This is a genomic window from Chryseobacterium sp. YR221, from assembly GCF_900176315.1.
Classification (GTDB): Bacteria; Bacteroidota; Bacteroidia; order Flavobacteriales; family Weeksellaceae; genus Chryseobacterium; species Chryseobacterium rhizosphaerae.
This window is the reverse complement of record NZ_FWXM01000007.1, coordinates 1-115,343: the sequence shown is the minus strand read 5'-3', so window position 1 is coordinate 115,343 and position 115,343 is coordinate 1. Positions and strand designations below refer to the sequence as shown.

The window sequence follows — 115,343 nt, the reverse complement described above, 5'->3', positions numbered from 1 at the left end:
ATAGGTCGCATCTGTTTCCCTTTGGTTGTAACAATAAAGCGGGTTACTTTATCTAATAAGGGAACTTTACTTTGCATTGATTCATAAAACTTCTGTTCGAAAAGTTTCATTTCCTCATTGATCGGTTGCTTAATGTCTTCTACAATGTTTGCCACAATCTGCGAATGCTGGGTGAATAATTATTTATTCTCACAAAGATAATTTTTTTCGGTCAATTTTAAGAAAAATTAATCTTTGAGTTTTTCTTTAGGAATAAAATAAAATGCCTGCTTTGTTCTCACTACTGAATATCTGAATTTCTCACCGGATAAATATATTCCGCTTTCATCTACTGCTATTCCTTCTATTTGCCCAATGGCTGTAGCACTTCCAAGATAATAATGCCTGGGTCTTTCTTTAAAAAATACCCCCGGTTCTGTTTCCGTAAAAACATCCAGAAAAACCTCTGTTTTCTTGGTGTAGCCTACCAAATAAAGTTTCTTATCAAAGTAAGCGGCATCCGTTACCATAAAATTGGTTTTATAAGATTCTGTCTTTACAGCTCCTTGCTTTTCATATACTTCAGGCTCTATTGTATAATGTGTGGTGGCTTTCGCTGCCCATTCTTTTGTAAAAAGATGAATTTTCCCATGAGCATATACCATGGCTTCTGCATCAAAATCCGTATTATAATAGCTGGATATATAGTCCGTCTGCTCCGGATAGTGAAACAGAATTTCCTTTAGGCTGCTGTTTTGCAGGCTATCATTCTGTACGGGCACTTTAAAAATCTTAAGATGCCTCCTGCTTCCGTCATTATTTCCAAAATCTCCTATATAAAAATGAGTGCCATCATTGGTAAGAGCTTCCCAATCTGTGTTTTTAGCATCTACTTTTAAAGTATGTAAAATCTCTCCTGATGTTTTGCTGATCTCGAACAATTCCGGAGCATTACCGCTGTCATTGAAAGTATATAATTTTCCATTGAACATACTCAATCCTGAAGTTTCCTCAATTTTATGATCCAGATAACTGACTCTGTATTTTTTTATTTTTAGAAAATCAGTTTGCTGTGAAAATGCGAACTGACCAATGATAAGGCTAGTAACCAGAAGGATTTTTTTCATAAGACAAAAATAGGGCTTTAAGTTTAAACGGAGAGAAGACGGGGGTTGAGATTCGTGGGATAAAAAAATAAGTACATTTTGCTCATTGATTTATTGTATAGAAAGACCACAGTTTAATGCATGATCATTTTACTCCCCGAAAAGGAGTGGGAAATCTGAGACTGGACGGGATGAGCTCAAAAGAAAACGGGCTAAAAAGCCCGTTCTCATGATAGATTTTTATTTAAAATTAACTTATAGGTTAAGCAATTTTCTGTGTTTCCTGATTTTGCGGCTGTTCTTTCTTTTTAGCCTGTCTTGCAAAATACTCTTTCTGATATTGTCTTACGGTCTTTCCAGTGCCGTCATGTCTCCATCCCGGAGAATTAAAAATATAATTGATTCTGTCTGTGAATTTTAATCCCGGTTGTTTAAGGTCTTTCCAGATTTTCCTCCATTCATAGAAAAGAACGGTATCCGGTCGGTTATCCGGCATTTTTGGATAGATTCCGTATTTAATAGGAACATTGGGATCTTCTTTTTGAAAGGTCCCGAATATTTTATCCCAGATAATAAGGCACATTCCCATATTTTTATCCAGGTATTTAATATTGCAGGCATGGTGTACACGGTGGTGAGAAGGGGTTACCAGAATATATTCCAGGATTCCCATAGTCTTCACGGTCTGTGTATGCACCCAGGTTCCATATACCTGTCCGATGGCATAAACCACCATAATATGCCAGGGATTAAAGCCCAAAAAGGCCAGAGGAGAAAAGTATAGGTATCTGTAAAGTGGCTGCAGCACAGGGCTTCTGAATCCTGTTGTCAGGTTAAAATACTCTGAACTATGGTGTGTAATATGAACAGCCCAGAATGCTCTGGAACGGTGATCCACATAATGCAGCACATAATAGGCGAAGTCTGTCACAATAAAACAGATCAAAAAATACCAGATGCTAAAATCCCATGAGAAAAGCTTGTGATGGTAAAAGAAAAACATTACCCCCATTGCAAAAGCTTTCATAATAAGATCGAGGCCGAAGTTCATCAATGCCAGGTAAACATTGGTGGCAAGATCTTTCCCACTGTATAATTTAGCTTCAGAAATATGGCTGTAAATCATTTCAGCCAAGATAACTGTAGCGTGAAGTGGAATTGACCATGCATATACATTTTCTAACCCATCTTCATTCATAAAAAAGTCCATCATCACAAAATAATTTGTGCAAAGGTAGGGCTTTAGACAATGTAGTAAAGGGGGTTTTAACCTTTTTTAAGGAAATTTTAATCGGTAGCTTTATTGGCCAATTGTCCGCAGGCAGCATCAATATCACCACCACGACTTCTTCTGACCATTACCGTAATTCCGGCATTTTCAAGCTGACGAATATAGTTTTCTTCCGCCTGTTTGTTACACTGATCATATTTTCCGTCTCCAATCGGGTTGTATTGAATAAGGTTTACTTTAGAAGGAACCTGTTTACAGTATTTGATTAAAGCTTTAATATCCTCATCCCCATCGTTAATTCCTTTCCAGACACAATATTCAAACGTAATAACTGAACCTGTCTTTTGGTACCAGTACTGAAGTGAATCCATGATATCCGTTAACGGGAATTTATCTGAGAAAGGCATGATCTCATTACGCTTTGATTCGATGGCAGAGTGAAGGGATAATGCCAGTTTCACACGCAGTTCATCGTCAGCAAGCATTTTGATCATTTTAGGAATTCCGGATGTAGATACGGTAATTCTTCTTGGAGACATTCCTAAACCTTCCGGCTGGGTGATCTTTCTGATGGCTTCCACTACATTTTTGTAGTTCATCATTGGTTCTCCCATTCCCATGAATACGATATTGGTAAGGGGTCTCTCAAAATACATTTTACTTTGGCTATCAATCAGGGCTACCTGATCTACGATCTCCGCCACTTCAAGGTTTCTCATCCTTTTCAGTTTCGCCGTAGCACAGAATTCGCAGTTGAGTGAGCAGCCTACCTGTGAAGAAACACAAGCTGTAGTTCTTGTTTCTGTTGGTATAAGAACAGATTCTACCAATAATCCATCATGGAGTTTTACTCCGTTTTTGATTGTTCCGTCTGTACTTTTTTGAAGAAGGTCTACAGAAACGGGATTAATGGTATATTCTTCGGAAATTTTTTCACGAAGTGATTTCGAAAGATTCGTCATTTCATCAATCGAGTGGAGGTTTTTACTCCATAGCCAGTCATAGACCTGTTTCGCACGAAACGGTTTTTCTCCTAAAGATACAAAGTAGTCTTTAAGCTGGTCTAATGATAATATACGGATATCTTTCATTTCAGGTGATAGGTTGTAGATGACAGGCTGCAGCTATTAGTCTAGCTGCAACCTATAACCTAATATCTTTTTATAAAATTAACATTGCATCACCGTAAGAATAGAATTTATACTTTTCTTTTACGGCTTCTTCATAAGCATGCATTACGAAATCTCTTCCTGCAAATGCTGCAATCATCATCAATAATGTTGACTTTGGCGTGTGGAAGTTGGTGATCATTGAGTTAGCTACTCCAAAATCGTGAGGTGGATAAATGAATTTATTAGTCCAACCGTTGAAAGCAGAGATTTTTTTGTTTGAAGAAACAGAAGTTTCCAATGCTCTCATGGTAGTAGTTCCTACGGCACAAACTCTTCTGTGAGTTTCTACAGCTCTATTGATGATTTCAGCATTTTTCTCATCAATAATAATTTCTTCAGATTCCATTTTGTGTTTAGAAAGATCTTCTACCTCAATTGGGTTGAATGTTCCTAATCCTACGTGAAGCGTAACTTCAGCAAAATCAATCCCTTTGATCTCCAATCTTTTCATTAGGTGTCTTGAGAAGTGAAGACCTGCTGTAGGCGCGGCTACGGCTCCTTCTATTTTTGCATAGATCGTCTGGTATCTCTCAGCATCTTCAGGTTCTACTGCTCTTTTGATATATTTTGGAAGTGGAGTTTCTCCTAATTCCTTTAGTTTTGTTCTGAATTCATCGTAAGAACCGTCGAATAAAAATCTTAAAGTTCTACCTCTTGAAGTGGTATTGTCTATTACCTCAGCTACTAAAGATTCATCTTCAGTAAAGAATAATTTGTTACCAATTCTGATCTTTCTTGCCGGATCTACTAATACATCCCAAACACGAGTTTCTTTATCAAGCTCTCTTAAAAGGAAAACTTCAATTTTAGCTCCTGTTTTTTCTTTATTTCCATAAAGACGTGCAGGGAAAACTTTAGTATTATTAAAAATAAATAAATCCTTCTCATCAAAATAATCCACAACGTCTTTAAATAATTTGTGCTCGATAGTTTCTGTTTTTCTATCAAGAACCATTAATCTAGCCTCGTCTCTGTGTTCTGATGGATGCTCTGCTAATAATTCCTCAGGAAGATCAAAATTAAAATCTGATGTTTTCATTTTAAATTACGGTTTAAAAATTATTGAAATTACAAGGTGTAATTTTCGGAGTGCAAATATACGACATTCAAGACCCCTTTGTCAAGTATTATTTACAATGAAATATAAAACCGTGATTTCACGGGAATTTTTAACCGAAAAAAAGATTAATTTAGTCTCAGATAAAAAAGTTATGTACTGAATTGTTCATTTTATCACAAATATACAATTCATACTCACCCATACATGAAACATCAATAATTACAATTATGAGCAAATATTCAATTGAAGCTTTTATCAATGAAACAAAAGAGAATCCACAACAAAGAGATTATTTTGAGCTGGAGACCAAACATCTTTTAGAGATCAATCTTAATAACCAAGCTGTATGGACAAAAAGAGGCAGCATGGTAAGCTATGTGGGCAATATCAATTTTGAAAGACAGGGAATGCTGGCCGGAGGTATTGGTAATCTTTTAAAGAAAGCGATCAGCGGTGAGGGTGCCAGGCTAATGAAAGCTGAAGGAACGGGGAAATTGTATGTAGCAGATTCGGGGAAAAAAGTCCGTATTCTGTATTTAAATAACGAATCTGTATGCGTGAATGGTAATGATATTTTAGCGCATGAGCAAAGTGTAAAGAGTGACATAACGATGCTTAAAAGTGTTGCTGGCATGATGTCGGGAGGTCTTTTTCAGGCCAAACTTTCGGGAACCGGGCATATTGCCATAACTACCCATGGTGATCCTTTGACTTTACTGGTTACTCCTGACACTCCTGTGTTCACAGATCCTAATGCTACTGTGGCATGGTCCGGAAACCTAAGCCCGGAGCTGAAAACAAATGTTTCCTTTAAAAGTCTTATCGGAAGAGGAAGCGGAGAGGAATTCCAAATGAAGTTTTCAGGAAACGGATGGGTACTGATCCAACCGTATGAAGAAGTGTATTTTACAGAAAAATAAAGCTCCTTAACCTTGGGCAATTTTTGTACTTTCGTATCAGTTAAAAAACAAAAGCAGATGAATAACCTGATAAAATTAGTTTTTGTACTGGTTCTGTTTCCTTCTACAATTATTGCCCAGGCATCAAAGGAAAATTATACATACCATATCGATCTTCTTCATGTATCGAATGATGAAGTCACAGTTTCTTTTACCCCTCCCAAAAACAATCTTACACAAGGGAAGTTTATCATTCCTAAACTTGTTCCCGGATTTTATCAGGCTATGAATTTTGGGCAGTATGTCTCCAATCTTGTTGCCACGGATAAAAAAGGGAAAAAGATACTTACCGAACGTCTGGACAAAAACAGCTGGATGGTACATGACCTTAAGCATGTCAACAAAATATCATATCAGGTCGCAGACGGATGGGACTCGTTAGAAAAAGATACCCATGAAGCCAAATCTGCCGGCAGCACATTTATTAAAGACAGTGTTTTTGTCATCAATTACAATTCTTTAGTGGGATATTTTGAGGAAATGAAAGATATTCCCTACCAAATCAACATTACAAAAAATAAAGATTTTTATGCCTCTTCTGCTCTGGATTACAAACAGAAAGATAAAAACACCGATATAGTATGGGCAAAAGATTACCGCCAGTTGGTAGACTCTCCCGTTTTATACTGTGTTCCTGATACCACCTGGCTGAAAATAGGCCATACTGAGGTTCTTGTTTCATTTTATAATAAGAAAGAAAGACATTATTCAAAAAAAATAGCTCTTGAACTAGAGAACATTTTGAAAAACCAGCAAGCTTATCTGGGAGGGTCGCTACCGGTAAAGAAATATGCCTTTTTGATTTATTATGAATCTGCTAATGAAAAGGGATTTATGGGAGATGGGCTGGAGCATTCTCATTCGACAGTCTGCCTGTACCGCTCCGGGAGTATGAATTTTATTCCTTTTGCTTTAAACAGAGTAGCTTCCCATGAATTCTTTCATATCATTACGCCTCTCAACATTCACTCAGGAGAGATTCAGCATTATGATTTTCTAAATCCTACCCTATCCAAACATCTGTGGTTATATGAGGGAATGACAGAATATGCCACCATCCACATGCCTATAAAACAAAAAATGATAAGCCTGGAGGATTTTGAAAAAACCCTGGAAGAAAAGATAAAGGGCATGAAAGAGTTTGACAACACGTTATCTTTTACGGAGATCAGCAAAAATGCCATGGAAAGACAGGACCAGTATATGAATTTTTATCAGAAAGGAGCATTACTGGGCATGTGTCTGGATATCAGATTACGGGAGCTTTCCGGAGGAAAAATGGGTACCCAGGATCTGATGTTGCAGCTGATGAAAAAATATGGAGAAGGCAAATATTTTAATGATGATGAACTGTTTGATGAAATTACCAAAATGACTTTCCCGGAAATACGTACATTTTTCAGGGACTTTATTGAAGGGACCCAACCTGTTCCTTTGAAAGAATATCTGGCCAAAGTGGGTTTTACTTATGATGAAACTACCGGAAAAATGAGTCTTTCCTCCAACCCCGATTCAAAACAGTTAGCTTTAAGGAATGCATGGATAGGCCAATAAATACTTAATATAATTTGATCTGTACTACATAAATAATTGATTACTTTTAACGTAAGTAATTCGATACTAAACTAAAAATATATTTTCCATGAAAAAAATACTTTCAGGAATCCTGATGATGATGATTCATCTGGCCTATCCGCAGATACAGAAAGTTGAGCAAGTCATTGACTCCTGTGTAAAAAAAGATAATTTCAATGGGAGTGTATTGGTTGCGAAAGGTGGCAGAATTGAATTACTTACCTATAAAGGGTTATCAAACAGGCATTATAATATTCCTTTTTCAGATGAAACCAGATTTCATATCTTTTCACTTACCAAAACTTTTACTGCAGCATTGATCATGCAGCTTTATGAAAGAGGAAAAATAAATTTAGACGCTCCTATTTCCACTTATTATCCTGAATACAAAGGGGAAGCAGCAAAAAAAGCAACCATAAGGAATCTCCTCACCTATAGCAGTGGAAGAGAAAATAAAGACATCAGCTCTCCTGAGCTCATTCATCAGGCTTATGATAATACGTTATGGGATCTTGATGATTTCATCAGTACTTTTCTCTCTGAAAAACTGATCGATAAGCCCGGTACGAAATTCAGTTATAACAATGGGGATTTTATCCTTCTTGGAAAGATTATTGAAAAAATATACCATCAGCCTTTTGAAGACGTCCTTAAAGAACAGATATTAATTCCTTTGAAAATGCAGAACACAGGATTTCTTCATCATAATGACATCATTAAAAATATTGATGAGGGCTATACTGCTGATGACACCAATGTTTTTGCTCTCCACACTCCTACCAACACCTATATCGACAATTTTTATTCTGCTGGAGCCATGTATTCTACGCCCAAGGATCTTCTCATTTTTGATCAGGCTCTCTTCAACCATACCCTGATTAATAAAGCCACGTTGAATACCATGCTTACTCCGGATAAAAAACTGGAAGATACAGCACTTGGATTTTGGGTGTACCCTAAAAATTTCGGTTCTGTACGTACCCTTTTTGTAGAACGTCAGGGAGAAGGCTATGGACACAGTGCCAACTGGGTACATCTAGCCGATAAAAATGATCTGACCTTAATTATTCTATCCAATACAAAAGACATCAAATATTTGAATAAAATGAGAGAAAGATTGATTACGGCTTATTTGGGGCAGTAAGAGGGGATAATATTAGATTTCAGATGTCAGATACTAGATATCAGATATGTACGCCTAAAACTATTTTATATTCTTCCACTCTCAAACTCTAATACTCTTCCACTCTCCTACTCTAGTACTCTCAAACCCCTTCTCACCACAACTTATTACCGCCCTCTCTTCGCTGTGATTTACAAAAGTTTTAATATATTTAGAAAAAAAATAGATGGACAATAGTACTTCCCGCAGGAACTTTCTAAAAACAGCAGCTTTGGCGAGCTTTGGAGCATTGGTCGTACCCAATTCTTTATTTGCCTATTCAAATGATTTTAAAACAGATAAAAAAGTCCGTGTCGGTTTTATCGGTGTTGGGCTTCGTGGACAGGAACATGTAAAACTACTGGCAAAACGTAATGATGTAGAGATCATAGCATTTGCAGATCCTGATAAAAGAATGCTCGCAACTTCTCAGAAAATATTAAAAGACAATAATAAATCGGCTGCTCAGGAGTTTTCAAACGGAGAATATGACTATAGAAATCTTTTAAAATCAAAAACAATAGATGCGGTTGTTATTGCAACTCCATGGGAGTGGCATCTTACGCAGGGGGTGGAAGCTATGCGCGCCAAAAAGATTGTTGGAATGGAAGTTTCCGGAGCTATTAAGCTTGAAGATTGCTGGGAATTTGTGAAAGTATATGAGGAAACAAAGGTTCCTATTTTCATGATGGAAAATGTATGCTACCGAAGAGATATCATGGCTATTCTGAATATGGTCCGTAAAGGAATGTTTGGAGAGCTGGTTCATGGAAGAGGTGGCTACCAGCACGATCTGAGAGGAGTCCTTTTCAATGACGGAGTAAACCCTTATAATTCCGGGGCTGAATTTGGAGAAAAAGGCTTCAGTGAAGCAAAATGGAGAACTGAACATTATGTAAAACGTAATGGAGAACTGTATCCTACACATGGATTAGGGCCGGTTGCCATGATGATGGATATCAACCGTGGAAACCGTTTAACAAGACTTTCCTCATTCTCTTCAAAATCTGTAGGATTACATAAATATATCGTAGAACATGCTAAAGGTGGAGAAAACCATCCGAATGCCAAGGTAAAATTCAATCAGGGTGATATCGTCACTACACAAATTGCCTGTGCCAATGGGGAAACAATACTGTTAACCCACGATACCAGCTTACAGAGACCTTATGATCTTGGATTCCGTGTACAGGGAACTGAAGGATTGTGGCAGGATTTCGGATGGGGAGATTTCAACCAGGGGAATATTTATTTTGAAAAAACAATGAACCACAGCCACCGTTGGGAAAATACGGAAAAATGGATGAAAGAATTCGATCATCCGATGTGGAAGAAGTTTGAAAATACAGCAGCAGGTGCAGGACATGGCGGAATGGATTTCTTTGTGATGAATACTTTTATTGAATGTATCAAACGCAATATAGAATTTCCGATGGATGTTTACGACCTTGCTTTATGGTACTCCATTACGCCGCTTAGTGAAGAATCTATTGCCAAGGGCGGCCAGGTTGTTGAGATTCCTGATTTCACCAATGGTAAATGGAAGACCCGTAAACCTGTATTTGGAATGACCGATGAGTTCTAAAAAAACATTACTCATATTAGCCGGCGGATTAGGCAGCCGTTATAAAGGTCTCAAGCAAGTGGATGGAATACTCGATAACGGTTCTCCGATTTTGGAGTATTCTATCTATGATGCACTGGAGGCGGGTTTTCGTAAAGTAGTCATTATTGTCAACAGGCTGATCCCCAAAAGTTATATTGAACGGCTCAATGCTCTATCCGAAACAAAAGGGTTTGAGCTGCATTGGGTGTATCAGGAAATCGACCGTATTCCTCTTCAACATTTTGATTATTCAGAACGGCAGAAACCCTGGGGAACCGCTCATGCTGTTCTTTGTGCAAAAGACGTTATATATGAGCCTTTTGTCATGATTAATGCAGATGATTTTTACGGAAAAGAAGCCTATCAGCTGGCAGCTGACGAAATTGACCTTCATCATATTTCCGATGTAAGATTGGCTATGGCAGCTTATCCCGTGAGTACTACATTAAGTGGTAACGGAACTGTTGCAAGGGGAATCTGCACTTTAGATCCGGACAATTTCCTGATCAAAGTAGAAGAACAGACGTCTATTCAAAAGGTAAATGATTCAATTACGTATACAGAAAACGGACATTCGGTAGAAATAGCTCCCGACACATTAGTATCCATGAATTTTTTCATTTTCCATCCCGGTATTTTTAGTGCTCTGGAAACCTATTTTTATGATTTTATAAAGTCAGGTCCGATGCCTACTCAGGAATTTTATATTCCTTCTGCCCTACAGAGAATGATAGATGAAAAAAAGGTGAAAGTAAAAGTGAAAACCTCCCCTTCCCAATGGATGGGAGTAACATACGCAGACGACAAAAAGAGCATTAAAGATTTTCTGACTTCAGAAATTCAAAAAAACAGATACCCGGAAGATTTATGGAACTAAACAGCATTGTCAATCAATTCATTGGTACAAATAATTATAACATCTCCCCTATTACAGATGGACTGATCAATACCACTTATCTCTTAGAAGATAAAGACCAGCAGAAAAAGTTTATCCTGCAAAAGATCAATCATGCCGTTTTCAAACAGCCGGAGATCATCATCAACAATCATATTATTGTCAATCAACGTTTAGAAAATGGCAATTATCCTCTGCAGCTGATCAAGCCCATCCCTTCTTTGGCAGGAAGTTTTATCGTCTATGATGACCATATGGATTCCTGGAGGTTATCCAGTTTTATAGAAAATGCACAAACCCTTTTTAAAATTCATGACCAAGCCTCTGCCTATGAATCTGCTAAAGCAATAGGATGTTTTCTTAATGCCATTAATACAGGAGATATTCCGGATATCCAGGCTCCCATTCCTGATTTTATCAATTTTGAAAAAAGAATTACAGATTACAGGAATTCATTGCAGGCTGCCGATGTAGCCCTGATAGAAAAAGCTTCTCCCGAGATTGAAGAGGTCAATGATTTACTGTTCTTACCTCAGCACTGGATTGAAATGGAAAGAAATAATGCGCTTCCCCGCCGAATCATACATGGAGATCCTAATGTCAGAAATATCCTTTTTAATACCGACTTCAGTCCTCTGGCTGTTATTGATCTGGATACCATCATGATTTCTACTTTATTATATGATTTTGGAGATATTGCCAGATCCTACACCAATACAACAAATGAAGATGATGGCAGTGCTCTGAAAAACTTCAGTCCATCAATATACAGGGCGGTAAAAGACGGATTCCTGCTTCACTTAAAAGAAAAGCTGGTATTCAAAGAACTTGAGCATCTTGATTATGCGGCCCAGGTGGTGATCTATATTCAGGCAGTTCGTTTTCTGACCGACTATCTGAGTGGAAGTACTTACTATGCTATACAGTATCCTGAACATAATCTCAACAGAACACGCAATCAGCTAAAGCTGTTAAAAGGATTGAGAAGATATCTGAAAGCTGATTGATTTCCAGTCTAACAGATTGATCAGATTGTTGATATAGTAAGAAATACTGATACTTTCTCTATTCCTATGGCGTGAAAAAGATAATAGTGGATCATCCCATTCTCTTGTCATTCCGTAGGAATCTAAACACGTATACACAAGGAAATCAGAGACTTTCATTGAACTTTTGATTAAATCGGATTTTCGGTTTGTGGTCAAAAATCAAATTTGCATCATTAACCACCCCGTCAAAAATTCTTCGAATTTTCGCCACCCCTCCGGAGGAGGGGAATATAGAAGCTTCCATTGTCATATTCATTATAAAAATCGTAGATTTTGAAAAGCTTAAGTGTACTTTTCGGCAGGGTGATAGTCACTTTATAAATCTTAAGTGTATAAAGCTTTTGTGACTTTTGTGGTTGATATGTTCTCTCTCGGATTGAGCAGATCAAGCAGATTTTTATTATGCTAATATTTTATATTTAGATTACTACGGAATGACAAATACTATAAGTAGCCTATCCACGCACTTTGTCATTCTTAAGGAATCTCAATGGAGATCGTTATCCTTCCTATTCAATTTTAAGCATTGAATCATCGATCCAGAAATTCCAGGATCTTCTCCCATTCTTCATATTTCTTTTCAAAGGAAATGGTATGGAGCGGGCTTGTAGATGGCAATAAAAATACAGGGAGCCTATAGTTTTTCCCTAAGAGTTTCTGCAGGCTTTTATAAGATTTCCCTCCGTTGCAGAAAATAGCTCTGATGTTAGGGTATTCTTCCAACAGCTCCGCAATTTGATTGGCTTCTTCATTTTTTATCTCAGAATCCAGACTTCCTTTTCTTTCGCAGGAATCAATAACATCCCAGAGAGCGATATGGTATTTCTTTAAAATATTGATTCTCTCCACATAATCTTCTGTAAATTCTTCATTCAGTAATTCAAAAATAATCTTCCAGAATTTGTTCTGTGGATGGCCATAGTACTGCTGTTTTTCCAATGATTTCACTCCCGGAATAGAACCTAAAATTAAAATTTCAGACTGCATATCGATAAGCGGTAAAAATGAGGAAATACGGTTTTGCATACTCAAATATATAAATTTTGACTCAATGCCATGGAAAATTTCACCATAAAAAAAACGGGCCAAAGCCCGTTTCTATTGATATGTAATTGTTATTACTTTTATAATGTTTCTTTCAACCAATCGAAGAATTCTCTCTGCCATACCAATCCGTTTTGTGGATGAAGTACCCAGTGATTTTCATTCGGGAAATAAACCAGTTTAGATTTCAGACCTCTTAATTTTGCAGCCTGGAAAGCTTCCTGCCCTTGTTCGTAAGGTACACGGAAATCAATTCCTCCCTGAACGATCATGATTGGCTTATTCCATTTTTCTACAAAATTGCTTGGGTTGAATTCTGTATAAGCTTTTGGCTGTGGTTTTTCCCATGGAGAACCGATATCCCAGTTTGCAAACCAAAGTTCTTCAGTGGTCAGGTACCATGATTTCATATCAAATAATCCATCGTGAGCGATGAACGTTTTGAATCTGTTTTCGTGAATTCCTGCCAGCATAAATACGCTGTATCCACCATAACTTGCTCCTACAGCAGCTACTCTATCTCCATCTACGTACGGTAATGTTTTTGCATAATCAGTTGCTGCCAGATAATCTCTCATCGGCTGTCCACCCCAATCTTTGGAGATCTCCTCATTCCATTTTGTTCCCCATCCCGGCATTCCTCTTCTGTTGGGAGCCACTACGATATAGTCATTGGCAGTCATTAAAGCAAAGTTCCATCTTACGCTGAAATACTGTGTCAGTGCAGACTGTGGCCCACCCTGGCAATATACCAATGTTGGGTATTTTTTATTCGGATCAAAATTTGGTGGATAATGGAACCATACTCCCATTTCTTTACCATCCGAAGTTTTTACCATTTTAAGTTCAGATTTACCTTGAGCCAACTTAGCATACGCTTCTTTATTGGCTTCAGTAACCTGCTTCATTTCTCCGTTTTTAAGATTTACTGAGAAAAGTTCTGTAGCATGATTTACATCTGTTCTTCCTACTAAAAGGGAAGTTTTATTGTCTGTAAAGATTTCATTAACGTCAAAATCTCCTTTGGTAATCTGCTGTATTTTCGCTGATTTTGAATCCAGAGAGAAAAGCTGTTTTGTTCCTCTGTAGGCTGCCGTAAAGTAAACTGTTTTTGAATCAGCTCCCCAAAGCACGTCTCCTGAAACGCTATCGTCCCAACCTGCTGTAAGATTCGTCGTCTTACCTGATTTCCAATCCATGATCTTTACATCATTTTTATCCGCTTCATACCCGTCTCTGGCCATACTCTGCCAGATCAATGATTTTCCATCCGGACTGAATTTTGGATTAAGATCATATCCTTTATTAGATTCTGTAAGGTTCTTTGTAGTACCTGAAGCCAGATCGTAAGCAAAAATATCCGTATTGGTACTTGTAGCATATTCTTTACCGCTTTTAGGTTTGGTCACATATAAAAGCTGTGCAGAATCCGGGCTCCAGATAAAATCTTCAGCACCTCCGAAAGGTCTTTGAGGAGAATCCCAGGTTTTCCCTTCCAAAAGATCTTTAGCAGCATCTACTTTATCGGAAGTATTGACAACAAATACGTGGTTGTATTTCCCTTCATTGAAATAATCCCAATGTCTATGGTTCAGGTCCGTGTAAACCTGAGCGGTTGTTTTGGGAGTATCACTGTATTTATCTTTCCCCATCAGTTTCTCAACCAGAACCTGCTTACTGAAAGCGATTCTTTTACCATCGGGAGAAATAACGATATTATCCACCTCACCTATGGTATAAAATTCTGTCCAGGTTTTTCCGGCATCTTTTGAAAGATAGATGATGTCACCTTCCTGTGCATAGATTCCATTTTTATCCCATTGAATCAGGGCTTTTTTACCGAAATCTATTTTAGAAGACTGATTATTAAGAACATTCAGAAAATAGTTCTCATTTTTTGTTTTCTCTGTTTTCAGATCTACCTGTCCTACTTTATAAATAAGGGAAGCTTGATCCGGTGAAACGGCCTGTACTCCAACTTTTTTCAAAGTCCAAAGAATTTCAGGCGTCATTAGTTGTTGTGCATTCATTAAAAGCGGAGCTGCCAGAGCCAGCAGACTGTACTTAAGTTTCATATGTTGATATTCATTTTTTAACGGATATATAAAACCGGTATGGTTTCATAAAATCCTTTTATTAGATTCAAAGATTGCCAAAGTTAATATTTAAAATAAAAATGACCGAAATAATTAACACTAAAATTTATATTCTCTTAGTATTTATGAGATATCTTAGTATATTCTGTATGTAAAGTGTGAAAATACCTTTTAACCACCCCGTCAAAAATTCTTTGAATTTTCGCCACCCCTCCGGAGGAGGGAAATGGTTAAACAGGAGTCTCACAATCCCATGGCTCGGGAGTACCCACAAAAAAAGTCCGTCAGTAAAAACCAACGGACCTTTTCATTTGTATTGTTAATCAATTACTCTCCATCTGAGAACATTGAGTTTGCCAAAGAAGTGACAATGGACAATAGAATACTAAATATAAATGCCCACCAGAAACCATCTACCACCATACTGTCTATAAAATAATCTGCAAGCATAATAATTGCCGCATTAATTACCAGGGCAAAGAAGCCTAATGTAATAATGGTAAGAGGAAGTCCGAAAAGACTTAAAATAGGTTTCACAAAGATATTCAGGACTCCCAGTACAATGGCAAAGATAAGGGCCGTTGAAAATCCTTCAAAATGGACTCCCGGTAAAACTTTTGTTAAAAGATAGGCAACTATCGCTGTAACAAATAATCTGATAATTAAGTTCATATTATTATTTTTTTAATGTTTATGGGGGTTATGGAGCAAAAGCCATTCCATTCCGGTAAAAATAATCCAATAAAATCCCTTTGTTTAAAGAATATTTTGGCCTTTTACAACCGTAAAGCTTTTATTTTATTTTCATCATGGTCACCAATGAAGTGGCCACATGGCTGTCTGAATCTAAACCTTCATTCTGAACATAAATTTCCGTTCTGATCACACTGATTTTGGTCCCTCCTTTAATGACATATGATTTTGATATCAGGGCATCACCCATTGCAGGCCGTAAATAGTTCACCTTTAGCTCAACCGTCACCACATAGCAATCCTCTTTGTAATGGCTCACCGCTGCATATCCTGAAGAAACATCCACTAAAGAAGCGATCATTGCTCCGTTGAACATCCCCGCTTTCCGGGTCATCATTTCCATCTTAGGAATTTTTATAGAAATAAAATCAGTTTCCACTTCCAGCAGTTCTGCCCTGTAGAATTTCAATGTTTCTGACCGGTTGAAGCTGTCTGTAATAAGTTTTGTTTTCTCTGGAGTCATTGCTTTTTGAATTTGGATGTAAATGTAAAGATTGATTTAAAAAGTAAAGAATGAAAAGGCTAAAAATTGAATGATAGGTATATATTTATTTCCAGCAACAAAGGATTCTTAATTATTGTAAGGGGAATGTTTTGTGAAGAAGAAAATTGCCCGGAATGAAAACCGTAATGTATTTAATACATATATAAATTAAACTTTACGGATTTTAAAACCTATTAGGCTGGTTTATTTTTACGAGATAAAAAGTTTAGCTTTGTACTCAAGCGGTGGTCATATGGATTTTAAAAGATTTTTTTTGTTCGTAAGCATTCTGATGTACTGTGCTTTTCAAGCCCAGACCTTATCTTTATATGGAGGTTCCGATCAAAACCAATACCTGGGATGTTTAAACTGTGATACTTTTAATAAGGATTCGGTGTGGAACACTTACGGGGACTATGGAAATGTATACAGTTCAAAATCAATCTGGAATACCTACGGAAATTATGGAAGTCCATACAGCACCTACTCTCCCTGGAACTCTTATGCCTCCTACCCTCCGGCTATTGTTGATCAGGATGGAAATTTTTACGGATATCTTACCTTGAACACATATAAGTCTGAAAGATCCGATCTGGAGCTGGCTCAGGTCCTGTGCAAATACCATGAGTCTATTAAAAAAGACATTAGTGGATGGTATGACAGGCTGTTCAGATAATTTTTAAATTGATAGAAATATGACAGGTGTTTTGTGGCTAGATCACCACTCCGTCAAAAATCCTTTGAATTTTTGCTAACCTTCCTGAGGCGAATATTTTGCTTATCCACACCCCTTGTCATTCCGTAGGAATCTAAACATATATAAGAAAATCAAGGGTTTCCATGAAACTTAGATGTACTTCTCAGCAGCCTGCTAGTCACTTTATAAAATCTTAAGTGTATAAAGCTTTGGTGATTTTTGACTAAGTTGAAATAACATTCATCGACTGAAAGGAGATAATCTTCGAATTGCAGTAAAAAAACAAATTTGTATTAGTTAACCACCCCGTCAAAAATTCTTTGAATTTTCACCACCCCTCCGGAGGAGGGGAATATAGAAACTTCCATTGTCATATTCATTATATCAAATACAAAAGTAGTAGATTTTCAGAGACTTAAGTGGAATTCCTGGCAGTGTGACAGTCACTTTATAAAATCTTAAGTGTATAAAGCTTTTGTGACTTTTGTGGTGGATATGTTCTCTCGCGGATTGAGCAGATTAAGCAGATTTTTATTTCTTATTATGCTTAGATTCCTGCGGAATGACAAAATAAGTGGACAGACAAAATCTGTTATTTATAATTCTGAAGGAATCTAGATTTGTATACACAAGAAAATCAAGGATTTTCATGAAAAATTAGGTGTATTTCTCAGCTTGATATTGACTCTAAAAACGATATATTTTTCTAACACTTTAGTTCACTTGAGAAAGAGCAAAAATTATTATATATAAGAAGTTCACTTGAGAAGAAAATCAAAGATTTTCATTAAGCTTAGGTGTACTTTTCAGCAGTTTGCTAGCCACTTTATAAAATCTTAAGTGTATAAAGCTTTTGTGACTTTTGACTACGTCGAATCTTCGATTTGTGGTGGATATGTTCTCTCGCAGATTAAGCAGATTTTTATTTCTTATTATGCTAATATTCTATGTTTAGATTCCTACGGAATGACAAAATGAGTGGACAGACAAAATCTGTTATTTATAATTCTGAAGGAAATTTTGTATAAGCCTTAGGAAAGCAATACATTAAAATCATCACTTAAAGTCAGAACTCCTTCTGTTAATCCTTCCGGGTGAGTGTTGAAGCCTTTTAGTTTTGAGCTTTTCCCTTTTAACACCAGATCCATCAATTGCTTATCAGACAGTTTTTTTCCAAAAATTTCAAAACTAATTTTAAAACCACAGTTTTTGAAATCGGAACATCCAACTGCTGTTTTTCCTTTAATCAGATTATGTTCTTTACACTTTGGACATTTTGTTTCTTCCCAGGACTGAAGTTCTTTTTTCTGTGCAGGTTCTCTTTTTTTCTTTTCCTTCACCTCTTCTTTCTCTTCTTCCTGTAGGGTAATCACTTTTCCTTTACCATATACCACTTTTTCGGTAAGTTCCGTTACCATCTGGATCAGTTCTTCTTTAAAAAGATTGGCTTCATATTCACCTTTCTCAATTTTACGAAGTTTTGATTCCCATTCACCTGTCAGTTCCGGACTTTTTAGAAGTTCATCCTCGATGGTATCAATCAACTGAATTCCGGTTTGGGTAGCAATCAGATTTTTCCTTTTCTTTTCGATATATTTTCTTTTGAAAAGGGTTTCGATGATGTTGGCACGGGTAGATGGTCTTCCGATTCCGTTGTTTTTCAGCATTTCACGCAGTTCTTCATCTTCTACCTGTTTCCCTGCAGTTTCCATCGCACGCAGCAATGTTGCTTCGGTATAGGGTTTGGGAGGCGTCGTTTTCCCTTGGTGGATCATTGGATCGTGAGGTCCTGTTTCACCCACGATAAATTCGGGGATGGTCTGTTCTTCCTCTTTTTCTTTGTCCTTATCTGTGGTTTCTTCTTTAGGTTCTTTTGAATACACAGCTCTCCATCCTGCTTCAAGAACCTGTCTTCCACTTGTTTTGAAAGGGATGGTTCCTACTTTTCCTTCCACCAAAGTATTGGAAATTTTACATTCCGGATAGAATACGGCAATAAAACGTTTCGCAATCAGATCATAAATCAGTTTTTCTTCCCTGCTCAGATTCTGAGAAGGTGGGATTTCTGTAGGAATGATCGCATGGTGATCGGTTACTTTGGTATCATCAAAAACAGCTTTCGATTTTGGAATCGGAGCTTCTAATAATGGAGCAATCAGGTCCTGATAAGGATACATTTTCTGAAGAATCCCTCCTATTTTCGGATATAAACTTTCGGATAGATAGGTGGTATCAACACGAGGATAGGTTACGTGCTTCTTCTCATAGAGACTCTGGATATAATTCAGCGTGTTTTCTGCGGAATATCCATATTTTTTATTGGCCTCTACCTGAAGTCCCGTCAAATCGAAAAGTCTTGGATTCTTTTCTTTTCCTTCTTTTATTTCGAAAGAAACGATTGCAAAAGGGTTTACTTTAAGGTATTCCAGCCCTTTTTCAGCTCTTTCCAAGGTTTTTAAACGGTCAATCGCAGCATTGAAAATAACATCACGGTATTTCGTTTTCAGCTCCCAATATTCTTCTGTAGTAAAGGCATCGATCTCTTTCTGACGCTGCACCAGCATAGCCAGTGTGGGAGTCTGCACTCTTCCTATAGAAAGAACGGCTTTGTTTCCTCCGAATTTTTTGGTAAAAAGCCTCGTCGCATTAATTCCTAACAGCCAGTCTCCTATAGCTCTTGCATTTCCGGCCAGGTATAGGTTTTTATAATCTTCAGCGGGTTTCAGGCTAGCAAAACCCTCCTTGATAGCTTCTTCCGTTAGTGAAGAAATCCATAAACGCTGGATCGGTTTGTTGCATTTTGCCTTCTGCAGTACCCAACGCTGGATCAATTCTCCCTCTTGCCCGGCATCCCCACAGTTAATGACCTCATCACATTCTTCTACCAATCTTTCAATAACTTTAAACTGGTTTTCTACGCCTTTATTCGGAATAAGCTTTATCCCAAAGCTGCTGGGAATAATAGGCAGCAGAAACAAATTCCATGATTTGTATTGCGGGCCGTAGTCGTGAGGTTCTTTTAAGGTACAAAGATGTCCGAACGTCCATGTTACGCAATAGCCGTTTCCTTCCATATAACCTTGTTTAGGCGTGGTAGCGCCCAATACTTTGGCGATATCTCTGGCAACACTGGGTTTCTCGGCAATACATAATTTCATGAACTCGGGTTTATTGTAGGGGTGCAAAAATCGGGATTTTTTTTGGATTTAGCTAATTTAGTTGGGAGCTGATCTTTGATAAGTTGTTGGCACGAGTATCCCAAACCTGCCAGCAATATTAATAATTATGAACTAACAAACATTACTTTTTCTGCACCATTTATTATATTCAGATCCAACCTTTCAATAAGAAAATTCACGTCCTCAACAAACTTCTCCTTCAGATAACCTTCTTCAATATCATGTCCATACGTTATCTTTTTATAGAAATCAGGTTGGTTTTTCAATGCATTTTTCAATTGTACCAGATTAGATTTTAAAACCTCCAGATCAATATATTCTTCATAAAAATTCCAGAAATCCAATATCTTCAAGTCTATATGTAAGACTCTTTCTATTTGACACAATAACCTGTCATCATCTTCCATACCATCACCGGTCATCACCAGATTTAAGCCTTCTCTTCCGTCAAAATGGCATCGATCTCTCAGGTCTAGATATTGCCATAGAGGCTCCTCTTTATCAAACAGAAAACTTATTTCAAGTCCTAATCCCATATCATTTCTTAAAAAGTAAATATAACAAAAAGCCCCCTTATCAAAAGGGGGCAGGATCAACAATATTAATGAAACTAAGTTCATTATTTCTTTTGGACTTCTGAAATGGCATCAGTAATTCCTCCGCCTGCAGTTTCAAAGAAAGCAGGACCCGCCAGCAGATATACTTTTTCTAATTTTTTTGTAGCGGAAAGTTTATGCTCTTTCAGATAAGTTTCAGAGCGGTTAGCATGAACAATTCCTTTGACTACGTTTCCAGCTACCAAAGCGGTTGGAGAATCTATTCCTGCATCTTTCAGGTCACTGGCAAAGGCAAAATTGGTAACGCCCAATCTCATAGCTTCACGGGCTGCCACTTCTCCTACGGAAGTCATTAAATCGGGTGTGAATTTTTTACGGTCACCTAAACCGATCAGCAATAATTTCTTTGCGGACATCGATCCTGCCGGTGGGGTAATCAAAAGGGTTTCTAAAGAATGTCCCTGAAACTGGCCTAATTTTCTGATATTGGTTAATTCTCCTTTTAAAGCTTCATCCAGGTGAACCAATCCATTTAATTTAGCGGGTAAAGCCTGAGCGTTAAAAATATCTCCTTCCGTATATTCAAAAACGCAGGCTACCTGAAGCTGGGCGTCAGCAGATGATGGACCTTGTACCAATCCTATCATGGAAATTCCGTCTACGGTTCCCCAGGTTTTGGAAGTTCCGATGGCTGTTGTTTTCGCAGGAGCTGCAGTTGTGGTTTGTGCAAAGTTGAGTGTAGATAATGCTAAAGCTGCAATTACCAGTGATTGTTTTAGTGTATTTTTCATGTGATTTATTTTTAGTTATTGTTTGTTTTTTGTTTTTTGGATAACGCAATGGCGCTAAGTTCTTTAAGGTTTATGTTTTTAAGACGCAAGTCGCTTCGCTCCGGCTATTTCTTTTTCAAAGGTAGTTTCTGTGGTGAAGATGGACATTGATGTGGGATAATTTCATTGTGGGTTACGAGATTCGGGATCCGAGCTACTGGGTTAAGGATTGTCGGGTATTTTATATTTTTTTGTGATGATATATTTCTCTTTTAAAATTTAAATACGATTCTGGAGTTAATGAAGAGACCGTCTTTGTGGCTGTCAATCACCTCATTGATAAATGCACCGGTATTGAAGTATTGTATTCCTGTATTAAAGGTTAAAAATGGATTGATCTTATAATTAAAGCTTCCTAAAAAGGCCGTTCCAATGTATTTCTTTTTGGAGTTGGAGGATGGCAGATTCAATGTTCCGCTGGGTCTGTAAATCCCATCTTGGGTAGAATACCTCCAGTTGAAAACTACGTCTGCCTGCACTGTTATTTTTTTACTTAGATCAATGGTGGCGTAGGGATGAATATCAATTAAGTTCACAGGGCCAATCTGAGGATTAAATCCAAAATAGCCTCCTTTCGGATAGAGAGGATTAAATGTTCCCAATTTTCCGTCCCCTTTATTGCTGTCTCCAGAGATATAGTCGTTTCTAAAATTAATAGTTGGTCTTCCTTTTACATTTTCAAACATATACCCTATGTCTGCAGAAGCCGTCCACGCGCTGATATTTCCTTTATTAAAGCTCCCGAATTGATAGGCCGCTTCAAAATTATAAATAAAACCTCCCCCATATCTCCAGAACCTTCCTCCGAAAGTATGCCTGTTTTCATCGGAAAACCCATCTTCAAAGCGTACCTCTTTTCTGTGAATTCCCAAATAATACAACTCCAGGTTTCCACTTCGGGGAATAATCCATGTATTGTAACTTCCCCAAAGATTAATTGATTTTGAAGATTTGTTATCCAATGCTCCCGGACTGATTTCGCTGGCTGCCATCATAAAGGCATCAGATCTGAAGTTTCCTCTTTTATACATGAATTTCAATCCATCAAAGTAGAGTCTTAAATTGGGACCTTCCCTCACGGAGATCAGTCTTCCACTTCCATAATCCAGTTCCTGTCTTCCCAGACGCACTGTAAGCTTTTCTTTTTCATTTTTCAGAACATCAACATCAATGAAAAGATTCTGAATATTCAAATGGTCTTCATCAATAGGCCTTGGACCGTTCTTTCTTCCATTTTCCCATGCACTTCTCACCTGTCCAAAAATTCTTACCCGTGAGCCCAGATGCAGATCTGCATGTACATTATATCTCTGAATCAGAAAAGGATTGCTTCCAATTCCCATCCTTCCCCAATCTTCATTATTAAAATCAACAAATTCCAGTCTTGCTTCTCCTCCCAGCGACAAATAATTATTAGTTTTTTCTGTAAGGGGAATATATTTTATGGAATTGTAAAAGGTCTTTGCAGAGTCTTTATAGGCAGCATAATCTTCATCAAACCTCATCAGCTTAAACTGGGCAGAAAGCTGAACGGGAATAAAAGTCTGCAGAAACAGTACGATGGCAATCAGTTTTCTCATGATGATATCTTTCTTAAATAATTATCCACCGAATATTTCCCCGAACCCATAAACAGTAAAAGCAGATAACACAAGCTGTACATAAAGGGCGTATCTTTTACCAGTAATGCATCATTCCAATGGAGAATAAAATAACCTGTAAGTGTCACCGCCAGAATGGGTAATACTGCAATTCTTGTGAAAAAGCCCAGGATTACAAATACAGGAAATACCAGGTTGGCAGCATCGGCAAAAAGACTGTTGAATACTTCCGGAAGATGCAGAGGGTTCGGAACCTGTTCTGCTTCTGAAACACCTATTCCTAATTTTTTTAATCCGTGGGCTACGATTAATTCCACTGAAAGTAAAACTCTGAACACTAAAAGTGCTGTATCGGTTAATTTTTCTCCCGGATTTGTATTGGTGATGATATGGATTATTTTTTTCATGATTTGAATAATTTTTGGCTATGGATTAAATTGATTGTCGTGACTGTATTAATGCTGGGTTGACCACCCCGTCAAAAATTCTTTGAATTTTTGCCACCCCACCAGAGGAGGGGAATTTTTGCCCTTTCAGTTGAAGTGGTTGTAGCTTTTGTGGTTTAAAATTATTTTGTTTGATAACCTCCGTAGTATTTCACAGGTGACCAGTCCGGAATGACAGGAAGCGGTGCCGGAGCAGCTGTTTTATAAGTTTCATCTCCGTAGACTACTTTGCCATCAACGATGGTGAGTTTTGAAGTAATGGTTTTAATTTCTTCATCATTAACCATAAAATAATCTTTATCTAAAATGGTTAGGTCTGCAAAATATCCCTTTTGTATTTTCCCTTTCTGAGAGTCTTTTATTAATTCATAACCTTGATAAGTAGAAAGTGATAAAGCCGTTTTTCTGTCCAGGGTATTTTCTTTAGCCATCACCTGATTTCCTCCGATTGTTTTCCCTGTTGTGATCCAGTATAAGGCAACCCATGGGTTATAGCTCGCCACTCGGGTACCGTCTGTTCCCAAGCCTACAGGAATTCCCATTTCAAGCATTTTTTTCACAGGTGGGGAAGCTAAAGCAGGTTTTTTACCGTATCTGTGGATGAAGCTTTCTCCCTGATAAGCCATTCTGTGCTGTATGGCAATTCCTCCTCCCAAAGCTTTAATTCTTTTCATATTGTCTTCGGTTACGGTTTCGGCATGATCAATAAACCAGATCAATCCGTTCAAGGGAGTTTCTTTATTAACCTCTTCAATGACATTTAAAAATCTTGTGATACTTTCATTATAGGTCGCATGAATTCTGAAAGGCCATTTGTTTTTAACCAGAAGACGTACCACATCTTTCATATTTTTTTCCATGGTAGCAGGAAGTTCCGGTCTTGGGAAAAGGAAGTTTTCAAAATCGGCTCCGTCTGATACCAGATTTTCACCTCCTCCGTTAACATGATAATCTATTTCATTGAAATCGTTATGACTATGGTCATCAATATCAACCATTCCTACCCATTTGGTGTAATCTTCAAGCTCTGAACCTTTTTTCTGTGCAAATAAATAATAAGGGAGGCGAACGGTAATTTTCCCTTCTTTGTTCAGTTGATCTGTTGTTCCATAGTCATCCGGGAAATTCTGGAATCCTCCTCCTGCATCCATTACAGCTGTTACCCCCAGTCTGTTCAGCTCGGTCATGTACTGAAGCGTAGAATTTACTTTTTCTTCTTCTTTCAATTCCGGTAATTTGGCAAGTGTTGAATAAAGAATGAAGGCATTGGGTTCAGCCACCAGCAATCCTGTGGGATCTCCATTATTGTCTTTCTCAATTAAACCTTGTGCAGGATTAGGCGTATCTTCATTGATGCTCAGTTCTTTTAATCCGGCTTTGTTCAACCAGGCTTTCCCATAGAGATACATGATAAAAGTGGGTACATTTCCTGTCGCTTCATTAATCTCAGCCAATGTAGGAAGTCGCTTTTCTTCAAACTGATATTCATTCCAACCACCAATCACTCTTACCCATTGACCTTTCGGTGTTCTCTGTGCTTGTTCTTTCAGCATTTCCAATGCTCTTTTTAAAGACTTCACGCCATCCCAACGAAGTTCTGTATTGTAAAATCTTCCTCCACGAATCACATGCAGATGGCTGTCAAACAATCCCGGAATAACTCTGTTTCCTCTGGCATCAATAACCTTTGTATTGCCACCTTTTAATTTTAAAACCTGGGTATTTGTTCCCGCTTGTAAAATTTTATGGTCTTTTATGGCGACAGCCTGTACTTCAGGATTTTTATCATCCATGGTTGTGATTTTTCCATTGGTAATAATCATATCCGCTTTTTGAGCATGTAAGACTCCTGTGCCTAAGACGGCGGAAAGTATAAGTGTATTCAGTAATTTCATTATCATATTATTTAAGTTTGAAGAATGCGGCAGACTTTCGGCCTGCCGCAGCAGATACCATTAATGTTTTAGCATTTCCTGAGCATACTGAATTCCGATACCATAAGCTCCACCATATTTTTTCATCAGATCATTTACCGGTTTGTATGTTTCTTTTCTTGCCCAGTCTCTCTGCAATTCCAACACATACTGAACAGAAGTGATTGGATGTGCTCCTGCCTGAACCATTCGGGTAACCGACTGATCATGGGCTTCTTTAGAAATATCACCTGAAGCATCCGTTACGACATACACATCATATCCCTCGTCTATTGCGGATAAAACAGGTCCTACGATACATACACTGGTCCATAATCCTGCAAAAACCAATTTCTTTTTATTCTTTCCGGTAATGGCTTTGTGAGCATTCAGATCTTCCCAGGTATTCATGGTTGTTCTGTCTACATATCCGCTTGTTGCTTCCGGATATACTGCTGAAATTTCAGGAAAAACAGGTCCGCTGAATGATTTTTCAGCCACAGTTGTTACCACTGTAGGCACATTAAAAATCTTTGATCCTCCAGCTACCAGGGCGACATTATTTCTCAACTCTTCCATGCTTATGCTTTTGGTTGCAAAAGCCATCTGCCCTTCGTGATCAATAAGTACCAAGGCATGGTTGCCAGGATTTAATAATGATTTTCCAGGATTTTGAGCTGTTGCTGTTAACGAGAGTAAACCTGTTACAAATGATAGGATTAATTTTTTCATAATATTTACTTTAAATGTTGTTTGTTATTGAGTTATTTTTATAAAGTCATAGGTACTTCCATCAATAGGATTTCCGTTTCTTCCCCGGTTATTTTAATATCTAAATCTTTGATATCCCACATTCCGAACCCGTCTCTTTCTTCTACTGGCTGGCCTTCGATTTCGGCACTTCCTTTAAGGATAAAAGCATAGATTCCGTTTCCCTGTTTCCTGATCTGATAATTGACTGTCTTATCCTTTTCAAAAACTCCCAGATGAAACCATGCATCCTGATGAATCCAGACTCCCTCGTCATTGGTATTTGGAGAAAGGATCTGCTGAAATTGGTTTTGGCTTTTTGTTTTATCTAATGTCATCTGATCGTATCTTGGGAGTACATTTCTTTTATTGGGATACACCCAGATCTGGAGAAATTTGACCGGCTGATCACTATTTCTGTTGAATTCGCTGTGCATAATTCCGGTTCCTGCACTCATCACCTGGATATCCCCGCTTTTGATAACGGCTGTATTGCCCATGCTGTCTTTATGTTCAAGATCTCCTTCCAGAGGAATACTGATGATTTCCATATTGTCGTGAGGATGAGTTCCAAATCCTCTCCCCGCTTCTACTTTGTCATCATTCAAAACTCTCAGTACTCCGAAATGCATTCTTTCAGGATTATGGTAGTTGGCAAAGCTGAAAGTGTGTTGGCTTAGCAACCATCCGTGATCCGCTTTTCCCCGTGAATCTGCTTTATGGATGACAGAGTTGTCTTTAATTTTTGATTCCGTATTCGGTAAATGATTGTATCCGATAGGTTCTAGTGGTTCGATTTCATCAATCTCATTTTTCATGGTATTTCCAAGAGAAGCTGATGCTACAAACATTCCTGTTCCTAATAAACCTTTCTTTAAAAAATCTTTTCTGTCCATATCGAGTTATTATTTGTTTGTTTTTGATAGGACAAATGTACAGTGGTGAAAAACCCTGCACATTTAACTAGTTTAATAAATCACTTTTCAGCAAAAAAAATCCGGATATAAAAATATCCGGTATATACACTGCTTTGGCAGCTGGTATAGCGCAAAGGTTTAAAGATTTTATCTTCAATAAAATTGTTGACTTCCAATGTAAGGGATGAGTTTTTTATGAATCTCGCAGATTGAGCAGCTCAAGTAGATTTCACCAAGAAATATTCATACTATTCTATGGTTAAAAAAAAATTTACATCATTAACCACCCCGTCAAAAATTCTTTGAATTTTCGCCACCCCTCCGGAGGAGGGGAATATAGAAGCTTCCATTGTAATATTCACTATATTCACCACGAAAATTATAGATTTTGAAAAGCTTAAGTGTACTTTTCAGCAGTGTGATAGTCACTTTATAAATCTTAAGTGTTTAAAACTTTTGTGACTTTTGACTACGTCGAAATAACATTCATCGACTGAAAGGAGATAATCTTCGATTTGTGGTTGATATTTTTTCGAGCAGATGACGCAGATTTTGATACACATCAAATAATTTGACAGAGTTTACGGTTTAGATATAAACAGTTGTGTTCATCTGAGTAATCTGTGGTGAAAAATTCACCTGTCCTGCTTACTTCTCTTTTGAAGCCAAGCGTTTTCTGATCGTGCTTACAAATTCTTTTGACACTCCTAAATAGGAAGCAATATAATACTGGGCAACCCTTTGGGGTATGGACGGATATACTTTGATAAATTCAATATATCTGTCCGAGGCAGTCTTTGAAATGGTATTCACCAGGCGGCTCTGCAGGGTCGTTAAATTCCGCTGTACCAACATCCTGAAAACTCTTTCAAACTTGGGAATTTCCTGTAATAATTTCTCTTTGGTCGTAGGATTCAACATATAAATTTCTGAATCCTCCAGGGTTTCAATATATACTTTCGAGGGCTTTTGCTCATGAAAAGAAGCAATATCACTGATCCACCAATCTTCGATGGCAAACAATAAGGTCACTTCAGAACCGCTATCATCCAAACAGTACATTCTTACACATCCTTTATGAATATATCCTTCAAACTGGCAGATTTCTCCTTCTCTTAATAAAACGGTTTTCTTGGGAAATGTCTGGCAAACCAGAGCATCTGTAAAAATTTTCCCTTCTTCCGGACTTATAGTGATGAATCGTTCAATATTTCTGATGATATTTTCAAACATAAATTAAAGTTTACCCCTGCAAATTAGGAAAAAGACTGTAAACTTCGTTCTTTAACAGTCCACTTCCTCCTCCATAATGGTCAATCACTTTAACATCTTTATCTAAATGGGCACAGAATATCTTCATCTCTTTCTCAAAGTCATCAGATAATCCGGAACTTAAAAGAACGATATCTACCTTATTTTCTGTTATATAGTCATAACTGGCATTTTCATCACTTTGAATCTCAGACGTCCAGCCCTCGTTATTTCCTATAATGCGTTGTAAAACATCCAGAATTTCCTGATTCTTTCCGATGACTAAAAAATGTAATGTTTTCATTAAGTTTAGGATTTATGGTTCTTATTGGGTAAGAGTTGATGATTGAGAGTTTAAAGCTAAAAGTGATGTAATGTATGAAACCGGAAAGTGTAAGGATAATAAGTAATTTACTTTCGTAGTTATTTACTTTCAACTCTTAACTCTCAATTCCTCTACAAATGTTTATTCCCCGTTATTTTCAATTCATTCAAATCCAGCTGGGATTCGGTTTTTCTGATCTCATCATCACTGAATAATTTTTCACGTTTCATTTTGAATAAATCTTTTCTCTGTAATGCAATAATATCGAGCATGATCTTATGATATTCCTTCATATCATTCTGTCTGTTCGTGCACATTTCAATAGAGCTCAGATGGTTTTGGTGGAGTTTAATATCATTTTCCAATGCTTTTTTTAGGTTCTCTACCAGGTTATTACTGCTTACCGTAGGTTCATATTCTTTACTCAGCCTGTCAATTGCCAGCTGATCAAGTCTCATTTGAATTCCTGCCTGCTGCTCATGAGAAGGTAAAATAGGATCTATTTCCTCTATTTTAGTTAATTTAATGATTAAAGGCAAGGTAAGTCCCTGGAAAACCAGCGTCACAAAAATAACAATAAACGTGATAAAAATAATCAGGTTTCTCATGGGAAACTGAGACTGCTCATTCATCATAACCGGAATAGATAAGGCTGTTGCCAGAGAAACAACGCCACGCATCCCGGCCCAACCGATGATCAAAGGATTTTTCCATCCCGGGCTTGGATCACGTCGAGCTTTTTTACTCAACCATCTTGGAAGATGAGCCACCGGATAAATCCATAACAGACGAACCACAATGACAATACCGCTTATAATCAAACCATATTTTATGCCCTCCATTAAAGAGGTTTCTCCTAAACCATTGATAATATCCGGAAGCTCAAGTCCTATTAATACGAAGACCAAAGCGTTCATTACAAAGATTAACGTATTCCAGACTCCCGTCATATTAATTCTTGTCGTTCCGGTTTTAAAAATCTCATGGGCACGAAATGACATAAAAAGTCCTCCGCTTACCACAGCCATCACTCCTGAAAAATGGAAATGCTCTGCGGAAAGAAATAAAATATAAGGCGTAATTACCGTAATAGCAGCATCAATTGCCGGGGTGGTAGGTAAAAACTTATGAATGGCGTAAAAAATATGAGCTCCGATAATTCCTACAACAATACCCATTCCTGCCACAAGAAAAAACTGGCCGGTGGCTTCATGCATTGAAAAAGCTCCGGTCATTACCGCAGCTAAAGCAAATCTGAAAACAATCAGTGACGAGGCATCATTGATCAGACTTTCACCTTCCAATATGGCAAGGGTGCGTTTGGGAACCTTTAATCCTTTTAATACAGTGGCTGCGGCAACAGCATCGGGTGGTGAAACTATACCTCCCAATAAAAAGCCTAATGCCAGGGTAAAACCGGGGATCAGAAGCTGTGAAGTATAAGCAACGACCAGAGAGGTCAGAAAAACCAGCCCAAAGGCTAGCAAGCTGATGGGGCGTTTCCACTTCCAGAAATCATTCCATGAAGTATACCATGCCGCCTCATATAAAAGGGGAGGTAAAAAGATTAAAAATATAATATCGGGATCCAGCTTTAAAACAGGTACTCCCGGAATCATACTGATTCCTAATCCCGCAAGTACCAGAAAAATAGGATAAGCAATCCTTATGCGCTGTGCCAGCATCACCAGCATCATAACGAGTAATAAAAGTGCTAGTATTAAAAGTAGTTGTTCATGCATCTTCTTTAGAGGGTATAAGTTTTGGCTAAAGCCTATGGATTGATGATATATTGTCGGGTGGGCTAAAGCCCACCTCTACTGAATTTCGACAATACTATCTTTTAATTTATTTAAATATAACTGAATTCGCCAGTTCCATCTCCTCCTGATTAATGGAATGTCCGAAGTTGGCGTACACTTTTTCGGTAACCTCAGCATTCATTTCTCTTAAAATATTGGCTGTAGCATAGACTCTTTCTACAGGAACATGAAAATCAGGATTACTGGTTGCTAGCAAAACCGGCGTTGCTGCAAAATCACCTTTATAGTGATCGCGATTGATCTTATCACCAATCACTCCTCCGATAATAGCCACCGCTCCACCTAATTTTTGTGCATTGCGGGCCAAAAATTCCAATGTAAGACACGCTCCCTGGGAAAATCCGAAAAAATAAATATTTTCGGGTTTAATCCCTGCATCTGTGGCAACTTTTACTGTCTCTCCTACCATTTCCAGGGCAGATGATAACCAGGGCTCATTCTGATCCACCGGTGCGATAAACGAATAAGGATACCAGGTATGATTCAGAGCCTGTGGGGCTAGTAATGCATAGTCTTTTACATTCAGATGTTGGGACAAACTCAGGATATCCTGAGCACTTCCACCGCGTCCGTGAATCATAATCAAGGCTTTTTCTGCCTGCTTTAATGGTATTCCTGCTGTTTTTATGTTTAAAATATGGCTCATTATTTCGATCTGAATTTTTCTGTTGGATAATTGATTGTTGGAAGAACTTGTGTTAAACGTTCTCTCTGTTCTTCAAATTGTTTCGGTAACATCAAATCTTCCCCTAATGATGCAGCTTCTTCATCGACATCGAATCCCGGACCTGAAGTGGCAATTTCAAACAACACACCACCGGGCTCTTTAAAGTATACTGATGTGAAATATTTCCGGTCTTTCACTTCCGTATGTTCCAAACCGAAAGCATTGAGCCTGTCTACCATCTCAAGTTGTGACTGTGCATCGGGAGTGGCAAAAGCTACATGATGAACAGTCCCTCTTCCTGCCAACCCCTTTAATGCATTAGGCATATACAAAAGATCCACATAGTGTCCCGGCAGATCTTCTGTTCCCAGTCTCAGTCTGTCAGCACTTTCAATAATAACTTTATGGTCCATCTGAGTCGTTAAAAGGGCAGCTGTTCTTTCATAGGCATCCTGCCAGATTTCCACATGGTGAATTCCTTTTAACGCATATTCCTTGGGAATATAGCCGTTGTTATATCCTTTTCTTTGGTCTTTATCATTAAAAACCAACTCCAATCCTAACCCGTCAAAATCTTCAAGATAAATAAAAACTTCTTCAGACAATCTTTGCTGTGGCTGTTTATATTGAATATTAAACTGATCCAGACGATTTGTCCAATACTCCAATGCATCTATAGAAACCGAAAAAGCAGTAGTATTCAGCATTCCTTTGCCATGTCTTCCGTTAATCAGATCTCTACCATAAGGAAAAGTGGTCAAAATAGTTCCCGGCGTTCCATATTCATCGCCGAAATAGAAATGATAAACATCAGAGTATTCAAAATTGACTGTTTTCTTGACCAATCGAAGTCCTAAAACTCCGGTATAAAAATCTATATTTTCCTGAGCATTGCCGGTAATAGCCGTAACATGGTGCAATCCTGTGATAAGTTTCATAAAGTTGAAAATTGAAAATTAAAATTATTGACTGATTGTTGTAATGTGAAGTTTCCAAATCTATTTCCGGATTATTCCAACGCAGGAAGAAAGGGGAAAATGACGATCAGGCAAATTGGTAAATACGCTAAGTTGAGATCTCTTCTATCCCCTACTCGTCATTCATTACAACACTTCTTTCATCCACACATCATTATATTCTTCCGGATGACGTTTGAACTGTGCATGAACATAGGGACACAAGGGTACAATTTTCAAATCGTTTTCTCTCGCATAAGAAACCAGTCTTTCCAATAAAATTTTGGCAAAGCCTTTCCCTTCATATTCCGTATTCACCTCAGTATGGTAGACCGTCAGTTTTTTTCCAATTACTGAAATGTCCATTTTTCCTGCTTTAAGATCATCAGAGAAAAGTTGAATTTCTCCTTTTCTTCCTTCTAAAACTATTTCTGTTCTTTCCATTTTTGTATTATTTATAGAATTATTATGAATGTCAAAATTAGGGTGTTTATAAGACTTAAGTAATGATCTATGATAACTTCGGTAAGGCTTCTTCTATTTTATCACGCATTCCTTCATACTGTAGAGGAAGTTTCAGATGAGTACCCAGTTCATTCAGTGGCTCATCTACAGTGAACCCCGGATTGTCTGTGGCAATTTCAAATAATACACCTCCGGGCTCACGGAAATAGAGTGAGTAAAAATAATCTCTGTTGATCTTAGGAGTGATACTTAAGCCTGCCGATAATACTTTTTCACGGTATTCCATTAAAACAGTATCGTCTTTTACCCTAAAAGCAATGTGATGATTGGTTCCGGCAGCATTCCTTCCGGATGGAATGCTGTCACTTTCAATAATATCTACGAGATTGGCTGTATCGATAGCATCTGTTGCCAGTCTGTATCTTTCCCCTTCCTGTTTTTGCAGATCATATCCTAAAATATCCGTTAAAACTTTAAGGGTAGGATCAGCTTTTTTTAGACTTAAAGTGACATTATGAAATCCCTTTAAAGCATGCTCTTCTTTGAGATCATCAGTAGTCCATACTTTCCGGTGATCCTCAGCGGATGGTTCTATAAACTGTAACTGCAGGCCATCCGGATCTTTAAAAGAGATCAGTTTTTCCCCAAAGATTTCCCCTTCCTCCAGATTTACATTAAAACCTTGAAGACGGCTTTTCCAAAATTCCAGGCTTCCTTTCGGAACTGAATATCCAATATGAGTAGCCATACCCCTTCCATTGGTACCCTGACCAATTCCTTCCCAGGGAAAGAAAGTAAGAATAGTTCCTGGTGTTCCGTTTTCATTTCCAAAATAGAAGTGATACGTTCCCGGATCATCAAAATTGACTGTTTTCTTGACCAGTCTTACCCCTAAAACCTGGGTATAAAAATCTAAATTTCTTTTGGCGTTGTCTGCAATAGCTGTGATATGATGCAGACCTAATATTCTATTGTCCATGTCTTTAATTTTGATGCTAAATTATGGACCATAGAAATCCTGTACATTTAACTAGTTTAATAAATGTAAAAAAAAATCCAGCATAGAGCTGAATTTTCAGGAGTCAAAAAATTTCAAGTAATTGACTAAGTGATTTGTCCGGTTCCCGGATCATTGTTATTGCTGTATTTTCTATACAACCTGAGAAGTGTTCATCATTCTGAATCTGATATCAACTCTCTCTAATCTTTGACAAAAGAGTCATAAGCAATTCTACTTCAGTATCAGTCAAATTCTTATATACTGCATCCACATCCGGAAGTGCCGTAAAAACCTCATGGTATAAAACCTCACCCTTACCCGTAAGTTGTACATCGATCAGACGTTTGTCCTCCGGATTCACCTTCTTTTCTACAAGATCTTTAGCTATAAGACGATCTACCAACCTGGAAACTCCGGCATTCTTCTCCAGCATTCTCTTTAATATAGCTGACGTAGACAGTGGCGTTCCTGCATCATACAGAATAGAAAGTACATTATACTGCTGTGAAGTAAGTCCATATTTTGCAAAAAATTCCTGAGACTGCTCATAAACACTATTATAAGTTTCTACCATACTGATGCCGAGTTTCCGGCGGAGAGGTATTTCCTGAAGATCTTTTTCCATTGTATTATTTATAAATTACTGTACCAGATAGCCGCCATCTACAGGAAGATAGGCTCCTGTACAAAAACTTGCATCATCTGAAGCCAAAAATAAGACTACTTTTGCAATTTCTTCAGGTTTTCCTAATCTTTTCATTGCATGCTTAGATTCCATATAGGATCTGTATTCAACATTCTGCGCAGCATTATCCATTAATAAAGGGGTTTCTATATAGCCTGGGCCAATAGCATTAACACGGATATTATTCGTGCCATTTTCCAATGCAGCTACTTTTGTAAGTCCCACCAGACCGTGTTTTGAAGAAGCATAGGAGCCGATTCCAAATTCCGCAACCTGACTCATAATAGATCCCATATTCACGATCGCCCCTCCGGTTTTCTGCTTTCTCATCTGGGCAATCTGATATTTCATGCCATAAAAAACACCACTCAGATTGATATTGATCACACGCTGCCACTCTTCTATTGATTTTTCATGAATGGGAGACGCATCTACAATTCCTGCATTATTTACCCCTATATCCAGACTTCCAAATATTTCAATGGTTTCTGCAACAGCTTTTTCTACATCTTCCGGATTAGAAACATCACAGGTAATAAATCTGGCATCAGTCCCTTCTTTCAGAACTTCTTCCAATGTTTCTTTATTTTCCTGAATGTCAGCAATCATCACTTTTGCGCCTTCTCTTGCCATCAAGACAGCCACAGCTTTACCTATTCCGGAGTTTCCCCCTGTAATAAACGCTACTTTGTTTTCAAAACGTTTCATAATAAGTTGTTTTTTAAATTAATAAAATTCTCACTCCAAAATTAATGACTAATCATCAATGTCTAGTCATAAATAATGTTAAATTTACCACTACTTATATAACAATCTGATAAATAACTATTTAAAACATTATTCTCTTTTGATTGGTAAGGTGAAAGAGCAACAGAAAAAGAAGATGATAGCCATTCCTTACATTTTACGTAATTCTTAAAATATCAACCTTATTTTAATTATTTCATAACAGAACCTACCCTCACATTTCCACAAAAAATGAATTAAAAACTATTAAAACAAAACCTATAATAAAAAATTACATACATGCAAAATACTCATTTACAGTAAATTAAACCATTAACAATAAATTAATATTCAAAAAGTCTACTTTTTTTGTGGACTAATAAAAATTATATTATATATTTGCAATCGTATTCAGGAAATAAAATAAAATGAAGGCAGAATTAAAAAATAATTCAATAAAGAAACATACCATCAAAAACATGATGTTGTGTATCTGTATGCCTATACATCAAGAATACTGTGGATGACCTTACTTTTATATAACATATTTTTTAAAGGCTCTACAACATTGTAGAGCCTTTTTTATTAACAACAAACAACATTAAAAAAATAACAATGAGCACTTCTAAAAACAAATGGCTGGTCCCATTGGCATTTACCAACATCTATGTAATATGGGGGATTACATTTTTAGCCATATCATTTGGTTTGAAAGGTTTTCCTCCGTTCATTCTTTCGGGATTAAGATTTCTGGTTGCAGGAATTCTGATGATAGGATATCTCCTGTCCAAAGGAGAAAAGGCCAATACACTAATCAACTGGAAAAAAAATGCAATTACCGGTATTTTAATTCTTACCGGAGGAACAGGTCTTGTGGCTTGGGGAGAGCAGTATGTAACGGCACCGGAAGCGGCCATTTCTATTGCAACCGGACCTTTTTGGTTTATTGCCATTGACAGAAAGAACTGGAAATATTATTTTTCAGATAAGTTTATTCCGATAGGATTGGTGATTGGTTTTGTAGGATTGGTATTATTTTTAAAAGGAAGTGTCAATTCAACGGCAGCACATGCAGCCACTGACGGTCATCTCCGCATCACCGCTTTTATTGTGTTAGGATTAAGTTCTATAGCCTGGGTATTGGGTTCTTTATATTCAAAGAAAAACCCAGCTTCGCAATCTACTTTTATGAATATTGCTCAACAGCTTATAGTAGCTGGATTAGCCTCTTTTCTTATTGCATTTTTACGTAAAGAATGGACTAGTTTTTCAGTTTCCGCCATCCCATTATCAGCATGGCTGGGTGTTCTGTTTTTGATCTTCTTTGGATCTATAGTCGCTTATTTGTCGTACATTTGGCTATTGTCCGTAAAACCCGCCGCTTTGGTAAGCACCCACACCTACATTAACCCTATTGTAACGGTTATTGCAGGCTGGATTGTTGCCAATCAGAGCATCAATGGAGGTCAGCTGTATGGTTTATCCATCATATTGCTGGGAGTATTGTTGACAAATGTCACCAAATATTTTAAACTTTCAAAACGGTCAAAAGTGAAGTTAAGAAGAGTGAAACGATTTTTTAATAAAACAGGCAGACGATACCAGCCTATTTAAATAGTATAAGACATCAGAATGATAGAAATCAGAAATATATCAAAAACATTCCATCAGAAAAAGCAATCTTTCAAGGCGCTGGATCGTGTGAGCCTCACTATAGAGAAAGGAGATATCGTAGGAATTATCGGATTTTCAGGAGCAGGAAAAAGTACCCTGATCCGTACGGTAAATCTGTTGGAAAGACCGGACGAAGGACAGATTATTATTAACGGAAAAGATTTCACTCAACTAAGCTCAAAGCAACTGGCTGAAGAGCGTAAAAAAATTGGGATGATCTTCCAGCACTTCAATCTTCTTTCTTCGAGAACTGTTTTTGATAATATAGCTCTTCCTTTGGAGCTGGATCATGCAAATAAAGATCAGATTAATAGAAAGGTAAATGAGCTTCTTAAAATTGTAGGCCTTGAGGATAAGGCCCATGATTATCCGCGAAGCCTTTCCGGAGGCCAGAAACAGAGAGTTGCCATTGCCAGGGCATTAGCCAATGACCCTCATCTTTTACTCTGTGATGAAGCCACCAGTGCTCTTGATCCTGCCACTACGCAGTCTATATTACAGCTGTTAAGAGATATCAATCAAAGACTGGGAATTACCATCCTCCTTATCACTCACGAAATGGAGGTTATCAAAGCAGTCTGCAACCACGTTGCCGTGATAGACAAAGGAAAATTATTAGCAAAAGGAACATTAAGTGAGATTATTTCGGATCGGGAAAATCCGGTAATCCGACAATTTATAAATTCAGATAACATGACCCTGCCACAGGAACTCAATAACAGACTTCAGAAAGAACCACAGGATGGTTTATTTCCGCTGGTCGAAATAGAACTCAACGAAAATATAAGTGTTGAGGAACTTCTTTCAACATTATATACTCAATATAAAATTCCCTATAAACTTTTGAAGGCTGATGTAGAATATCTTGGAAACTCCAACTTTGGAAAACTGCTGCTTCAACTTCAGGGAAAAGAAGACGAAAATCAACAGGCCATCTATTATTTCAATCAAAACAAAATTCAAAATACAGTAAAAGGATATGCTTAGTGATACGGTAATTGCTCTTTTAGCAAAAGGAGCCTGGGAAACAATTTATATGACATTCGTATCCGGATTTTTTGGATTCGTTTTGGGTCTTCCGGTTGGGATTTTACTGTTTTTAACAAGAAAAGGTCAGCTGTTGGAAAATACGGTTTATCACAGAACACTCTCCATCTTGGTGAATATTTTCCGTGCCATTCCTTTTATTATATTAATTGTATGGATGATTCCTTTTACAAGAATTTTAGCAGGAACGTCCATTGGAGTTAACGCAGCATTGGTTCCTTTAAGTATAGGAGCTGCTCCGTTTATTGCAAGATTAGTGGAAAACAGCCTTATTGAAGTTCCTCATGGTTTGATAGAAACAGCCAGAGCGTTGGGAGCTTCCCCTTTTCAGATTATCAGAAAAGTATTACTTCCTGAAGCCCTTCCTTCACTTATCAATAATGCCACCATCACCTTGATTACTCTGGTAGGTTATTCTGCGATGGGCGGTGCGGTAGGTGCCGGCGGATTGGGACAGGTTGGCTATCAATACGGGTATATTGGTTATGATATTGTAATCATGAATACGGTATTGGTTTTACTTGTTCTGTTGGTATTTATTATACAGTTTGCAGGAGATCGGCTGTCAAAAAGCTTTGATCACAGATAGAAAGTGTGTGAGTAAAGGAGCAGAAGTGGTCCTTTTACGATTCCTTTTTTCTTATTTAAAAGAATGACAATGAAAAAAATAAAGATTTTAAGTTTATTTGCTGCCGGCGTATTATTATTCACGGCATGTTCCGGAAGGAAAGATGATCCTAATTTTATCCGTGTGGGAATTACCTATGGCCCGGAGCAGGAAATTGCTGAAGTAGCGAAAAAAGTAGCGAAAGAAAAATACAACCTTGAAGTGGAATTGATCCCCTTTAATGATTATGTGGTTCCCAATGAAGCTTTGACCACCGGGGATATTGATGCCAACGCTTTCCAGCATGTTCCCTATCTTACCGAACAATCCAAACAGAGAGGATATAATCTGGCTGTGGTAGGAAATACATTTGTCTTCCCTATTATAGCATATTCAAAAAAAATTCAAAATATAAGTCAGTTGCAGAATGGAAATACTGTGGTCATTCCTAATGATCCTACCAATGGAGGACGTTCACTGCTTCTGCTACAGAAAAATGGCTTATTAAAATTAAAAGAAGGTGTGGGACTGCTTCCAAAAGTGACCGATATTACAGAAAATCCAAAACAGTTGAAAATTATGGAGATTGAAGGCGCACAGATTCCAAGAGTTTTGGATGACAGAGATGTGGTGGTGGGTATTATCAATAATAATTTTGCAGCTCAGGCTGGTTTGGATTCTGAAAAACAGGGTATCCTCAAAGAAGATAAAGATTCTCCATACGTCAATGTAGTGGTTGCCAGACAGGACAACAAAAACAGTCAGAAGGTAAAAAATTTCGTTAAAGCCTATGAATCTGATGAAGTAGAGAAGAAAGCCAAAGAAATTTTCAAAGGAGGAGCCGTGAAAGGATGGTAATCTTGAATTTGAGAATCTGAAGCCAAAAGTGAATTATCTTTATCTCACTTTTCATTTTCAGCTTCAAACAGATAACAAAACTGTCAAACAATTATGTAGACAGTTTTTTTACGGATTATTTTTCATTTTCTCAATTTGAGATAATAAAAATTTTAGCTATTTTTGCTTACAATCAAATAAAAAGGCATTATGTTAAAGAAAACCGCCATTGTAAGTTTATTCACCCTTATTTCTGTTTCTTATATGGCTCAGACAAATAATACTCTACCGGTTTATTTAGACGAATCCAAACCTGTAGAACAACGTATCCAGGATGCTCTTTCCAGAATGACACTGGAAGAAAAAGTGGCTATGCTGCATGCCCAGTCGAAATTCAGCTCACCGGGTGTTCCCCGATTGGGAATTCCTGAATTCTGGACTACTGACGGTCCTCATGGGGTACGTCCTGAGGTCATGTGGGACGAATGGGATCAGGCAGGATGGACCAATGACTCTATCATCGCCTACCCTGCCCTTACGGCTTTATCTGCTACATGGAATAAAAAAATGTCATGGAACTATGGTAAGGCTTTAGGAGAAGAAGCCCGTTACAGGAAAAAAGATATCCTTTTAGGACCCGGAGTAAATATTTACAGAACTCCCCTGAACGGAAGAAATTTTGAATATATGGGAGAAGATCCTTACCTGACCTCAAAAATGGTAGTTCCTTATATTAAGGGGGTACAATCTAATGGGGTGGCCACTTCTGTAAAGCATTTTGCCCTTAACAACCAGGAGATGTTCCGTCATACCAGTAACGTGAACGTGGATGACAGAACGCTTTATGAAATCTACCTTCCTCCATTCAAAGCGGCAGTAACCGAAGGAGATTCCTGGACCATTATGGGGGCTTATGATATGTATAAAGGTCAGTATGCCAGCCAGAATCAATATCTTCTGAATGACATCCTGAAAAAAGAATGGAAATATAAAGGAGTGGTGGTGTCCGACTGGGGAGCCGTGAATAATACGGAACAAGCCATCCATAACGGGTTGGATCTTGAATTCGGAACATGGACCAATGGACTTTCTGCCGGAACTAAAAATGCTTATGACAACTACTTTTTGGCAAAGCCTTATCTTGATTTGATTAAATCGGGAAAAGTGGGAACTACTGAACTTGATGATAAAGTGACCAGACTGCTTCGTCTTGCTTATCAGACCACCATGAACAGGAACAAGCCTTTTGGAAATATTGCTTCCGAAGAGCATAAGGCTGTAGCCAAGGAAATTGGTGAGGAAGGAATTGTTTTATTAAAGAACCAGGGGAATGTTCTTCCCATCGATCTTAATAAAGCTAAAAAAATTGCTGTGATTGGTGAAAATGCTATTAAAATTATGACTGTGGGTGGTGGTTCATCATCATTAAAGGTAAAATACGAAGCCCTTCCTCTGGACGGAATCAAATCCAGATTTGGAAAACAGGCTGACGTTCAATATGCAAGAGGTTATGTAGGAGATATCGGTGGAGAGTACAACGGTGTAAAATCCGGACAGGACTTAAAAGACAGCCGCTCTGAAGCCGAATTATTGAATGAAGCTGTAGCACTGGCAAAACAATCAGATTACGTCATCTTTGTAGGCGGACTCAATAAAGCAGACTTCCAGGACAGTGAAGGAAATGACAGAAAAAGCTATGGATTGCCTTACAACCAGGATCATGTCATCTCTGCACTGGCAAAAGCCAATAAAAATCTTGCCGTGGTACTGGTATCCGGAAATGCTGTCGCCATGCCATGGATTAAGGAGGTTCCAAGTGTTGTACAGGCATGGTATCTGGGTTCCGAAGCAGGAAATTCTATTGCTTCCGTTCTCGCAGGGGATTCTAATCCTTCCGGAAAACTTCCTTTTACTTTCCCTGTAAAACTGGAAGATAATTCAGCTCACCAACTTGGAGAATATCCGGGACAAAAAGAAGAATTTGCTGCAGGAAAAGGAAAAGACCAGAAGAACCCGATCAATATTACCTACAACGAAGGAATTTTCGTTGGATACCGTTGGCATGACACCAAAAATATCAAGCCTCTATTCAGTTTCGGACATGGATTAAGCTATACTACTTTTGAGTTTGGAAAAGCAAAAGCGGATAAAACGGTCATCTCACAGGATGACTCCATTACTTTTACAGTTAGTGTTAAAAATACAGGAAAGAAAGCCGGTGCTGAAGTAGCCCAGCTTTACATCAGTGATTTAAAATCATCTGTTCCCCGTCCTGCAAAAGAACTGAAAGGTTTTGAAAAAGTATATTTAAATCCCGGAGAGCAAAAAGAAGTAACCTTCACCATCGACAAAACTGCATTAAGTTATTTTGACGCCGGTAAACACGACTGGGTAGCCGAACCTGGAGATTTCGAAGCACTGATCGGAAACTCTTCAGATGCTATTAAAACAAAGGTAAAGTTTACTTTAAAATAGAAATATGGAAGTTAGTATTGAATAGTTAACTTCTGAAATTAATTTTGTAGAATTAATTAAAGCAGGTTCCAATCGGAACCTGCTTTTTATTTGTTTCTGCAAATCTCAAAAGACCTGTGTTACTCTAAACTATGAGAGAGCATACAAACCACAAAAGTTTTGGAAAACACCTTACTAATACTTAGTTATCAATAAGCCACAGAAAAGTTCATATAAATTGTTTGAAAATCTCTGATTTTCTTTTTCATTTTACCCAATAATATATTACAACCTTTCAATTCTCAACCTAAGAGTTAAAAAAGCAGACTATTATTCCCCTCCTCCGAAAGGGTGGCGAAAATTCAAAGAATTTTTGACGGGGTGGTTAACTCATATCAGTTTTTTACCACCATTCGAATATGATCTCTTCTCCTTCCATTAATATTATTTCTACCTATCCTAAAGTCACAAAATATTTTTTAGACACCTCAGTTAAATCAAGTTATAAATAAGCTGTTGAGAAGGTCTCCTGCAGGAAATACAAAAGCAGGTTCCCGATAGAACCTGCTTTTGTATTGATCTAACAAATAGTATATTACTTTCCTCCGCCAGCGTTTTTCTCTACATCGGTTTTGGTATTTTCTTTTACTTTCTGGTTTCCAAAACGCTTTACAAACGTCAAAGAAACTCCGTACCAGTCCCATTTTGAATACTCTCTGAAAGTTCCGTCCTGGCTATAGGTGGTGTTATCACCGTAAGGTCTTTTAAAAATATTCATCAGCTGCATGCTTAGTTCCATCTGGGTTTTTGGAAATATTTTGGTGACAGAAATATTGTGGAAAACATTGGTATTATTAGCATATGAATTTCCGTTATTCTGATTGGCAAGCTCCACCCACGCACTCAGGTTAATGTTTTTATTAAAAAGATTGGTATATGATAGATTGGCAGAGGCTCCCCAGTAGCTGATATAATCTTTAGCTCCCAGTTTGTTTTTCTCGTTAAAATCTTTATTATTAATATAATACCATCCAAATCCGGCATTTACGTTCAGCTTATTTTTCAGGAAGTTCTGATTGGTATTGGCAAAAAGGTAATATTTTTCAACCTTTCCATCGAAATTCCCCGGTAATGAAACCGTTCTTCCGTTTTCTGTCACATAAGTCGTCCAGTAATCCTGATTGGTATGCATATACCTTGCAGAGATAAAGTATTTTTTCAGAATTCCAAACTTCAGATAAAGCCTGTCATTAGGGTTCGGGTTCAGGTTAAGGTTCCCTCTGGAATAGGTACCGTTAATTTCAGGCATCAGAAAAGGATTAAATTCAGAATACCATGGTCTCCAGATACTTCTGTTATAGGTAAAACTCAGATCATATTTGTCTGAAAAACTATATTTCAACAACAAATTAGGAAGAAAAGTACCATAAGAATCTCTTCTCTCTGTACCCGCCACATCCTGTCTTACTTTATAATCAATATATTCATATCGTATTCCGACCCTTGTTTCCAGTTTTTCGAAAAATGTTTTACTATAATTGGCATATAAAGAGCTCAGATTATCTTCATAATGAAATCTGTCATTTTTTGAGAGATTAGAATAATCGGATGAAGGATCATTAATACTGAACCCATAGAGGCTATTGGGAATAACATGGTTATTTAATTCAGTTTTTCCTCCCACTTCCATCGTACCGCCTAATTTACCAAAAGGCTGTGTATAATCTATTTTCAGATAGTAATTACGCATCTGATTTGTACTGATCACCCCCAGCTGCTGGTCTGTTTTCACACCCTGCTTATTAATCTGCTTGTCAATCAAATTGTCGTTATTATCACTGGAATAGTTGGTTCCAATATTAATATCTAAAATCCTGTTTTTCTCTTTATCATAGTATTTATAGAAAGCATTAGTCCCCAAGTTACGTCTGAATCCCCAGTTATTTTGAATCTGGTGAAAAGATTCACCGGGATCTCCATCTTGTGAAGTCATCCCATCAGATGCTGCTGAAAGTAAATTCCTGCTCTGTGAATACTCCATCACAAGGCCGAAATTATTTTTATCATTGATTTCAAATTCCGAAGTAGAAGAAAGAGAAGGACTTTCATTTCTCATTATGTTCTCCAGATTGAATTCGGTATGCCTATTCTTCTCATATCGGTTATCCCAAGTTTGGGTTTTCTGCACATAATTACCGCTATTATAACCTCCTATAAGGGTTTGTGTAAACTTTTTCTTATGGTAGTTCAAATTGATATTTGTGTACTGTGAGTTTTTGGTACTTTGTCTGTTGTTGAGTGATATACTTCCTTTCAACCCTTCGTCATCTCTTTTTTTAAGAACAATATTGACAACAGACCCTGAGGTTTCATAACGTGATGAAGGGCTGGTAATCACCTCTATTTTCATAAGGTTATCGGCAGGAATTGTTTTAAGATATTCTTTTAATTCCTTACCTGTAAAAACAGATTTCCTGTCATTGATATATACCGTAACCATTTGTCCCTCAGCTTTTACATCATCATTATTATCAATACTCACCAAAGGAGTCATTCTCAGAACATCCCATGTTGTATTTCCAGCAAGGATAGCACTGTTTGCAACATTAAATACCGTTCTGTCTACCTTGGATTCTACCGTCGGCTTTCTGGCTACCAGCGTAACGGCTTCAATCTCTTTCTGCTTTACCGTATCCTTCACAACCTGGGTTTGAGCCAGGGTCAAAGAACCCGCTAATAATGCTATTGGAAATAAAATTGTTTTCATTTGAAATTATAGTTTATTCTATAAGACCACTATGGGGAGGTATTTGTTACACCCAATATTGAAAAAGGCGAAATAAATACTTAGTTTTTAGTAACATACACTATTTTCAATTGGCAGAAAATCAGAAAAACAAGATAAAACAACAATAAAATCAACTTATACCCATCACATCTGCAACAAACTATTCGAAATTATATATTATTCCAAATTTCACTTCTCCCTTAAAAATAATTTAATAGTTCTGTCCTCAACAAAAAAAGCCCGGGTCTCTCTCACCCGGGCCGCTAGCAATAGCAAATTTACAAGGATTAAAATTAAAAAATATGCTAGTTTATATTTTCAAAATACTGGATAACGCCTACTTCCGGTAAGCGAAGTTTATCTTTATTAAGATCAGTCTCCTGATTGTTGCTGTTTTCTAAAAAGGAATTGCTGAATAACGCATACGAGGGTTGTTCTGCAAGCCCATTTTTCAGAAGCTGATGGGCTTCTACAATAGTTTTACCGTATAGTTTTCTAAAACTTCCGATATTATATTGCGAAAATGTTCCGTAGTGCACAATAAACTTCAAGGACAATGCTATAGTAGTACTTAAGCTTCTACTGAGTTCTTCTATTTTTTTATTGAAGGCATTCCTCATTTTCATGAGTATTTTTGAAATATTCTGATAGGAAGGATTTTCGTCATATCTGTAAAATAAAATGGCATCTCCTTCAATCTCTGAGATTTCAAAATAGCGACCGTTCACATCGATCAGTGTAGAAAGTAGTTGTCTTACAATATATTCTCCTGTATAAAGTTTGGTATTGAACACAAATTCTGTAAATCCGCTAAAATCCGGAATAAGAATGATTCCCTCTTGTATATTTGTATTCTTCATAATGATAATGGATTAAAAACCTGCTTCATCGGTAAAGACGAAGCAGGTTCAATTTTACTTTATTGCCATCCGCCTCCTACAGAACGATAGAGTGCCGTTATTGCATTCAGTCTTTGCGCTTTCAGGGAAGCCAGGTCCAGCTCAGCCTGAAGCTTATTGGTTTGTGCAATGATTACCTCTACATAAGTGGCTGAATTATATTTAAATAAAATATCAGCTTTCTTCACCGCTTCATTAGATTTTAAAGCCAATCCTTCCGCTATTTTTTGCTGCTCCTCAAGCTTCTTAATTTGTACCAAAGCATCAGAAACCTCACCCACTGCTTTTAAAACAGACCGTTTAAAGGTAATTTCAGCCTGATCTGCCAACACCTTCGATTGCTCATACTGGGTTTTCAGCTGCTTACCATTCAAAATAGGCTGTGCAATAGCTCCGGCAGCCATCCCGAAAAGAGAGCCCGGTACACTGAACCATTTGCTGATCTGAAAAGCATTCACTCCACCCTGAGCAGTAATGTTCAATGAAGGATACATGCTCATTTTAGCTACATGGATAGCCGCAGCACTTTTCCTTACCTCAAGTTCAGCACTTTTGATATCTGGTCTGTAGCTTAACAGCTCTGAAGGGATACCTGCTGCAATATGGTCCGGAGACTGCACCGTATTCAGGCTCGCACTTCTTTCAATCTTACCGGGCATTGAACCCGTAAGAAGACTTAGTGCATTTTCCTGCGTGGTAACGGAACTTTCAATAGCAGGAATTGATTTTAAGATCTGATCCCTTACGATTTCCTGTTGCTGTACCGCCAGCGCTGTGGTCAATCCAAGTTCCTGCTGTTTTGTCAAAAACTTCAGGGTATTTTCTGCATAGGTCAGGTTGGATTTTGTGATCTCTAATTGAGTATCCAGCATTAATACATTATAATATCCCTGCACTACCGCTGCCACCAACTGTGTTTTCACAGCCTTTCCAGCTTCCTGGGTTTTAAGGTATTCGGCCAGTGCCTGCTCTTTTCTTCCTTTGATCTTTCCCCAAATATCCGCTTCCCAGGAAAGATTTATAGAAGCTGTATAATCTTCCATATATCTTTTCCCCATGAATTGCCCTGCCATCATCCCGTTCATACTGTTATCCGAGGGGCGGTTGATATTTGCATTGGCAGCAGCACTTACGGTAGGAACATTTGCCCACTTACTCTGGTTGTAAGCCAGCGAAGCAAACTCAATCTGTTTTAAGGCTAGCTGAAGATCGTTATTCTGAACCATCGCTTTGTCAATCAATCCTACCAGAACAGGATCTTTGAAAAAATCTTTGTAGCTGATCTTGGCGATATTCTCGTTCTGTTCTACAACTATACTGTCACTTCTGAAAGCCTCAGGCATTTTCAATTCAGGGCGCTCATATTTCTGAACTTTACAGGATATGGCTGTTCCTGAGATGAATGCGATATAGGCTATATTTTTAATTTTCATTTTTAAAATCATTTGAATTAATATTCCCAATCAGCATCCGTTACCACTCTTCCATTGATTCTCTCATGTAAAGCCTGAAATACCACGAAAAGAACAGGAACTACAAAAATTCCTAAGATCGTTCCGAAAAGCATCCCTGAAATGGCAGCATATCCGATAGAATGGTTACCCAACGCTGACGGACCTACTACAAATATCAACGGAAGTAATCCGGTAATAAATGCTAAAGAGGTCATCAAAATAGGACGCAAACGGGCTTTGGCCCCCTCAACGGCAGAAGCAATGAGGCTTTTGCCCGCTCTACGTCTTTGTATAGCAAATTCCACAATCAGGATACCGTTCTTGGCCAAAAGCCCGATCAGCATCACCAGTGCAATCTGAACATAAATATTATTAGACAGGTCAGCCACTGTAATCCCGACAAATACTCCTGATAGTCCCACCGGAATAGCAATCAATACTGCCAATGGAAGAATATAGCTTTCATACTGAGCTGATAAAAGGAAGAAAACAAATACAATACACAATCCGAAAATCATCACCGACTGTGAGCTGGATCCTGCTTCTTCACGGCTCATTCCTTTATAATCATATGTATATCCCGGAGGAAGTACCTGTTTGCTTACTTCATCAATAGCTGCCATGGCTTGTCCCGTACTGTATCCCGGAGCTGCCATTACAGTTAAATTAGATGAGTTAAAAAGGTTAAAACGGTCTACCACTTCAGCTCCTGTCACTTGTTTTAAGCTTACCAATGTATTGACAGGAACCATTTGGCCCAGGTTATTTTTAACGAAGATTCCGTTCAGGGATTCTTTATCCTGTCTTGTCTCAGGAGTGGATTGTACCAATACTCTATAATATTTTCCAAATCTGTTGAAATCCGAAGCCTGAATACTTCCATAATACCCCTGCATTACGCCTAATACATCAGAAACATTGACTCCCAGCTGAGCAGATTTCACTTCGTCGACAAGGACTTCAAACTGAGGATAGGTAACATCAAATGTTGTAAATGCTACCGCAACTTCCGGTCTCTGCATCAAAGCACCCATCATTCCATAAGATATGTTTCCTAAATTCTGAAGTTCGCCATTCGTACGGTCCTGAAGCACAAGCTCCATTCCGCTGGTATTTCCAAAACCATCTACCGTTGGGGTATTGATCACAAGGAAGTTTGCTCTTTTATCCTGAGAAAGTATTCCCTGGGTTTGCCCTATAATGTCATTGATATTATTGACAGCTCCTCTCTGCCCTGCTTTTTTTAATTTAACAAATATAGAAGCTGCAGAAGAAGACATCGAACCACTGAATAAGTTCAGCCCGTCTACAGAAATCACTTTATCTACAGCCGGATTTTTCATCAGAAGGTCTTCTGTATCGGACACTACTTTTGATGTTCTGTCTTTCGATGCTCCCGGAGCAAGATTCGCTGTAACAATAATGAAACTCTGATCTTCATCTGGAATAAACCCTTTAGGGGTGGTCATAGACATCCATGCAAACAGTCCTCCGAATGCAAAGATCAGGATGAAAGCAATCCATTTCTTTTTCAACAGGAATAATACCGCTTTTCCGTAACGGAATGTCAGTTTATTGAAGCTTGCATTAAAACCGGCAAAGAAGCGGTCTTTAAAATTCATTTTCTCATGAGCACCACCGTGATGCTGTTTTAAGAATAGTGCACATAATGCCGGGCTCAGTGTCAGTGCGTTCACGGCAGAAATAATAATGGCAATAGCTAAGGTTAATGCAAACTGCTGATAAAACAGTCCTGTGGAACCGCTCATAAAGGCTACCGGAACGAATACCGCAGACATAATCAGAGTAATGGATACAATAGCTCCTGTAATCTCGCTCATGGCAGACATCGTTGCCGCCCTCGGATTCAGTTTTTTATGTTCCATTTTAGCATGCACAGCTTCTACGACTACAATGGCATCATCCACTACAATACCAATGGCGAGCACCAGAGCAAATAAGGTCAGGATATTGATGGAGAACCCAAAAACTTTCATAAAAAAGAAGGTTCCCACAATAGATACCGGAACTGCAATGGCCGGAATCAAAGTAGAGCGGAAATCCTGTAAGAAGATATACACGACAATGAATACAAGGATAAACGCCTCAATTAAAGTATGAATCACCTGTTCTATAGACTGATCCAACGCTTCCTTTGTAGCATAGGGAATTTCATAAGCCATTCCTTCAGGGAAAGATTTTTCCAGTTCTTTCATTCTTTCCTGAAGGGCAATTTGCACTTCATTGGCATTGGATCCTGCCATCTGGAAAATAGCCATCGTTACGGAAGCCTTTTTGTTATAATTGGAAGAAACCGTATAGCTGTAAGCTCCAAATTCTACTTTGGCAATATCCTTTAATTTTAAGACAGAACCATCGTTCAGTGCTTTAATCGTAATATTTTCATACTGTTCCGGCTCAGTGAATTTTCCTTTGTAACGAAGTACATATTCCATTACCTCTTTACTTCTCTCTCCCAATCTTCCCGGTGCGGCCTCAAGGTTTTGGGTCTGAATAGCACGGGAAACCTCTGCAGGAGTAAGATTGTAAGAGGTCAGTTTATTCGGATCCAGCCATATACGCATTGAATAATCTTTATTTCCGTATACCATGGCATCTCCTACTCCTTTTACCCTTTTTAATTCAGGGACAATATTGATCTTGGCATAGTTTTCAAGGAAAAGATCATTCATAGAACCATCTTTACTCGTCAGGGAAACCATGGCAATCATACTGTTTTGCCTTTTCACGGTAGTAATTCCGGCCTGGATTACCTCGGCAGGAAGCTGGTTGGTTACCTGTGCTACCCTGTTCTGAACATTAATGGCTGCCTGATCGGGATCTGTTCCCAATTTAAAAATAACCGTAATACTTAATGTCCCGTCATTACTTGCTGTAGAAGTAATATAATCCATATTTTCCACTCCATTAATCGCATTTTCCAGGGGTGGAGCTACAGACCTGGCAATCGTTTCAGCGTTGGCTCCCGGATAGGCCGCGGTTACCATTACGGTAGGCGGTGCAATGTCCGGAAATTTTGTGATCGGCAGACTTACCATACCCACAATCCCCAGAATAACAAGCAATACAGAGATTACCGTTGCCAGTACGGGTCTTTTTATAATTTTCTTTAACATGATTTCTTCTTACGATTTTTTCTGTTGAGCATTCTTCTTCTGAGCCACTACAGGAGTACCCGGCTGTAATCTGTCGAAACCGGAAACAATGTATTGATCGCCAGCCTTAAGCCCGGTAGATACGATGAAATGATCTCCTGCTTTTCCATTGACCTCAACGGGCAGCATGGCTGCCTTTCCATCTTTGATGGTAAATACAAAAACTTTATCCTGAATCGTTCTTGTAGAAGCGATAGGAAGTAAAACAACATTGCTGTAAAACTGATCCAGCACTATTTTTCCAGTATTTCCACTTCTCAAAATATGGTTAGGATTGTTGAATTTCGCTCTTAAAGTAATAGAACCTGTAGTTTTATTGAACTGTCCTTCTACAGCATCAATTCTTCCTGTTTCAGCATATTTCTCACCACCCGAAAGCAATAAAGAAACTGCCGGTGTATTTTTGATCACTTCATCAATATTGCTTCCCGTATATTGTTTCTGAAAATTATTAAAATCATTTTCACTCAGGCTAAAGTAAGTGTACACCTGATGAATATCTGAAAGCAGCGTGATAGGATCCTGATTTCCGGGGGTCATTAAGCTTCCCAAACGGTAATTGAACCTTCCGATAAACCCACTTACCGGTGCCTTGATCACAGAAAAATTAAGATTAATCTTTGCAGATTCAATAGAAGATGTGGTCTGGCTTACCGCTCCTCTTGCAGCATTATAAGATGCTTCCGCCTCTTTTACCTGAATTTCCGAAACCATTTTATTTCTGAATAGCTCCTTCTTTCTGTCCAGATCAATTTTAGAAGTGGAAAGGTTTGCCTGAGCAGTAATCAAAGCTGCCTGAGCACTTTTAAGCTGCTCCCTGAAGACCTGATCTTCAATTTTGAAAAGAGGCTGCCCCGCTCTTACAAAATCTCCTTCGTCCACAAAAATTTTACTTAAATATCCCGTTACCTGAGGTCTGATTTCGACATTAGAAATTCCCTCTACAGATGCTGCGTATTCCCTGGAAACAGAAGCGTCTCCCTGCTTCACTGTTTCTACAGGAAGTTCCGGCGCCTTCTGCTGATAAGATTGATTTTGATCGTTTTTCCTACATCCCGCCAAGACAATAAGCGAGAGGAAAAGTATGGTTGATTTCTGAATTAAAAATCTTTGCATAACAATATTCCTTTTAAATTTACCGCACAAAATTCGAACGAAAAAAATTCAATAGGATTATTCAAAAAACTTCTTGTTTTGTCAGAAAGACGCCTAGTTTTTAAAAACATGAGAAATATCATTCATAGGTAATTTAAATGAGAGATATTCATATTTTTAATCAAAATTATACTTTAAATTTAGCAAAAAGACATCAAAAAAAATATAACTCATTCATTATCAGTATAAATCATCTTTTCTATATTCCAAAGGAGACCTGCCCGTATGTTTTTTAAAAAATTTGCTGAAAGAGGCCTGGTCTGAAAACTTCAGCTGCAAAGCGACTTCATTGATGTTTAAATTAGGGTTTTTAAGCAAAAGCCTGGCTTCCACAGCCAATACCTGATGAATAATTTCTCTGGGAGATTTAAACATCGTTTTATTAATGACTTTGGTAAGGTATTTCCGGCTGATGCATAATTTATCAGCATAAAACTGAACATTATGCTCTTCTTTGAAATGATCCTGAACCAGGATAAAAAAACTCGTGGTAAGCTCATCTTCTCTATGGGTAACCAAATGTGGTTTTTCTATTTTTTTGAAATAATTATCAATCTCGTAGATCACCAGCGAAAAGTGATGCCAGATCATTTCATTGAAATAATAATTGTCTTTTTCCTTATTATTCAGCACTCTCAATTCATCAAGATGAAATTGAAGCTTTCTGTACATATCAGGCTCATTCCTGATGATATGAGTAGGGTCTGATGACAGGCTTTTTAACACATTATTCGACTTATAATTAAATCCTGCCTGAGAAATAAAGTCTACAGAAAAGAAGATATATTTAGCACTATAATCCTCAGCGATATTTTCTACCCAAAAAGTTTCTGCCATTGGACAAAAAACAGCATCTCCCTGAAATACCTCATAGCTGGTATCATCGAGTCGAAAACTGACACTTCCCCTCTGTACTAAAAAAATACAAAAATAGTCTGAACGGTAAGGAATATTAGGTTGTATGATGTAGTTTGCTTTGTCAATTTCCATGACAACAAATTCTTTGATCCTGAGATCAAATTCTACCTGTTCCAGAACTTCATCAAAAGCCAATTGTGAAACAAAATCAGGTTCTGTCTGTTTTTTTTTAGCCATCAAAGATAGATTAGGCCACGAAGGTAGTAAATAAAAAAATTTCGAAGGTTAAATAGAACAAAGGAATACAAGGTAAAAAGGATGACTGTTATTTTTAACGGGCATACGTCTCACTTTTTCGCTTAAAATATTGTTTTTATGTTTTGGCTAAATGATTACTCAATTATTGATAAAGCATTGCATTATCCACCAGCCCTACTCCAACCAGAAAATATACAGCACAATGAAAATAGACAAATCGGTACAACCACCTATTTGCCCTTTATACTACCTCAATAATCAATTCCTTGTCATACCCATTATATTTTTCATCAATATATCCGTGTGGGTTACAGATGACTTCGGTTTGTCCCACTTTATACCTGCAAGGAGCGTGAATATGTCCATGAATCCAGTACAATGGGTGGTGCTCTATTATCAATTTCTCAAGATTAGAAGCATAGGCGGAAGTCAGTGGATCTTCCTTATAATTTTCAGGTACAGATTGAATGCTGGGTGCGTGGTGGCTGACTACAATATTTTTAAGTCCTTTTGAATTTTCAAGACTTTCCTGCAACCATAATTTTGAAAACTGATGTATCTTAAACGTATCTACCGTTCTCAGTTTTGAATAAGACGGATCACGTTTTATCATTTTGTAATCATTCATTTTAGGCTGACATAGCATTCCGTACTCCATAGCATTCCCGAAAATCGAAAAATCAGTCCATAATGTTGCTCCATGAAAACGGATTCCGCCAATATCCACAGAAGAATTTTCAAGTACAAAAACATTTGAGCCCTGAGCCGCTTCTTTAATTTTGTAAAGCGTTTTTGGATATGCTCCTTTATAATATTCATGATTACCAAGAACATAAATTACCGGCTTATCCGGAATCTTAGACTTTATCCATTCTACTCCTTTGGTTCCTAAGTTTACATCTCCAGCCAATATGACAACATCCGAATTGTCAAAACACAGTTCAGTACTTCCAAATTCCTGATGAAGATCGCTAATGATTTGTATTCTCATGCTGCAAAAATAAAAAGAACAAATTAATATGTAAACCATGAATACTTTTTTCCAATAAAAAAGAACCGGCACTCAGTACCGATTCCTCTCTCATATAGTTTGTGTCATTTTAAGGCCGCTTATGATGAAACTGCCATCTCAGCACGTTTCACTTTTAAGCTTCTTATTATAAAATAGGATAACATTCCCAGTGCTAAAACAGCGTAACCAATCAGAATAATCAGATTCAGACTTCCCACCGCAAATTCTGATGGAAAAATCTGACTCATTAAAGTCATGAAGGATAAACCAATCCCAGCTCCCAAGAAGTAACTTGTAGAACTCAAACTTGATGCCACACCGTAATTGGAAGGTTCAACATCCTGAATTCCCATGACGGATAAAGCTGTAAAACAGAAGGTCATTCCAATTCCTGAAATACACGCAGCCCCCAATAACATTAGTGTTAACGGGTGTCCCGTATAGACAGATACCAATAATAATATTCCTCCCGTCAGCATAAATAACCATCCAAAAATTCCCATTTGGGAAGAATTTAATCGTTTAGAAACCTGAGGCAAAATAAATTTAGCGGTCAAAGCAGATACAATACTGAAGGGAACCAGCATCAATCCTGCTGAAGCAGCGCTGTACCCCATATCTTTCTGGAGCATTAACGAAATCAGAAATAAAAACCCAATAAAGAATGCTCCAAGACTAAAGAAGGCCGCATTAGAAACCACCAATGACTTATATTTAAATAGTTGTAAATCAATTAACGGTTCAGCTACAGACCTCAATCGGTAGAAGACCCATACTAAAAGTACCACGGCAAGTACTAAAGATCCTATCACCAGGAAAGGCTGCTCTTTAATATGAATCAGCTCATGTGTTCCATAGGTTAGGCTTAAAAGACCTAATACCATCAGAATCCCTGAAACAGCATCCGTTTTCTGCACGGTTTCGCTTTTCTCATCTTTTGGCAAATAGTAGTAAGACAGGATCAGTGTTATTAAAAGAATCGGAACATTGATCAGGAATACCCAATGCCAACTTAAATAAGTACTGATAATCCCTCCTACAGAAAGACCGCTTCCGGAGCCTATGGCTGCAAAAGAACTGAAAATTCCAATGGCACGGTTTCTCTCCTGTTCCTCTCTGAAAGTATTCGTCACAATAGACAGTGCTGATGGCATTACAAAAGCCGCTCCCAATCCCTGCAAAGCACGGAATACAGCTAATGATTCAAAGTTTTCAGATAATCCGGCACCTAATGATGTCAACATAAAGATGAAAGCTCCCAACAAAAACATTTTCTTTCTTCCCAGCTGATCGGAAAGCTTTCCGCCAATGATCAGAAAACCTCCAAAAAACAGCACATAGAGGGTCTGCAACCACTGAACGGTGCCTGCACCAATATGAAACTGTTCCTGAATAGAAGGAATCGTCAAATTAATAATGGCAATATCCAAAGCCTCTACAAATGTTCCCACCGATGCTAAAATTAATATTACATTCTTCCTTGTATCCATATATTCAAATTTCCTGCAAAATTAAAATTAACAGAACATATGTGAAAATTTTACAGTAAATTTGGAACAATAATATAAACAGATGCAAAATTAAAGAACAAAACATCTGTATCGACAAAATATTACGCTAAAAACAGAACAAATGCCAACAGAAAATTATACTCCGGACGAAAAAGACCTGTCTATTCTCCGTCTTCTCCAAAAGGATGCTAAAATGAGTGTCCGGGATATTTCAGCGAGGATCAATCTAAGCCCCACTCCCACTCATGAACGTATTAAGCGTATGGAAAAGCTAGGGATTATTAAAGAATATACTGCAGTAGTAGACCGTAAAAAAGTGAATAAGGGAATGATGGTCATCTGTATGATTGCCCTGAATGTTCACAATAAAAAAACAGCAGGAAAATTCATTGAGGAGGTTGGAAAACTGAAGGAAGTTGTTGAATTCTATAACATCAGTGGAGATTTTGATTTTATGTTGAAAATTCTGGCTCCCAATATGGATGAATTTCATGAGTTTTTTGTAAACAAGCTATCAGAAATTGAAGGAATTGGCCAGACAAAAAGTATTTTCGTGATGAGCAGCATCAAAGAAAGCGCTCAAATTCTTTAGTTCTTTCAGCATATAATCAGCTTCATTTTCGGGTCCCCCGAAAGATGATAAAGAGATATCGGAACTGCATAAAAAAAATTAAACACTTTCACTTATTTTAAGATTTTAATCCATACTCTTTTCTTGTTTCCTACAGAATCATATTTCAGTTTTAAAATTTTAATTCCCAGGTAGCTCCCCAATAAAAACATCTTATTTTTTTCGAAAAAAACACAATTTCCCAAAAGCTTATTTTATAATAAAAAACATAAAATTTATGTTTTTTGGTGTTTTTTATCATTCAAAAATCACCTAATTAGGAGGTAATAATTTGTATAGTTCACGTTAAAAATCATTTTCTATTTCTTTTATTTCATTTTCAAATCAAAAACAATAAAAAATTAATTAACTGATTATCAACAACTAAACAAACTACACACATACATAGTGTAGCTGTGTCGTATGCTATTTTTTGGAAATATTTATCATTAATAGATATGTTTGCAATGTGAAAAATATAAACTTGGAAAAAAAATAAAACCACAGACCTTAAAATTAGTATAGAAAAAGTAGAAAGTGAATTGCAAGCCTCCTCCTTTAAAGTGATTTAGATTTAGTAAAAGTAAAAAACACAACACAACTGATAAGAACACAAATGATGAAACTAAAAGGAGGAGGATTTTTTAAAAAATTAAACAAATAATGTCAAGTAGAAACACAAACTAAGAAAAGAAGCCTATCAACACATTACATTATGATGAAAAATAATATCTTACAATACAACCCATAGGGAAGTATTTTCCTGGATGAATCGATCTTAAGATATTACAACTTATATTATTTGTTTATTAAAGGTTACCCCATACCAATGGGGAACCTTTTTTTAAGTTCTGAAAGATGGCTATATCCCTGATACAGTATATTCCTTCATTCATAACAAAACTACCCAACAATATTAGTACGTTCATTTTTCATAAAAAACAGCTGTATAGAAATTATACAGCTGTTTTAAACAGATCTTTTTAAGATCTGTTTTTATGATGTAGGGTTTATTTCCAGTAATTCCAAACTGATCCATCAAATATGGCCAATGTTTTACTGGCTGTATCATAACAGATCATGCCAGGATATGGATTCTTAACGTTGATATGAGGTATTGTCACTTTTGGAAGGATCATTGCCTTATCCTGAGCTTCCAGCACCAAAACTCCGTCTGCAGAGCTGGATGATGCCCCGATCACGACACCTTTTCCTGATTCTGCTGAATTATTGACAAGTACAGCATTTGAATTTCCGGCATCTGACAAGTCTTTCCACCCATCATTTTCATATACTTTTACTTTTTTATCACTTACATCAAAGATAAAAGTTCCATTGACCAAAGCTCCCGTGGAAAGCCCGGAGGTTGCCGGCAGAATTAATCCTTTTGTGTTACTGGAAACATTATTAAAATCCAACACTGTACTGTTTCCGTCTACGGATTGTTTATCAATAGCTACCTGGGCAAAAAAGGAATTAAAAATGATAAGAGCAACTGCGATACTGATATTTTTTATATTTTTCATGTGTATATTATAGATTAGATTAGTCATTACAGCTTTTTTCAATACATTTCCATTCTGTACCGTTATAAAGCTTCACACATTTATCCTGAATATCATATAAAAGCATCCCCTCTTTTGGGTCAGCGATAGCATCACCAGGTTGTGGTATCTGGCTTACATGCTGCACTCTTGTAATCACAAAACCTTTATTCTGAGATTCCAGAGCAATGAAACCGTTAGGAATATTCTCCGGCCACCCCGTATTTTTCTGTTGTACAGTAATTCCAAACTTAGTAAAACCATCAGGAGTTCCTAAAGCACCAGGCTTTGTACAAACATCATCAATTTCATTGATAATGGTAGGGGCGTTACCACAACTCATTTTATCATTTGATAATCCATCAGGCCATAGAGACGGACATGTAGCCTGTGTGGCATTTGGACCGCAGAAACTTGAACCACCGGCACCAAGATCACTAACGGATCCCATAGCAATGGCTACAATCTGGCTATCATCACTGATAACAGATCCGGGACCTCCTCCACTTACATCAGCTTTTGCAATGCAATAAGCCTTTCCATTGGGAGCTCCTATATATTTAACAGAAGGATAGGTTGTTGATTGCTGGGTAAATGTTCCGCATATTTCCACAACACTCCCTGCATCCATTTCTATAACAGAGTTAGTTCCGGGAAATGCCCCCATAAAAGAAGGATCCCCTTGAGAAACAGACCCGGTAAGGGATAGAAAGGATTTCTTTCCTAATTTAATTTTTGAATTTTTCTGAGTTCCGAATGTTCCAATCGTAATGGATCCCGTAGATTTAACACTTGCCCCATCCAGGATATCCAATTCTCCATTAACCTGAATATCAACAGACTGCAATTGACCGGATTGTATAATAAGTGTTGCCCCATTGGGAATTGCAATACTGCTGCTCACCGTAAGGTTTCCATTCAGGCAATAGGTATTACCCGTAAGTATTGCCTGACCTGTATAAGGAATACACTGAGCATTGACCATGCCGTAGAAAGCAAAAATTAACAGAAAAAATATTTTCTTGTTAATTCCGATAAAATTTAAATTATTCATATGACTTTAAGCTATTTTAACACATTTTACATATTTTAATAATTAATATGTAATTTTTTTTAATGTGTTGAGGGCCTAACTTACAATTAACATACCAAACTAAAATCTGATATTAGAATATTTATTATAATTCTGCGATGAAATTTATAATTCCGCAAAGGAATAATTCAACAAAAAGAGATTAAAATAAGACATAAAAAACTAAACAACAATATATTAAGATTAAAAATACCTATATACATTTATTAAATATTTCCTTATTATTTAAAATTTCAATAACAATATCATAAAATAATAAAATGACATTTCTCATGATATCCATACCACCTTTACTTACAGCTTCTATACAATGCCTTTTTAAGCCCAACAAGATAATAGATAATGTGTATGATAGAGTCTATTAAAAATCTGCCGTAAAAAGCTTAAATTTGCAGCATGAATAACGATACCATTTGTGCACTGGCGACAGCCAATGGAATAGGTGCTTTAGGCATTATCAGAGTTTCGGGAGATGAAGCATTACCTATAGTTCAGAAAAGTTTTCCGGGTAAAAAACTGGAAAAACAGAAGTCCCATACCATTCATTACGGATATTTTATGGATGGTGAAGAAGCAATTGATGAAGTGATGCTCTCTATTTTTCTGGCTCCGAAAAGTTTCACCACAGAAAACTCAGTGGAAATTGCCTTCCATGGTTCACCACATATTGGAAAACGTATTCTTGAAACCCTGATTAAAAATGGAGCAAGAATGGCTAAAGCCGGAGAATTTACCCTTCGTGCTTTTATCAATGGAAGAATTGACCTTTCCCAGGCAGAAGCAATTGCCGATGTTATCGCTTCAGAAAATGAAGCTTCCAGAAAGGTTGCCATTAACCAGCTGAAGGGAGGAATTACCAACGAGATCTCATTCTTAAGAACCGATCTTCTGAATTTTGTTTCTCTCATCGAACTGGAGCTTGATTTCGCTGAAGAAGATGTGGAATTTGCCGACAGAACCGCGTTGAGTGGACTGCTGGATAAAATTGAATTGAAACTCAATTCTCTTATCGAAAGCTTCCAGTACGGAAATGCCATTAAGAACGGAACAGCCGTTGCTATTATCGGAAAACCGAATGCCGGAAAATCTACCCTTCTTAACGCTCTATTAAAAGAAGAAAGAGCTATTGTAAGCAATATTGCCGGAACCACCAGAGATACCATTGAGGAAGTACTCCATATCAAAGGAAATGCCTTCAGATTAATTGATACTGCGGGACTTCGTGAAACGGTAGATGAAATAGAAGCTATCGGAGTAAAGAAAGCCAAAGAAAAGGTTGAAAACGCCAATATCCTGGTCTATCTGGCTGATGCTGCTACAGAAGACTTTTCAGAAGATATTGAAATGATCACCTCATTGCTGAGAGATGATCTTAAGCTGATCATCTGTGCTACCAAAATTGATGAAGTAATCCCTACTAAATATGAAGCGGTAGAAGATATCTTCAGAAATGCATTCACCCATGAGTTTGATTTCATTAAGATCTCTGCTGTTGAAAATCAAAACATTCAGGATCTTAAAAATGAATTATCATCTTACGTTGAGCACTTAAAAACGGAAGAAAGCAATGTAGTGATTACCAACCAACGTCACTTTGAAGCTTTGCATAAATCACTGGACGCTGTACATCAGGTAAAAGAAGCTATTTCTGTTCAGATTTCTACAGAACTTCTGGCGTATGAACTGAGAAATGCCCTGGAACACCTTGGAACAATATCAGGGGAAGTCACTAATGACGAAATATTAGGAAATATTTTCTCAAAATTTTGTATCGGGAAATAATTAAGGAAAAAAGAATAACAAAAAACCAACTTATTGATTTAACCATTTACAATTCACATGTTTTTGTAATAGTTTATCAGAAGTTGGTTTTTTTTGTGCCTAGTCACCTCCCAAACTGGTTATATTTTACTTTTTGAAACCAGGGAGCAATTACTCCGCTTAATGAATCTTATTGTTACTTGATGTATCTTAAGCAGATTTATTTTTCTCTTCAGGTTCTGCACAAGAAGATAAAAAAATACAGCATTAGCCTATTGTATTGCCCTATTATTGGGGAGTATTATACTTAATGGGTTTTACTTGAGGTTGTATCAAGAACAAACTTTAGGTTTGCAAAATCCGTATTGGCTTCAACTAAGGTGCAAATTCCGTCGCTGTAGGTGTAAGTAGTAGTGTTTCCGTTCGGCAGATTGATCCTGTATTTTTGGGAGTTAATCTTCTGAATAGGAATCATTTTTTGGAATTTCTCCGAAAAAACAGATTTTATATTTCCGGGTTCATTAAAATACAGGCTTGCAGTAGAGCTGAAAATGGACTGTTTTAGCGAACCATTAGCTCCATCTTTGTCCGAAAGAGTGTAAAAATTTCCGTTCCAGGTAGCCGTGTTGTTCACTTTTAGTTTCCCGTTCATTGTTCGGTAAAGTTTAGCCTGCTGTAGAATATTCTGTTTAAAAGTAACACCCATTTTGTCGTAAATCTCAATACTGTAAAGGATTTTCACTTTGGCCCGGGATTCAAAAAGATATTCCGTGATATCGTCTTTCAAAGAACGTTCTACGCGGATATTACCAATGGTTCTATCGTCTTTTATAATAGAATAATTCAGATATTCTTTGGTAATTAATGTTGTAATGTTTGCTTGAAGATAATTGTTCAGCATTATCGAAAAAAACAGAAATGCTTTTATTGTTTTCATTGTTTTTTATTTTTTAAATAATAATGACTTCTTTTATTAGGGTTTTCTATTGGTACATATTGAAAGGCTGAAAGGTACATTCATAATAAAAATATTTATGATGCAAAATTAGGACTGAGAAAGGTTTAGAATGTTCCGTAAGATAAATACGAACTACAATTCAATCAATTGAAAATAAGATATTTAAATACAAGACTACGTTCTGATTTATAATTCTGAACCTTGTTTTTTTAAAATTCCGGAGGTGTAAGATGATAGTTCTTTTTTGAAGCAGTAACTGATGATGAATAAAGTATAGTATTCTCATTTCATAGTTCCCTGTTCCCAATTTTTAGAATAGTTGGAAACGCATCCAATTTACTGACTGTACACTGAATATGATAACCTATACTTTTTTGAAAAATTGGAAAGCTGATATATCTAATATTATACTGTTAACACCATTAAACAAAAAAATAAATATGTTACAAAATGAAATTGTCATCCCGGTATAGATTGAAAAACCCTTTAAAAACATTCCTGTATTGACAAGAGTTTTTAAAGTTAAAGCAGTCAGTATTTTTGAAAATATTAGCTAGTATCAGCAAGTAATCACTTACAAATCATCATATTTTGTATTGATTTTTCTTTTCCCAGGAACCATTTTCATCGAGAATTTGTAAATAGCTGTTAGGTGGTTCATCAGAATGGTAAAGCTGATACAGCTGATCGGTTAGCGCTGTAAGGAAGGCAAAGAAAACTGAAAAATCTTCCTTTGAGTTGTAAAGTCCACCCCACTCACCCAAAACCCAACGTAATATATGGCCATTGTCAAGCGTGACTGAAACTACAGGATTAGGAATATTTGCTTCGGATTGTTTGTAATAATCGTACTTGTGTCCTCCCAATAATGATATTTCCCGGGCAGGAATTTTGATAGAGCTTATATCGGAAAATAAAACAGCACCGAAACAGGAACAGGTAAACCCTAGTTCACTTAAGGTAATGACTTCTACCGACTGTCTTTTGGATGCTACTTTAAACAGCTTATAAATAGCCATCAGCATTAATGGCAAAGAGATCAGCAATAGCCAGGTCGGGAAATAGGATCCCGATGGTATCACTAAAATAGTACCCGTTAATGCAATAGTCACCAACGTCGTAAAAAACCAAATCAGAATAGTTAAGGTTTTACTGCTGTTATTAAAACGAAATTGATAGGTCTTCATAAGTGTCCAAAAACGTTGGTTAGATAAGATAATTTCTAAAAGAAAACTACAGTCTCAAAATAATACTCAATCTATATACATTCATCTACATATTGGCACTTTATATACCATAACCGGGTATTATGGATTATTAGTAGTAATGACAAACATAATCAGGGGTTCATCTCCTGTATTTTCAATGGAATGATATCCGATGGAGCTGATAGCGGTAATATCTCCTTTTTGAAGTGTTCTTTGACGTACAGCTCCTTCCGTTCCGGTTCTCTCACGATACTCTCCTGTTCCGTGTACAACCACATATAATTCTTCTTCATTCTTTTCATTATGGGTATGGAATCCGGATTCGTCACCGTTATTCAATAAAACCATATAAGCAGCCAGACGGTTATTAGCCAATTCCTTATGATCAAACATTTGGATCATGTATACAATTCCTTTTCCGCCATACATATTTTCACGTTTATCTATACGGATAATGGTACGCTCGCTTTTTTCAAATGCCATGACATACAGGTGGATGTGTTTTGAAACTTCCTGTATAACGTGATCAAATTCTGCTCCTTCAGATAATATAACTGTATCAGCCATGTGGGTTATCTATTAATTTATAATAATGAAGATCAATGTACCAAAAAATATATAAAAAGACAACAAAAACAGCTTTCATTAATTTGTTTTCTGCTAAGTCTGAATAAAACTAAGGTATATGATTTAGCAGATTAACAGCAATCTGTATTCACCATCATTTTCAACAGGGGCTCTATGAACACAAGGTAAAACCTCTTGCGCAGGGTGATCTACTGCCAGACGCCAAAGATGACCTACTCCCAGATTGGTAGGTTCTGCTCCTGGTTTAGGCTGATAATGCAGATCGAAGAAATATTCTTCCAGAAAGCTTTCAAATGTGGTTTCCGGACCGTCATGGAGTTCTTTAAGTTTTTCACGGATTTCAGGAATCAGGATTTTCTGTACAGTCTGGTCGTTAGGTAAGATCTCACTGGCAGCTCCATGATAGGTACACAAAAAAGTATCTGTTCCAATAGGTGAACGATCTACATGATAAGAATATACGTCTGTGGAGAAGAAATCCAACTCGTCATCACGGTCATAGCATTGCAGTAAATTGAGAGAAGGCAATGCCCCGAAATCGGTTAATAATTGCAGATCACTTAAGATTATTTCTCGTGCAATACTCCCCTTTTCAGAAAGTGTCAGGACTAAAAGGTCTTCGGCAGATACTTCTGTCACGTTCTCCTTGAGCTGAAGTTTAGAAACAATTTCTTTAAAATCCCCATTCAAATTTCTGTTCCAGCAGATAGCATTCATAGTTCCATGAAAATCAGTATTGATAAGTTCGGAAAAAGTAGAGACTACTCCAATTTGACTGTTGTCAGAAAATGTCTTGTCCATAGTTTAAAGTAAACAATTTAGCCGTTTAATTCTTTGCAAAAATAAACAATACATAAGAAGATCACGCTAAGATCAGACTTGTTTTTATGACCACAACTGATTGACATATCCTCGCTGGTATAAAAACTAAAATTGGCTTTCTCCATGTTTGGGAAAGCCAATGTATTATTCTTTATGTAGAGCTGTATAGTCTAAAGCAACTAGTAAACACCTGTTGATTCCCCATATTTTTCTACACAAACTTCGTCTGCTACTCCATAGAGGATTTGTTCTGTTACATCATTGACGCTGTGTGGTATTTCTTCAGGATTATCCATAATCTGAAAATAAAGCTCCTTACCGTTACTCACCACCCAATTGGCTATATCTTCTACCCCATCCTCAGATTCTTCCATATAATCAATAAAAGGCTCATCCTGCAATTCAACCGATGCATCAACAAATTCTTCCTGAAATTTGATGATTTCTTCTTTAGAAAAACCAGTCAGAATTTCTTTAAGCTTATCCCTATTAAGATCTGCTCTTCCTATGATAGACCAAAACCATTCGGATGTTTCAATATTTTCCATTTTTTATATAATTTATTTAATGTACATGTTTCGGTTTTAAATTCCCTTTAGCGTCCCATTCATGTGTTGCCCTCAGCTTTTTATTTAATCTTGTAAACGGAGTTCCCGGACCTGATCTTCCAAGTCTGTTAAGAGTATTGTCCCAAGGTAATGAGTAGCCCATTTTTTCCAACCCTTCCCTCATAGATTTTTCAATGCTTTCCACACTGCTTAACGCTGTTTTATCTACGGTAAATACATCTAAAGATAAATTTCTTCCGGTTTTATTTCCGGCTGTTGCATACTTTTCAAATCTTCCTTTAAAAGTACCCACCTCACTTTTACCTATTTTTAAAAACTCGCCTGTATCTGCATCTTTTAAAATATATACAATCCCTTTTTGATTACCATCAAAGCTCAGATTCCTCCAATTAGGATCAGTAAGATCAATTGATTTTAGGTTTTCGGAAGGAATGATAGTATTCCACCCAAAAATATCAATAAACGAGTTTACATTTTTTACATAAGCATATAAATTAGGTTCGCCAGACATCAGCCCGATCGGATCCTGGCTGATATAATTACCACTTTCATTATCATAATAACGAAAACGATTATAAGCCAATCCGGTTTCCTCATCTATATATTGTCCCTGGTATAAAAAAGGAACAAATGTATGATCTCCTTTCCTCAAAGAACCATAGATATCCAGTTCCCGTTCCCAGATTAAAATACCATCACGATTATACGCATGGGTTGGGGTTCCTAAATAATCACTGATTATACTAAACTGTTGTTCTCCTGTAATTTTACCACAAGGGGTAAAACTTCCCTCCTTATACAGCCAAGTTATTACATTTTCTGCAGATTCTACAGCCTCTTCTACATTATTTTCGGCATCAATGGTTAGTTCTGGTGGAAAACTACCTTCATATTGCCATTCATGCAGAGGAACATTCCCGTCCCAGACCCAACGGGTCACTTTATTTTTATATTGTTTTGCAATACGCCGTCCTAAAGGATCGTAAAAAAAGACGACCTCATTGCCTTTAGGTAGGATTACTTTGGTCAACATTCCATTTCCTTTCCATTCGTATTGCCAGCCGATACCGCTTCCCGTAAGGCTGATTCCGTATTTATGTTCTATTGTGGAAGCAGATACTGCTGCACGCTGGCTGCTCTTTCTGAATTCCTTAAAGATCAGGTTTCCTTCGGCATCATAGTAATAATTATAGCGAATATCTTTTAAAAGCCTTCCTCCGGCTCCATACGTACGATCCGACTGTTCCGGAGTCTCAAACAGATTTCCTATAGCATCAGGTGCTTTATAAATGGTTTCGGTTTGCTGGCGGCTCTGGTAATTGCCGCTTACCAGATTATCCCATGAGTCATAATTAAAAGAGGTACTGGCTCCTGTAATTTCGTTAACCGTTTTCAGCAGGCGGTTGGCAGTACCCCAGAAATAACGGGTACGGTTTTGTTCTACATTATGACTGTGAATACTGCTTCGTATCACACGGCCCTGCTGGTCCCTTTCCGTAAGCTGGCTGATTCCTCCCGTGAGCTCTCTTTGGATCTCCAGCCCCGTAGCATCATACTGCCACTGAGCTTTCCAGTTTCCACTTTCCATTTCCCTTACCTGCCCGAAATGGTCATACTGGCTGGTAATATCGGCCCCTAAAGAACTCTGGGTCTGTAAGGAATTATTCTCCTCATCAAACAAGGTACTCACCCAATGCTGGCCTTGCTGCTCTTTAAGAATACGGCCATCTTTAGCACGTTGTATTTTTATGGTGATATCCTGGTTGAGTGCTCCCGATAAGAATCCATCTTTATTATAATGATATCCTGTAAATGAAAGGTCACTATGCTGCTCCATGATAACATTCCCTGTGCCGTCATAATCATATTCGGTCCAGCGGTTATCGGGTCGTATCACTCTTTTCACCCTGCCTACTGCATCACGTTCATACTGCCGGTGCAACCCGTCAAATCCCCATTCATTGATTACATTTCCCACTCCATCCAATGCAAACCGGTATACTTCTCCTTTTTCATTGCTGATATTTTTCAGCTGTAACTCTGTATCATAAGCAAATTTTACGGTACGGTTATTTTGTGTGCGGCTTAGTAAAACTCCCAGGCTTCCATACCGAAAACGGACTTCATGTAAATCATCTTTCGCGTGGATGATGTTATAGGAAGTATCATATTCAAAATAATGCTCATTTCCATCCGGCTCTTTTATATACACCGTATTTCCTGCATCATCATATTTGTAATACGTCAGATTGCCACGCACGTCACGTTCACAAATTACATTTCCCACCTCATCATAATCCCATTTGTTATAGGTTTCGTTGGGATAAATCACCTGTACCATGCGGTGGAATTTATCATAGAAAAAATGCACAGAACGGTTGTTACTATCGGTGATTTTTCTAAGATGCCTGTTTTCATACTGATAAAACAGTTTTTCACCGGAAGGAAGTTTCTTTTTTATAATCCTGTGAAGATCATCGTAGCTCCATTCTATTTCCGTCCCTCCGGGCGTTGTGACTTTAGTCAGGTTAAAAACATCATCATATTGAAACTGAGTTGTTTCATTATTCTCATTTTCAACAGTTTTCAACAATCCATTTTCAGTATAGAGGTATTTCTTCGTAAGACCTTCGGCATTTACGGTTAATTCAAGCTCCTGATACTGATTGTATTTTTGATGGGTAACCCCTCCGTTTTCATCTATTATTTTATAGATCAGCTTATCATCATCATAAAAATATTCTGTGGTAAAGCCTAAACTATTCCGCGTAATTGTCTGTCCCGGATTATATTCTGTAAAGTATTCCAATACCCCACCATCACCCCAGGTATGAATACATTTTGCACCATCCCCTTTGCCTTCATATTCCCAATAAAAGTTCTGTCCTGTCTGGTTGGTGAGCTGTATGAGTAAATGATGGTTATAATAAAAGTGTTTTTCCGCTCCTATGACATCTTTGTTGTAGATCATATTCCCCAATTCATCATATTTATATTGAATATAGGTGATCTCTCTATTTTCTGAAATGGTATATAAACGGGTAATGCGTTGATCAGCATCACTTTCGACTTTTATTATTTTACCTGTACTGTCTATAATCTGTTTTAAACATCCATTGGGATGATATTGAAATTCCATGATAAAACCGTCTGCTCTGGAAATTGAAGAAAGCATCCTGTAACCTTCTTTATTCAAAGCTCCATTAAACCTGTAACGAAGGTTATTGGAATCTGTCAGCAGATATCCTTTTTCATCGTTACTAAAGGTCAGCTGTTCTTTTCTGCTAAAATATTTCTCACCATGGCTAACCAGCGGAACAACCACCTCACGGCCATCTGACAGGCGTAAGGAAGCAAAATTATTTCCCAGATCAAACAATCCCATATGATAGCTGTGATGCCAGTTAAAACCTAACGGCCCATTTACCTCGGCATCACTGTAGTAGGTTCGCTGCCATACAAAAGGGATAGGTCCCGGCAACTCTACATCTGTATTTGTGGAGTATACTCTTCCTGTGGCAGCATCCACGGGTTCACCAAACAAACGGCATTTTACAGGCTGTAAAACTTTTGCCAGCTTAGGTTTGTTAGGTTTAATGCCGTCAATAGCGTCCTGTAGTTTGTTTCCTGCTTTTTTCCATAATTTCCCCATTCCTTTCAGCCCCAGGCTCATCGCCAGCTGAAAAAGGTCGATGGTAGGGGGACCTCCTGCCAAAACAGGCTTCCCTGCTGATGTCATGATCAGCAGCATGGAAGTAGGAGCCATTAATGCTACTTTCGGTTTAGGTTTTGTAATACGAAATGGCGCAGGGATTCCTATTAAATTACATGACAAAGCAAGGTGGAACTGCGTACTGCATGGCCCGCCATCTGCTAAAACAGTACTGCTTCCCAGAAACATTTCTGAACTTGCAATAGGTTTTACTATAGGAAACGGAATATGTAAGAAAATTCCCGGTAAATGCTGAATTCCTGTTCCCGCATTCGCCACCCACTGCCCATGAACCTGTACAGAAGGTTTCATACCGTTTACAATTGCTGTACATACCGAAGCTAAACTTGTTGGAGGTTCAGATCCGTCAGCAGGAGGAGCAGGAGGTTCCGGCAAAACGCTGGAAATAGCATTCATGATGGCACTCATAATATCGAAAACCATTCCGATGTGAGGAACCGGCAATAAAGGCATTGGCGGAAAAATGGTTTCATGGAAATCTATACCAATAGCCAGATCAAAATACTTCCCTACAGGCATCCCGGGCATAGCCGGTAAAATACTGGCCATATCTTTCTGCAAATGGTCCAGTTTATTTTTAGCCTCTCCAAAAAGTTCACCAAAACCTTTTCGCGGAGCCGGTGATGTTACTACTTTTCCAATAATATCTGACATAGGCTAGTTTTTAAGTTTTGATAATTGATCTTTCCAAACCGACTGTTCCATTTTTAACGAAGCAGAATCAACACCTGCCTGCGCTAATAAACTTTCCCAATCATCACCTAACCAGTCTGCCAACTGTAGTTCTATTTCATTGACTTCTTCTTTTGTCTTGATCTGCTTTCCTAAATAAAGCCCCATAAAAGCGGCATGCAGAAAAGTAGACTGCCTTCTGACACTGATATCTAAATACGCTCCGGCAGCCAAAGAAAAAAGAATGCTTTCAAAGGCCTTCTGAAGGTTATTTTTTTCATAATAAATATGTGCTATAAGCCTGTTAGTCTCCATAATATAGTAGACATCCTGGCGCTTGGATGCTTTTTCTGATAATTCCTGATAGACCAGCAAGGCAGCATCCCTGTTTTTGTTACCATATAATAAAGCTGCTTTTAGAAGCATACAGGATTTCCAAACCGGATACCCTGTAGCATCATCATGTACCATTGCTTTTGATGATTCTTCCAATGCTTTATCGGTATATTCTTCACTTTTTTTAGTATTCTGTACAGCAAAAAAGGCTTGTGACGCCACCAGCAAACCTGCTATTTTTGAAGATACAGAGCCTATTTCCTCGGTAATCGTTATCAGACGTTTCACTTCTACTTCAGTCCTGTTTTTTATTTTCTGAGTCGTAGAATCCATCACTACAATCACCTGCTTCCGGAATCTGGCATCAGCATCTACCGTATTATAATTGTCACTTGCTTTATACATCTCATTTTTGATTGCCTCTGCCATTTTAAGCTTTGGATATATATAATGATAAAGAGCTTCATTATCTTTTTTCCCTTGCAGCTTTATACGTCTTTCCTCAGCCAGATCCATCGTCACCAGACGTAAGGAATCGGGAACCGTTTCAATAACCTGTTGAAACCAGTGGGCTATATTTTGTTTCGCATGGGCTACCAGAGGGAAATACAGACAGAAATAAAAATGCTCCCCTTGATCTGTGATACTTCTTTTAAAGCGCTCCAGCTCACTAAACAGGCTGGCCGCACTGGGCAGCAGGCTGTCATCAGGAACAAAAGCTTCTTTAATGATATTATTCTCCCAAAGTGCCCGGTGCAGATCTTTATCTTTTTTAGGATGAGGAGTAAACCAGGTTACGAATTCATTCCATAACTGCTCTTCAAATAATTGTTGATCACCATGATATTCGGCTTCAAAACGGAAAAAGATGTCATTAGATTCTCCAACAGGAGACTGCTCGATCTGCATGAATTTATCAATCATCTCAACATCCGGATACTGTGCTACCCAAACAGCCAGCTTCCAGGATTCCTTTTTTTCAGCAACAGACCATAACTCTTTAAGTTTATAATATTCCTGTGCTATTGAGGATGTTTCCATATTATGAATTCAGTTTAACTAAACCTCCTGTAATTATTGTTTCCCCTTCTCCATTCATAGAAACCTTACTGCCACTGATGCTTGTTTCTTTTCCGGTCACCTGAACTTCTTTACTGCCGGAAGCCGTTACAGTAACACCGCTTACAGCAGCCACATTAGCTTCCGAGCTCAGCTCTACACCAGCTTTACCACTTCCCATAGAAATAATGGTATCCCCTGTGATCTTAATATTTTTCGCGTGAATGGTAATGGTTTCATCTTCAATAACAATAGATGATTTCCCATTATTCAATGAGATTTTTTTACTGGCCACTCCGGAAATGGTATCCTTACCATCTACTGTAATTGTATTTCCGCATGTCTTATCTTTGATGGTGATTCCCCCTCCATCATCAAGGCTTATAATATGACCGCTTTTACTGCTAAGGCTCTTCACATTATTCCCCTGGCCGCCACCTCCTCCGGCTCCCCCATGAAACATTCCTCCCATGACGAATGGACGGTCAGGATGCTGGTGAACAAAATTGACCATGATTTGGTCATCTACCTCAGGGATAGCCATAAAACCTCTGTTTTTACTTACTTTATCGCTACTTCCCCCATCAGGAGTCATAACACGAACAAATTCAGTGGTATCGGGACCGTTCTGCCAGTCAAACTGTACCTGAACACGCCCCTGGTTTAAAGGATCTGTATTGGAAATTACTTTTGCAAACTGCGGCTCTGCTTTAGGATAATGGAATTCCGGTCTGGGCATAAATCCGGTATCAGCTGCAATGGCATCAAAAAAGCCTGTATAATGTCCTCTTGCATCCACTTCATGTCTTACCTCCGTCATCATCAGTTTTGTAAAGTAAGAGGTTTCATTAGTATCCGGTTTTCTCATTTCAATATCTGCAGTACAGCCCGGATATAAAAACGGAACAGAAGTAGATCCTGAAGTGGTAAATACATCTACAGAATTACTTCCTGCCGCCCCTTTTTGGGAAGCATCTATATCCATGATCTTTGAAGCTTTTATAGGAGCTATACTCAGCGAGGGCGTGATAAACGTCTTTTCAGAAATTTCATAAGCCCGCTTAGCAATATCCGAAGTATGGTTAATTTTTGAATTTCCGGCAGTCAGTTTTTCATTTTTACTGCTATTGTATCCATAGAAAGAAGGATTCACATGCTGGGCTTTCATCTTAATTTTTACATCTGCAACGTTGCTTCCGTAAGTAAGTTTTATTGGTTTTTCCTGGGGTGGTAATTTTCCAAAATGCAGAACTTCACCATCATAAAAAAACTGCTCTCCATAAGCTTCAGCAATCCTTGCCAGGTAATTGTAATGCGTTTCATTATATTGAGAGCTATAAGAGACATTTCCATATTGAGCATCTACCCTGATATCAAATCTACTTGTTCCCAAGCCTTCTTTTATCACCTGATCGGCAACATTATTGAGACTTATTTCCTGTTTTCCTCCAAAGCTTTGGGTATGGGGAGCGGAATCTAATAAAATAGTAGGACTATATCCTGTAAGAATAATATTTCCCAGACTTCCTTTATCCTGCTCAAAACCTACTTCGGTGATCACTCCTACAAAATTTCTTTCCGGACCATTGTCAACATCTTTATACTTGAAAACAATGGTAATCCTTTTTCCAAGGAAGCTTTGAGCCTGTTCCAAATTATGGTTTTCCGTACTTCCCAAAGTATCATGGGCTAAGGTCAAATCAAACTGATGATGTTTTACCGCACTTTGGTTAAGTTTGAAATGTTTAAAAAATTTGATTTCTTTACCTTCAATAAATATTTCCAGTTTCACCACCCTGTTAATCCCTGCAATGGCATTTTCAGGAATGTTCTGGGCATTGAATATTTTGGATGTAGGTTGTTTTACCCAAAGTTTTTCTTCAACAATTGACGGAGTATTGGGTAAAATAGTTTTGTTCAGGAGCTGATTCCCCGAATGAGTGAAGTTTTTCACCTCAGAAACCATTTTCTGGGGATCAGAAATATCTACGGATTCTTTTACTTTACTTAGAATATCTTTATGGGGTGAATCTATTCCCTTTTTGGGAAAGTTTTCTTCTGGTTTAAACATGATAATGAATTGTAATAGGTTACATGGGAATTTCTTCCATATCAAGAAAAGACCAATCGCCTCAAATGACAGTCAACAAGTTGCATTGGTCTTTTAGCAGCTTATCTTCAGACCGCTTTGAGATGTCTTTTTCAGAGTTTAATGAGAACTCAAACTCTTTTTCCTGCGATTAACAGCCACAGTTTTTCACAGTGGTTTTGAATTTTTTCATAAGTTTTTTTATTGATTTTGGTACTGCAATTTATCACCTTAAAGATTCACTTCAAAATGAAATAGGCAGTATTTTAAAAATTGTCGTAAAACTACGACATTCATTATTTTTTCATTATTTAAGAATAATATAAACAATTATATCTATTTAACTAATAATCATATATTAACAATAATTGCAATATGATCACTAATCCGCATCTACGAGCTGGCAACAGATTATTGTCCCGAAAAAAGACTAAAAAATCAGATTATAATGTAACCCTGTTTCTATTGTTTATATCGCAGAAAACTTTTCAAAAAACCACCGTTGAATTTGCAAGCAGAAAATAGATAGCCTGGTTCACCAAAGATATTCCATTCCAGGATGCCCTATATTAGTCTTGTGGGTCACCAGGGCTTATTATAAATATTGAATTCCGGAAACAAAACTAAGGCGTATTTTTTCCCTTCTTACCGGAAAGGCTATACTTTCAGAAGAATTGCCAACGAAGATGAAATACTTTATCTTTGTTTTTCAAGACTTATCTAAACATTTATTCTCTATGAAAAAAAATAGCTTTTTATTTTCTGCAAAAGGAATTTTTACGGCAACACTTCTTTCTTTACATACAGTAGTTTACGCTCAAAAAACAGCAGATATTTCAACCATTTCGGAAAAAACACTAAGCAGTATCCTTGAAAAAAACAGACCCTATTACGCACAGGGAAAAGTTGCTGATTATATTCCTGAATTAGGAAAAATGGATGCCAAAGCAATTGCTTTTTCTGTGGTAGAGAAAAATGGGAAGATATTTAATGCAGGAGACACCCAAAAGAAATTCACCATGCAGAGCATTTCTAAAATCATCGCATTAATGATTGCTGTCAATGAAAAAGGGGAAACCAATGTTTTTGATAAAATGGGATATTTCGGGTCCGACAGACCTTTCAACCATTTTTCCAATCTGGAAACAACAGGGAAACCTCTTAATCCAATGATGAATGCAGGAGCAATTCTTACTACTTCTTTAATTTCAGGTGACGGCGAGAAGCCTTTCCTTAAAATTTTGGACATGGTAAGATATATTACTAAAAATCAAGACATTGATTACAGCAAATCCGTGTATGAATCCGAAAAATCTACAGGACACCGTAATCGCGGAATGTTCTATATCATGAAAAACAGCGGCCTGATTTCAGGGAATGAAGATCAGCTTGATAATTATTTTAAACAGTGCTCCATTGAGCTCACTGCAGAAGACCTGGCTAAGATCGGGTATTTCTTTGCCAACCAATGTGTCCGCTTTGATGGCGACTCCACTCATAAAAATGCTGAAATTTCAAAATTAGTAGAATCCCAAATGCTCACTGCCGGCATGTATGAATTTAGTGGAGAGTATTCCCGTATGGTAGGTTTGCCAAGTAAATCAGGTGTTGGCGGCGGAATCACGGTAAGTGTTCCCGGAAAAATGGGAATTGGTGTTTTCAGCCCTGCACTGGACCAACATGGAAATTCATTGGCAGGATATCATATGATCCTGGATCTGGTGAAACAATATGGTTTAAGTATATTTTAAGGTTATTTTAATTTTTTACTCAATCAATTCCTCATACGTTAAAATTTAAATAACCTTAGCGTAACACTTACGTCCTGAATAACAAGTAAATAGGTGACAGAAAAAGCAATAATTCAGCTCACCTTACAAGACTATAATCATTCAATATTTTTTATAAATCAAGCGGCATTTGGCCGCTTTTTTTATATATACTATTCCTATCCCAAGACTAGTTTCATTATTATATCACAAAATTGCATTATCTTTTAATTTCTGTCATATCATAATATAATTATTTAACCAATTACCCAAAGCATTCTGAAATAAGAAGATAGAGCCATAAAATTCATTTTCGACCAAAATATACTGTTTCATTCTCTCTTTTGAAACATCAAATTTTCGTGGATTTTACGGGCTTATTATTTATATTATCTTTTCGTAATATAAAAAAAACAAATCTCTTATTATTGAAATATTTTATTTTTTATTGCTATCTTTGCCTGACATTATTACAATTATAAATGATTATAATTGTGTATTCTCAGATTGTACCAGCCTGTTTTCGAGAATAAAAAAATAAATTGTATACTTTAATAGCATTTGAACAATTAATATTTTTTTGTTAAAAAATTATTATCAAATTGTATTTATGGTTAGAGATATAATATAAATTTATTACTTTTATTCCCTCATAATAAACAAACACTCATTATGCCAATATGTTTTAGTGTTTTGTTATGAAAATCTATATCCATATTTCAATACCATAAATGCTATGAAAAACTTGACTATTTTTGGGCGGAAGCCCCTCGCAAAGCTGGACACCAACAATCTTACATCGACCCAATCTTTGGTTGGCAGTCTCCGGATGACTAACTCACTCAATATTAGTAAATTATCATTAGATCACTATTATAATTAAAAATATTACAAAAACTAACTACTTTAAATTCCACTATAACAAACAACTACTTGTATACCAATAGGTTTATAGCAAATTTGTTATGGAATTTCATGCTAATATCATCAAAGCAATGAAAAACTTAACCATTATTGGACTAACTCCTTTTGAAAAACCGGATGTTAGCCTTATGCCTAAATTGCATAACGCAGGCGCATTTCCTGTCCTAAGTTTAGGGCATGAATTAATCACCGCCCAGGAAGCATTGAACCAGCTTGAGCAGACCCATATACCTTCTTATGGTATTTACATTTCTAATACTACTTTTACTTCTCTCAGGATTCCGGAAAAAGTGAGATTTGCCATTCTTCCATTCGGAACCTCCATCAATTTCTCTTCAGAACTGCCTGTCGTGTATCAGGTAAGCAGTTTGGAAGAAGCACTACAAGCTCAACAATCAGGAGCAAAAGGAATTATCGTCAAAGGAAATGAAGCTGCTGGCCAGGTAGGTTATGAATCTACTTTTGTATTATTTCAGCGTGTTATTAAAGAAATCACGGACATCCCGGTATGGGTACAGGGAGGAATTGGCCTCCACACCGCAGCAGCTGTAAAAGCACTGGGAGCCACAGGTGTTATACTGGATAGCCAGCTTGCCCTTTTCCCTGAAAGCTCGGTACCTCAGGATATCAAAGAGGTCTGTTCAAAACTGAACGGAACAGAAACAAGAATTATAGCCAACCACCGTGTATTGGTGAGGCCCAACTCTCCGGTATTACCGGAAAATATTACCGCCGAAGATCTTAGAAAATATTTTATCGATTTTGACCTCAGCAAGAGCTACATCCCTATGGGACAGGATATTTCGCTGGCAACAGATCTCTATGAGGATTTTAAAACACTTAAAAAAATGGTTTTTGGGTTCAAAGAAGCCATGTACGGCCATTTGAAACAAGCAAAAGCTCTTCAGGTTATTGATAAGGACAATCCACTGGCTCAGGAACTTGGCTTACGTTATCCTATCGCTCAGGGACCTATGACCCGTGTGAGTGATGTTCCTTTATTTGCCAATGCTGTAGCGGAAGCCGGAGCCTTACCTTTTGTAGCTTTATCATTACTGAAAGGTGAGTCGGCAAAGGCTTTGGTAATGGAAACCAAAAAACTGGCGGGTGAAAAAACATGGGGTGTAGGGATTTTAGGATTTGCCCCACCAGAATTAAGAGAAGAGCAAACCGCTTATATATTGGAGGCCAAACCTCCTGTAGTTCTTATTGCCGGTGGAAGACCCGCCCAGGCTAAAATATTTGAAAAAGCAGGAATAAAAAGTTTCCTACACGTTCCTTCTCCTGCCCTGCTGGATATTTTCCTGAAAGAAGGGGCAAAGAATTTTATATTTGAAGGACGTGAATGTGGAGGCCACGTGGGACCGCTTTCAAGCATGGTCCTTTGGGAAAAACAAATTGAACGTATCTTAAAAGAAGAACATCCTGAAAATATCAGTGTGTTTTTTGCAGGAGGAATCCACAATTCATTTTCAACAGCATTCGTTTCTATTATGGCCGCACCACTTGCAGCAAGAGGTGTAAAAATTGGTGTATTAATGGGAACGGCTTATCTCTATACTCAGGAAGCAGTACTTACCGGAGCTATCCAGGAAGAATTCCAGTTGCAGGCTATGCAGGCAAAAGACACTGTCCTGTTGGAAACCGCTCCCGGACACGAAACCCGTTGTCTAAATACGGCATTTGCTCACCATTTTAATACAGAAAAAACCAAACTTCTGGCAGCAGGAATAGATAAAAAGCAAGTCTGGGAACAGCTTGAAAAACTAAATGTAGGCCGTCTCAGAATTGCCGCCAAAGGCATAGAGCGTCAGGGAGACCGGTTGGTTACGATTCCCAAAAGCGAACAGCTGGATTTGGGGATGTATATGATCGGACAGATTGCCACCATGCATAACCGTGTTATTTCACTTGCCGCCCTTCATCAAAATGTCATTGACAATTACGAACATATTCAATCTGCAGCATTACCGGAAGCGCCAATATCCGGCGAAAAACCACTGGACATTGCTATCGTTGGTATGGAATGTATTTTCCCGGGTGCCAAAAACCTGGAAGAATACTGGAGAAATATCATTTTAGGAAAAGACAGTGTCACAGAAGTACCGGATGAAAGATGGAATAAAGAACTTTATTACCACCCGGATTCTGACGGACCGGATGTATCTCATTCCAAATGGGGTGGTTTTATTCCGAAAATCGACTTTGATCCCCTTTCATTTGGAATTCCGCCGCAATCTCTTGCCGCTATTGAGCCTACCCAGTTACTCACCCTGTTGGTAGCCAAACGAGCAATGGAAGATGCCGGATATGGAGAAAAACATATTAACAGAGAAAATATTTCTGTAATTATTGGAGCTGAAGGAGGTAATGACCTTGCCAACAGCTACAGTTTCAGAGGATTTTACAAACAGGTTTTCGGAGAGCTCCATGAAGAAGTAAAAGAAGCCTTCCCTCATACCACAGAGGACTCTTTCCCGGGTATTTTGGCCAATGTAATCGCAGGTAGGATTACCAACCGTTTAGATCTGGGTGGAAGAAACTTCACCGTAGATGCCGCCTGTGCTTCTTCTTTGGCAGCTTTAGATTTGGCTTGCCAGGAACTTGTATTAGGAAAATCCGATATGGTTCTTGCCGGAGGTGCAGATTTACACAATGGAATCAACGATTACCTGATGTTCTCAAGTACCCACGCCCTTTCCAGAAAAGGAAGATGTGCAACATTTGACGGTGAAGCAGACGGAATTGCCCTTGGAGAAGGAATTGCAATCCTTGTTTTGAAAAGATATGAAGATGCCATCAATGACGGAGACCGTATTTACTCTGTAATCAAAGGTGTTGGTGGATCCAGTGATGGTAAAGCCCTTGGATTAACTGCTCCTAGAAAAGTAGGTCAGGTAAGAGCATTAGAACGTGCTTACACTCAGGCTGGAATCAGTGCCGCATCTGTAGGATTGGTAGAAGCTCACGGTACAGGAACTGTTGTGGGTGACAAAACAGAATTAAGTGCCTTAACAAACTTATTCAGCCGTTCAGGCGCACTACCGGGACAGACTCATTTGGGTTCTGTGAAGACACAAATTGGCCACACCAAGTGTGCTGCAGGATTAGCTGGTTTAATCAAAGCTTCCCTTGCTGTTTACCATGGGGTGAAACCTCCTACCCTTCATCTTAAGCAACCTAATGCCTATTATAATGCACAAACCAGCCCATTCTCTTTCCATGCTGAAACAGGATTATGGACTGAGAAAAACCGGTATGCAGGAATCAGTGCTTTTGGATTTGGAGGAACGAACTTCCACACGGTAATTGCTAATCATCCAAAACAAGATGACTCTATCGCAATGCAGTCATGGCCTTCAGAACTATTTGTATTCCGTGGGAATACATATGAAGAAGCTAAAGGACAATCGAGCCAGATCAAAACCTTATTGGAAATCAATGATGGAATTCCATTAAAAGATATTGCTTATAGCTTAAGCATCGGTTCAGAAAAACCTATTCAGTTCAGTATCGTTGCAGATACAGCTGAAGATCTAATGATGAAGCTTGAATTGGTCTTATTAGGAATCGAAACTAAAGATACTTTCACCGTTAATAAAAAAGAAGGTAAGGTAGCCTTTACATTCCCCGGACAAGGAAGCCAGAGAATCAATATGGCTCGTGACTTATTCGTAGTCTTCCCGGCAATGCGTAAGATTATCGATAGCTATCCGGAGCTTGAAAGAGTGGTTTTCCCTTCTACAACATTTAACGAAGCGGATTTAAAACAACAGAAAGAAACCATTAAAGACACCCGTTTAGCACAGCCGCTTTTAGGAATTGTTGATCTTGCATTGGCCAAATTTTTAGAATCATTGGGAATCATTCCTGATATGCTGGCTGGTCACAGCTATGGTGAATTACCGGCTTTATGTTTCTCAGGTGTATTTGCAGAAGATCAATTGGTTGACTTAAGTATCCGGAGAGCTCAGTCTATTCTGGACTCAGTAGAAGGTGGAGATCCCGGTTCCATGTTAGCAGCAAGCAGCACTCACGAACGCTTACAGCCAATCATCGCTAAAGTGGAAGGATGTTATCCGGTTAACTTCAATGCACCTACCCAGTGTGTTATCGCAGGAAGTACACCAGCAATCAATGCATTACTGGAAGTCCTAAAACAGGAAGGTATTTCTGCTAAAAAATTAGAAGTGGCATGTGCATTCCACAGTCCATTATTGGCAAAATCTAAAGGTTTATATGCTGACGTATTAAAAGACATTCCTTTCCAGGAAATGCAGATCCCTGTATGGTCCAATACGACAGCAGAAGTATATCCATCGAATCCGTCAGACATTAAAGAAAGATTGACTGAACATTTGGTACAGCCTGTAAGATTTGTCGAGCAGATGCAAGCTATGTATAATGATGGAGCAAGGATCTTCATCGAGGTAGGCCCAGGAAAAGTACTTACTGGATTGGCAAAATCATGTCTTGAAAAAGATCAGTTGACCTTATATGTTGAAGACAGCAGCCGTAATAAATTCACCCACCTGCTTTGCATGCTTGCCCAATACCTGGGTACAGGACGTAACTTTAATATCACTAAGCTTTTCGATGGTCGTAACGTTAAACTTATCGACATTGATCAGCCTGAACTTTATAAGAAAAACCCTGCCATTTGGAGGGTTAATGGACAAGCTGCACATCCAACTACAGGCACACTGCCTTCCAATGGTGCACTACCAATTTTAACTCCTATTGCCATGAATAATTTTACGAATAATCAGCAAGCTCCTGCCACTGAAAGCTTATCAACAGCTGAACGTATGCTGCAGGAATATTTAAATAGCATGAAACTAATGATACAGGCGCAACGGGATGTGATGCTTTCCTTTATGGGACAGAATCCTCAGGTACACCCGGCACCTGTTTATACTTCACCGATTCAGGCTCCTGCCGGTCAACAGATGGCAGCAATCCCTGTTCAGCCTGCTCGTCAGGAGGTTCCGGCAGCCGTGGCTCAGGTAAAACAGGCTCCTGTAAGAGATATCAAATCTTTATTACTACAGGTAGTAAGCGATAAAACAGGATATCCACAGGAAATGCTGGGAATGGAAATGGACCTGGAAGCGGATTTAAGTATTGATTCAATCAAAAGAGTTGAAATCATAGGAACACTTCGTAATGAACTGGGTACCCTGTCTAATGGCAATACCAACGAAGATACTGTAATGGAGCAATTAGCAGGAATAAAAACCCTGAGTGGTTTGGTTTCATGGCTTACCGAGTACTCAGGAGCGGGAGCAGCATCTGTTTCAGAAAAAAACGGAGCAGCAACGGAAGCGCCGGCTTCAAAACCTCAGGCTCAGTCTGCATTATCTCTTGAAGATCTTCAAAATGCCATTCTGACGATTGTCAGTGAGAAAACCGGATATCCAAAAGAAATGCTGGGATTAGACTTAGATCTGGAAGCAGACCTTAGTATTGACTCCATTAAGCGTATGGAAATTATCGGAGACCTTAAAACCAAAATCGGATTTGGTCAAAATCTGGAGCAGGCTGATGATCTTATGGAAAAATTAGCTGCCATTAAAACACTTCGCGGGTTGGCAAGCTGGATCAGCGATATGAGTGGTGATACCCATGAGACAAAAGCTGAAGCTAAGGAGGCCGTCGCTTCTGAGCCGGCACAAAATATATTATCCCGTCTTCGTTTTGATATCACTCCAACGGATGCTTCTTTATTGCAGAATACAGAAGTATTGCAGGGAAAACGTTTTGCAATTACTCAGGACAACAGCCAACAGACCTCAGCAATCAAAGAAGCATTAGAAAAACATGGTGCGATTGCAGAATTAGTAGATACAGAAAAAGACCTTTCCGGCTTTGACGGACTGATCATGCTGGATATGTTCTCTGCTGAAGTGAAGCACAGCATTATTGATCATGTAGATCTTATCAAAAAACTGGATTTCGATAAAGCTAAGTGGGTGTACCTTATCTCAGATATTCCGGCACACCTTAAGGAAATCAATGATGCCCGTATATTACGTCACCATCAGGGATATCCGGGTCTGTTCAAAAGTTTAGCCCGTGAATTTGATCATACGACCTGCAGACTGATCAGTCTGAGCACTCCCCAGGCAGTCAATCAGATTGCAGAGATCACTTTAAAGGAAATCCTGACCAATGATAAACCTGCGGAAGTTATTTACAAAGATGAACAACGACACAAAGTAGATATCATCCCATCCCCATTGTCCACCAGCCTGGAAGAAGCACATATTCAACTGGATCAAAAGTCTGTTGTTTTAGTTCTCGGAGGGGCACAGGGAATCACAGCCGAACTCGCCAAACACATGTCACAAGCCTATCCTTGTACCTATATTCTGGTGGGAAGATCCGCTGACCCAAGAGAGGAAGCTTCGGATCTGAAAGAATTTGAAGCAATGAAAACAAAAGAGGAAATAAGAGCCCATCTTATTAAATCTGCAACATTCACTTCTCCTGCACAAGTAGAAAAAGAGACCGTAAGAATCTTCAAAAACAATCAGATCCTTCGTACCATCCGCGATATGGAACTGCTTGGAAATACCATAATTTACCAGTCTTTAGACCTTTGTGATGAAGACGGACTAAGCAACCTGATCAATGGTATTTATGAAAAATATGACCGTTTGGATGGAGTGATTCATGGAGCAGGTCTTTTAGAAGATAAATTATTCAAGCAGAAAACAACCAGCTCTTTCGGACGTGTATTTGACACTAAGGTAAAACCTCTACGTGTATTGGCAGAACAGCTTCGTACAGACTGTCAGTTTGTGGTCCTTTTCTCCAGTATCGCTTCCGTATATGGAAACAAAGGTCAGACAGATTATGCTGCTGCCAACAGTGTATTGGATGATTACGCCAATGCTTTGAATAAAAGATTAAAAGGAAAAGTAATTTCCATCAACTGGGGACCATGGAAAGGTGCCGGAATGGTTTCATCAACGCTGGAAACAGAATATGAACGTCGCGGTATTTCTTTAATTCCATTGGATGAAGGTAAGGAGATCTTCCTTAATGAAATAAAATACGGAACTGAAAGCCAGGTGCTGATCATGTCGGGAAATAATTGGTAACCCTCTGTATAAACTAAGTATGAAAAAAACGGATGTTGCTGTAATTGGTTTGTCTTGTGTCTTTCCGGGGGCACAGGACGCCAACACTTTTTGGCAGAATATTGTCAATAAAGTAGACTCTACCCAATTGGCTCCGGCTGATAGGATAGATCCGGTTCACTTTAGTGATGCCACAAGCCCTGTTGACCGCTTTTATTGTCAGCGTGGGGGATTTATTCCTGACTATGAATTCGATCCTACGGCATTTGGCATTTTGCCATTGGCTGTGGAAGGAACAGAACCTGATCATTTATTAACCCTTGATTTGGTTCAGAAAGCATTGCAGGATGCCGGGGTCTTTCAAAAAAAGGCTTCCCTTGAAAAAACGGGAATTATCATCGGTAAAGGAAACTATACCGGTCCTGGAGCTACCCGTGCCATCGAAATTGTAAGAACCGGAGAACAAATCTCTTCGTTACTGCAGGAGCTATTACCTCAGGTATCTTCTGCGGATATTGAAAAAGTAAAACACGCTTTCCAGGAACGCAAAGGACGTTTTGCGGCGGATACCGCCATGGGATTAATTCCCAACCTTGTCGCTTCACTGGTGGCCAACCGCTTCAATTTGGGCGGGGCTGCCTTTACGGTGGATGCTGCCTGTGCCAGCGCTTTAATTGCGGTGGATCATGCCGTACAAGAACTTCAGCGGGGACGTTCGGATATGATGATCGCAGGAGGAGTACACACCGGGCAAAATGCTGCTTTCTGGAGTATTTTTGCCCAGCTGGGAGCGATGTCGCATCAACAGCAGATCAAACCGTTCAGTAGTGATGCTGACGGTTTACTGATCGGTGAAGGCTGTGGTTTCGTTGTCTTAAAAAGACTGGAAGATGCGGTACGTGATCAGGATAAAATCTATGCGGTCATTAAAGGAGTAGGTGTAAGCAGTGACGGTAACGGAACCAGTGTGATGAGTCCTTCTGTGAAAGGTCAGCTGAAAGCACTAGAACAGGCCTGGAACCATGCAGAACTGGATGAAAAGCAGATTGGTTACCTTGAAGCCCATGGTACAGGAACTCCACTTGGAGACAAAACAGAGCTTCAGACCTTAGCGCAGTTCTTTGGAAAAGAAGAGACTGCTCCTATGGCAGGTATAGGATCTGTAAAGTCCAATATCGGACATGCCATGCCGGCTGCAGGAATCGCAGGACTGATTAAAACCTGCCTCGCATTATATCATGATACTCTGCCTCCTACATTATATTGTGAGAATCCAACTGCAGATATGCAGAACACAAGATTCGAACCTGTTCAGGAAGCAAAAAACTGGTCAAAAACAGGACTACCAAAAGTAGCCGCAGTGAATGCTTTCGGATTCGGAGGAATCAATGCACATGTTGTTCTTGAAGGCTATAATATGCCGAAGAAAGATAATGTATTGCTATTGGCAAGACCTACCCATGAAGAATTACTTGCTGCATTACAAAATAATGACAGCACAGTAGGCGAAGGAAATTTCAGGGTGGCGATATTCGATCCAACCCCTGCAAGAATAGAAAAAGCACTTAAAATAGTCTCCAAGAACATCACCTGGAGAAATAAACAGGATATCTGGTATACCTCTGCCCCATTATTAAAAGATGGCGGAAAAGTGGCCTTTGTATTCCCGGGCTTAGATGGTCTGGCTAAAGGTGAAGTAGATACTGTAAGCCGTTATTTCGGTTTATCAGCTCCTATAGAAACCGAAGGGGAAGGTCTTTTAACCGATGCCTTAAACATCTTTAACAACTGCAGTATCCTTGATCATTCATTGAAAAAGCTGGGAATCATCCCGGATATGAATGCAGGACACAGCTTGGGAGAATGGCTGGCAGGTTATTCCTCAGAATTAGCAGAAGCCAATTCTGTAAAAGCTCTAATCGATGTATTGAATCCTGAAACCTTTGAATTAAAAGATTCTAAATTCATTGCTATCGGAGCCGGTATTGATGCCGTTTCACCTCTTATTGAGCAAATCCAGAATCTATACGTATCCAATGACAACTGCCCTAATCAGGTGATCCTTTGCGGCAGCAATGCAGCACTGGATGAGTTGGTTCCGGTATTAAAATCAAAGCAGATCTTCCACCAGATCCTGCCGTTCCAATCCGGATTCCACTCTCCATTTATCGCTGATAAACTGGATGTGATCCTTGCCGGAATGGAAAAAGCAGAGTTCCAACAGACCAAGATCCCGTTATGGTCTGCAACGACGCTGGAACCTTATCCGGGCGATCAGGCAGCCATCAGAAAGCTGAGCGCTGAGCATCTTGTTCAGCCGGTTCGTTTCCGTGAACTGACAGACAGACTTTACGAAGAAGGAGCAAGATTCTTTATCCAGGTGGGTACCGGAGGACTGATCGGTTTCATTGATGATACCTTAAAAGGAAAAGCATTCAGTACCATCGCTTCCAGTGTTCCTACCCGATCTGCACTGGCTCAGCTGCAGCGTGTAGTAGCTTCATTATTTGTGGAAGGAAAGACGATTGCCCTTGACTTTCTGGAGATTCAGAATCATACAAAAAAAACATCAGGAAAAGGGATCAAACTGGAATTGGGGTCACCTATTATCCGTAATTTCAAAGAAATTAAAAGCCTGGTTCCTTCTTTTGAAGCTTCCAAACAATATACCGCTTCGCCTATTGCTACAAAAAGCGGTCATCCACTTGTACAGGCCTTCCAGGACAATGTTGCAGATATGATCCGTATGCAGGAAGAAGTGCTAACCCTTTTCCAGAACCGCCCGGAAATTACTATCCAGCGTCCAGCTCCTGTAGCTGCTAAAGCACCGAGAAGTACCCATTTCTCAAAAGATCTGTATGTTACCCTGGAAAGTCATCCTTATCTTATCGATCACAGTTTATTGAGACAGCCTAAAGGATGGGCTCATGTCGCTGATATGGAACCGGTCATCCCGATGACCATGATTTTTGAGCAGCTGGCAGAAATTGCTGAAGCAGAAATTCCGGGAACACTGGTTCATAAAATTATGAATGTAAGTGTTTTCCAGTGGATGAATGTAGCCAAGCCTTTTGAAAAAACAGTACAGGGAGAATGGCGTTCATCTCACCACGCTTACCTGGATATCGAGAATTTTGCGAATGCAGAAGTGATTTTAAAATCATCTCCGGTACCTACCCCTGACTTCAACCTTTCCGTAGGTGATCTTTTACCTATCGAAAGAACTCCTGAAGAAATTTATGATATGCATATGTTCCACGGAGAAAAATATCAGGGAATTACTGAAATTTCATCAGTAGGAACTAAAGGTATCGTAGGAAAGATCAAAGGAAATGGTGGTAAAGGCTCTTTACTGGACAATGCAGGACAGCTATTCGGACTTTGGCTGCAGCTTACATTAGTGAAAGACCGTATTGCATTCCCGGTGAAGATCAGAGATATTGAATTCTTTGGCGATATGCATGACCAGGAAGGTATTTTCGAATGTACCTGTATGCTTACCGAGCTTAATGATGAATTTGCAACAGCCAATATCGTCCTTACAAGAGACGGAAAAGTTTGGTGTGCCATTACCGGCTGGCAAAACAGAAGATTGGAAATCGATGCTGCGTTATGGAATGTTTCCATGTCACCACTGCATAACCGTCTTTCGGAGGAAATTGCCCCTGAAGTATTCTTTTTCCACCAGGCATATACCAGAGTGGCTTCGTGGGATTTTATCCTCAAAAGATATTTCAACCAAACGGAAAAACAATTTCAGCAACAGCTATTGCCTAACAAAAAGAAAAACTGGATGGTAAGCCGCGTAGCAGTAAAAGATGCCGTAAGAAATCTTCTCCGCAAGGAAAAAGATCATGCCTGCTTCCCGATTACCTTTGAAATCCGTTCCGATGAAGTGGGGAAACCTTACCTCATCAGTGATTTTACAGAAAACATTCATATTTCACTGGCTCATAAAGGAAAAGACGCAGTAGGAATAGCACGTTATGGAAAATCGGTAGGAATTGATATGGAGCTCATTGAAGAACGCAGCTCCGGATTCTACGACATGGTATTTACCGAAAAGGAATTAGCATTATTAAAAGACAGAGATCAGGCTGAATGGACGACCCGTTTCTGGGTAGCCAAGGAAGCATACGGAAAGTTCCTGGGTACAGGACTGAAAGGAAATCCTAAAGCCTTCGAAGTCGAACTTATAAAAGATGATCACTTATGGATCAACACTATTGAAATCAAAACTATTAAACATCAAAATTATATTATCGGATGGACACTGTAAACCCAACATTAAAATTGAACCACGAAGAACTATTTACTCTTTTAAAAGGTTTTATTACTGAAGTGATAGGCGCAGAATTTGTAGAAGAAATGGACATCACTCCTGAAAGTTCATTCACCAAGGATTTGGAAATGGACAGCATAGAAATTGTCTCTTTTTCTGAAAAAATCAAAGCGCATTTTGGCGATCAGATTGATTTTACCGGTTGGCTGTCTTCTATGGACTTAGACCAGCTGATCAATCTTGACCTTAGTATGATCATCAATTATATCTACGAATGCCAATAATCACTGTCAATAACAGGCAAGTTCATATACAGGAACTCAACAAAGATGCCGAACAAACCGTGGTGCTGATCCACGGGATGTTCAGCAACCTGTCCATTTATTATTTTAATATTGCCCCTATCCTGGCAAAGCACTTCCATGTAGTGATGTACGATTTGAAAAGCCACGGCATGAGTGAGCGTTTTCTCAACGGATATGATCTCGATACCATGTCATCCGATCTGATTAGTTTAATAGATCACCTTCAGTTGGAAAAAGTACATTTGGTAGGCTACAGTTTCGGCGGTCTTATCGCTTTGAAAACAGCATTAGAATATCCGAATCGCATCAACCAGCTGGCCGTTATGGAAGCACCGGATCCTCAGGACGAAAAGGCACGTAATATTATTGATGAGTACAGCAAAGAGTTTCTTGAGCATTATGTAGCCAATTTTACGGATACCACCAAAGTGCAGATGGGGAAAAGACAGATGGAAAAAAACCATCGTATGTATGAGTTTCTGTTTAATCAGACCAGCATTAAGGCAGATATGATCAAGGAAAAACATTTTCTTGGTGAGGCACCTCTTACCGAACTGGCAGTTCCCACCTTATTAGTGTATGGTGCGGAGTCCAACTGCAGGCCTACAGGAGAATGGCTTCAGACACAGATCAGCACTTCAGAGCTTGAATTGATTCCTGGTGATCATAATATCCCGATACAGGAACCTCATCTCATCGCAGAAACTATCGTTCATTTTTTATCTAAAATTTTAACACAAAACCATGGCTAAATTTGCATTTATAGTTCCACCATTGACCGGGCACGTCAATCCAACCCTAAGCATCGGGGCTACGCTGCTGGAAAGAGGACATGAGGTGGCCTGGATCAGCCTTGACCCTAGTTTGGAGGCTAAGCTTCCTGCAGGAGGAGAATTATTACTGATCCAATACGATCAGTCTGACGAAGAAAAGAAAGAGAGCGAACAATATCTTGATATTATTTCAAAAAAAGTAGTCTACGGAATAGACAGCATCAAGTTTCTTTACGAAGATGTCCTTATTCCTCTAAACAGACATTGCTATAAAGGTATCGTGGCCTTACTTAAAACATACCAACCTGATTTGATTATCGGAGACCATCAGCTTTTTGCGGCACCTATTGCTGCAAAGGCACTGGGAATTCCTTATGCCACTTCTGTTACTGCTCCGGCTGCCATTAAAATCATGAATGAGCTGCCCAAGGTACACGAATGGGAAGTGAATCAGATCATCGATTTACAGAAAGAACTTGGCGTTAATGAAGAGCGTTCCCTGGCTACTTCTGACCTATTGACCCTTGTTTTGACCTCCACTTATTTCTTTGGTGACATGGAGGATCTGCCTTCTCAATATCAATTTACAGGTCCGGTTCTTACAGAGCGCCGTATCTCTTGTGAATTCAATTGGGACAGATTAAAAAGCGCTACCAACAAAAAGATTTTAGTAAGCATCGGAACTACTTTCGATCACGATCATAAAAAAGCATTCTTCCAAAAGGTTATTGATGCTTTTAAAGATGAAGATTTAACGGTTGTAGTGGTTTCCGATCCGCAACTTTTCGAGCAGTGGCCTGAAAACTTTATGGTGTATCAGCAGGTTCCTCAATTGGATCTCTTACCTCATCTGGATGGTGTGGTTTGCCATGGCGGTCACAACACTGTTTCCGAAACGCTATCCAATGGTATTCCTTTAGTAGTCATTCCTATCGCTTACGACCAGTCACATGTGGCAGGACGCGTTGTGCGTACAGAAGCAGGGGAACGTCTTAACTTCAACCGATTCAAAGCCAACCACCTGAGAGATGCCGTCCATCAGATTTTACATAATCCAGGCTACCGGGAAGCCGCCCAAAAAGTGGGACAGTCTTTTGTGGAAGCGGGAGGTTCAGAGACTGCAGCAGATTTATTGGAAAAAGCTATATTAAGGGCTTCAAAACCTGAGAAACCGTCTAAATTCTTATTTGTTGTCCCTCCATTTTTCGGACACGTCAGCCCTACTTTAAGTGTAGGAGCGAGTCTGATTGCGCGTGGTCATGAAGTAAAATGGTTTGGGATTACCCCTTTAGACAGCAAACATATTCCGGAAGGAGGTTCTTATTATTATCCTGAAGAAGACCTTATTCCGTATCAGGATGAAATCGCCCGTATTTTAAAAAGACAGGACGACGGACCGGCATGTTCCGGACCTGAAGTGATGAAACTGGCACTGGAAGAAACCTATGTCCCGTTTGCCAAGATGATGATGCCGGGATTAACCCGCCTTGCAGAAAGCTGGAAACCTGATGTCATCGTGAATGACTGTATTAGTTTTGGAGGAGCCCTTTTCGCTCATAAACATAATATCCCCTGTGTCACCACAACCCCTGTTCCACCGGATGTGATGGGAGACACGGAAAAGTCCGCCCCAAAAATCTGGGAATGGCAACAAAACCTGATTAAAGATCTACAAAAAGAAGTAGGCATCCATGAGGAAGGCATTTATATCCATTCTCATAAATTAAATATGGTGTTTACTTCACAGGCTTTTGCCGGTTTTGAAACCGTTCCGGCCCATATGAAATTTGTAGGTCCGGTAAAAGGCCGTCCCAATGATGCTCCTTTTGACTGGGATAAGCTGAATGCTTCTACTACCCCAAAGATCTTTGTATCCTTAGGTACCTTATTAGTGGACATCAGAAAAGCTTTCTTTGAAAAGATTATTGCTGCATTTGCTGACCAGCCGGTTACAGTGATTGCGGCTACTCCACCGGAGATCTTTGAAGAATGGCCATCAAACTTTATTGTGAACAGTTTCGTCCCTCAATCAGCAGTCATGCAGCAAATGGATATGGTGATCTGCCATGGTGGTTTCAATACCGTTAACGATACATTCAGAAACGGACTGCCTATGCTGATTACGCCTATTGCTTATGATCATTTTCATATCGCCAAATTAATCGAACAGGCAGGCTGCGGAATCAGTATCCGATACAAACGACTTCGTGTGGAAGCGCTTCGTGAGACTGTTTTTGAATTACTGGAAAATCCAAAATACCGAGCTGCTGCTATGGAAGTTCAGCATACTTTCCATACCGCGGGCGGTAACGATAAAGCAGTAGAATTGTTAGAAAACTTTGTACAGGAACATTCCACATTAGCTTCTGTATAGCCTATGAAATCGCCATAATTTACAGACTCAACACTGATAAAAACGACGCGATTGCATATGACCTAATAAAAAAGATAGACATCTACATATGAAAAGAAGATTGTTATTCGGAGAACGTATGCTATTGGGAGACGGAACAGAACCTTTCAATGCAGTGATTCCTTTCAGGCTGAGAGGAACCTTTAAGCTTGCAGACATCCAACGGGCCCTGGCTCAGATTCAAAAAAAACATCCATGGTTGAGGGCACTCATCACCCATGATGAAAAAAATATTCCATGGTTTGATGTACAGGAAACCTCTATATCCATTCCGGTGCGGATCATACCCCGCCAGCATGAAAACCAATGGCAGGAAGAATCCACGAAAGAATGGCATACCCTGTTCAATTACGAAAAACTTCCCCTGATCCGGTTTGTATGGATCAAAGGGGAAGAAGTTTCAGATATGCTTTTTGCATTCCATCACTGTTTATGTGATGGTGGCTCTGCAATGGCTTTTTTAGATGAATTTTTAAAAACACTCGATAATCCGTCCACTGATATTGGAACAGAAAACCCTATATTGGGAATTCAGGATGTCGTTCCCGCCCATATTTTAAACAGCCGTAAGCAGCAGCTGAAGGCTAAATTTATTGGCAGACTGGCAGCAACAGCCATCAGGTTTATCCCTGTAGGTAAAAAAGCTGTTGACCGGCAGGACGATTATCTGATTAACTGGAAAGTGGATGAAGCGGTAAGCCAGCAGCTGATTTCCTATTGCAAATCCAATGAAGTTACCGTCAATACGTTCTTAAGTGCGGCATTGCTTCAGGCATTCAGAAAAGTAAAAGGATCAGCAGCCTTTAACAAGATTTCCTGCCCTGTAGACATCAGACGTTTTGCCACCCAGATCAAAAATGACCACATCTTCGCTTTTGGGCTGATGATTGTGGTTTCCTCCAATGAAAAGATGAGTTTTCTGGAAAACCTACGTTCCATGCAGGCTTCTGTAGAGCGTAAAACGTCCAAGCTCAATCCTTATATTACCATGATGGTGATGGAATCCGGACATGATGCTTTGAATAATTTCACCAAGCTTCTAAAGAACGGAAAATCCTCCAACGACTGTATGTTTTCCAATCTGGGACGCATCCAGATTCCTCATGAGTATAAAGAGTTTTCGGTAGATACTATTTTCAGTCCGTCGGTAATCGGACCATTAGGGAATACGACGACGATGGTGGTTTCTACCTACCGTGGAAAAATGGACTTTTCCTTTGTGGGAAGTGAAGGATATCTACCTTATACCGAAGCATTGGCCATCCGTGATGAAGTGATGCAGATCATCAAAGTACAACTGGAATATATCGCCGTATCATGATCAGAAGAAAACTAATGATGGTGGAAAGGATCATGTATGTGGATCCCGAAACCCCCGTAAACTGTATATTTGCAGCCAAAATAAAAGGAGAACTTCTGGAGCAGAATTTTAAAACTGCTCTGGAAAAAATCCAGCAGAAACATGCGTTATTAAGAGTGGTGATAGACTCTAAAAGTGAGAAATACCCATTTTTTATAGAAGAAAAAGAGATTGCTCCTATCCCGCTCCGCATCGTAGAAAGAAAAACAGACCAGGACTGGCTGACAGAGTCTCAAAAAGAATGGAAAATCTTATTTGAGGAAGAAAAAACACCACTAGCCCGTGTCGTCTGGGTAAGAGGACAGGATGTTTCTGAAGTCTTTTGGGCCATCCCCCATTGCATTTCAGACGGAACCACCGGAGTAACTTTAATGAAGGAGCTTCTTCAGCTTTTGGAAAATCCTGCTTTGGAATTAGAACCTTATGAGGCTTTCACTTCAGTAGATGAATTTCTCCCTTCCAACTTTAATGTAAAAAGTAAAAAATTCAAAGCCAAACTTTATCTGACCTTTGCCAGGCTCTTCTTTATGCTACAGCAAAAAAGCAAAAAAAGAAACCTTGGAAAAGACTATGTTCTTCACCAAAAACTGGATCCGACAACTACGGCTCAAATTACTGAAAGATGTAAAGCCAATGGAGTTTCCGTACATGCTTTGCTTTGTTCTGCATTCATGCAGGCATTCCAGGAAGTAAAAGGGAAAGAAGCCAAAGGAAAAGTGATCAGCCCGGTGGATGTGCGTCATTTTATTCCAGAAATCAAAGAGGATCATTTATTTGCCTTTGCACCAACCGTTGACCTTGCTATTAAAAAAGGAAATTCTGATCTGTTGAACAATGCCAAGCAGATTAAAGAAGACCTTGTTCAGAAAATAGGAAAAATGGAAGCCCGCGAACTGCTGTGGATGGGTGAACAGATGCACCCGATTGTTGACCGTATGATCTCCATGCTTAAATCAAGCAATGGCGGTCATGATGTAACCCTATCCAATATGGGCAGGATCAACATCCCGAACGACTACAAAAACTTCAACATTGAAACCATTTTCAGCCCTACGGTAGCCTTCCCATGGCTGAACTCAAATACTTTGGTAGCGAGTACGTACAATCATCAGATGGATTTTATATTTTTGTCCAACGAAGACTTCCTTCCCAAAGCGGAAGCCGCTAAAATAAAAGAGAAAGCCATAGCGCTAATGACCACCTCATGAAATTGAAATTTAAGCCGAAGCCACCTAAAAAGCTCAAAAAAACAACCCTTAAACGCTTTCTTATGAAGCGTACGATTTACTATGTCCTTCCGAATGTTTTTTTCAATTTCATCATCGCCTATGCCAGCTTCAAAGAATTAGGCTACACCCATTTTTTCTCCGGCGAACAGAATCTGGCCCGCCTTACCCTACCCATGGCCCTATTTCTCCCCGTTGTCCTCACCATAGATATCATCAAAAGAGTCACCGATGCCGCCGGACAAGGCGCCATTGAGTTTACCGTAGATGAACAGCTGAATATAAAAAAACTGATGACCAAGCTGAGTATTCTGCATGGCGTGATTACCTGTTCTTTGGTTTTAGCTATGCTTTTTCTAGGACAATATAATTTTTCAAAGGATTATAAGCTGGATGCTACGGCAATGGCTGTGGTGGTTGGGACACTGGCTGGGATATTGTCTGTGATTTTTGTGTATTTGCCGGTGTGGAGACTGAGGAGGTGGATGTGTAGGAGGGGGAAAATTCTTTCCTAGTAATATTTTTAATAAAAAAAAGCTCTCCCTTCATGAAATACCAAGTATCATTATATATAAACTAAAGAAGCAATTAAAAATACAAAAACATAATAATAGAAAAATCCTGGATTATTATATCGTTTACGGTTTACCTTTTTTTAACTCAGATTCATTGATTATATTTACAGTTTATACTAAAAACTAAATGATAATCAACGATGGATGCCTTTAAAACTCATGAACAAGTAATAAATGACTATAAATCATATTTGCAATCATTTATTAATATTAAAGATAAGCGAATCTCAGACTTTGTTAATGAATCTACATTAGTCAATAATATTCTACCAGAACCACTTATACAATTTAATCCCTCTTTTGAAAGAGGGCAATCTTTTAATGAATTAATTCAAGAGAATGTAGTACATCCAGATTTACCAAGAGCTTTTGGATCATATAAATTATACAGACATCAGGTTGAAGCAATCAAAAAAGGTGTTCAAGATAAAGGATTTATAGTAACTTCCGGTACAGGATCAGGTAAATCATTAACTTTTTTAGCTACTATTTTTAATGATCTTTTAAAAAAAGGATTAGAAAAAAAGGAGGGTGTTAAAGCAATATTGGTATATCCAATGAATGCTTTAATCAATTCCCAAGAAGAGGAAATAAAAAAATATAAAATTAGTTATTTAGAGCAATTTGTTACCCTTCCTGAAGCTGAAAAGAAAAATAAGACACTGGATGAAATTATAAATGAATTAGAAAGCTTATCAACAGAAAGATTTCCTATTACATTTGCAAAATATACTGGCCAGGAATCCACAATTGATAGGGATCAGGTAAAAAATATTACACCAGATATTATTTTGACCAATTATATGATGTTGGAATTAATAATGACCAGATACACTGAAGATTGGTTAAGAAAATCTATAGAAACCCATCTCAAATATGTTGTTTATGATGAATTACATACCTATAGAGGAAGGCAAGGAGCAGATGTAAGTTTATTAAATCGCAGGGTTCAGGCACTTTCAAAAAATGATTTAATTTTTATCGGAACTTCTGCAACTATGGCTTCCCAAGGTACACCGGAGGAAAAAAAGAAAAAAGTAGCAGAAGTGGCTACACAAATATTTGGTAAAGAATTTTCAACTGATGATATTATCAATGAATATCTTGAACCCTGCACTTCTGCCAAAGAGGTTAACCCATTTCAACTAGCTAACGCTATCCGAAATGGCGTTAATTCAAATGGTACTGAAGAGAATTTTAAAGAAAATGATCTGGCAAATTGGCTGGAAATGAATATTGCTTTAAAATCTAATCATGGAGTATTAGAAAGAGGTATACCAAGAAATATAGATAATATAGTAGAATTAATACATAAAGAAACTTCTTTATTTACAGATGATATTAAAAAGAGTATAAATGATCTTTTAAAATGGGCAGAAAGGATTAATGAAGAAAGTAGAAAAAATGGAAAACGCCAATCCTTTTTACCATTTCGTTTTCATCAATTTATCTCTCAAACCGGTTCCATTTCAGTAACATTAGAGCCAAGAGATACACGACAAATCGTTTCTTCAGATGAGCAATATCTGAAAATAAATGATAAAGAAAAAAAATTGTATCCGTTACTTTTTTCTCGTTATTCAGGGTATGAATTTTTGTGTGTGGAATTAAACCTTCATCAAAATGAACTTATACCGGCTATTCCTGATAAGGAATTTGTTAATAAGAAAAGAACTGAGGTTAATGAGAAAAATCCAGATTTGGAGGACTTTAAGTTTGGATACCTAATATTAGACGAAGGTGAAGATTTTTGGAATGTTGATTTTAATGATTTAGTACCTCCTGAATGGTGGAACAAGCAAGGCACAGCTTTACTTCCTTACTATCAAATGTTGATGCCTCATGAAATATATTTTAATAGTGACGGGCAATTTTCCTTTGAGCCAGAGTTTCCTATTAAAGGTTATTTTATTCCTGCAAAACTAAGAATTGACCCAACAGCTCAAATTATTTATGAAGATAGTAAAGTAAATGAATTCACTAAACTTTCCAGATTAGGATCTGAAGGTAGAAGTACAGCGACTTCAGTAATTTCTTACGCCATAATTAATAGTCTTCAAGATCAAGAAAAATTACAGGATCAAAAACTTTTGAGCTTTACAGATAATAGGCAAGATGCATCCTTACAATCAGGACATTTTAATGATTTTTATACTACTGTACGTTTAAGATCGGCACTTTACATGGCTTTAGAAAAAAACGAAACTCCTCTTGAAATACATGAAATAGCCGAATCATTATTCAAAATATTAAAACTAAAAGAGAGAGATTATGCAGTATATCCTTCACAAGATGATGATTTTCCAGATGATAGAAATATAGAAGCTCTAAAAAACTATTTAAAATATAGAATATTTCAAGATTTGAAACGAGGATGGCGATATACATTACCTAACCTAGAGCAAGTAGCACTTTTAGATATAAACTATAAAAGCTTAGATAAACTTTCAGGATTGGATGATCGTTTTGAAACTCTTGATTTCCTGAGATATCAATCTAAAGAATATAGAAAAGAGTTTTTAAGAAATGTACTTGATTATTTTAGAACCAATTTTGCTCTTGATCATAAATTCTTTAAAGAAATAGCCAATATAGAAGATTTGATGCGGGATAGACTATCTTCTGATTCATTATGGTCTCTTGATTATAATGAAAATTTAGATAAACCTGCCGAAATGGTTATTACCATTCCCTCTCAAAGACCAAAAGGGAAATATCTAGTGTCAATGGGACTCCGATCCAATTTAGGAAAATATATTAATCGTTGTAGCGATGAGTCAGGTTCTCAAAAATTGAAGGGAGATCAATATCGGGAATTTATTCAAAATTTGCTAACACTACTTACTAGCACAAACTTACTTACATGTGAACAGGATAAAAAGGATGTCGATTTATACTATTATAAGTTAAGGGCAGATCAATTATTATGGACAAAAGGAGATCAAAAAACTGTGAAACTGGATAATACACGATTCAACTTTCAAGTAGAACTTCCTCAGTTAACTCCAAACGGGTATTTTCAAAATTTGTACAAAACAGATTTTACAAAATTTCAGAAAGAGTTAATAGCAAAAGAACATACAGGACAAATTAATGCTACGCAAAGAATTGAGAGAGAAAACCAATTCAGAAAAGGAGAAATATCAGCATTATATTGTTCTCCAACAATGGAATTAGGTATAGATATAGCTAATTTAAATATTGTACATATGAGAAATGTTCCTCCTAATGCAGCCAATTATGCACAAAGAAGCGGACGTGCAGGAAGAGGGGGACAAACAGCATTAGTTTTTACTTATTGCTCTACAATGTCACCACATGATGTAAACTACTTTAAGAATTCTGCAGAAATGGTTGCGGGTGTAGTCCAACCTCCACGAATTGATCTGATTAATGAAGAATTGATAATTACTCATTTAAATGCCTTTCTTCTAATGAAACTCGAGATAGAAGAATTAAAAACTTCCGTCGCTGAGGTATTAGATTTATCAAATGAAACAAATGTAATTGTTCAGTATAATATTTTAAATAGTATAAAACATTCAATTTCTAATTCAAAAAATAACTTTGCAGTAGAATTTGAAAAAATAGCTTATTCTTTATTACCTGAGCTTAATAAAACCAATTGGTTTACTCAACAATGGATATTAAACAGAATAGAAAAATTTCCAACACTATTTGAAGAATCATTCACCCGTTGGATTAGAATGTTTAAAAGTGCATGTACTCTTAGAAATAAAGCGCAGGCAATCCTAGATAATCATACTTATAAAGCTGATAGTACAGAAAAGAGAGAAGCTGCAAAACAAGAACGATTTGCAAGAAAACAAATTGCTTTGTTAAAAAATGAACAACAACAAAACTCAACCAATTCAGAATTTTATATATTTAGGTATTTAGCTGCTGAAGGATTTTTGCCTGGCTACAACTTCACTCGTCTTCCTGTTAGAGTAATATTAGGTAAAAGTTATCGTGACGATGTTGAAGTACTTTCACGACCACGTTCATTAGCCTTAGCTGAATTCGGACCTGCTAATATGGTTTATCATTCAGGTAGTAAATTTAAAATCAACAGGATGATTGTGCCAGACATCGAAAATGCTACTGAAAAAATTCTTGTATCTAATAAAACTGGCTATGCTTATCTCAACGATGATATTAAAATAGCTAATATCGATCCTATTAGTAAAAGCCAGTTAAAAGGTGATGCTATTGAAATGTATACCAATGTTTTAGATTTCTCTGAATGTGAAGGCATACCATCAGAAAAAATATCTTGTATTGAAGAAGAAAGAAATCGCTCCGGATATGAAATCTTATCATATTTTAATTTTCCTCATGGAATTGAAAATGCAAAATCTGTTGTTTTAAAAAAAGGAGGTGAAAAACTTCTACAATTATTTTTTAGCAAAACTGCAAATCTTATTAAGGTTAATAAAAAAGCCAGAAGATCTAAAAAAGAGGGGTTTACAATTGACCAAAGAAATGGAGTTTGGGTACGAGAACGTAACTTAAATAATAATCAAGAATTGCAGCAAAATTCCAGAGATGTAATGCTTTACACAAAAGAAACTGCAGATATCCTTTACATTCAGCCACTCGGTAATATTGGAACAAGCCCAGATCAGGTTATTTCCTTAAGTTATGCACTTAAAAGAGGAATAGAAAAATTGTTTCTTGTAGAAGAAAATGAGATAGCAGTTAGCACTATGGGAGATAGGGAAAAACCCAACATTCTTATTCATGAGGCATCAGAAGGGTCTCTTGGTATTTTATCGCAGTTAATTTCCGAACCTATAAAAATGAAAGAGTGGTTTAAGGCCAGTTATGAAATACTCCATTTTGATCCTGAAACCAGAGAAGAGACTGATAAAGGTAAGAACCTTCCTCATGCAACCTATCAAGATCTATTAAGTTATTATAACCAGATCTATCATAAACAACTTAGTCGCTATATTATTCAAGATGTCTTAGAGTATTTGATGGATTGTGAAATTGAGTTAATACAAGGTGGTGAAAATGATAGAGAAGAACAATACCAATATTTATTGAATGCTTATGATAAAAATAGTGGTACTGAATTTAAATTTATAAAGTATCTTTATGAAAATGGATATACACTTCCTGATAAAGCACAAGTAAATTTAGATAGTTACTACATTAATGCAGACTTTGTATTTAAAAATAATTTTGGATTCACATTGATATTCTGTGATGGTACTATTCATGATCTTCACAAAATAAAAAAACGTGATGAAATGATTGATCAGATACTAAAAGAAGGGGCACATGATATTATTCGGTGGCATCATACAGAATCTTTGGAAGAGTTGATGGAAAGACGGAAAGATATTTTCAGAAAAGTACAATAATCAGCACGTGATTTATAGCACGTAATACACAAGAAAACAATGAATAAAACATATAATCCTGGAAATTTAATAAAATACCGTAATCGGGATTGGATGGTTCTTCCTTCCAATGAAGATCAGATTATACTGGTAAAACCTCTTGGTGGTTCTGATGAAGAAACTACAGGTATTTTTTTGCCCTTAGCAAAAGATATTGAAGCGATAGAAAAAGCTACTTTTAAAGAACCTACTTCCAATCAAATCGGAAACTTTGAAACGGCAAAACTACTTTATAATGCATCAAGGCTTTCTTTAAGAAATGCAGCTGGACCATTCAGAAGTATGGGAAAACTATCTTTCAGACCCAGGTCCTACCAAGTGGTTCCATTGGTAATGGCATTAAAGCAGGATGTTACCCGATTATTGATTGCTGATGATGTGGGTATCGGAAAAACCATAGAAGCTTTATTGATCATCAAGGAACTTATTGAAAGAGGAGAAATTAAAAAATTTGCTGTAATATGTCCACCACACTTGTGCGAACAATGGCAGCAAGAGTTAAAAGATAAATTAGATATTGATGCTGAGATTATTCGTTCCAGTACAGCATCAAGATTAGATCGCATGGTAGCTGATGATCATTCAGTATTCTACCATATTCCATATCAGGTAATTTCAGTTGACTATATCAAAACTGATAAGCGTAGAAGTATTTTCTTAAATAACTGTCCTGAATTAGTTATTGTAGATGAAGCCCATACCTGTACACTTCCCAAAGGAGCCTCTTCAAAGAACCAACAACAACGATATAATTTGGTTCATGATGTTGCTATAAATCAAGGTCGTCACCTTGTTTTACTTACCGCTACACCACACAGCGGTAAGGATGAAGAATTTCTTTCTTTATTAGGTTTATTAAATCCTAATTTCCAACATTTGAATTTTGAAAGGCTTGAACAGGCAGACAGAAGAAAAATTGCTCAATATTTTATACAGCGAAAACGTGAAAATATTCGGAGATGGCTAAATGAAGATACTTTATTTCCTGAAAGAGATTCTAAAGAAATAGGTTTTACACTTTCAGAAGAAACAAAAGCTTTCTATAATGAATTGGTAGCTTTTGCAAGGGGAATTTCAGATGTGGAAACAGACAATGAGAATACCAGGCTCCTACGCTCCTGGGCTGCAATTGCTTTAATTAAAGGGGCTATGTCAAGTCCTAGTATGGCTAAAGAAATGTTGGAGAAACGGCAAGCAAAACTTACTATAGAAGACTTAACTGTAGAAGTTGGGCCTGAAGCTCTAGAATATACATTATTCGAAGAAAATGACTTTGGAGTTGATTTCTCCAGATCTGATTTATTAAATGCGGTTGATTATAAGACAAAAGAACTGGAAGGACTTACTAAGTTATTGAACAGTGCAGAATATCTGAATGAAAATACAGATGCAGATATTAAAATAAAGCATACCATTGATATTGTCAAAAAATGGTTAAAAGAAGGCTTTCAACCGATTATTTTCTGTCATTATATTTCTACAGCAAAATATGTAGAAGAAAAGCTAAAAGAAGCACTTCCTAAAAATATATTAGTACAGGCTATTACTTCTGAACTTGCAGATGAACAACGTAAGGAAGAGATTCAAAGAATGGGAGAACATGATAAAAGAGTTCTTGTAGCAACAGACTGCTTAAGTGAGGGAATAAATTTACAAGATTATTTCAATGCTGTTCTACATTATGATTTGCCTTGGAATCCCAATAGAATTGAACAAAGGGAAGGTCGTGTTGACCGTTTCGGACAGACATCTACACAGATTAAAACCTATATGCTTTATGGCGAAAATAATCCTATGGATAAATTTATTCTGGAAGTATTGATTCGTAAAGTCCGTGAAATTCAAAAAAGTATAGGTGTTACTATTCCCATCGGAGAAAATAATAAGTCATTGATGACTGAGTTGACTCAAAAACTTTTGAAGACTGAATCAGAAGCAGAACAATTAACACTATTTGTAGAAGATAAAATAAGAATTGATAATGAACTAGAAATGGCTCGTAAAAAGGGGGAAAACTTACGATCCATTTTTGCTCAAGAATCTGTGGATGCTGAAGCCATTAAAAAGGATTTACAAGAAGTAGATGAAGCCATTGGAGATCCCAAGATTGTAGAGAATTTTACATTATTTGCATTACAGGCATTAGGAGCATCAGTTGCTATTGATTCAGAAGGATATAAAGTACAAACAACAAATCTTCCAAAGCACTTACAAGTTGCTTTATTATCTAAACCAGAACAGCTGAAAGGTAAAACAGAAACCCGAATTGCTTTTATTTCACCTACTCCTAAGAATTATCAATATATAGGAAGAAATCATCGCTTTGTAGAGCAACTTTGTCATTATATTATAAGTAATGCTTTTGAAGAACAGGGCAATCCTTATGGTTTAGCAAGAACAAGTGTAATCCAAACCGACAGTGTTGAAAGTAAAACAACTCTAGTAATGTTTAGAGTGAGAAATGTTGTAAAAGAAGTGCGTTCTAAAAATGAATCGGTAGCTGAAGAAATGTATTTGTGGGGATATACCGAGAATTCAGAAGGTTTACAGCCTATAGACTTTACAAAAGCTCAACATTTATTGAATAAGGCAATACCTTTGAGCAATATGGCATTGGAACAGCAACAACAACTTTTAAATGCAGAATTAAAGTCATTTGAGACTAAGAAAGATGCATTTATAGAACTAGCAACTCAACGTGCAGATAAATTGGTAGAAGCACATGGCAGATTCAAAACATTAATTGGGGGACGAAGCTATGAAAAATCTACTCCAGTATTACCTCCTGATATTATGGGCATCTACATCCTCTTGCCAAAACCTAAAGCACTTTTTTAAACCATGAAACTAACAACAATAAATATACAAGGAAATATATTCACAAGTGAAATTCTGGAAAAAATACGTCAGGACGACATTAGCTTCCAGAAACCACAAGATTTTGGTTTAAAGCCAAATGAACAGGTCAGGGATGAAATAAGCAATGCATGGAGCTTGCTAAATACTCACTGGCAAATTTTTAAACAAAAGAAGAATGCTTTTTCAGAGACAGATAAAGGAATTTCAGAGACCCGAAAATACTGGATTGTTCCGCTTCTTAATCTTTTAGGGTATCAGGTCGCTTTTTCTAACGCCGAAATTGTGAACGGAAAGTCTTTTGCAGTATCCTATAGAGCCTCTAATAAAGATGATTTCCCTATACATATTGTTGGAAGTGAACAATCTATGGATAAAAAGGCAGAAAATGGTCCAAGGCTTTCACCACATTCACTGATCCAGGAATATATCAATTCTACCGAACATATTTATGGTTTTGTAACCAATGGGAACCATTTCCGTGTACTCCGTGATGCTACAAGGCTTTCAAGATTAAGTTATCTTGAATTCAATCTTGAACAAATGATGGAAGAAGGCCATTATGCAGAATTTGCAATTTTCTATCGATTACTTCACTCTTCTCGTATTAACGATAAAAAAGAAGATGGTAAAGATTCTATCCTAGAGTTTTATCATAACGATTCCTTAGCATCTGGGTCTCGTATTCGTGAACGACTAAGTTTAGCTGTAGAGCAGTCAATAATAACTTTAGCAAACGGATTGCTTTCACAACAAGAAAACTTTGAATTAAGAAATACTATTGAAGAAGGAAAATTATCTGCAAAAGAATATTATCTACATATATTGCGTTCAGTGTATCGTATTTTATTTCTTTTAGTCATAGAGGAACGAAATCTTATTTATAAAGAAAACCTCACAGAAAGTGAAAAGAAATTTAAAGATATTTACTACCAATATTACAGTATCCAACGTCTCACCTATCTTGTTAACAAATCTCTTTATATTGATCCGAAAAAAACAGATCTCTGGCAGTCATTGTTAACTACATTTAGGCTTTTTGAAGATAGTCACTATGGTAAAGAATTGGGAATTGATGCTCTTGGGTCTGGTATCTTTAATCAACATGCAATCGGTAGTATTGAAAAAACAATACTAAATAATAAATATGTACTCAATGTTTTTAAATACTTAGTTACTTTCGAGAATGAAAATCAACAAACCATTCGGGTAAACTATGCAGATCTGGATGTAGAAGAATTTGGTTCTGTGTATGAAGGATTACTAGAATTTGAGCCTGTAATAGAAAATGGAGAATTCAGATTTAAACAAGGAAATGATCGATCTGCATCGGGATCACACTACACTCCTGAAGAACTTGTAAAACCTCTCATTACTCACTCGTTAGATCATATTATAGCAAATAAGCTTAGAGAATCCGATCCAGAAAAAGCATTATTAAGTATTACAGTATGCGATGTTGCCTGTGGAAGTGGACATATTTTACTTTCTGCTGCCAGAAAAATTGGATTCGAATTAGCACGTTTAAGAAGTAATGAAGATCAACCGACACCATCTGTTCTTCGAACAGCAATTAGAGATGTCATTAAAAATTGTATTTACGGGGTTGATTTAAATCCATTGGCTGTAGAACTTTGTAAAGTAGCCCTATGGTTGGAAGCTCACGATCCAGGTGAACCATTAAACTTTTTAGATCACCACATCAAAAATGGAAATGCAATTATAGGATTGGCTCGTTATGAAAATCTTCACGAAGGTATTGCCAGTGAAGCCTTCAAAACTTTAGCAGGTGATGATAAGGCAATAGCATCTGCTTTAAAAAAACGTAATGATACAGAACGTAAACTTCAAATAAGCGAATTATTTGATTTAAATACAGTAGATACCGATTTTACGGATATACAAAAATCCATGGAGCAATTCAATCAGTTGCCTGAACATACTTCTGAACAGATTGCACAAAAATCCAAAATGTATTATGATTTAACCAATGGCAAGAAATGGTATCGACTTAAACAATTGGCTGATTTGCAAGTTGCACAATTTTTCATTCCCAAAACAGTAGAAAATAAAGACAAACTAACAACTTATAGCCAATATAAAACTTATCTTAATTCCGGAGCACAAATCTTAGATCGTGGTATCAGTATGGTAATTGCTGAACAGAAGAAGTTTTTTCACTGGTTTTTAGAATTTCCGGAAGTTTTTCAAAATGGAGGATTTGATTGTATTTTAGGAAATCCACCGTTTTTAGGTGGGCAAAAGTTAAGTGGAAATTATGGAACTAATTTCCTTGAATATATAAAATATACATACCGGCCGATTGGTGCAGTAGATTTAGTAACTTATTTTTTCAGAAGAATCTTTGATGTTATTAAGATCAATGGCTTCCAATCTTTAATTTCTACCAATACTATTGCACAAGGTTCCGCCCGAGAAGGTGGTTTGGATGTCATCTGTTCAAGTAATGGAGTGATTAACCATGCTATTCGTTCAATGAAGTGGCCAGGTCAGGCTGCAGTAGAAGTTTCATTAATTACCATTCATAAAGGTGAATGGAAAGATAAAATTATTTTAGATAATAAGGCAGTAGAAAGAATAACTTCATATTTAGATGATTCCGAAGTTAAATGAATACTCTGATTTTCTTTTGAAATGTAAGCTTCGTCAAAATCGATTGGAAATCGATTTACTCTTAGCTCACTTAATAGTAAGCGTAATAAAATTAAAGCTTTGCGTTAAAAAACTTTATGTATTCAATTAAAGTTGGATGGATTTTTAAACGCAAAGGAATAGTGATTTGAGTGCTTTATTGTAAGAATGCAAAGTAGGGCGACTTTGTCGCTGAATAAGCTGTATGAAAAAATATCAGTTCCATTAAAATCGAGCGGTATAGAGTCAATTTTACCTGAGCTGCCGGGAGAAAGCTATAACCACAAAGGCACAAAAGTTTTAGGAACACTTTAGGAGAATGAAGTTACAAATAAACTGCTGAGAAGTTCACATAAGTTTGTTGAAACCCTCTGATTTTCTTTTGAAATGAAGGGGTATGTTTTAAAAATGGCAAAAAAATATGCTAAATCTATGGTTTAAAAAAGATTTTCAAATTGACAAAATAACAATGCTCCACTAAAGTCTGTTATCCTGAAAAGCTTTCTTCAATTTTTATTTTATTGATTAACGGATTGGCATACATCGATAGGAAATATTCTTTAGAAACGGGATCAGAAGGATCAATACGCATTTCCAGTCTTCGGATAAACAGTTGTTTTTCCTGTTCGGTATACTGTGAAGCATAGGTCTGGGTATTATGAAGCAGATCATAGGCTATAAATTTCGTTGGCCATAGCTTATAATTCCTGATAATGGAATCATCAATGATCTGAGCAACAGCTTGCAGCTGCTTATTTTTATTCTCAATGGTAGCTGCAATATCATCCAGTTCTTTGTCAATGACATGACCGGCATGCAGATGAATTCTTTTCTTTTGACCCAATATACCACTAAGCATGGTGGTAAAATCTTCATTTTTACCTTTTATGTATTCCTCTTCTCTGTGTTTGGCCAGCAGTTGGGGCATTTTTAAAGAATCGGTAGGATCATATTCATAAGAGATGGAGATGGGAACAATCTTTAAAGATTTAAAATAATCCGTCAGGGACTGATCTCCCGCTGCCATTGCCAGCATTTTTAAAACGCCTTGCTGAGTAGCATCATTACCGTCTTTAGCACGGCCTTCACGCTGAGCAATCCATACAGAACGCTTTTCCTGGTGTAATTGCTGCTCAATATACTCGGACATGATTTGTGAGCTTTTAAGCTGATCACGCAGCGACAGCCCTCTCTGAACTAAAAAGTTACGGTTCAGTTTGGCCAATACATTCAGAAACTTTCTCCCAACAAGGTTGTCACCAATGGCCGAAGCGGTCATAATGTGGCCGCTCTCCAGTAAGGCAAGGTTAAGTAGGGAAGTGTCCAAGACAATATCCCTGTGATTCGAAATGAAAAGGTAAGGGGTATTTTTATCCAGCTGATCGAAACCTGAAGTCGTCAAACCGTCAGAACTTTTCGTAAGGATCTGACGAACGGTTTGTGCTATAAAATGCCTCTGAAAATCACTGATGGAATGAATATTTTTAAACTGTTCCAGCCAAATTTGCTCATCCGTATCTGGAAAAGTAAAATTCATCAGCGCTTTCATCATAGGGTCGCGGGATACACTCCCTAACGCTTCATTCACCTCCTGATCATGGAAATACCGGATTTCATCAAACTTCGACATGCAATTATTTAAAATTTAAAACCTTTTTGCAAAAGAACAAAAATTATATGAGAATGCCGTAGAATGTAGATGAAAGTATTATGATTGGCTTAGAAGTTAGATAAATAATGAACTTAGAAGTGTAGAAAGTGGGAAATAAAGACGACCACTTTTACAAGTGATCGTCTATTTACTTTTATAGTATGGGGTAAATTTATTCCCAAATTAAACACTTCGTGATAAGCAGCAATGCAATTATCTTTCTTTTCAAATTGTTTTTTAATATTTTTAATTGAGAAATAATTATCAATTTTATGAAGTATCTACTTACTATATAGAAAAGACTTGTTAATGTTTTTAATTTTTGATAGTCAGTAAGTTATTTTTTACAAGTGATACCATTTTTTTTCTATTGTTTAATATCTTCGTATGATTTTTTTATAACACTCTTATTTAGTCTTAATTTTTACTAATTTAGAAAGAATTTGAGGGGAACCTCCTTTGAAATCTCCTTTTGTATTTACGAATTGTTGGAAATTTGTAAAATATTTATCTATCTTATTGTAATTATGATTTCCAACAGCAATATAATATCCTTGGTCCCATAGCTTTTCTTTTAAATGATGGTTATACCATTGTATTACCTCTAGCCAACTCTCTGTATTATAATTATATGGTGTTTCTGTGATAATAGTGTCTGCTAGTGTTTTTAGGTTTTTAGTTTGGACATAAGTTTGAAAGAACCTTTTAAAACATTTATCCTCCCTAGAGTCTACATCCCGGATAATTCTTTTTTCATTATTGAAATCAAGATTATCATAATCATTAGTTACTCTGGAATTCCAAAAAGTACCATAAGATATTAAACAATTCAGTAAGATACCATAATTATCCCAAATTTCCTTACCATAATTATCCAGAGGGATAAGCTCGTAAAATTTATTTTTTATTAGAGTTATTTCATCATAATCTGGCTGTTCTTCATAATCAATTAAATGACTGCTGTTTGTGTTTCCAACATATCTTCCATCCAAATTTGTAGGATGATCTTCCAATTTCCAAATTTCTGATATGATAGCATAGAAATTATTTTTCTCAAAATCTTTACGAATATTAGTAATATAATTATATTTCAAAAATTCTTCATTTTCCTTTTCTTCATCATCGATTTCATCATCTTGTTTAAATGTTTGTTTTAGAATATTTTCAAAACCATTATTAGAAAATAAAATTGCATCTTCAATATTTTTAATCACACCCCTATTAAAATTGTGGTATCTATTATAAAATATACGTAAACAAAAAATCAAATTATCATCAATAGATTTGTGATTATAACTCTCCAATACTTTTAATACAGACCATGCTAAAACCATTTTATTCCTTTCTGTATTTCTATTTTTATCTTTTACATTAGCAAACCAATTTGTATTATCATTATTTAATAGTTGTATGATTTCATTTTTTAATTGAAATATCCAGTTTAAATAAATATTTTTTTGATTACAATGTCCTTCGATCTTTCCAGAATTTAAAAGTGTAATAGCATTGATATAGCTTTCAATTTTGCAAAGACCATTTTCTTGAAAGCAAGCTAATAATTCATTATGTGTTGGGAGCTCAAACTTTTTATCTTTTGGTTCTTTCTGTATTCCTATTTTGTTTATAGAATTTTCCATACCTGCAATACAGTATATAAACTCATTAAATACTATATCTGCATTTTCATGATCACCTCTTATTAACCAAAAAAGATTTTGCCATAATTCCCATTTCTCTCCCCATTGATTTTTTTCGTCTAAAGTTTCAATGTTCATCAATAGGTCTGCCTTGAGATTTTCATTAGACTGCATATTCTCACCCCGAGCATTCATATAAATATATAATTCTTCTCCTTGCTCACTAATATTAGTGTCAAAATACCAAAATTGAACATTGCTTAATACATAATCTTTGAAAGGTTTTATTTCATCTATATTTATATCAATATAATTGCTAATAACTAATATATTGTTTATAATTGATTGTATAGTTTTATCATTCTCATAAAAATTATAATACCAATATTGGTCTTTTAATTCAATATCTTTATTTTGAGTTATATGTGATATAGTATGATTAAGGAATAATAAACTGGCTTCTCTTACACGATATTCTATAAATGATTTTTCATTGTTAAAAAACGACTTGCGAAATATTTCATTAAATTCTTTATCTTTTGATGCTAAAACGGCTAAAATCAGATAGATGGTAGTCAATCTTTGTTGGCCATCAATCAGAAAATACTTATCCGGATATTCGCGGTCACTATAAGCATATATAAATCCAATATTTGAACTATACTTTATAGAATTATAGTAATCTAATAATGTTTTTTCAAAAGATTTATCGGAATCAATTGTAACAATTAATTCATTTTTATTGTTTTCAAATATTGAATAATCATCTATTATTGATTTGAGTAATCCCTCCACCTGAGTTTGAGTCCAGACATAATCTCTCTGAATTTCTGGAACTGTTATGGCTTCAATATTTTTATTTGTAAAAAGTTCTTTAATATTGTATTTACCTGCTTTCATTTGATTGTTGCTTTTTTAAATCATTATTCAAATCCATTATTCGATTTTTTATAATTATTTTATGACTATCAATATTGGTCTTTGTCCATCTGGTAAAATCATCAGGATCAGTTTCGAACATAGATTTTGTAAATACTTCAATAGTGTGTGAAGGAATAAATCCGCCAGATTTTATTCTGTTGAGAATTTTTGTTCTTTTTTCATCATAAAAACCACATCCATTTAAGATATTATCAACATTAGATAATAAGCACATATTACCTAAATGATGAATATAACCAGATCTTTGGATTGCATCAGTATAGACTTCTTTTTCTTCCTTGGTTCGCTCTGGTTTTTTTAAAACTTTTGAAACATAATTTTTGTCTTCAGCTTTTATCATTTCTAAAATATTTGCCTTATCTGTTTCTGCCAATACATTTTTTTTCCCTTCAGGAGATTGTGGAAAGATATGTTCTAATGTCCATTTCTCATTTATATAACTATAAAAGTTAAATTTCTCAGCAGATGAAAAGACACTTAATGCTAAAAGAATTTTATGAATATCATCTTTACTATCCTCATAATTTATCTCATCGAATTCTATAGGGATAACTTGAATGATTTTTTCTAATAGATGTTTATGAAATTCATTTTTAGATAGGCACTTTAAATAGTTAGCAAAGTTTATGATAGATAAATTAGAGCCCCTGTGAAAAAATAAATAGCCTAATCTATTATGAATAATAGGGGTTTTAAACCAATCTTTCAATCCCCAGAATGAATTATATAGCTCTTCTTGAAGAGTTCTTATGTCTTTTTGATTGAAGAAATTAAATAATTCGTGATGATTTGTATTTTCTTGGAAATGTTGATTAGTATTCATAGTCTTAGCCACTAAAACTAAAAAACCGAACATTGGATTTATGAATTTACCAAAGAAAAAAGACTTTATTTCTTTGGTATTGACCCAGTTTTCTATTTCGTCCCATCTTTTTCCCAGAATAAGCCGCTGTTCTTGTATTTCTCGGAATGTTTTTTTTTGTAAACTTTCATTAAGACGTGCATACTTGGTAATAAACAGAGCCTTTATAAGCTCTGTTTCGGTTAATGGTATTTTATTACTATTTAAATTTGAAAATATTTTTTCACTATTAACATGCTCTACAACATTTACAATAATTTGTACCTGATTTAAAACAAAATCATAAAAATCCTTAATATCATCTTGACGTATCTCATTAATAAATTGATGACATTTTTGCAGAGCACAAAATATATAATATGTGTCTTGATCGTTGAATGGTTGATTATCTACAAGCAAACCCTTTTGCTTATCCCAACTGCATTCAAATAGTTTTGAAATTTGATCTTTATTATAAATATATTGCTGAAAAAAGTTGGAGCGTACGGCATAATCCAATTTTAGATTTGATATATTACTTTCATTAAGTATGAAAGAAAAAGTTGAAAGTAAAATGGAAAGTGTCGTCAATCTTTGTTGCCCGTCAATTACTTCTAAATAAACTGTTTGATTATTCTTTTTAAGAGTAATATATTGTAAGTAGTAATCAATTGGTACTTTACTTTCGCGAGATTTACAGAATGCAACCCACAAATCTTCTAAAAGAATTGATACTGCTCCATTTTTATCTGAGCCCCATTTATATCCTCGCTGATAAGCAGCTATATGAAAGTATTGGACATCATAATCCAATAAGCATCCTTCAGTATCAGTAGAAAATAAATTCTTGACGTTATATATAAGCTCGGCCATTTGTTTTTTTTATAATCGTTACTAGTTTTGGACATGGAAATTCCCATGAATGATGGATATAGATCACAATGATAAGTAAAATCTTTAATTCCTGATTATGGGAAAACGTAAAATTTGATAAACCTCCATTATACATGCTTTAAGAAATTTCATAAAATATTGGTTTTGGCTCTTAATCTGGATTAAGACTGGAACCACAAAAAGATTTCTCAATTTGAACAGAAAGAAATTATTTAAGATCCTTACTGGAAAAAATTTATGAAGTATTGAAAATTCGGATGGAAGCGCTTTTGAATTTTGATGAAAAACAAGCGGTGGATATTATTGCTAATTTTTTTTGAGATCATACTTTTATAATTTTCTGAGAGTAAATTTCTACATCTTTTTGTTAGATTCTTTGAGAAATTATCCTAGAAAATATTCTAACCAAAATGTTGTTTCAGGTTGAGGAAGTTGCCATTTATTAATTAGGAATTTTAAAATTTTTTGGCTCCTTTCATCAATGTTAATCGTTTCCCAACTATCATAACTTAAAAGTTCTTTTTCGGATTCATAAATAATATTATTATTGTTTATAGCATTATTTATACGGATTTTATGGGCATTGAAGTCTCTTAATGTTTGGCTATTATTTGACATAAATATATTTCCTAAGGCATAAGAATATTTTCTTTTTTTTGCAACTCCTAAACGATTGATGTCTTTATAAGAAGTTCTTATTTTCATCTCTTCTTCAGGATAGATTCTATTAACACTAATTTCTCGCTCCACCATATTTCCAGATAAATCTTCTTCATATTCCTTTAAAATAAAATGAATTCCATCCCAGGTATAAAAATAGTTCCCAAGTGATAAATTGCGATTTACATCTGTCCACGTAAAATGGCTTACTCTGTTTTTTAATAATTGGTCTTTAAGAGAAATTCCTGATTCTGCTGCATTTCCGGTTCTAAAATATTTATTGATATCTCTAAAAGTAGCTTCCTGATTATAATTAGTTTTGTTACCATGTAATAAAAAGCACATAATATTATGTCTCTCAGCAGCCCATAAAAACTGTTCTATAGTAAATAAGGCTTGTTCTTGTTCTTCGGAGATTATGTCGTCTTCTTTTTTGGGCAACAGACGAACTAAAATTGCTAATATTAGATTGAGCATATACCTACCATAACCAAAAGGAAAGCTAGTAAGTCTTAATAGAGATCTTTGAATATTGGAAGTGTAATGATATCTAAAGTCCAAATCCTGATCTACTTCATATGGATTATGGATGAAGTACCATAATATGACAGATTCCTTCATACAATTTAACCATTTTCGAAGCTCTATAGGGTTCATAATGTATTGATTATTATGAATATTCATCAAATCAAAATCTTTTTCAAATAGAATTTTTTGATAAGACTTAAAATCACTGGCTACCATTTTTTCGTGGGAAAAATATAGTAACCAAAAGGCTTTAAGAAAGGCATCATCATCCATTACTTTTTTAGGATTGGGATTTCGTCCAAGCCATTTATAGATTTCAAGCCAAGTCTTATTGATAGAGTTTCGTTTGGCTAGTATTTGTGTTTGTCCAAAGTTTTGTTTTGATACAAGGTATAAAATCCTATTCTTAAACCTTTCAAGTCCAGACAGTTGTTTGCCTCTAAAGTTTAGAGTTTCGAAAACCATAGAGATATCAAGATTGCTTCCTTCTGTTTCACTAAGGTTGAGCACTGAAAAAAGTAAACGTTCTGTAATTTTTATAATGAAATCTTTAACGTTGTTTTGCGACCAATCTTTCAATTTTTGTTGAAAAAATACTTTAGCAAAATCTAAATTATGAGTGTAAAGAGTCTCCACATCTTCTGTACCATAGGATTCATCTTCAAATATTTCTCTAATTAAATAATTGTGGGAGGGTACATCTACATGATATCCAAATAAGTATTTGCTTCCAGAATCATATATAAAAAAATATTCTTCAGTTATTTTCTGACGATGCTCAGATTCCTTAAGCTTTTGACATAATTGAGAAAGTAAAATTAATATAGTTGTTATACGTTGTTGTCCGTCTACTAGATTATAAGCTTGATAATATTTCTCATTAAGCTTTACTTGTTTTTTTTCATTATCAATCAAATTTTCAAACCCTTCTTTGGACAAATTTTCAAAATCATAATCTGAGAAATTATTGATAGTAAGTATTCCTGTAAAATGATAAGCATTATTCTGCAAATGAATATTTGAAAGGTCTGCCCAAAGGTCATCTAATTGAGCTTCCTCCCATGAATAACCTCTTTGGTAATCAGGAATGCGAAATATTTTGTTATGGAATATCTGTTTAAATGGTAATATTTCAGACATGATTTTTAGTTTATGTGGTTATTGTTTTTTTATTTCCTATTGCTAATCACTATAATAGCATGTTAAAATTATAAGCTAATTACAATTAAGATAAAAATAGTGAAAATTGCTTTATTGTATTATGGTTTACCGTAATTGAATAATAAGATAGGCTTAAATTTTTAGACAATAATATTTTATTAAAAAATAAAATCATAAATTATATTTTATCCCATTTTCCCATTTCTTTTATTTTAACATTATCAACAATCTTTGCATAAACTTGTGTTGTCCGGATGCTTGTATGTCCCAATAATTTGCTGACTACTTCTATAGGAATACCTAATGAAATTGATACTGTTGCAAAAGTATGTCTTGCCACATGGCATGTAAGTTTTTTATTAAAATCTAATGTAGTTCCAATTTTTTTCAAAACTCTGTTGGTTACTTTATTACAGTATACTTTGAAAATGTAATTTTCACTAAAAGGCTTTTCTGGGATAAAACTTTTTGCTTTTTTGCTGAGAGGAATATTTACTAAGTATCCTGTTTTATGCATTCTAAGGTGTATTGAATCATTAACTAAAGAGTCTTCTGAGAAGCTTTTTAAATCAGAATACCGAAGTCCTGTATAACAGGCAAATAAGAAATAACTAAGAATCTCCTTTTGTATTGGCTCAGAAAAATCATCTTTTAAATAATATTCGGTAAGTGTATTTAGCTCTTCAATTGAGAGAAAATCTCTCTTTCCGTCCACCTTTTTTATGGAAGTATACTGAAATGGATTTGTTTTTATATATCCAAAACGGATAGAAATGTTAACGAATGTTCGTAATACCCTTAAACTTTTACTCGCTGTGTTTTCATTATTTCCGAGGGTATAAAGCATGTATTGCTTATAATCATTGATAAATTTCTCATTAATATCTGAAAAATAAATTTCCTTTTTAAATTTAAGGATTTTAGTAATTTGAGACTTATATCCAAACCAGGTTTCTGATTTGAATTTAGCCTTATTTTCTTCCAAATAGTCTAAGATATAATCTGTGAAACTTTTTTCATCAGAATTGTGATTTAATGATAGTAATCGTTCTTTAAACTGGGTTAGGGTTAGTGGGAATTCTTCATTGATAAAATTGTTAACCAATAATTTAATAGACTTTTTATCTATTGCCTCTAAAATCATATTATACCTTTCATGATTTTTATTTTGAGTTTTGACTCTTTGATTTCTCAAGGACCAGTCTCGTAAAGGGATTGTAACAGGAGTAGCTGTTTCTATTTTTTTTCCTTTTAAAAATGCTCTTAAATAAATTGGATATAAACCTTGTTTGTTTTTTTCTCTTTTTTGTACAAACCGATAGCTTATCTGTATGCTCATAGTAACTGAAGTATTTGTGAAGTGAATTTATTCATAATATGTAAAGAGATAATTTTAAAATGATAAAAATCAGTAGATATTGAATCAAATTATGGAGATTGGAAAACCTATGCCTCTAGCGGCTAATAAAGGGAAAAGTTTTCAAGGTAGTATAGTGTTGGGAAAGGGATTTGTTTTGACACCCGAAGAAGCTTTGGCTTTGATTGATAAAGATCCCCGAAACAAAGAAGTGCTGTTTCCTTATCTCAATGGTGAGGATTTAAATAACAATCCTGGACAACATCCTTCAAGGTGGGTAATTAACTTTTTTGATTGGGATGAAGAGAAAGCAAAGACTTATCCTGATTGTTATGAAATCATAGAGAAGTTGGTTAAACCGGAAAGACAACGCTGGAAAAGAGATAATAATGATAATGAAATTATAGGTGTTTATGCTCAAAGAGGAAGCCGTGCAACAAAGAAGCCATAAATTGGAAAACCTATGCCTCTAGCGGCTAATAAAGGGAAAAGTTTTCAAGGTAGTATTGTACTTGGAAAAGGGTTTGTTTTATCTCCTGAAGAAGCCGAAAAACTCATTAAAAAAGACCCACGTAATAAGGATGTACTTTTCCCTTATTTAAATGGTGATGACTTAAATAATGATCCTGAACAAAAACCATCTAGATGGGTTATTAATTTCTTTGATTGGGATGAAGAGAAAGCAAAGACCTATCCTGATTGTTATGAAATTATAGAGAAGTTGGTTAAGCCAGAAAGACAACGATGGAAAAGAGATAATAATGATAATGAAATTATCGGAACGTATGCATTAAGAAAGCCTTTACCTCAAAAGTGGTGGATATATGGTGAAAAAAGACCAGCTCTTTACAATGCCATATCTGAGTTAGACCAGGTAATGGTTATTGCCCAAGTTTCTAAAACTACTGCATTTGCTTTCACAAAACCAAATAAAGTTTTAGATGCTAAATTAAATGTATTCGCAAATAATTCGTTTACAATGTTTGCCTTTTTACAATCAAATTTTCACATATATTGGGCTTGGAAATATTCTAGCACAATGAAAGCTGATTTAAGTTATGCCCCAACACAGGTTTTTGAAACATTTCCTTTTCCAGAAGAAATTTCACGAGATATGAGAAATGAGATTGAAGATTTAGGAAGGAATTATTACAATGTTAGAAAGTTAATAATGCTCAAATATAAAATTGGCTTGACTCGATTTTATAATATATATCACTCTAAAGGAATACAAAATGAAATAGATCTAAAAAATAAACACTTAAGTTTCCTAATAAAATATTTGTCAAGAGTACAAATTAATATTGAAACTAATGAAATTGTTAGTGATTTTAGTGATTTTAGGAGAATTGCTATAAAACTGGATAAACTAATTATAGAATCATATAAATGGAGTGACATAGATTTAAGTCATGATTTTTATGAGCTTGAATATCTGCCAGAAAATGATAGGATACGTTTTTCTGTTCATCCAGATGCCCGTAAGGAAGTATTAAAACGGTTATTGATGCTTAATCATCAACGTCACAAAGAGGAAATATCCGAAGGTTCAAAAAGCATTAAACCTATAAATAAAAAGGCAGGTAATAAAATGAAAGAAAACAATTTCCCGAAGTTATTTTAATCTTCGGGAAACAAAGTATTTGAATTTTTTGAAACAATTTTCGATCTTTTATTAACAATTTTATATAAAGTATCACACTTTGATTGCTCAAGATTTAATAATAGTAATCGATTTAAGATTTCTTTTCTAGTAGTTGGATGTATTGTAAACCTTATTCGGTCTTTTTCAGGAAGATTCTCTAATTCATAAAAGCTATGCTTCAAATCAATATCATTCCATTTATATAATTTAATGATTTCGGAATCAATCGATTTGTATAGCTCTCTTAGTTTAATTATATCATCATATATTTCACCTTTATTATTAAGGTAAATATCATGAAATTTATTTTGTAAATCTGTTAGACCTAATTGATAATTCTTCATTATTTTCAAACGAGTTAGATGAAGCTCGTTTCCCAAGCTATTTAATTTCTCAGATTTAACTATCGGATAGGGAAACGTCTCAAAAGCGTTCGTACCAGAATAACGTAATGTAGAAGCTCCCATTGTTGAACTATTTTTCCATGCCCAGACATCATGGACAGAAGAATTTAATATGGCTAATTCTGAAAACGTATTGAGAGCAAATACCACAGTTGCCTCAGAAAAGACAATATCATTTTTACAAATAGAAATCAATAAATATTTAGCATGACGATTTAAAACCATTACCTGGTCTAACTCAGATATGGCATTGTAAAGAGC

General features: G+C 37.0%; 78 protein-coding genes (1 of these 78 running past the window's edge). 28 read left to right on the top strand and 50 right to left on the bottom strand.

Features of this window, described 5'->3' with window-relative positions; translation table 11 throughout:
- The 5 genes from B8967_RS19255 to queA all read right to left on the bottom strand — a co-directional run.
- Window positions 1-155, bottom strand: the 5' end (the start) of a protein-coding gene (locus B8967_RS19255) for a polyprenyl synthetase family protein (protein WP_084087278.1). 823 nt of this gene lie to the left of the window's left edge; only the first 155 of its 978 coding nucleotides appear in the window; it begins with the start codon at window positions 153-155; its stop codon lies beyond the left edge, outside the window.
- A 72-nt stretch (window positions 156-227) separates the two neighbouring features.
- Window positions 228-1,106 (bottom strand): hypothetical protein, encoded by an 879-nt coding sequence (locus B8967_RS19250; RefSeq protein ID WP_084087276.1) that lies wholly within the window; start codon window positions 1,104-1,106, stop codon window positions 228-230.
- Window positions 1,107-1,347: 241 nt separating this feature from the next.
- Window positions 1,348-2,298 (bottom strand): sterol desaturase family protein, encoded by a 951-nt coding sequence (locus B8967_RS19245; RefSeq protein ID WP_047486555.1) that lies wholly within the window; start codon window positions 2,296-2,298, stop codon window positions 1,348-1,350.
- 74 nt (window positions 2,299-2,372) lie between these two features.
- Window positions 2,373-3,407, bottom strand: a complete 1,035-nt coding sequence (rlmN, locus tag B8967_RS19240; RefSeq protein ID WP_047486557.1) for a dual-specificity RNA methyltransferase RlmN — start codon at window positions 3,405-3,407, stop codon at window positions 2,373-2,375.
- Window positions 3,408-3,477: 70 nt separating this feature from the next.
- The gene (gene queA / locus B8967_RS19235; protein WP_047486560.1) at window positions 3,478-4,527 is read right to left on the bottom strand and encodes a tRNA preQ1(34) S-adenosylmethionine ribosyltransferase-isomerase QueA; all 1,050 of its coding nucleotides are present in this window, start codon (window positions 4,525-4,527) and stop codon (window positions 3,478-3,480) included.
- 248 nt (window positions 4,528-4,775) lie between these two features.
- Here queA and B8967_RS19230 point away from each other — a divergent pair, with 248 nt between their 5' ends.
- From B8967_RS19230 to B8967_RS19205, 6 genes are all read left to right on the top strand, one after another.
- On the top strand, window positions 4,776-5,468 hold the full coding sequence (locus B8967_RS19230; protein ID WP_047486564.1) for an AIM24 family protein: 693 nt from the start codon (window positions 4,776-4,778) through the stop codon (window positions 5,466-5,468).
- A 57-nt stretch (window positions 5,469-5,525) separates the two neighbouring features.
- A complete protein-coding gene (locus B8967_RS19225; RefSeq protein WP_084087274.1) occupies window positions 5,526-7,061 on the top strand; it encodes a M61 family metallopeptidase in 1,536 nt (511 codons plus the stop codon).
- 88 nt (window positions 7,062-7,149) lie between these two features.
- The gene (locus B8967_RS19220; protein WP_179140088.1) at window positions 7,150-8,226 is read left to right on the top strand and encodes a serine hydrolase domain-containing protein; all 1,077 of its coding nucleotides are present in this window, start codon (window positions 7,150-7,152) and stop codon (window positions 8,224-8,226) included.
- A gap of 205 nt (window positions 8,227-8,431) precedes the next feature.
- A complete protein-coding gene (locus B8967_RS19215; protein WP_084087273.1) occupies window positions 8,432-9,829 on the top strand; it encodes a Gfo/Idh/MocA family protein in 1,398 nt (465 codons plus the stop codon).
- On the top strand, window positions 9,819-10,727 hold the full coding sequence (locus B8967_RS19210; protein WP_084087270.1) for a sugar phosphate nucleotidyltransferase: 909 nt from the start codon (window positions 9,819-9,821) through the stop codon (window positions 10,725-10,727). The genes B8967_RS19215 and B8967_RS19210 overlap by 11 nt, the downstream gene beginning before the upstream one ends.
- Window positions 10,718-11,752 carry a phosphotransferase gene (locus B8967_RS19205; RefSeq protein ID WP_084087268.1) on the top strand — a complete coding sequence of 345 codons (1,035 nt, stop codon included), beginning with the start codon at window positions 10,718-10,720 and terminating at the stop codon, window positions 11,750-11,752. The genes B8967_RS19210 and B8967_RS19205 overlap by 10 nt, the downstream gene beginning before the upstream one ends.
- Window positions 11,753-12,325: 573 nt before the next feature.
- On the opposite strand, the gene B8967_RS19200 is transcribed toward B8967_RS19205, so the two are convergent.
- The 4 genes from B8967_RS19200 to B8967_RS19185 all read right to left on the bottom strand — a co-directional run bounded on the left by B8967_RS19200 (window position 12,326) and on the right by B8967_RS19185 (window position 16,150).
- Window positions 12,326-12,820, bottom strand: a complete 495-nt coding sequence (locus tag B8967_RS19200) for a DNA-deoxyinosine glycosylase (RefSeq protein WP_084087266.1) — start codon at window positions 12,818-12,820, stop codon at window positions 12,326-12,328.
- A 98-nt stretch (window positions 12,821-12,918) separates the two neighbouring features.
- Window positions 12,919-14,913 (bottom strand): S9 family peptidase, encoded by a 1,995-nt coding sequence (locus tag B8967_RS19195; protein WP_084087264.1) that lies wholly within the window; start codon window positions 14,911-14,913, stop codon window positions 12,919-12,921.
- Window positions 14,914-15,261: 348 nt separating this feature from the next.
- Window positions 15,262-15,606 carry a phage holin family protein gene (locus B8967_RS19190; protein ID WP_047486581.1) on the bottom strand — a complete coding sequence of 115 codons (345 nt, stop codon included), beginning with the start codon at window positions 15,604-15,606 and terminating at the stop codon, window positions 15,262-15,264.
- 121 nt (window positions 15,607-15,727) lie between these two features.
- Window positions 15,728-16,150 (bottom strand): PaaI family thioesterase, encoded by a 423-nt coding sequence (locus tag B8967_RS19185; protein ID WP_047486584.1) that lies wholly within the window; start codon window positions 16,148-16,150, stop codon window positions 15,728-15,730.
- Window positions 16,151-16,445: 295 nt separating this feature from the next.
- Between B8967_RS19185 and B8967_RS19180 the strand changes: the two genes are divergently transcribed.
- A complete protein-coding gene (locus tag B8967_RS19180; RefSeq protein WP_228406259.1) occupies window positions 16,446-16,847 on the top strand; it encodes a hypothetical protein in 402 nt (133 codons plus the stop codon).
- Between the two features lie 1,052 nt (window positions 16,848-17,899).
- Here the strand turns inward: B8967_RS19180 and B8967_RS19175 are convergent.
- The 17 genes from B8967_RS19175 to B8967_RS19095 form a co-directional block, all read right to left on the bottom strand.
- The gene (locus B8967_RS19175) at window positions 17,900-20,026 is read right to left on the bottom strand and encodes a type IA DNA topoisomerase (RefSeq protein WP_084087260.1); all 2,127 of its coding nucleotides are present in this window, start codon (window positions 20,024-20,026) and stop codon (window positions 17,900-17,902) included.
- Window positions 20,027-20,151: 125 nt separating this feature from the next.
- Window positions 20,152-20,667 (bottom strand): hypothetical protein, encoded by a 516-nt coding sequence (locus B8967_RS19170; protein WP_047486593.1) that lies wholly within the window; start codon window positions 20,665-20,667, stop codon window positions 20,152-20,154.
- Window positions 20,667-21,395, bottom strand: a complete 729-nt coding sequence (locus B8967_RS19165; protein WP_084087258.1) for a M17 family peptidase N-terminal domain-containing protein — start codon at window positions 21,393-21,395, stop codon at window positions 20,667-20,669. The genes B8967_RS19170 and B8967_RS19165 overlap by 1 nt, the downstream gene beginning before the upstream one ends.
- A 251-nt stretch (window positions 21,396-21,646) precedes the next feature.
- Window positions 21,647-23,014, bottom strand: coding sequence for an alginate export family protein (locus B8967_RS19160; protein ID WP_084087256.1), 1,368 nt, complete (start codon window positions 23,012-23,014; stop codon window positions 21,647-21,649).
- Window positions 23,011-23,442 (bottom strand): DoxX family protein, encoded by a 432-nt coding sequence (locus B8967_RS19155; RefSeq protein WP_084087255.1) that lies wholly within the window; start codon window positions 23,440-23,442, stop codon window positions 23,011-23,013. The genes B8967_RS19160 and B8967_RS19155 overlap by 4 nt, the downstream gene beginning before the upstream one ends.
- A gap of 161 nt (window positions 23,443-23,603) precedes the next feature.
- Window positions 23,604-25,376: an amidohydrolase gene (locus B8967_RS19150; protein WP_084087253.1), complete on the bottom strand. Its 1,773-nt coding sequence runs from the start codon at window positions 25,374-25,376 to the stop codon at window positions 23,604-23,606.
- A 60-nt stretch (window positions 25,377-25,436) separates the two neighbouring features.
- Window positions 25,437-26,126, bottom strand: a complete 690-nt coding sequence (locus tag B8967_RS19145) for a hydrolase (protein ID WP_047486610.1) — start codon at window positions 26,124-26,126, stop codon at window positions 25,437-25,439.
- A gap of 38 nt (window positions 26,127-26,164) precedes the next feature.
- Window positions 26,165-27,040 (bottom strand): pirin family protein, encoded by an 876-nt coding sequence (locus B8967_RS19140; protein ID WP_084087251.1) that lies wholly within the window; start codon window positions 27,038-27,040, stop codon window positions 26,165-26,167.
- A 669-nt stretch (window positions 27,041-27,709) separates the two neighbouring features.
- Entirely contained in the window at window positions 27,710-28,294 is a 585-nt protein-coding gene (locus B8967_RS19135; protein ID WP_047486617.1) for a Crp/Fnr family transcriptional regulator, read from the bottom strand.
- A gap of 10 nt (window positions 28,295-28,304) precedes the next feature.
- Window positions 28,305-28,616 (bottom strand): hypothetical protein, encoded by a 312-nt coding sequence (locus tag B8967_RS19130; protein ID WP_084087249.1) that lies wholly within the window; start codon window positions 28,614-28,616, stop codon window positions 28,305-28,307.
- A 152-nt stretch (window positions 28,617-28,768) separates the two neighbouring features.
- Window positions 28,769-30,379: a Na+/H+ antiporter gene (locus tag B8967_RS19125; protein WP_084087247.1), complete on the bottom strand. Its 1,611-nt coding sequence runs from the start codon at window positions 30,377-30,379 to the stop codon at window positions 28,769-28,771.
- A gap of 106 nt (window positions 30,380-30,485) precedes the next feature.
- Entirely contained in the window at window positions 30,486-31,106 is a 621-nt protein-coding gene (locus B8967_RS19120; protein WP_084087245.1) for an alpha/beta hydrolase, read from the bottom strand.
- On the bottom strand, window positions 31,106-32,065 hold the full coding sequence (locus B8967_RS19115; protein ID WP_084087243.1) for a VOC family protein: 960 nt from the start codon (window positions 32,063-32,065) through the stop codon (window positions 31,106-31,108). Before B8967_RS19115 ends, B8967_RS19120 begins: the two co-directional genes overlap by 1 nt.
- Before the next feature lie 165 nt (window positions 32,066-32,230).
- Window positions 32,231-32,527, bottom strand: coding sequence for a GNAT family N-acetyltransferase (locus B8967_RS19110; RefSeq protein WP_047486631.1), 297 nt, complete (start codon window positions 32,525-32,527; stop codon window positions 32,231-32,233).
- 67 nt (window positions 32,528-32,594) lie between these two features.
- On the bottom strand, window positions 32,595-33,527 hold the full coding sequence (locus B8967_RS19105) for a ring-cleaving dioxygenase (RefSeq protein ID WP_084087241.1): 933 nt from the start codon (window positions 33,525-33,527) through the stop codon (window positions 32,595-32,597).
- Between the two features lie 211 nt (window positions 33,528-33,738).
- The gene (locus tag B8967_RS19100; RefSeq protein ID WP_084087239.1) at window positions 33,739-34,173 is read right to left on the bottom strand and encodes a MarR family winged helix-turn-helix transcriptional regulator; all 435 of its coding nucleotides are present in this window, start codon (window positions 34,171-34,173) and stop codon (window positions 33,739-33,741) included.
- A 15-nt stretch (window positions 34,174-34,188) separates the two neighbouring features.
- A complete protein-coding gene (locus B8967_RS19095) occupies window positions 34,189-34,941 on the bottom strand; it encodes an SDR family NAD(P)-dependent oxidoreductase (RefSeq protein WP_084087237.1) in 753 nt (250 codons plus the stop codon).
- A gap of 633 nt (window positions 34,942-35,574) precedes the next feature.
- Between B8967_RS19095 and B8967_RS19090 the strand changes: the two genes are divergently transcribed.
- The 5 genes from B8967_RS19090 (at window position 35,575) to B8967_RS19070 (ending at window position 41,599) form a co-directional block, all read left to right on the top strand.
- A complete protein-coding gene (locus tag B8967_RS19090) occupies window positions 35,575-36,573 on the top strand; it encodes an EamA family transporter (protein WP_084087235.1) in 999 nt (332 codons plus the stop codon).
- Between the two features lie 18 nt (window positions 36,574-36,591).
- Window positions 36,592-37,620, top strand: coding sequence for a methionine ABC transporter ATP-binding protein (locus tag B8967_RS19085; protein ID WP_047486640.1), 1,029 nt, complete (start codon window positions 36,592-36,594; stop codon window positions 37,618-37,620).
- Window positions 37,613-38,269, top strand: a complete 657-nt coding sequence (gene metI, locus B8967_RS19080) for a methionine ABC transporter permease MetI (RefSeq protein ID WP_047486644.1) — start codon at window positions 37,613-37,615, stop codon at window positions 38,267-38,269. The genes B8967_RS19085 and metI overlap by 8 nt, the downstream gene beginning before the upstream one ends.
- Window positions 38,270-38,338: 69 nt before the next feature.
- Complete coding sequence (gene metQ / locus B8967_RS19075; protein ID WP_179140087.1) at window positions 38,339-39,145, top strand: methionine ABC transporter substrate-binding lipoprotein MetQ; 807 nt, start codon at window positions 38,339-38,341, stop codon at window positions 39,143-39,145.
- 189 nt (window positions 39,146-39,334) lie between these two features.
- On the top strand, window positions 39,335-41,599 hold the full coding sequence (locus B8967_RS19070; RefSeq protein WP_084087233.1) for a glycoside hydrolase family 3 C-terminal domain-containing protein: 2,265 nt from the start codon (window positions 39,335-39,337) through the stop codon (window positions 41,597-41,599).
- 574 nt (window positions 41,600-42,173) lie between these two features.
- Here B8967_RS19070 and B8967_RS19065 read toward each other — a convergent pair.
- From B8967_RS19065 to B8967_RS19030, 8 genes are all read right to left on the bottom strand, one after another.
- A complete protein-coding gene (locus tag B8967_RS19065; protein WP_084087231.1) occupies window positions 42,174-44,345 on the bottom strand; it encodes an outer membrane beta-barrel protein in 2,172 nt (723 codons plus the stop codon).
- 326 nt (window positions 44,346-44,671) lie between these two features.
- Complete coding sequence (locus B8967_RS19060; RefSeq protein ID WP_047486658.1) at window positions 44,672-45,226, bottom strand: DUF2652 domain-containing protein; 555 nt, start codon at window positions 45,224-45,226, stop codon at window positions 44,672-44,674.
- Window positions 45,227-45,285: 59 nt separating this feature from the next.
- Window positions 45,286-46,698: an efflux transporter outer membrane subunit gene (locus tag B8967_RS19055; RefSeq protein ID WP_228406258.1), complete on the bottom strand. Its 1,413-nt coding sequence runs from the start codon at window positions 46,696-46,698 to the stop codon at window positions 45,286-45,288.
- A gap of 17 nt (window positions 46,699-46,715) precedes the next feature.
- The gene (locus tag B8967_RS19050) at window positions 46,716-49,856 is read right to left on the bottom strand and encodes an efflux RND transporter permease subunit (protein WP_084087227.1); all 3,141 of its coding nucleotides are present in this window, start codon (window positions 49,854-49,856) and stop codon (window positions 46,716-46,718) included.
- 9 nt (window positions 49,857-49,865) lie between these two features.
- Window positions 49,866-51,011, bottom strand: coding sequence for an efflux RND transporter periplasmic adaptor subunit (locus tag B8967_RS19045; protein ID WP_084087225.1), 1,146 nt, complete (start codon window positions 51,009-51,011; stop codon window positions 49,866-49,868).
- Between the two features lie 219 nt (window positions 51,012-51,230).
- Window positions 51,231-52,145 (bottom strand): helix-turn-helix domain-containing protein, encoded by a 915-nt coding sequence (locus B8967_RS19040; protein WP_084087223.1) that lies wholly within the window; start codon window positions 52,143-52,145, stop codon window positions 51,231-51,233.
- A 262-nt stretch (window positions 52,146-52,407) separates the two neighbouring features.
- Complete coding sequence (locus B8967_RS19035; protein ID WP_084087221.1) at window positions 52,408-53,157, bottom strand: metallophosphoesterase; 750 nt, start codon at window positions 53,155-53,157, stop codon at window positions 52,408-52,410.
- Between the two features lie 119 nt (window positions 53,158-53,276).
- Complete coding sequence (locus B8967_RS19030; RefSeq protein ID WP_084087219.1) at window positions 53,277-54,668, bottom strand: MFS transporter; 1,392 nt, start codon at window positions 54,666-54,668, stop codon at window positions 53,277-53,279.
- A gap of 142 nt (window positions 54,669-54,810) precedes the next feature.
- Here B8967_RS19030 and B8967_RS19025 point away from each other — a divergent pair, with 142 nt between their 5' ends.
- Window positions 54,811-55,281 (top strand): Lrp/AsnC family transcriptional regulator, encoded by a 471-nt coding sequence (locus B8967_RS19025; RefSeq protein ID WP_047486679.1) that lies wholly within the window; start codon window positions 54,811-54,813, stop codon window positions 55,279-55,281.
- Window positions 55,282-56,309: 1,028 nt separating this feature from the next.
- Here B8967_RS19025 and B8967_RS19020 read toward each other — a convergent pair.
- Window positions 56,310-56,825: a hypothetical protein gene (locus tag B8967_RS19020; protein WP_115917562.1), complete on the bottom strand. Its 516-nt coding sequence runs from the start codon at window positions 56,823-56,825 to the stop codon at window positions 56,310-56,312.
- A 19-nt stretch (window positions 56,826-56,844) separates the two neighbouring features.
- A complete protein-coding gene (locus B8967_RS19015; RefSeq protein ID WP_084087217.1) occupies window positions 56,845-57,897 on the bottom strand; it encodes a hypothetical protein in 1,053 nt (350 codons plus the stop codon).
- Window positions 57,898-58,332: 435 nt separating this feature from the next.
- On the opposite strand from B8967_RS19015, the gene mnmE reads away from it, so the two are divergent.
- The gene (gene mnmE, locus B8967_RS19010) at window positions 58,333-59,718 is read left to right on the top strand and encodes a tRNA uridine-5-carboxymethylaminomethyl(34) synthesis GTPase MnmE (RefSeq protein ID WP_084087216.1); all 1,386 of its coding nucleotides are present in this window, start codon (window positions 58,333-58,335) and stop codon (window positions 59,716-59,718) included.
- Between the two features lie 286 nt (window positions 59,719-60,004).
- Here the strand turns inward: mnmE and B8967_RS19005 are convergent, their stop codons facing one another.
- The 8 genes from B8967_RS19005 to B8967_RS18970 form a co-directional block, all read right to left on the bottom strand.
- Window positions 60,005-60,634 carry a DUF6134 family protein gene (locus B8967_RS19005; protein WP_084087214.1) on the bottom strand — a complete coding sequence of 210 codons (630 nt, stop codon included), beginning with the start codon at window positions 60,632-60,634 and terminating at the stop codon, window positions 60,005-60,007.
- A gap of 605 nt (window positions 60,635-61,239) precedes the next feature.
- Window positions 61,240-61,842 (bottom strand): hypothetical protein, encoded by a 603-nt coding sequence (locus B8967_RS19000; protein WP_143330556.1) that lies wholly within the window; start codon window positions 61,840-61,842, stop codon window positions 61,240-61,242.
- 120 nt (window positions 61,843-61,962) lie between these two features.
- Window positions 61,963-62,430, bottom strand: a complete 468-nt coding sequence (locus tag B8967_RS18995) for a cupin domain-containing protein (protein ID WP_084087210.1) — start codon at window positions 62,428-62,430, stop codon at window positions 61,963-61,965.
- 123 nt (window positions 62,431-62,553) lie between these two features.
- A complete protein-coding gene (locus B8967_RS18990) occupies window positions 62,554-63,252 on the bottom strand; it encodes a DUF1826 domain-containing protein (protein ID WP_084087208.1) in 699 nt (232 codons plus the stop codon).
- A 200-nt stretch (window positions 63,253-63,452) separates the two neighbouring features.
- Complete coding sequence (locus B8967_RS18985; protein WP_047486761.1) at window positions 63,453-63,821, bottom strand: DUF4240 domain-containing protein; 369 nt, start codon at window positions 63,819-63,821, stop codon at window positions 63,453-63,455.
- A gap of 16 nt (window positions 63,822-63,837) precedes the next feature.
- Window positions 63,838-68,229: a DUF6531 domain-containing protein gene (locus B8967_RS18980; protein WP_084087206.1), complete on the bottom strand. Its 4,392-nt coding sequence runs from the start codon at window positions 68,227-68,229 to the stop codon at window positions 63,838-63,840.
- Window positions 68,230-68,232: 3 nt separating this feature from the next.
- Window positions 68,233-69,624 carry a hypothetical protein gene (locus B8967_RS18975; RefSeq protein WP_084087204.1) on the bottom strand — a complete coding sequence of 464 codons (1,392 nt, stop codon included), beginning with the start codon at window positions 69,622-69,624 and terminating at the stop codon, window positions 68,233-68,235.
- Window position 69,625: 1 nt separating this feature from the next.
- Window positions 69,626-71,713 (bottom strand): type VI secretion system Vgr family protein, encoded by a 2,088-nt coding sequence (locus tag B8967_RS18970; RefSeq protein ID WP_084087202.1) that lies wholly within the window; start codon window positions 71,711-71,713, stop codon window positions 69,626-69,628.
- 755 nt (window positions 71,714-72,468) lie between these two features.
- On the opposite strand from B8967_RS18970, the gene glsA reads away from it, so the two are divergent.
- The 12 genes from glsA to B8967_RS18910 all read left to right on the top strand — a co-directional run bounded on the left by glsA (window position 72,469) and on the right by B8967_RS18910 (window position 103,344).
- The gene (glsA, locus tag B8967_RS18965) at window positions 72,469-73,482 is read left to right on the top strand and encodes a glutaminase A (RefSeq protein ID WP_084087201.1); all 1,014 of its coding nucleotides are present in this window, start codon (window positions 72,469-72,471) and stop codon (window positions 73,480-73,482) included.
- Window positions 73,483-74,465: 983 nt separating this feature from the next.
- On the top strand, window positions 74,466-81,530 hold the full coding sequence (locus tag B8967_RS18960; protein ID WP_228406257.1) for a type I polyketide synthase: 7,065 nt from the start codon (window positions 74,466-74,468) through the stop codon (window positions 81,528-81,530).
- A gap of 19 nt (window positions 81,531-81,549) precedes the next feature.
- Window positions 81,550-85,788, top strand: coding sequence for a type I polyketide synthase (locus B8967_RS18955; RefSeq protein WP_084087199.1), 4,239 nt, complete (start codon window positions 81,550-81,552; stop codon window positions 85,786-85,788).
- Entirely contained in the window at window positions 85,776-86,075 is a 300-nt protein-coding gene (locus tag B8967_RS18950; RefSeq protein ID WP_047486771.1) for an acyl carrier protein, read from the top strand. Before B8967_RS18955 ends, B8967_RS18950 begins: the two co-directional genes overlap by 13 nt.
- Window positions 86,066-86,848: an alpha/beta fold hydrolase gene (locus B8967_RS18945; RefSeq protein ID WP_084087197.1), complete on the top strand. Its 783-nt coding sequence runs from the start codon at window positions 86,066-86,068 to the stop codon at window positions 86,846-86,848. The genes B8967_RS18950 and B8967_RS18945 overlap by 10 nt, the downstream gene beginning before the upstream one ends.
- Window positions 86,841-89,243: a glycosyltransferase gene (locus B8967_RS18940; RefSeq protein ID WP_084087195.1), complete on the top strand. Its 2,403-nt coding sequence runs from the start codon at window positions 86,841-86,843 to the stop codon at window positions 89,241-89,243. The genes B8967_RS18945 and B8967_RS18940 overlap by 8 nt, the downstream gene beginning before the upstream one ends.
- 88 nt (window positions 89,244-89,331) lie before the next feature.
- On the top strand, window positions 89,332-90,603 hold the full coding sequence (locus B8967_RS18935) for a condensation domain-containing protein (RefSeq protein ID WP_084087193.1): 1,272 nt from the start codon (window positions 89,332-89,334) through the stop codon (window positions 90,601-90,603).
- Complete coding sequence (locus B8967_RS18930) at window positions 90,600-91,850, top strand: condensation domain-containing protein (protein ID WP_084087191.1); 1,251 nt, start codon at window positions 90,600-90,602, stop codon at window positions 91,848-91,850. Before B8967_RS18935 ends, B8967_RS18930 begins: the two co-directional genes overlap by 4 nt.
- Window positions 91,851-91,912: 62 nt before the next feature.
- The gene (locus B8967_RS18925) at window positions 91,913-92,383 is read left to right on the top strand and encodes a hypothetical protein (protein WP_228406256.1); all 471 of its coding nucleotides are present in this window, start codon (window positions 91,913-91,915) and stop codon (window positions 92,381-92,383) included.
- 200 nt (window positions 92,384-92,583) lie between these two features.
- Window positions 92,584-97,815, top strand: coding sequence for a DEAD/DEAH box helicase (locus B8967_RS18920; RefSeq protein WP_084087188.1), 5,232 nt, complete (start codon window positions 92,584-92,586; stop codon window positions 97,813-97,815).
- Window positions 97,816-97,854: 39 nt separating this feature from the next.
- Complete coding sequence (locus B8967_RS18915; RefSeq protein ID WP_084087186.1) at window positions 97,855-100,692, top strand: helicase-related protein; 2,838 nt, start codon at window positions 97,855-97,857, stop codon at window positions 100,690-100,692.
- A 3-nt stretch (window positions 100,693-100,695) separates the two neighbouring features.
- Window positions 100,696-103,344, top strand: coding sequence for an Eco57I restriction-modification methylase domain-containing protein (locus B8967_RS18910; RefSeq protein WP_084087185.1), 2,649 nt, complete (start codon window positions 100,696-100,698; stop codon window positions 103,342-103,344).
- A 505-nt stretch (window positions 103,345-103,849) separates the two neighbouring features.
- Here the strand turns inward: B8967_RS18910 and B8967_RS18905 are convergent.
- The 5 genes from B8967_RS18905 to B8967_RS18885 form a co-directional block, all read right to left on the bottom strand.
- Window positions 103,850-104,992: a 1-acyl-sn-glycerol-3-phosphate acyltransferase gene (locus tag B8967_RS18905; RefSeq protein WP_084087184.1), complete on the bottom strand. Its 1,143-nt coding sequence runs from the start codon at window positions 104,990-104,992 to the stop codon at window positions 103,850-103,852.
- A 428-nt stretch (window positions 104,993-105,420) separates the two neighbouring features.
- Window positions 105,421-107,550, bottom strand: a complete 2,130-nt coding sequence (locus tag B8967_RS18900) for a DUF262 domain-containing protein (RefSeq protein ID WP_084087182.1) — start codon at window positions 107,548-107,550, stop codon at window positions 105,421-105,423.
- A complete protein-coding gene (locus B8967_RS18895) occupies window positions 107,537-109,306 on the bottom strand; it encodes a DUF262 domain-containing protein (RefSeq protein ID WP_084087180.1) in 1,770 nt (589 codons plus the stop codon). The genes B8967_RS18900 and B8967_RS18895 overlap by 14 nt, the downstream gene beginning before the upstream one ends.
- Window positions 109,307-109,711: 405 nt before the next feature.
- Entirely contained in the window at window positions 109,712-111,655 is a 1,944-nt protein-coding gene (locus B8967_RS18890) for a DUF262 domain-containing protein (protein WP_084087178.1), read from the bottom strand.
- 199 nt (window positions 111,656-111,854) lie between these two features.
- The gene (locus tag B8967_RS18885; RefSeq protein WP_084087176.1) at window positions 111,855-113,015 is read right to left on the bottom strand and encodes a site-specific integrase; all 1,161 of its coding nucleotides are present in this window, start codon (window positions 113,013-113,015) and stop codon (window positions 111,855-111,857) included.
- A gap of 91 nt (window positions 113,016-113,106) precedes the next feature.
- Between B8967_RS18885 and B8967_RS18880 the strand changes: the two genes are divergently transcribed.
- A complete protein-coding gene (locus tag B8967_RS18880; protein WP_084087174.1) occupies window positions 113,107-113,484 on the top strand; it encodes a hypothetical protein in 378 nt (125 codons plus the stop codon).
- Between the two features lie 12 nt (window positions 113,485-113,496).
- Window positions 113,497-114,657 (top strand): type IIL restriction-modification enzyme MmeI, encoded by a 1,161-nt coding sequence (locus B8967_RS18875; RefSeq protein ID WP_084087172.1) that lies wholly within the window; start codon window positions 113,497-113,499, stop codon window positions 114,655-114,657.
- On the opposite strand, the gene B8967_RS22590 is transcribed toward B8967_RS18875, so the two are convergent.
- On the bottom strand, window positions 114,654-115,343 hold a 690-nt coding region (locus tag B8967_RS22590), incomplete at its 5' end, for a type IIL restriction-modification enzyme MmeI (protein WP_228406255.1). The genes B8967_RS18875 and B8967_RS22590 overlap by 4 nt on opposite strands.

What these genes read in the sequence shown, in the direction of transcription:
- B8967_RS19000 (WP_143330556.1), bottom strand. Translation starts at nt 61,842, where the DNA reads ATGAAGACCTATCAATTTCGTTTTAATAACAGCAGTAAAACCTTAACT.
- B8967_RS19245 (WP_047486555.1), bottom strand. Translation starts at nt 2,298, where the DNA reads ATGATGGACTTTTTTATGAATGAAGATGGGTTAGAAAATGTATATGCA.
- B8967_RS19055 (WP_228406258.1), bottom strand. Translation starts at nt 46,698, where the DNA reads ATGAAAATTAAAAATATAGCCTATATCGCATTCATCTCAGGAACAGCC.
- B8967_RS19215 (WP_084087273.1), top strand. Translation starts at nt 8,432, where the DNA reads ATGGACAATAGTACTTCCCGCAGGAACTTTCTAAAAACAGCAGCTTTG.
- B8967_RS19170 (WP_047486593.1), bottom strand. Translation starts at nt 20,667, where the DNA reads ATGAACTTAGTTTCATTAATATTGTTGATCCTGCCCCCTTTTGATAAG.
- B8967_RS19060 (WP_047486658.1), bottom strand. Translation starts at nt 45,226, where the DNA reads ATGAAGAATACAAATATACAAGAGGGAATCATTCTTATTCCGGATTTT.
- metI (WP_047486644.1), top strand. Translation starts at nt 37,613, where the DNA reads ATGCTTAGTGATACGGTAATTGCTCTTTTAGCAAAAGGAGCCTGGGAA.
- B8967_RS19095 (WP_084087237.1), bottom strand. Translation starts at nt 34,941, where the DNA reads ATGAAACGTTTTGAAAACAAAGTAGCGTTTATTACAGGGGGAAACTCC.
- B8967_RS19005 (WP_084087214.1), bottom strand. Translation starts at nt 60,634, where the DNA reads ATGAAAACAATAAAAGCATTTCTGTTTTTTTCGATAATGCTGAACAAT.
- B8967_RS19220 (WP_179140088.1), top strand. Translation starts at nt 7,150, where the DNA reads ATGAAAAAAATACTTTCAGGAATCCTGATGATGATGATTCATCTGGCC.
- B8967_RS18880 (WP_084087174.1), top strand. Translation starts at nt 113,107, where the DNA reads ATGGAGATTGGAAAACCTATGCCTCTAGCGGCTAATAAAGGGAAAAGT.
- B8967_RS19225 (WP_084087274.1), top strand. Translation starts at nt 5,526, where the DNA reads ATGAATAACCTGATAAAATTAGTTTTTGTACTGGTTCTGTTTCCTTCT.
- rlmN (WP_047486557.1), bottom strand. Translation starts at nt 3,407, where the DNA reads ATGAAAGATATCCGTATATTATCATTAGACCAGCTTAAAGACTACTTT.
- B8967_RS18925 (WP_228406256.1), top strand. Translation starts at nt 91,913, where the DNA reads ATGAAGCGTACGATTTACTATGTCCTTCCGAATGTTTTTTTCAATTTC.
- B8967_RS19015 (WP_084087217.1), bottom strand. Translation starts at nt 57,897, where the DNA reads ATGAATAATTTAAATTTTATCGGAATTAACAAGAAAATATTTTTTCTG.
- B8967_RS19130 (WP_084087249.1), bottom strand. Translation starts at nt 28,616, where the DNA reads ATGAAAACATTACATTTTTTAGTCATCGGAAAGAATCAGGAAATTCTG.
- B8967_RS19205 (WP_084087268.1), top strand. Translation starts at nt 10,718, where the DNA reads ATGGAACTAAACAGCATTGTCAATCAATTCATTGGTACAAATAATTAT.
- B8967_RS18900 (WP_084087182.1), bottom strand. Translation starts at nt 107,550, where the DNA reads ATGAAAGCAGGTAAATACAATATTAAAGAACTTTTTACAAATAAAAAT.
- B8967_RS19105 (WP_084087241.1), bottom strand. Translation starts at nt 33,527, where the DNA reads ATGGACAATAGAATATTAGGTCTGCATCATATCACAGCTATTGCAGAC.
- B8967_RS19090 (WP_084087235.1), top strand. Translation starts at nt 35,575, where the DNA reads ATGAGCACTTCTAAAAACAAATGGCTGGTCCCATTGGCATTTACCAAC.
- B8967_RS19150 (WP_084087253.1), bottom strand. Translation starts at nt 25,376, where the DNA reads ATGAAATTACTGAATACACTTATACTTTCCGCCGTCTTAGGCACAGGA.
- B8967_RS19155 (WP_084087255.1), bottom strand. Translation starts at nt 23,442, where the DNA reads ATGAAAAAAATAATCCATATCATCACCAATACAAATCCGGGAGAAAAA.
- B8967_RS19050 (WP_084087227.1), bottom strand. Translation starts at nt 49,856, where the DNA reads ATGTTAAAGAAAATTATAAAAAGACCCGTACTGGCAACGGTAATCTCT.
- B8967_RS19185 (WP_047486584.1), bottom strand. Translation starts at nt 16,150, where the DNA reads ATGACTCCAGAGAAAACAAAACTTATTACAGACAGCTTCAACCGGTCA.
- B8967_RS19040 (WP_084087223.1), bottom strand. Translation starts at nt 52,145, where the DNA reads ATGGCTAAAAAAAAACAGACAGAACCTGATTTTGTTTCACAATTGGCT.
- B8967_RS18955 (WP_084087199.1), top strand. Translation starts at nt 81,550, where the DNA reads ATGAAAAAAACGGATGTTGCTGTAATTGGTTTGTCTTGTGTCTTTCCG.
- B8967_RS19030 (WP_084087219.1), bottom strand. Translation starts at nt 54,668, where the DNA reads ATGGATACAAGGAAGAATGTAATATTAATTTTAGCATCGGTGGGAACA.
- B8967_RS18890 (WP_084087178.1), bottom strand. Translation starts at nt 111,655, where the DNA reads ATGTCTGAAATATTACCATTTAAACAGATATTCCATAACAAAATATTT.
- B8967_RS18875 (WP_084087172.1), top strand. Translation starts at nt 113,497, where the DNA reads ATGCCTCTAGCGGCTAATAAAGGGAAAAGTTTTCAAGGTAGTATTGTA.
- queA (WP_047486560.1), bottom strand. Translation starts at nt 4,527, where the DNA reads ATGAAAACATCAGATTTTAATTTTGATCTTCCTGAGGAATTATTAGCA.
- B8967_RS18975 (WP_084087204.1), bottom strand. Translation starts at nt 69,624, where the DNA reads ATGGAAACATCCTCAATAGCACAGGAATATTATAAACTTAAAGAGTTA.
- B8967_RS19070 (WP_084087233.1), top strand. Translation starts at nt 39,335, where the DNA reads ATGTTAAAGAAAACCGCCATTGTAAGTTTATTCACCCTTATTTCTGTT.
- B8967_RS18945 (WP_084087197.1), top strand. Translation starts at nt 86,066, where the DNA reads ATGCCAATAATCACTGTCAATAACAGGCAAGTTCATATACAGGAACTC.
- B8967_RS18940 (WP_084087195.1), top strand. Translation starts at nt 86,841, where the DNA reads ATGGCTAAATTTGCATTTATAGTTCCACCATTGACCGGGCACGTCAAT.
- B8967_RS19140 (WP_084087251.1), bottom strand. Translation starts at nt 27,040, where the DNA reads ATGGACAGAAAAGATTTTTTAAAGAAAGGTTTATTAGGAACAGGAATG.
- B8967_RS19135 (WP_047486617.1), bottom strand. Translation starts at nt 28,294, where the DNA reads ATGTTTGAAAATATCATCAGAAATATTGAACGATTCATCACTATAAGT.
- B8967_RS18995 (WP_084087210.1), bottom strand. Translation starts at nt 62,430, where the DNA reads ATGGCTGATACAGTTATATTATCTGAAGGAGCAGAATTTGATCACGTT.
- B8967_RS19025 (WP_047486679.1), top strand. Translation starts at nt 54,811, where the DNA reads ATGCCAACAGAAAATTATACTCCGGACGAAAAAGACCTGTCTATTCTC.
- B8967_RS18980 (WP_084087206.1), bottom strand. Translation starts at nt 68,229, where the DNA reads ATGTCAGATATTATTGGAAAAGTAGTAACATCACCGGCTCCGCGAAAA.
- B8967_RS18920 (WP_084087188.1), top strand. Translation starts at nt 92,584, where the DNA reads ATGGATGCCTTTAAAACTCATGAACAAGTAATAAATGACTATAAATCA.
- B8967_RS18970 (WP_084087202.1), bottom strand. Translation starts at nt 71,713, where the DNA reads ATGTTTAAACCAGAAGAAAACTTTCCCAAAAAGGGAATAGATTCACCC.
- B8967_RS18910 (WP_084087185.1), top strand. Translation starts at nt 100,696, where the DNA reads ATGAAACTAACAACAATAAATATACAAGGAAATATATTCACAAGTGAA.
- B8967_RS19085 (WP_047486640.1), top strand. Translation starts at nt 36,592, where the DNA reads ATGATAGAAATCAGAAATATATCAAAAACATTCCATCAGAAAAAGCAA.
- B8967_RS18935 (WP_084087193.1), top strand. Translation starts at nt 89,332, where the DNA reads ATGAAAAGAAGATTGTTATTCGGAGAACGTATGCTATTGGGAGACGGA.
- B8967_RS19120 (WP_084087245.1), bottom strand. Translation starts at nt 31,106, where the DNA reads ATGAGCCATATTTTAAACATAAAAACAGCAGGAATACCATTAAAGCAG.
- B8967_RS18895 (WP_084087180.1), bottom strand. Translation starts at nt 109,306, where the DNA reads ATGGCCGAGCTTATATATAACGTCAAGAATTTATTTTCTACTGATACT.
- B8967_RS19165 (WP_084087258.1), bottom strand. Translation starts at nt 21,395, where the DNA reads ATGAAAAATACACTAAAACAATCACTGGTAATTGCAGCTTTAGCATTA.
- B8967_RS18950 (WP_047486771.1), top strand. Translation starts at nt 85,776, where the DNA reads ATGGACACTGTAAACCCAACATTAAAATTGAACCACGAAGAACTATTT.
- B8967_RS19035 (WP_084087221.1), bottom strand. Translation starts at nt 53,157, where the DNA reads ATGAGAATACAAATCATTAGCGATCTTCATCAGGAATTTGGAAGTACT.
- B8967_RS19160 (WP_084087256.1), bottom strand. Translation starts at nt 23,014, where the DNA reads ATGAGAAAACTGATTGCCATCGTACTGTTTCTGCAGACTTTTATTCCC.
- B8967_RS19190 (WP_047486581.1), bottom strand. Translation starts at nt 15,606, where the DNA reads ATGAACTTAATTATCAGATTATTTGTTACAGCGATAGTTGCCTATCTT.
- B8967_RS19250 (WP_084087276.1), bottom strand. Translation starts at nt 1,106, where the DNA reads ATGAAAAAAATCCTTCTGGTTACTAGCCTTATCATTGGTCAGTTCGCA.
- B8967_RS19115 (WP_084087243.1), bottom strand. Translation starts at nt 32,065, where the DNA reads ATGAAACTTATCACAGGATTGCACCATGTTACGGCTATTACCGGCAAT.
- B8967_RS18930 (WP_084087191.1), top strand. Translation starts at nt 90,600, where the DNA reads ATGATCAGAAGAAAACTAATGATGGTGGAAAGGATCATGTATGTGGAT.
- B8967_RS19175 (WP_084087260.1), bottom strand. Translation starts at nt 20,026, where the DNA reads ATGAAATTATGTATTGCCGAGAAACCCAGTGTTGCCAGAGATATCGCC.
- B8967_RS19210 (WP_084087270.1), top strand. Translation starts at nt 9,819, where the DNA reads ATGAGTTCTAAAAAAACATTACTCATATTAGCCGGCGGATTAGGCAGC.
- B8967_RS18885 (WP_084087176.1), bottom strand. Translation starts at nt 113,015, where the DNA reads ATGAGCATACAGATAAGCTATCGGTTTGTACAAAAAAGAGAAAAAAAC.
- B8967_RS18915 (WP_084087186.1), top strand. Translation starts at nt 97,855, where the DNA reads ATGAATAAAACATATAATCCTGGAAATTTAATAAAATACCGTAATCGG.
- B8967_RS19145 (WP_047486610.1), bottom strand. Translation starts at nt 26,126, where the DNA reads ATGAAAAAATTAATCCTATCATTTGTAACAGGTTTACTCTCGTTAACA.
- B8967_RS19230 (WP_047486564.1), top strand. Translation starts at nt 4,776, where the DNA reads ATGAGCAAATATTCAATTGAAGCTTTTATCAATGAAACAAAAGAGAAT.
- B8967_RS18960 (WP_228406257.1), top strand. Translation starts at nt 74,466, where the DNA reads ATGGAATTTCATGCTAATATCATCAAAGCAATGAAAAACTTAACCATT.
- B8967_RS19020 (WP_115917562.1), bottom strand. Translation starts at nt 56,825, where the DNA reads ATGAAAAATATAAAAAATATCAGTATCGCAGTTGCTCTTATCATTTTT.
- metQ (WP_179140087.1), top strand. Translation starts at nt 38,339, where the DNA reads ATGAAAAAAATAAAGATTTTAAGTTTATTTGCTGCCGGCGTATTATTA.
- glsA (WP_084087201.1), top strand. Translation starts at nt 72,469, where the DNA reads ATGAAAAAAAATAGCTTTTTATTTTCTGCAAAAGGAATTTTTACGGCA.
- B8967_RS18985 (WP_047486761.1), bottom strand. Translation starts at nt 63,821, where the DNA reads ATGGAAAATATTGAAACATCCGAATGGTTTTGGTCTATCATAGGAAGA.
- B8967_RS19045 (WP_084087225.1), bottom strand. Translation starts at nt 51,011, where the DNA reads ATGCAAAGATTTTTAATTCAGAAATCAACCATACTTTTCCTCTCGCTT.
- B8967_RS19125 (WP_084087247.1), bottom strand. Translation starts at nt 30,379, where the DNA reads ATGCATGAACAACTACTTTTAATACTAGCACTTTTATTACTCGTTATG.
- B8967_RS18905 (WP_084087184.1), bottom strand. Translation starts at nt 104,992, where the DNA reads ATGTCGAAGTTTGATGAAATCCGGTATTTCCATGATCAGGAGGTGAAT.
- mnmE (WP_084087216.1), top strand. Translation starts at nt 58,333, where the DNA reads ATGAATAACGATACCATTTGTGCACTGGCGACAGCCAATGGAATAGGT.
- B8967_RS18990 (WP_084087208.1), bottom strand. Translation starts at nt 63,252, where the DNA reads ATGGACAAGACATTTTCTGACAACAGTCAAATTGGAGTAGTCTCTACT.
- B8967_RS19110 (WP_047486631.1), bottom strand. Translation starts at nt 32,527, where the DNA reads ATGGAAAGAACAGAAATAGTTTTAGAAGGAAGAAAAGGAGAAATTCAA.
- B8967_RS19100 (WP_084087239.1), bottom strand. Translation starts at nt 34,173, where the DNA reads ATGGAAAAAGATCTTCAGGAAATACCTCTCCGCCGGAAACTCGGCATC.
- B8967_RS19065 (WP_084087231.1), bottom strand. Translation starts at nt 44,345, where the DNA reads ATGAAAACAATTTTATTTCCAATAGCATTATTAGCGGGTTCTTTGACC.
- B8967_RS19200 (WP_084087266.1), bottom strand. Translation starts at nt 12,820, where the DNA reads ATGCAAAACCGTATTTCCTCATTTTTACCGCTTATCGATATGCAGTCT.
- B8967_RS19195 (WP_084087264.1), bottom strand. Translation starts at nt 14,913, where the DNA reads ATGAAACTTAAGTACAGTCTGCTGGCTCTGGCAGCTCCGCTTTTAATG.